This window comes from Pseudomonas sp. TE6283 (genome assembly GCF_054060555.1).
The window spans coordinates 1-113,285 of record NZ_JBSSDH010000013.1 but is presented as its reverse complement, the minus strand read 5'-3'; the positions used below and the strand labels follow the sequence as shown (position 1 = coordinate 113,285).

The window sequence follows — 113,285 nt, the reverse complement described above, 5'->3', positions numbered from 1 at the left end:
TCATTCCGCGGCTGCTGGCCCAGGCGGTCGAGCACGACAACCCCGACCTGGTGCTGGAGCGGGTGCTGCCATTGGTCGAGGCCGTGGCGCGGCGCTCGGCGTACCTGGTGCTGCTCACCGAGAACCCCGGCGCCCTGCGCCGCCTGCTGACCCTGTGCGCCGCCAGCCCGTGGATTGCCGAGCAGATGGCCCGCTACCCGCTGCTGCTCGACGAACTGCTCAATGAAGGCCGGTTGTTCAGTCCGCCGTTGGCGCCGGAGCTGGCCGCCGAGCTGCGCGAGCGCCTGACGCGCATTCCCGAGGATGACCTGGAACAGCAGATGGAGGCCCTGCGCCACTTCAAGCTGGCCCACAACCTGCGCGTGGCCGCCTCGGAAATCAGCGGCAACCTGCCCTTGATGAAGGTCAGCGACTACCTGACCTGGCTGGCCGAGGCGATTCTCGACCAGGTGCTGGCCCTGGCCTGGCGCCAGACCGTGGCGCGCCACGGCCAGCCCAAGCGCAGCGACGGCAGCCTGTGCGACCCGGGCTTCATCATCGTCGGCTACGGCAAGGTCGGCGGCCTGGAGTTGGGCCATGGTTCTGACCTGGACCTGGTGTTCATCCATGATGGCGACCCGAATGCCGAAACCGACGGCGCCAAGCCCATCGACAGCGCGCAGTTCTACACTCGCCTGGGCCAGCGCATCATCCACCTGCTGACCACCCAGACCAACTCCGGCCAGCTCTACGACGTGGACATGCGCCTGCGTCCCTCCGGCGCCTCGGGGCTGCTGGTCAGCTCACTGGGCGCCTTCGAGCGCTACCAGCAGAACGAGGCCTGGACCTGGGAGCACCAGGCACTGGTGCGGGCCCGCGTATTGGTGGGTTGCAAGCAGGTGGCGACGGCCTTCGAGGCGGTGCGGGCGCAGGTCCTCGGCCAGCCACGCGACCTCGACAAGCTGCGCGTCGAAGTCAGCGAGATGCGCGCCAAGATGCGCGACAACCTGGGCACCAAGCTCACTGCCGCCGGCACCGCGGGCAATGCCTTCGAGGCCGGTCAGCCGTTCGATATCAAGCAGGATGCCGGCGGTATCGTGGATATCGAATTTATGGTGCAATACGCCGCTTTGGCCTGGTCCCACGACCATCCGGCCATACTGCGCTGGACCGATAACATCCGCATCCTCGAAGAGCTGGAGCAGGCCGGGCTGATGCCCGCCGCCGACGCCGTGCTGCTGCGCGAGGTGTACAAGGCGTTCCGCTCGGCGTCGCACCGCCAGGCCCTGCAGAAGCAGGCAGGGGTGATCGATGCGGCGCAGTTTGTCGATGAGCGTCGTGAGGTAAGGCGGATCTGGAGTGAACTGGGTCTGACTTGAGGTTGTTGGGGCCGCTGTGCGGCCCTTTTCGCCGGCAAGCCGGCTCCCGCAGGAGAATGTGGTCCATTGTGGGAGCCGGCTTGCCGGCGAAAAGGGCGCAACGCGCCCTCGGTGGTACACTGTCCGCCACATAGCCTGAATATAAAGAGGGGAGGCCAGGTTGTAGCGCAGCCTGCAGCCTCCCCGAATGTTTCTGGATAAAGCATGAGAATACTGATCATTGGCCCCAGCTGGGTCGGCGACATGGTGATGGCGCAGACCCTGTTCCAGTGCCTCAAACAGCAGCACCCCGACTGCGTGATCGATGTCCTGGCCCCCGAATGGAGCCGACCGATTCTCGAACGCATGCCCGAGGTGCGCCAGGCCTTGAGCTTCCCGCTCGGCCACGGCGCGCTGGAGCTGGCCACGCGCCGGCGCATCGGCAAGTCGCTGGCCGGCCAGTACGACCAGGCGATCCTGCTGCCCAACTCGCTCAAGTCGGCGCTGGTGCCGTATTTCGCCGGTATCCCCAAGCGCACCGGCTGGCGCGGCGAGATGCGCTACCTGCTGCTCAACGACGTGCGCAAGCTGGACAAGGCTCGCTACCCGCTGATGATCGAGCGCTTCATGGCCCTGGCCTACGCGCCGGATGCCGAGTTGCCCAAGCCTTACCCGCGTCCGAGCCTGCAGATCGAAGCCGCGAGCCGCGAAGCGGCCCTGGCCAAGTTCGGCCTGGCGCTGGACCGCCCGGTGCTGGCGCTGTGCCCCGGCGCCGAATTCGGCGAGGCCAAGCGCTGGCCGGCCGAGCACTACGCCGAAGTGGCTGACGCGATGATTCGCCAGGGCTGGCAGGTGTGGCTGTTCGGCTCGAAGAACGATCATCCGGTGGGCGAGCAGATTCGCGACCGGTTGATCCCCGGGCTGCGCGAGGAATCCTGCAACCTGGCGGGGGAAACCTCCCTGGCCGAGGCCATCGACCTGATGTCCTGCGCCGATGCGGTGGTGTCCAACGATTCGGGCCTGATGCATGTGGCCGCCGCCCTCAACCGCCCGCTGGTGGCGGTGTACGGCTCGACCTCGCCGGGCTTCACTCCGCCGCTGGCCGACCAGGTGGAGGTGGTGCGCACCGGCATCGAGTGCAGCCCCTGCTTCGAACGCACCTGCCGCTTCGGCCACTACAACTGCCTGCGCCTGCTGGAGCCGGCCAAGGTCATCGCCGCGCTGCAGGGCCTGGGCGGGCCGAACCTGATCGATACCGTGGCCGAGGTCGACTGAGTGCGGGTACTGATCATCAAGACCTCGTCGCTGGGCGATGTCATCCACACCCTGCCGGCCCTCACCGACGCCGCCCACGCCATCCCTGGCATCCGTTTCGACTGGGTGGTGGAAGAAGGCTTCGCCGAGATCCCCAGCTGGCATCCGGCGGTCGACCGGGTGATCCCGGTGGCGATCCGCCGCTGGCGCAAGAATCTCTGGCAGACGCTCAAGAGCGGCGAATGGAAGGCGTTCAAGCAACGCCTGCGCGAACACAAGTACGACCTGGTGATCGATGCCCAGGGCCTGGTCAAGTCGGCCTGGCTGACGCGCTATGTGAAAGCGCCGGTGGCCGGCCTGGACCGTTACTCGGCCCGCGAGGGCTGGGCCAGCCGCTTCTACGACCGGCGCCTGTCGGTCGCCGTCGGCCAGCACGCCGTGGAGCGCGTGCGCCAGCTGTTCGCCCTGGCCCTGGCTTACGACCTGCCGGAAGGGCTGGGCGACTACGGCCTGGACCTCAACCGCCTGCAACTGCCGCCGGCCGCGCCCTACGTGGTGTTCCTGCATGGCACCACCTGGGCCACCAAGCACTGGCCGGAGGCCTACTGGCGCGAGCTGGCCGAGCGCATGGGCCGGCGCAAGCTGCAGGTGATGCTGCCGTGGGGCAACCCGGCGGAGAAGGCCCGTGCCGAGCGCATCGCCCAGGGTTTGAACAACTGCCAGGTGCTTCCCAAGTTGAACCTGGCCGGCGTTGCCCGTGTGCTGGCGGCGGCCAAGGCCTGCGTGGCGGTGGACACCGGCCTCGGCCACCTGGCCGCCGCGCTGGATGTGCCGACCATCTCGCTGTTCGGCCCCACCAACCCTGGTCTGACTGGCGCCTACGGACGCGCCCAGATTCACCAGGCGAGCGACTTCCCCTGCGCCCCGTGCCTGCAGAAGAAGTGCACCTACAAACCGAGCGCCGAGGACCTGCGCCGGTTCGATCTCAAACGCGAGTGGCCGCTGTGCTTCACTCGCCTGAATCCCGAGCATGTGGCGGGCCGCTTGAGCGCGCTGCTGCTGGCTGAGGATGTTCGTTGATGCAACTGGCTTTTGTGCTCTACAAGTATTTCCCCTTTGGCGGGCTGCAACGCGACTTCATGCGCATCGCCCTCGAGTGCCAGAAACGGGGTCACCAGATCCGCGTGTACACGCTGATCTGGGAAGGTGACATTCCGCCGGGCTTCGAGGTGCTGGTGGCGCCGGTCAAGGCGCTGTTCAACCACCGCCGCAACGAGAAGCTCAGCGCCTGGATGGAAGCCGACCTGGCCAAGCGTCCGGTCGATCGCCTGATCGGCTTCAACAAGATGCCCGGCCTGGACGTCTACTACGCCGCCGACGGCTGTTTCGAGGACAAGGCCCAGACCCTGCGCGGCGGCCTGTACCGCCGCTGGGGCCGTTACCGCCATTTCGCCGAATACGAGCGGGCGGTGTTCGCCAAGGATGCGCGCACCGAGATCCTGATGATTTCCGAGGTGCAGCAGCCGCTGTTCATCAAGCACTACGGCACCCCCGAGGCGCGTTTTCACCTGCTGCCGCCGGGTATCTCCCAGGACCGCCGCCGCCCGGCCGACGCCGGGGCCATTCGCGCCGATTTCCGCCAGGAGTTCGGCCTGGCCGAAGATGAACTGCTGCTGGTGCAGATCGGCTCGGGCTTCAAGACCAAGGGCGTGGACCGCAGCCTCAAGGCCTTGGCGGCGTTGCCGTCGGCCCTGCGCAAGCGTACCAGGCTGATGGTCATCGGCCAGGACGACCCCAAGCTGTTCCAGGTGCAGAGCGCGGCGCTCGGCCTGGGCGAGCAGGTGCAGTTCCTCAAGGGCCGCAGCGACATTCCGCGTTTTCTGCTCGGTGCCGACCTGCTGATCCACCCGGCCTATAACGAGAACACCGGCACCGTGCTGCTCGAAGCGCTGGTCGCCGGGTTGCCGGTGCTGGTGTCCAAGGTCTGTGGCTATGCCCACTACATCGCCGAGGCCGACAGCGGCCTGGTGCTGGATGAGCCGTTCGAGCAGGAACAGCTGAACCGCTACCTGCAACGCATGCTCGAAGACGCCGGGGCCCGCGCGGTCTGGTCGGACAACGGTGTGGCCTTCGCCGAGACCGCCGACCTGTATAGCATGCCGCAGCATGCCGCCGACGTGATCCTCGGTCAGGAGACCGCATGAAGCTGATACTGGCCGAACCGTTCAAGCGCCTGTGGGCCGGGCGCGATCCGTTCGAGGCCGTCGAGGCCTTGCAAGGCGAGGTGTACCGCGAGCTGGAAGGCCGCCGCACCCTGCGCACCGAAGTCGATGGCGCGGGCTACTTCGTCAAGATCCACCGCGGCATCGGCTGGGGCGAGATCTTCAAGAACCTGTTCAGCGCCAAGCTGCCAGTACTCGGCGCCGGCCAGGAGTGGCGGGCCATCCAGCGCCTGCATGAAGCCGGTGTGCCGACCATGACCGCGGTGGCCTACGGCGAGCGTGGCGACAATCCAGCCACCCAGCACTCGTTCATCGTTACCGAGGAGCTGGCGCCCACCATCAGTCTGGAAGACTTCAGCATCGACTGGGTCAAGCAGCCGCCAGCGCCGCGCCTGAAACGCGCGCTGATCGCCGAAGTGGCGAAGATGACCGGCGGCATGCACCGCGCCGGGGTCAACCACCGCGACTGCTACATCTGCCACTTCCTGCTGCACACCGACCGCCCGGTGACGCCGGAAGACTTCAAACTGTCGCTGATCGACCTGCACCGTGCCCAGACCCGGGCGAAGATTACCCGTCGCTGGCGCGACAAGGACCTGGCCGCGCTGTACTTCTCGGCGTTGGACATCGGCCTGACCCGTCGCGACAAGCTGCGCTTCCTGCGCGGCTACTTCCAGCGCCCGTTACGCCAGGTGCTCAAGGATGAAGCCGCGTTGCTCGCCTGGCTGGAGCGCAAGGCGCAGAAACTCTACGACCGCAAGCAACGTTACGGGGACGCACTCTGATGGCGAGCTGGAACCTGGCGCCCGAGTATGCGCACCTGGCGGCCGATTTCGGCAGTCTCGACGCGGTGTTCGCCATCCAGGGCGAGCGCTTGACCCGCGACCCGTTGAGCGAGGTCATCCGCATCGAGCGCGATGGGGTCAACTACTACGTCAAACGCTACACCGGCGCCGGCAAGCACATGCGCCGCTACCTGGGCCGACCCAGGGTCAAGGCCGAGTGGCAGAACCTCAAGCAGTTCGCCAAGTGGGGCATTCCCACCGCCGATGTGATTGCCTGGGGGCTCGAGCGCCAGGGCCTGGCCTTTGGCCGCGGGGCGATGATCACCCGCGAGCTGCCGCGCACCGAAGACCTCTCGGCGTTGGCCGAACGCAATGATCCGCGCCTGCGCGACACCACTTGGGTCGATCACGTCAGCCGCCAGCTGGCACGTCACACTCGGGTGATGCACGATCACCACTTCGCCCATAACGACCTTAAATGGCGCAACCTGCTGGTCGACGACCAGGGCACGCTATTCTTCATCGACTGCCCGACCGGCGATTTCTGGCGCGGCTTCATGCTGCGCCACCGGTTGATCAAGGACTTGGCGTGCCTGGACAAGGTGGCCAAGTACCACCTGTCGGCGACCCAGCGCCTGCGCTTCTACCTGCAATACCGCGCGCACGCGCGTCTGAACGCGCGTGACAAGAAGCGCATTCGCCAGGTGCTGAGCTTTTTCGAGGGAAGGGAATGACCGATTACCTGGCCAGTGCCGACCAGGCACTGCTGCAACGGCACGGGCTGAGCGACTTCGAGGCGCTGTGGGCCCTGCAGCTGGATGCCGTGGACGAACCCAATACCGGCCGTGGCGGCTGGAGCAGCGTGTTCCGCCTGGAGCTCGAGGGCAAGGGTTTCTACCTCAAGCGCCAGAGCGACTACTTCACCCGCAGCCTGCAGCGGCCCTTTGGCGAGCCGACCTTCGCCCGGGAGTTTCGCAACATCAGCCGCTACCAGAAGCTCGAGATTCCCGCGCTGCAGGCGGTCTTCTATGGCGAGCGCAAGCAGGGTGGCGAGCACCGGGCGATTCTCATGACCCGGGCGCTGGACGAGTGGACCGACCTTGAGCAACTGCTCGGCCGCTGGGCGCAGATGGACGCGTCCCAGCGCCAGGCGATCCTCCAGGCCTGTGGACGGCTGGCCCGCACCCTGCACGCCGCCGGGCAGATGCACGGCTGCTTCTACCCCAAGCACATCTTCCTGCGTGAGCGCCGCGAGGGCTGGCAGGCCCAGCTGATCGACCTGGAAAAGACCCGTCCATTGCTGTTTGGCATGCGTGACCGGGTCAAGGACCTCGAGCCGCTGCTGCGCCGCGCCCGGGCCTGGGACGAGGCCGATGTGCGCGTGCTGCTGGCGGCTTATCTGGAGCAGCCGGCGGACAGCGCCCCGGTATCCACCTGGCTGCAACGCCTGACCCAACGCCGTCGTCACAAAGAGGCCCGCTGATGCGCCTGTCCGAATTGAAAGCGGCCGGGCGCAGCCCGAGCCTGCCGCTGACCGTCACCCTCGCCGACGCCGCGGGCAGCGCCGACCTGCAGTTGCTCAGCCTGTTGCGCGTGCTGCCGGGCCAGCGTTATGTCGGCGCGGGTATCTGGCGTGGCACCAAGGTGCTGGCCAAGTTGCTGGTCGGTGGCAATGCCGCCCGGCATTTCCAGCGTGAGCGCGATGGCGCCCTGCTGATGGCCGAGCAAGGCCTGACCACTCCACGTCTGCTGGCCGATGGCCTCAAGGAAGGCGAGGGCGGCTGGCTGTTGTTCGAATACCTCGACCATGCCGAAAGCCTGGGCGACGCCTGGGCCAGGGTGGAGAAGCTGCCGATGCTGGCCGACGAGCAGCACCTGGTGCTGGGCGAGGCCCTCACCGCCGTGGCGCAGATGCACGCCAAGGGCCTGTGGCAGGAAGACCTGCACCTGGACAACCTGCTGCGCCAGGATGGCCAGCTGTACCTGATCGACGGCGCGGGCATCAAGGCCGAGACCCCCGGCCAGCAACTGTCGCGCCAGCGCGTGCTGGAGAACCTCGGGGTGTTCTTCGCCCAGTTGCCCAAGCGCCTGGAGCCGTTCATCGAGGAAGCGCTGGTGCACTACGTGCTGGCCAATGCCGAGCACGCGCTGCCGCTGGAAGCGCTACACAAGCAGGTGGACAAGGTGCGCGCCTGGCGCCTGAAGGACTACCTGGACAAGGCCGGCCGCGAATGCACGCTGTTCAGCGTCGAGCGCAACCTTTCCGGGCTGCGGGCGATTTGCCGCAACGAGCTCGAAGCGATGCGCCCGGTGCTGGAGCAGGCCGATGCGCTGATCGACCAGGGCCATCTGTACAAGACCGGTGGCGCGGCCAGCGTGGCGCGTATCGAGGTGACCGGGCGCACGTTGGTGCTCAAGCGCTACAACATCAAGAACACCGCCCACTGGTTCAAACGCTTCTGGCGCCCGAGCCGGGCCTGGCATTCGTGGATCGAGGGGCATCGCCTGACGTTTCTCGACATCGCCACGCCTCGCCCCCTGGCGGTGCTGGAGCAACGTGTGATGGGGCTGCGCAGCACGGCCTACCTGGTGACCGAGTACGCCGATGGGCCGGACCTGATCGAGTGCTTCGCACCCTACGTGGAAAGTGGCGAGGCACCCGACGAGCAGGTCGAGGCCTTGATACGGGTGATGCAGCAGCTGATCCGCGAGCGCATCAGCCATGGCGACTTCAAGGGCCACAACCTGTTCTGGCAGGACGGCCAATGGTCGCTGATCGACCTCGACGCCATGTGCCAGCACGCCACCCAGCTCAGCTTCGCCCCGGCCTTCGCCCGGGACCGGGCGCGGCTGTTGCGCAACTGGCCGAGGGACAGCGCGCTGCATCAGCGGCTGGACCAGGTGTTGCCGCGGTTGGCCGAGTAGTCTTCCCGAAACGGTCGGCAGGCCGAGGGGCTTGTGGGGCAATCACGCTCCTGAAGGCAATTCCAACCAGTCACTGCTGCGCCCGACCTGGCGGATACGGATCCGCCAACGGTCCTGCCGTTTTTGCAGCACCGCCCAGGCTGGCACTGCGCCTGATAGCTGGGCGGGGATCGACAGGTGGTAGTGTCCATCGAGCAGGTGCCGCCTCACTGGCAGCTGCCGGTTGCCCAGTTGCAGATACAACGACCCATTGGCGTCGAACAGCCCTGCCTCCCCGGTCACCGCATCACCCGCGAGCCTCGGTTGGAGGGCGCAATCGTCCAGCAACTGGCGCAATTCGGGCAAACCGTCGTGCCAGAGTACGGCTGAGTCCACCACCCATTCCCCGCTGTTCAGGCGCTTGAGTGGCAGTTTCAAGTAGGCGTCCGGTTGCCTGGGATCGGTGGCGCGCCAGCGCTGACCATCGAAATCAACGTTGTACAGCCGCCCCTGACGGTCCTGGATGAAGTAGTTGTCCGGCCCCGGCAAGGGGCTGATCCGCTCGTAGACCGCCTCGCCATGGATACCGTCGAGGCGATAGCGCAGTTTGCTGATGTCGATGGCTGCCTCGTGGCTGTCGGGCAGCGGCCTTGGCGGCTGCGGTGGCAGGCCGCGCAAGGCCCGGCGCATGACCGCCGAGCCGGCAAAACTGTTGATCCCGTCCGTGGCATGGCTGAGGGCGGCAAAGGCATGGTGCAGCATCGCTTCATGATCGTCTTTGTCCATGGCCTCCAGGCCGTCCCAGATGGAAATGGCCATGCGACCGAAGGCCAGTGCCGACATGGCCGGGGCTGGCAACACCAGGCTGACCAGGTCGAGGCCCAGGCGCAGCGCGTTGAGGCTGAATTCGCCCAGGGTCTCGCGGTTGGTGCGACTGCTGGCATCGGTCTCGATCATCAAGCTGCGTACCTCGGCCCGGTAGCAGGCTTGGAACAGATCGCCGGGGATGATCGTCCGCTGGACATAAGGTCCCAGGCGTCCCTTGAGTAGCAGTTTGTCGATGCGCGCGGGATCGGCCTGGGGCAGCCGTTGCACCACGTACTGGCGCAGCCCGTGGTGGCGGCGCAGGGTACGCAGCAGTTCACGGGCGTTGCGCAGTTCTCGCCAGGCGCGCCGGTCGGGCGCGTCCGGAGTGTAGAGCACCAGCGAGTGCACGCTGCTCACCTCGGCGTTGAGCAACAGCACGCCTTGTACGGTATGCCCGTCGATGCTCAATTGACAGACCACGATCCGGTGCTCCTCGATAGTCGGTCGCCAGCCGCTGTCGGGATAGCGAATCACCGCCCTGGCCCAGCGGTAGCCTTGCTCCAGCGGGTCGTCGAGAAAGTGGCCGGCATAGCGTGCCTTGGCCAGTTCGGCCTGCATGCGCGCCCGGGTGATCCGTCCATGGGCTTCCATGCGCCAGCGCCCTTCGGCGGAGTCGAGCAGGTGGGTGCGCAGGAAGCGGGAGTAGCCTGTGCCGGCATCCAGGCTGCGCACGAGCTGCTTCACCCGGTGTGCGCTCAGCCCTTCGATGACGCTGTCGTCGGCGCGATGGACGCGGGCCGTGAGCCAGTAGTCGATGTCGAACCAGGCGATATTGAGCAGCGCCAGTTCGTCGAGGCGATAGGTCAGCGGCACCATTTCGACGGTGTCCCCCACCTGCGGGCGGCTGCTCACCGCCAGGTAGCCGGAGGGGATCAGCGGGTTGACCAGCGGCCCACGGCGTCGGGCCAGGGTCACGCTGACGAAGATCGCTTGGGGGGCGAGGTCGATGCCAGGGTCGCGCAGCAGGCTTGCGCGCAGGCGCTGGCGTGTCCATTCGAGCAGGGTATGGCGCTGGCGGAACTGTTCCAGGGTAAGTAGTCCGGGCGCGGCGGCTTGCTCGATGGCGCCGGCCAGCTCCTGCAGGGTCTGCATGATATGGCTCAGGCCCTGCAGGGAGGCATTGCGCAGCCAGGCGGGCAAGTGCTTTTCCAGTAGCAGGCTGTAGCGAGTGGCCAGCGGGTGTCGGCTGCCGATCAGGTTGGTCAGGTCGGCGGCTTGCTCCAGTGCGCTGCTGAGTGCCTCCTGATTCGTTTGCGTGTCCTGTCGCCATGCGGCGTTGAGGCGTTGCTGCTGGACATCGATCAGATCGTCGGCCTGCTGTTGTGCGATGTCCTCGGTGAACCAGGTGTAGCGCAGGCGATCTGCCTGCAGGATCAGCCGCCGATCGTGCTCTCTGGGCATCAGGTTCAGCAGCGGCTGGCTTTGCTGGGGATCGTCGAGGCGTTCGCACAGCTCGACATGCAGATCGGCCAGGCTGGCAAACGCCTCGATTCCATGGGAGAGACTGCACAATAGCGCTGAGCCCTGGCGTTGCTGCGGGTCTGCCGCGATACCCGGTGGACTGTTGGCCACGATCACCAGCGCGCCGCGCAGGTAGAGCCGGCGGTTTGGGCGAAGGGTGCTGAATTCCGGGCGGTAGACCTGAGCGCGCAGGGCTACAGGCAAGTGCCGCCGTTGCCATGGCTGGGGCAGTTCGAGGCAGGTGCGCAGGAGGAAGATCGCGTCATTGTCGAGGGTCTGGTCGGCCAGGCGCAGTTCCAGCTCCGCGAGTAGCTGTTCGCGTCGCAGCATGCCGAGGCGTTGGCGTCTGGGCTGGCCGTCCGGGAGGGGGTCGTTCCAGAAACCGGCAAGGTCGCCAAAGTAGTGCTGGCGCTGCGGCAAGGGCGCGAGGCCGGGTTGCAGGCGCGGTCCTGGCTGCTGCAGGACGGTGATACGGTCATCCAGGGCTTCGAGGCGTTGCAGTGGGGTCATGGCGAGCTCCTTGAAGGGAGCCCAACCATGATGGCGTGCAAGCCATGGCCGGCGGTAACTGGTTATCGTGGGCGGCGCGGCCAGAAACCGCTCAGGCTCAGCACCGCTGAAAGGCCCAGGCCTATCCAGGCGAGGCTGTCCCAGATGCCATCGCCGAGCAACGCGACGAACAGCCCGGCGCCGCTGAGCAGGGCGACCAGCGCAGGCCAGGCGAAGATTCGCCGAGTCGATCGCGAGCGGTGGCTCATGCGCGTGCCTCCCGCGGCTTGCGTTGCCTGCCCCACCACAGGTACAGGCCGCTGCCCAGCACGATGATGGTCAGCACATCGAGTACGGCCCAGAGGATCTGCATCGGTCGGCCGCCGTAGTCGCCGAAGTGCAGGGGCTGCGACAAGCCCATGGCGTCCATGTACCAGGGGCGTTCGCCCACGGCGGTCACCTCCAGGGTGCGCGCGTCGATCAGGATCGGCGTGAACAGGTGCGAGGTCAGGTTCGTGGCGCCATTCATGAACACCGCATAGTGGTGCTCGCTGGAGAAGCGCGTGCCGGGGAAGGCGATGAAGTCAGGACGCATGCCGGGCGCGGCCTGTTCGGCGATCTTCAGCAACTGCGTGGCCGGCGCGAGTTCGGTGAGCGGCGGTGCGTCGCGGTAGGGCGCGACCATCGCCGCCAGGCTGTCGTTGCGCCAGGCGGCGATCACCAGGTCGGACAGGGCGCTGATCACCCCGGTGACGCCGACCACCAGGGCCCAGGTCAGGGTGACCACGCCGATCAGGTTGTGCAGGTCCAGCCAGCGCAGGCGCCGCGACTTGTCGTGGCGGACCGTGGCGAAGTCCAGGCGGCGCATGAACGGCGCGTAGAGCACGGTGCCGGAGACGATGGCGACAATGAACAGCACCCCCATGAACGCCAACAGCAGCTTGCCGGGCAACCCGGCGAACATGTCCACGTGCAGGCGCAGCATCAGCATCATGAAGCCGCCGTTGGCCGCCGGCATGGCCACGGCCTCGCCGGTGCGCGCGTCGAGCATGAAGGTGTGCGAGTCGTCGGGGTGGGTGCCGGCGGTGGCGGCCATGATCGCCACCACTCCGTTGGGCTCGTCCTCTTCGTAGCCGAAGTACTGCATCACCTCGCCGGGGCGGTGCTGTTCGGCCTTGAGCACCAGCTGCTGCAGGTCCAGGTGCGGGGTGCCTGCGGGCATCTCGCGCAGCTGCGGCGCGTCGCCCAGCAAGTGCTCCAGCTCATGGTGGAAGATCAGCGGCAGGCCGGTGAGGGCGAGCAGCAGCAGGAACAGCGTGCAGACCAGGCTGCTCCAGGTGTGGATCGCTGACCAGCGGCGGATTGTTTGGCTTTTCATCACGGTTCCTTACACGATCGCAGGTCAAGCCGCTCCCACGATCCGCAGGAGCAGGCTTGACCCGTGATGGCCACTCAGAACTTGTAGGTGGCGCTGGCGACGACACTGCGTTGGTCGCCGTAGTAGCAGTAGTAGCCGTCGCAGGTGGACAGGTAGTCCTTGTTCAGCAGGTTGCTGGCGTTGATCGCCACCGAGGCGCCCTTGAGGCTGTTGTCCAGGCGGCCCAGGTCGTAGTGCACGGCGGCGTCGAACACTGTGTAGGCCTTGCTCTTGCCAAGCCAGGTGTTGGCTTCGTCACCGTAGCGGTTGCCGGTGTAGCGTGCGCCCAGGCCAATGCCGAAGCCGTCAAGCACACCGGTATGCCAGGTGTAGTCGGTCCACAGGGAGGCCTGCTGGTTGGGCATCTGTTGCAGGCGGTTGCCTTTGTACTGCCCTTTCTGGACTTCGGACTTGGCCAGGGTGTAGGCGGCGATCACTTTCAGGTTGTCAGTGACGTCGGAGACGGCTTCCAGCTCCAGGCCGTGGACCTTGACCTCACCGGTCTGGCTGGAGACCGGCACCCCACCCACGTTGTTGGTGACGGTCACGTTCTTCTGGGTGAGGTCATATACGGCCGCAGACAACAGGGTGTTGGAGCCAGGTGGCTGATACTTGATACCCAGCTCCCATTGTTGGCCTTCGGTCGGTTTGAACGACTTCTCGACGTCTGCGTTCGAGCCGGTGCTCGGCTGGAACGACTCTGCATAGGACAGGTAAGGAACAAAGCCTGAATCGAACACGTAGCTCAACGCCGCGTTACCGCTGAACTGCTTGTCGCGCTGGGTGTTGGTGGCATTGCCCTTGTTGAGGAACGTGGTGCCGGTATGCACCCAGTCTTCACGCCCGCCCAGGGTCAGGCGCCATTTGTCGAGCGCCATCTGGTCCTGAATATAGAGCCCGGTCTGGACGGTTTTCTGGTTGTAATCAAGGTAGGCCGAGGAGCGGTCCGGACGGGTGATCGGCAAGCCATACACAGGGTTGTTGACGTTGGTGGGCGGCACGTTGAAGCCGTAGATGGAGAGGAAGTCGGAACCGGTGCGCTGGTGGTCCAGGCCGATCAGCACGGTATGGCTGATATCGCCTGTGGTGAAGTCCGCCTGGAAGTTGTTGTCGAGCGCGAACTGGCTGATGTCCTCATCGACGTTGGTGGACATGCGGCTGGCGTTGCCCTGGTTATCCACAGGGCCGCCAGGTTGGTAGTAGCTACCGACCGTGATCGTCTGGAACGACAACTCGCTCTTGGTGTAACGCAGGTTCTGGCGGAACTGCCAGACATCGTTGAAACGATGCTCGAAGGCATAGCCCAGCGCGTAATAGGTGCGATCGTAGTATTCGTAGTCCGGGTCACCCAGATTCTTGTGGCGGGAGACCTTGCCGAATGGCATGTCGATCTTGGTGCCTTGAATCGGGTAGAACTGGCTGGTGGCACCGGTGTCGTCGCGGGTGAACTGGCTGAGGAAGGTCAGCGAGGTATCTTCATCGATGTTCCAGGTCAGGCTCGGGGCGATGTTGTAGCGTTTGTTGTCCATGTGGTCGATCTGCGTACCGCTATCGCGTACCACGCCGCTGACGCCATAGAGGAACTGACCCTGCTCATCGAGCTTGCCGGTGCTGGCGAAGTTGATCTGGCGGTGGTTGTCGCTGCCGTACTGCAACTGGATCTCGTGACTGCTTTCAGCCTGGGGCCGGCGGCTGACCATATCCAGCAGGCCGCCGGGCGGTGTCTGCCCATAGACCGACGAGGCCGGCCCACGCAATAGCGCGAGGCGGTCGAGGTTCCAGGTTTCGGCTTTCGGGTTGGCATAAATACCGCGGGGTAGAGGCAGTCCGTCGAGGAACTGGGTCGGCTCGAAGCCGCGCACGCGCATCCAGTCATAGCGGGTGTCGCTGCCGAAACTGGCCGAGACGATGCCCGGCATGTACTTCACCGCGTCATCCAGGCTTTGCACGCCGCGGTCGCTCATCTGCTGGCGGGTGGCCACGGAAATGGAGCGTGGGACTTCCACCAGCGCAGTGTCGGTCTTGGTACCGGCGGCTGTGCGTTTGGCGGTGTAGCCCTCGACCGGTCCCCAGGCGCTTTCGTAGCTGCTGCTGGCGTTGATGTTGGTCTCCGGCAGCGCCAGGCTGCCTTCGTTCACTGCCACCAGGCTGTAGCTGCCGGCGCTGCTCTGCTGCAGCTGCAGGCCGGTACCGCGCAGCGCGGCCTGCAGGGCACCGACAGCGTCGTACTGGCCACTGACGGGTGCCGAATTGCGCCCGCTGACCAGTGCCGGATCCAGCGCCAGGGCGATCCCGGCCTGGCTGGCGATCTGGTTCAGGGTGCTGGCCAGCGGCGCGCTGGGCAGGTCGTAGGCACGCGGGGCGGCCTGTTCGGCGGCGAACAGGGTGGTGCTGACCAACGGGGCGGCCAGGCCGATGGCCAGGGCCATCAGGCTGGGGCGAAGCAAAGCATCAACGGCACGGGACATGCAGCGGCTCCTCGACGAAATAGTGCTGACTGCTTCCTTGCCGAGCGAGATTGGGAAAGTGACAGGGGGCTTTGAAAAAATTTCGACTGATTTGCAGAAGCCTTTGGAAGCCGGCAAGCCGGCTTCCACAAAGGGCAGTGTGGCTGAAGCTATTTGGCGCTAACGGTGACCCACCACGGCGTACGCCGCTCGATCTTCACCGGCAGCGCCGGTTGCAGCGAGGCCAGGGCCAGGTCGGTGTCGGTCAGCGGGAAGCTGCCGCTCACGCGCAGGTCGGCGACTTCGTCGCTGACACCCAGGTGGCCGCTGCGGTACTGGCTGAGCGCGGCCACCAGATCGGCCAGGCGCATGTTGTCCACCACCAGCATGCCGCGGGTCCAGGCATCGCTGCCGACCGCCACGGAGCCGACCCGGCCCAGGCCGTCGGCGCTCATCAGCACCTGCTGGCCTTCGCGCAGCACCTGCTCGTCGCCACTGTTCTGCGGCTTGGCGGCCACCGAGGCCTGCAGCACCTCCAGGCGCGTGCCGGCCTCCTCGCGCTTGACCAGGAAGCGCGTGCCCAACGGGCGCAGGCGGCCATCCTCGGTGCGCACCAGCAGCGGACGGCTGTCCTTGTGGCCGGTCTCCACCGAGATCTCGCCGCGGTGCAGCACGATCAGCCGCTGCTCGCCCCGGAAGTCGATATCCACCGCGCTGCGGCTGTTCAAGCTCAGCAAGGTGCCGTCCTCCAGGCGCAGGGTGCGCATCTCGCCGGTGCCGGTGCGCTGGTCGGCCAGCCAGTAGGTCGGCGACAGGGTCGGCGCTGCGGCCCAGGCAAGTAGCCCGCCGAGCAGCAGCATGCCGGCCAGGCCGCCAAGGCGCTGGCGCAACCCGGCCCTTGATTGCAGCAGGGTGTGGCGTACCGGGCCGGCGGCGGCGTTGACGCGCCGGTCGAGCATGCCCAGTTGCAGCCAGGCGCGGGCGTGCTCCTCGTTGGCGGCGTGCCAGCGCATGAATTCGTTGCGTTCGTCCGGGGTACCGCTACCTTCGTCCAGGCACAGCTTCCAGGCGATGGCCGCTTCCAGCACCTGGCTGGAGACCGGGGCGTGATTCATGTCGGCTCCCCGTAGAGGGCGACATAGCACTGGCGCAGGCCTTGGGCGAGGTACTGGCGCACGCGGGACACCGACACCCCGAGGCGCTCGGCGATTTCGGCGTGGCCCAGGCCGTCCAGGCGGCTGTACAGGAAGGCCGCGCGGGCCTTGCTCGACAGCTTGCCCAGCAGGCGGTCGATGGCCTTGAGGTCCTCGAGTATCAGGTGCTGTTGCTCGGGCGACGGGTGTTCGGCCTCGGGCACCAGGGCCAGTTCCGCAAGGTAGGCTTGCTCGAGGGCGGCGCGGCGGAAGTGGTCGAACAACAGGCCCTTGGCCACGGCGACCAGGAAGGCGCGGGGTTCGCGGGGGGCGTCCAGGCGCTCGCGACCGAGCAGGCGCACGAAGGTGTCCTGGCTCAGGTCTTCGGCGCGCTGACGGCAGGTGGTGCTGCGCTGCAACCAGGCCAACAGCCAGGTGCGATGGTCGCGATACAGCGCTCCGACCAGCTCGGCATGTGGACTGTGCGCAGGCGTCAAGAAGCGATCCCCGAGGAAGAATGCGTTAACTAACGATAATTATTCGCGATTGTGGCAGAGGCGGGGGTGATGGTGCAATTGACGCTTATCGGATTGCCGGCAGCAATCGCAAACGTTTTCCGGTTCTCTTCAGGTGATGTGCAATTCCTGTAGGAGCGTGTATGGATCAGAGGCCGTGATGGTGCGCCTTGCGCCGCCGCCACTGGCGCACCCGCTGCTCTAGCTGCAACGGGCTGTCCAGTTGCTGGCGCCGGGCCTGGCTGAACAGGATCAGCGCCAGCTCCGCGGTCACCTGGGCATCGGCGCTGGCATGGTGGCGGGCCTGGACTTCAAGGCCGAAGCGGGCGATCCAGTCGTCCAGCCCGGCTTCACGCAACACGGTGTCGGGGTTGAGCATCGGCGCCAGCTCCGCCACATCGAGGAACGGATGCTGCAGGCGCAGGCCCAGGCTGTCCTTCAGCGCCCGGGCCAGCATGCGCTGGTCGAACGGGGCGTGGAACGCCAGCACCGGGCTGTCGCCAATGAAGTCCATCAGGTCGAGCAGCGCCTCGGCCGGGTCGCAGCCGGCGGCCAGGGCGCTGGGGCCCAGGCCGTGGATCAGCACGCTGGCGTTGGTCTTTTGCGCGGGCCGGTGCAGGGTGCGCTCGAACGGGCGACCCAGGGCGATGGCGCCGTCCTCGATGGCCACCGCGCCGATCGACAGCACCTGGTCGCGATTGAGGTTCAGGCCACTGGTTTCCAGGTCCAGCACCACCCAGCGCTGTTCACGCAACGAGCACACACCCAGTGGCACCGGCCCTGGCAGCAGGGCCAGACGTCGACGCAGCGGGGCGGTTAGTTCGGGGGCGGCGGGGCGCCACCAGGGGAACAGGTTCACAGCTGGTACCGCAGCGCCAGGCTGCTTTGTAGGCGCTGGGCCTGGCGCAGCGACTCGCGCAGGATGCGCCGGTCCAGGTGGTTGAGGCTGTCCGGGTCGAGCCGGTTGGAGTAGGGCTGGTTCTCGCGGGTCTGGCGCTGGTGCTGCTGCATGCGGGTCTGCTGGATGAAGTGGTAGGCCTCTTCATAGGCGGCGCCGTCAAGCGGGTCGATGATGCCCTTGGCGATCAGCTGGCGCAGGCGCTCCAGGGTGTTGCAGGCGCTGATGCCATGGGCCAGGGCCAGCAGCCTGGCGCCATCGACGAACGGGGTCAGGCCCTGCACCTTGAGGTCGAGGGTGGCGGCCTTGTCGTCCCCCTGGCGGGTCAGCACGAACTCGCGCAGGCGCCCGACCGGTGGCCGTTGACGCAGGGCGTTGTCGGCCAGCATGCGCTGGAAGATACGGTTGTCGGCGACCTGCTCCAGCAGGCCCTGGCGCAGCTGTTCGCAGCCTTGCTCGTCGCCCCAGACCACGCGCAGGTCGAAGTAGATGCTCGAACCCAGCAGGTTCTCGGGGCTGGCCTCGCGCACGAAGCTGGCGAAGCGTCGTGCCCATTCGCTGCGCGACAGGCACAGCTCGGGGTTGCTGGCCATGACGTTGCCCTTGCACAGGGTGAATCCGCACTGCGCCAGGTTGTGGTTGATCTGCTGGGCCAGCGGCAGCAGCCGGGCACGGATGGCCTCGGCCTCGGCGGCGTCGCGGGCCTCGAAGAGGATGCCGTTGTCCTGGTCGGTGTGCAGCGTCTGCTCGCGGCGGCCTTCGCTGCCGAAGCACAGCCAGCTGAACGGCACGCCCGGGTCGCCGCGCTCGGCGATGACCAGTTCGATCACCCGGCACACGGTGTGGTCGTTGAGCAGGGTGATGATCTGGGTGATCTGGGTCGAGGAGGCGCCGTGGGCGAGCATGCGCTCGACCAACTGGCCGATCTCGCCGCGCAGCGACACCAGGTTGTCCAGGCGTGGCGCATGGCGGATGGTGCGCGCCAGGTGCACCAGGTCGACACGCTGCAGGGAGAACAGGTCGCGTTCGGAGATCACCCCGCACAGGCGCTGGTTGTCCACCAGGCAGACGTGGGCGATGTGTCGCTCGGTCATGGCCATGGCGGCATCGAAGGCGCTGGCCTGGGGGCTCAGGTGGAACGGCCGGGCGGTCATGTAGCGTTCGATCGGCGCGGTCAGCTCGGCGCTGGCGTCTGCCACCACCTGGCGCAGGTCGCGCAGGGTGAAGATGCCGATGGGATGGCGCTGGTCGTCGACGATGACGATGCTGCCGACCTGCTGCTCGTGCATCAGCCCCACGGCCTCGCGCAGCGGTGTGTCCGGCGCGCACACCACCGGGTGGCGCAGCGCCAGTTCGCCCAGCGGGGTGTTCAGCGAGTACTGTGTGCCCAGGGTTTGCACGGCGCGTTGGCGCACCTGCTGGTTGACCTGGTCGAGCAGGCTGCTGACCCCGCGCAGGGCGAAGTCGCGGAACACCTCGGACATGGAGAACACGCGGATGAACGCGGCCTTGTCCAGTTGCAGGCAGAAGGTGTCCTCGCCGGCCAGGTGCTCGGTGCGGGTGGCCCGCTCGCCGAGCAACGCCGCCAGCGGGAAGCATTCGCCGCTGGTGATCTCGAAGGTGGTCTCGGTGCCCGGCTTGGTGACATGGTGGCGCTCGCCGACCACGCGGCCCTGCTTGACGATGTAGAAGTGCTCGACCGGGCCGTCGGCAGGCTTGATGATGCTTTCGCCGGCCGCGTGGAAACGCAGCTGGCACTGCTCCACCAGGTACGCCAGGTGGTTGTGTTCCATCTGGTTGAACGGCGGGAAACGCTGCAGGAACTGCAGGGTGCCCTGGATGTTTTGCAGCACTGCTGTCCTGCCCGCCTGGCTGTAGGCGTCCTTTTTGCTCATGGAACCGACCGCGATAAGTATGTCTGCATATGTAGCGCAGACCCTGTTGTTCTAGGGCTCCATGGTCGGACGACGGCTCTGCGGTGCCCATTGGACGTAAGTCTATAAGGCGCGACGGACGTTTCGCTGCTTGTTCCGGGTGTCAAATAGCCGACGAAAGGCAGTTTGCATGCAGGGGGTTTGCGGTCTGAACTTGAATAACGGGGTTTTTTTGACGAGACGACCATGGCAGAGCATGACGACATCCTGAGCGACGCCGAGCGAGAGGCGTTGGCCGTGGTGAGTGCACCCGTCGCGCCAAGGCCCGTGGTGCTGGTGGTGGACGACAACCCGGTGAGCAGACAAGCATTGTGCCTGTATCTGCAGAGTCATCAGATTGACTGCATGGAGGCAGACGGAACTGAGGAGGCGCTGTTCAAACTGCATTATCAGTCGCGTATCGCACTGATGATTACTGACTTGCGCATGAAACCTCTGGATGGCCAGAAACTTATCGAGGAAGTGCATAAGACGGAACGGGCTGCTCTTCCGATCATCGTCGTCTCTGGCGACACCGATGTGAAGGAAGCGGTGGACGTGATGCATCTGGGGGTGGTGGATTTCCTGCTCAAGCCGGTGGACCTGGACAGGTTGCTGGAGTTGGTGAGGAAGGAGTTGCGAATAGGGCAGGGCTGAAAACGATCGCGGGGCCAGCCCGCTCCCACGCCAGTGTGCATGTGGCGTGGGAGCGGGCTGGCCCCGCGATGTGTTGCAGGCGGCTTACAGCCCGTTGCGCGCCTTGAACTCGCGGCGGCGACGGTGCAGCACCGGCTCGGTGTAGCCGTTCGGCTGCTTGGCGCCTTCGACCACCAGCTCCACGGCGGCCTGGAACGCGATGTTGTCATCGAAGTTCGGTGCCATCGGGCGGTACAGGGCGTCACCGGCGTTCTGCTTGTCGACCACCGCGGCCATGCGCTTGAGGCTTTCCAGCACCTGCTCCTGGGTGACCACGCCGTGGCGCAGCCAGTTGGCCAGCAGCTGGGCCGAGATGCGCAGGGTGGCGCGGTCTTCCATCAGGCCGACATCATTGATGTCCGGCACCTTCGAGCAACCCACGCCCTGGTCGATCCAGCGCACCACGTAGCCGAGAATGCCCTGGGCATTGTTGTCCAGCTCATTGCGGATCTCGTCGGCCGACCAGTGGGTGTCGGCGGCCAGCGGGATGGTCAGGATGTCGTCGACCGAAGCCGGGGTGCGCGAAGCCAGCTCGCGCTGGCGCGCCTGCACATCGACCTTGTGGTAGTGCAGGGCGTGCAGGGTGGCGGCAGTCGGCGACGGTACCCAGGCGGTGTTGGCGCCGGCCAGCGGGTGGGCGATCTTCTGCTCGAGCATGGCGGCCATCAGGTCGGGCATGGCCCACATGCCCTTGCCGATCTGCGCGCGGCCCTGCAGGCCGGTGGCCAGGCCCACGTCGACGTTATTGTTCTCGTAGGCGCCGATCCATTTCTCGTTCTTCATGGCGCCCTTGCGCACCACGGCGCCGGCTTCCATGGAGGTGTGGATCTCGTCACCGGTGCGGTCGAGGAAACCGGTGTTGATGAACACCACGCGCTCGGCGGCGGCCTTGATGCAGGACTTGAGGTTGACCGTGGTGCGGCGCTCCTCGTCCATGATGCCGACCTTGACGGTGTTGCGCGGCATGCCCAGCAGGTCTTCGACGCGGCTGAAGATCTCGGCGGCGAAGGCCACTTCCTCCGGGCCGTGCATCTTCGGCTTGACGATGTACACGCTACCCGTGCGGGTGTTCTTGCGGCTGGTGTTGCCGTTGAGGTTGTGCAGGGCGATCAGGTTGGTGAACAGGCCGTCCTGGATGCCCTCGGGGATCTCGTTGCCCTGGGCGTCGAGGATCGCCGGGTTGGTCATCAGGTGACCGACGTTGCGCACGAACAGCAGCGAGCGACCGTGCAAGGTGACGCTGCCACCATTGGGGGCGGCGTACTCGCGGTCCGGGTTCATGGTGCGGGTGAAGGTCTTGCCACCCTTGCTGACGTTTTCGGCCAGGTCGCCTTTCATCAGGCCCAGCCAGTTGCGGTAGACGATCACCTTGTCGTCGGCGTCGACGGCGGCGACCGAGTCTTCGCAGTCCATGATGGTGGTCAGCGCCGATTCCATCAGGATGTCTTTGACACCGGCGGCATCGGTGCTGCCGACCGGGGTGCTGGCGTCGACCTGGATTTCGAAGTGCAGGCCGTTGTGCTTGAGCAGTACGGCGGTCGGTGCCTTGGCGTCGCCATGGAAGCCGATCAGCTGGGCGTCATCACGCAGCCCGCTGTTGCTGCCGCCTTTCAGGGCGACGACCAGCTTGCCGCCTTCGATGCGGTAGCCGGTGGCGTCGACGTGGGAGCCGGCGGCCAGTGGCGCGGCTTCGTCGAGGAAGGCACGGGCGAAGGCGATGACCTTGTCGCCGCGCAGCTTGTTGTAACCCTGGCCTTTCTCGGCGCCGCCCTCATCGCTGATGACGTCGGTGCCGTAGAGGGCGTCGTACAGCGAACCCCAGCGAGCATTGGCGGCGTTCAGGGCGAAGCGGGCGTTCATCACCGGCACCACCAGTTGCGGGCCGGCCATGACGGCGATTTCTTCATCGACGTTCTGGGTGGTGGCCTGGAAGTCCTCGGCCTGTGGCAGCAGGTAGCCGATTTCCCCGAGGAACGCCTTGTACGCCACGGCATCGTGGGCCTGGCCCTTGCGGGCCTGGTGCCAGGCGTCGATCTTCGCTTGCAGCTCGTCGCGCTTGGCGAGCAGGGCTTTGTTCTTGGGAGCGAGGTCGTTGATGATCTTCTCGGCACCGGCCCAGAACTGCTCGGCGTTGATGCCGGTCCCCGGAATGGCTTCGTTGTTGACGAAGTCGAACAGGACCTTGGCGACCTGAAGGCCACCGACTTGAACGTATCCAGTCATTGCTTGCCTCACCTCTGCTCAGCTATTTCGCTTTCGCTCTTCTGTATTAAGCCTGTAGCGCTTCTCTAAACACGGCACCAGTGCGTGCCCACGTGCTCCGGGGGCGGCTGGGTGCGGCTCGCCAGACGGGCCGGCGGGCGGTTGGCGTATTTTCACAGGCGCCTTGGCAGACATCGAAACGACGTTTTGTAGTCCGCGTCGACGCATACTACATGAAGCAGCAGGCAGGTGAACATCAGACTAAAAGCGTCGCTCTGCGACCAGTTGGTCGCATGGGGTCACGCTGGGAGACGACATGTTCGCAAAAAACAGGTGGATTGTTCCAGATAAATCTTGAAACAGTACACGATTGATTGCCGTGACTGTCCTGCGGCAGGTTGCCGCGCCTTGCCTATACTGATTCGATCCCCGTATTCCGGTCGCCTGGGGCGGCCTTCGCAGACGAATGAAGGAGTGGCCCGTGGACCATCTCGTACTCACCGTGATCGCCCCGGACAAGGCCGGGCAGGTCGAGCGTATCGCCCAGTGCATCGCCGATCACAATGGCAACTGGCTGGAAAGCCGCATGTCGCGCATGGCCGGGCAGTTCGCCGGGATCCTGCGGGTGGCGGTGCCGGCGGAGAACTACGCCGAACTGGTCGAGTCGCTGCAGAAACTGGGTGACCACGGCATCCGTGTACTCATTGCCGAAAGCGGGATCGAGCCGTCCTGCACCTGGAAACCGATCGCCATGGAGCTGGTGGGCAACGACCGACCGGGTATCGTCCGTGATATCACCCGTTTGCTGGCCGAGCAAGGGGTGAACGTCGAGCGCCTGAGTACCGAGGTCCGGCCGGCGCCGATGAGCAGCGAGCCGCTGTTTCATGCCGATGCATTGCTGGCGTTGCCGTTGACCTTGTCGCTGGACGATCTGCAGGCGCGGCTGGAGAGCCTGGCGGATGACCTGATGGTGGAGTTGCGGTTGCGGCCGGAGGAGTGATTCGAGATCGCCGGGGCGCGAAGCGGCCCTGAGGTGGTTATCCCGATTTTGCGGGGAAGCCCCTGTGGATAAGCTGGGGGCGCTACGCTGGAGGCCAGTTACAGCAAGGCCTGGCGAGATTTGAGCAAAAAACGTCCACTATTCAGTGGCTTGTGCACAAACGGCGGGGACGAGGGTGTGGATAACCTTTGGAGCGCTTGCTGCAGGCCACGTTATCCGTGGTCTGCAGCAATATGATCATTTTTTGATCAGGCGCGCTTGCGCAAACTCAGCCAGGCATCGACGCTGTAGACAGCCAGCCCCGCCCAGATAAAGGCGAACGCCATCAATGTGCTCGACGACAGGTGTTCGTCGAACAGCAGCACCGCCTGCAGCAGCACCAGGGTCGGTGCCAGGTACTGCAGGAAGCCCAGTGTTGTGTAGGGCAGGTGGCGTGCGGCGGCGTTGAAACACACCAGCGGCACCAGTGTCACCGGGCCGGCGGCGATCAGCCACAGCGCTTCGCTGCTGCCGAAGAACTCAGGGCTGGCGCTGCTGGCCGTCGGGTGCAGCAGCAACCAGCCGATGGCAATGGGCACCAGCATCCAGGTTTCGACCACCAACCCTGGCAGCGCCGCCACCGGTGCCTGCTTGCGGATCAAGCCATAGAAGCCGAACGACAGCGCCAGGGCCAGCGACACCCAGGGCAGGCTACCGACCTGCCACACCTGTTGGGCGACGCCCAAGGCTGCCAAGGCAACCGCCAGCCATTGCAGGCGGCGCAGGCGCTCGCCGAGCAGCAGCATGCCCAGCAGCACGTTGATCAGCGGGTTGATGTAGTAGCCCAGGCTGGCCTCGAGCATGCGCCCGTTGTTCACCGCCCACACGTAGGTCAGCCAGTTGCCGGCGATCAGCGTGCCGCTGAGGGCGAGGATCGCCAGGCGCCGCGGGTTGTCGCGCAGTTCGCGCCACCAGCCGGGGTGCTTCCACACCAGCAGCAGGAGCGAGCCGAACAGGGCCGACCAGAGCACGCGGTGGACGATGATTTCCACCGCCGGAACGCTCTGGATGGCTTTGAAGTACAGGGGGAACAGGCCCCAGATGATGTAGGCGCCGAGGCCCAGGAGGTACCCGCGGCGCGGGTTGGCGGCGTGCATGCAGAATCCTTGCTTAGGTAGCTAAATAAAGCGACGCCTATTGTAGACAGAGCGCGGCGTTGACCTAGAACAATTTCAACGGTTGTTCATCGAGCGCGGCGATCTGTTCGCGCAGGGCGAGGATCTGGTCGCCCCAGTAGCGCGGCTGGCCGAACCAGGGGAAGCTCGGCGGGAACGCCGGATCGTCCCAGCGTCGCGCCAGCCAGGCGCTGTAGTGCAGCTGGCGCAGGGCGCGCAGCGGTTCGATCAGGGCCAGCTCACGCGGGTCGAAGTCGTGGAATTCGTTGTAGCCGTCAATCAGTTCGGCCAACTGGCCGAGCCGCTCTTCACGGCTGCCGGCGAGCATCATCCACAGGTCCTGGACAGCCGGGCCCATGCGGCAGTCGTCGAGATCGACCACGTGGTAGACGTCGTCGCGATGCATCAGGTTGCCGGGATGCAGGTCGCCGTGCAGGCGGATTGTCTGGTACGAGGTGCGGGCGTAGATGTCCTCGACCCGCTTGAGCAGGTCGCGGGCCACCGATTCGTAGGCCGGCAGCAGCTCGCGGGGCACGAATCCGCCGTCGAGCAGGGTCTTGAGCGAGGCGTGGCCAAAGTTGTCCACAGCCAGCGCTTCGCGGTGCTCGAAGGGTTTGCTCGCGCCTACCGCGTGCAGGCGCCCGAGCAGTTGCCCTAGGCGATAGAGCTGGTCGAGGTTGCCCGGCTCCGGGGCATGGCCGCCACGGCGTGGGAATAGGGTAAAGCGGAATCCCTGGTGTTCGAACAGGGAGCGCCCTTCGTGGAGCAGCGGCGCCACCACCGGCACTTCGCACTCGGCCAGCTCGCGGGTGAAGGTGTGTTCCTCGAGGATCGCCGCGTCGCTCCAGCGCCCAGGGCGATAGAACTTGGCGATCAGCGGCTGCGCGTCCTCGATGCCCACCTGGTAGACGCGGTTCTCGTAGCTGTTGAGCGCCAGCACCCGTGCGTCACTGAGAAAGCCGAGGCTTTCCACGGCGTCCAGTACGAGGTCGGGGGTGAGGGTGTCGAAGGGATGGGACATGAAAGGCTCCGGTCGCGGGGACTGCGGCCTGCATGTTAACCCAAACCCAGGGCCAAGCCGGCCCGGGCTTCGCGGCCAGGTTAGACCGGCACTCCCAGCAACACGAACGACGGATGAAACTGTACCCGCAGGGCGCTCCCCGGCTGGACCTGCCGTTGCGCCAGCCAGGCCGCCTCGGCGAAGGCGCACAAGGTCTGGCCATTGCCCAGCGCCAGGCGCACCTCGCCCGGCCCGTCTTCGATGAGTACCTCCTCGACCTTGGCCTTCAGGCAGTTGCTCCCAGGCTCCGGCGTCTCATCCGCGCCCAGCAACCGCACCCAGCCGGCCTTGAGCAGCGCCACCACCGTAGCCCCAAGCGCCAGTTCCAGCCGCTCGGTGCTGCCTCGGGTGATCAAGGCCTCGATCTCCAGCCCGCCGCCCAGGTCCAGGCTGATGCGGTCATGCCGGCCTTCGCGGCGCAGCCCGCTGATTCGCCCCTGCAGCTGGTTGCGCGCACTGGTGCGCAGCATCAGGCGGCCGAGCAGGTCGAGGTCGCTGCTGTCCTCGGCGGACTCGAGGATCTGCGCCTGCAGTGCCTGCAGGCGCTGGTACAGGCGCAACACCCGCTCGCCTTCGGTGGACAGCCGTGCGCCACCGCCGCCGCGGCCGCCGGTGCTGCGTTCCACCAGGGGCTTCGCCGCCAGGTTGTTGAGTTCGTCGATGGCGTCCCAGGCGGCCTTGTAGCTGATGCCCGCAGCCTTGGCGGCGCGTGTGATCGAGCCTTGTTCGGCGACATGCTGCAACAGGGCGATGCGTTGTGGGCGGCGGACGATGTGCTGGGTGAGCAGGGCAGGCAGGGACATGGGGCGGGCATCGGGTGTGGTGTAGGTCCCGCGACGTTGCCGCCGTCACCGGGGCAAGTCAAGCCTGGCCCGGCCTGGGCGTGCGTGCCAGGCAGTAGATGTCGACCCGCCGGGCGCCGGCCTGGCGCAGCAGCCGGGCGATGGCCTGGGCGGTCGCCCCGGTGGTCAGTACGTCATCGACCAGTGCCAGGTGCAGGCCGTCGAACTCGCAGCCGGGGGCAAGGGCAAAAGCCTGGCGCAGGTTGCGTTGCCGGGCCCGGGCGCCGAGGGCCTGCTGCGCCGGGGTATCGCGCACGCGCTGGAGCAGGCGCTCGTCACAGGGCAGGCACAATTGCCCGGCGAGCCAGCGGGCGAGCATTGCCGCCTGGTTGAAACCGCGCTGGCGCAGTCGACGCTTGGCCAGCGGCACGGGCAACAGGCGGTCCGGCCGTGGCAGGCCTTCGTTGTAGCGGTGCGTCAGGCTCTGGCCGAGCAACTGCGCCAGCAACCGCCCCAGTGGCCACTGGCTGTTGTGCTTGAAACGGCTGACCAGGGTGTCGATGGGAAAACCGTAATGCCACGGCGCGATCACCCGGTTGAATGCCGGTGGGCGACGGCTGCAACCACCGCAGAGAAGGCCGTCCATGGCCAGGGGCAGCGCGCAACGACGGCACTGCTCGTCCAGCCAGGGCAGTGCCTGCTCGCAGGCGATGCACAAGGGATAGGGCTGCTCGGCCTGCTCGTCGCAGAGCAAACAGTGTTGATTGATATTTGTACAGATGTAAACCAGTCTATTCTTGATTGGTTGACAGTTCATGAGGCCTTCCGTGACTATGCGAGCTATCCGTGATGCGCTGGTGGGTTTTCCTGTCCCGGCGTCAGTCAGACCATAGATAAGGAAACGCCGATGAGCGCCAGCGCAATTGCAACCACACGTCACGACTGGTCCCTGGCCGAGGTCAAGGCCCTGTTCCAGCAGCCGTTCAACGACCTGCTGTTCCAGGCGCAGACCGTGCACCGCGCGCACTTCGACCCCAATCGCGTGCAGGTTTCCACGCTGCTGTCGATCAAGACCGGCGCCTGCCCGGAAGATTGCAAATATTGTCCGCAGTCCGGTCACTACAACACCGGGCTGGAAAAACAGAAGCTGATGGAAGTGCAGAAGGTGCTGGAGGAGGCCGCCCGGGCCAAGGCCATCGGCTCGACCCGCTTCTGCATGGGCGCGGCGTGGAAGCACCCGTCGGCCAAGGACATGCCCTACGTGCTGGAGATGGTCAAAGGGGTCAAGGCCATGGGCCTGGAAACCTGCATGACCCTCGGCAAGCTCGACCAGGAGCAGACCCAGGCCCTGGCCCAGGCCGGCCTGGACTACTACAACCACAACCTCGACACCTCGCCGGAGTTCTACGCCAGCATCATCACCACCCGCACCTACAGCGAGCGCCTGCAGACCCTGGCCTACGTGCGCGATGCCGGGATGAAGATCTGCTCCGGCGGCATCCTCGGCATGGGCGAGTCGCTGGACGACCGCGCCGGCCTCTTGATCCAGCTGGCCAACCTGCCCGAGCACCCGGAGTCGGTGCCGATCAACATGCTGGTCAAGGTCGCCGGCACGCCGCTGGCCGATGAGGAGGACGTCGATCCGTTCGATTTCATCCGCATGCTGGCCGTGGCCCGGATCCTCATGCCCAAGTCCCATGTGCGCCTGTCGGCCGGTCGCGAGCAGATGAACGAGCAGATGCAGGCCCTGGCGTTCATGGCCGGTGCCAACTCGATCTTCTACGGCGAGAAACTGCTGACCACCGGCAACCCGCAGGCCGACAAGGACATGCAGCTGTTCGCCCGCCTCGGTATCCAGCCAGAAGCTCGTGAAGAGCACGCCGACGAAGTGCACCAGGCCGCCATCGAGCAGGCGCTGGTCGAGCAGCGCAGCAGCGAGTTGTTCTACGACGCAGCCTCGGCCTGAGCATGGCCTTCGATCTTGCCGCGCGGCTGGCCGAACGGCGTACCGCCGACCTGTACCGCCAGCGACCACTGCTCGAAAGCCCGCAGGGGCCGCAGGTGGTGGTCGACGGCCAGCCGCTGCTGGCCTTCTGCAGTAACGACTACCTGGGCCTGGCCAATCACCCCGAGGTGATCAAGGCCTGGCGCGACGGCGCCGAACGCTGGGGTGTCGGTGGCGGTGCCTCGCACCTGGTGATCGGCCACAGCACCCCACACCATGAAGTGGAGGAGGCGCTGGCCGAACTGACGGGCCGGCCGCGTGCGCTGCTGTTCTCCACCGGCTACATGGCCAACCTCGGCGCGATCACCGCGCTGGTCGGGCAGGGCGACACGGTGCTGCAGGACCGCCTCAACCACGCCTCCCTGCTCGACGGCGGGCTGCTCAGCGGCGCCCGCTTCAGCCGCTATCTGCACAACGACCCGGCCAGCCTGGCCAGCCGCCTGGACAAGGCGACCGGCAATACCTTGGTGGTCACCGACGGCGTGTTCAGCATGGACGGCGACTGCGCCGACCTGCCGGCCCTGGCCAAGGTGGCCCGCGAGCGTGGTGCCTGGTTGATGGTCGACGATGCCCATGGCCTGGGGACCCTTGGCGCCAACGGTGGTGGCCTGGTCGAGCATTGCGGCCTGGGCGTCGAGGACGTGCCGGTGCTGATCGGCACGCTGGGCAAGGCCTGTGGTACCTCCGGCGCTTTTGTCGCCGGCAGCGAGGAACTGATCGAGGCGCTGGTGCAGTTCGCCCGGCCCTACATCTACACCACCAGCCAGCCACCGGCGCTGGCCTGCGCCACGCTCAAGGCCCTGGACTTGCTACGCCGCGAACACTGGCGGCGCGAGCACCTGGCCGCGCTGATCCAGCAGTTCCGCACAGGTGCCGAGCAGATCGGCCTGACCCTGATGGACAGCCACACCGCGATCCAGCCGATCCTGATCGGCGATGCGGGGAGGGCGCTGGCATTGTCCCGCCTGCTGCGCGCGCGCGGGTTGCTGGTCACGGCGATTCGCCCGCCCACCGTGCCCGCCGGCAGTGCCCGCCTGCGGGTGACCCTGAGCGCCGCCCACAGTGAGGCGCAGGTACAGCTATTGTTGAATGCATTGGCCGAGTGTTATCCACAACTGGAGTCCGCCGATGCGTAACCGACTGATCCTCCTGCCCGGCTGGGGCCTGGGCACCGCTTCACTGGAGCCGCTGGCCGCCAGCCTGCGCGCCCAGGATCCACGCCTGCAGGTCGAGTTGATGGCGCTGCCGGAACTGGCCCACAGCGATGTCCAGGCCTGGGTCGACCATCTGGACCGCAAGCTGCCGACCGATGTGTGGCTGGGCGGCTGGTCGCTGGGCGGCATGCTTGCCAGCGCCCTGGCACACCAGCGCGGCGACCACTGCTGCGGCTTGCTCACCCTGGCCAGCAATCCCAGCTTCGTGGCCCGGCCGGACTGGCCGCACGGCATGCCCGCCGACACCTTCGGCACCTTCCTCGACGGCTGCCGCAGCCACACCCGCGTCACCCTCAAGCGCTTCCGCACCCTGTGCAGCGAGGGCGCGCAGCAACCGCGCACCTTGCTGCGGCAGCTGGGGGTGGGCGTGCCCGACACCGATCCGCTGTACCTGGCCACCGGGCTGGAGGTTCTGGCCAGCCTCGATACCCGTACCGCCCTGGAGCAATACGGCGGCCCGCAGCTGCACCTGTTTGCCGGCAGTGACGCGCTGGTGCCGGTGGAAGCGGCCAAGGCCCTGAGCGACCTGCTGCCCGACGTGGAAGTCGGCCTTGTCGAAGACAGTTCCCACGCTTTCCTGCTGGAGTATCCCCAGGAACTGGCGGCGGGCATCAAGAGTTTCCTGCATGAGAGTGGCGATGACTGACCTTTCCCAGCCCACCCTGCCCGGCACCCTGCCGGACAAGCGTCAGGTGGCGGCTTCGTTTTCCCGCGCCGCGGCCAGCTACGACAGCGTAGCGGCTTTGCAGCGCGCAGTGGGCATGGCACTGCTGGAAAAGCTGCCCAGCGGCCTTGCCCCTGCGCGCTGGCTGGACATGGGCAGCGGCACCGGCCACTTCAGCCGGGTGCTGGCCGGACATTTCGCGCAATCAGGTGGCGTGGCGGTGGATATCGCCGAAGGCATGCTGCGCCATGCCCGCGAGCAGGGCGGCGCCCGGCACCATGTGGCGGGGGACGCCGAGCGCCTGCCGTTGCGCGATGGTTGCGTCGACCTGGTGTTCAGCAGCCTGGCGGTGCAGTGGTGCGGTCAGTTCGCCAGCGTGCTGGGCGAGGCGCGGCGGGTGCTGCGCCCCGGCGGCGTGCTGGCCTTCAGCAGTCTGTGCGTGGGCACGCTGGATGAATTGCGCGCCAGCTGGCAGGCCGTGGATGGCATGGTGCACGTCAATCGCTTCCGGCGTTTCGAGGACTACCAGCGCCTGTGTGGCGACAGCGGGCTGGAGCTGATCGACCTGGAGCGGCGCCCCCACGTGCTGCATTATCCCGACGTGCGCAGCCTGACCCATGAGCTCAAGGCGCTGGGTGCGCACAACCTCAACCCGGGGCGTCCGTCGGGGCTCACCGGTCGGGCGCGGATGCAGGGCCTGTTGCAGGCCTACGAACAGTACCGCCAGGCGCAAGGCCTGCCGGCCACCTACCAGGTGGTCTACGGCGTCTTGCGCAAGCCTTCGGACGCAGAGCACTGACATGAGCCAGGCCTATTTCATTGCCGGCACCGACACCGATGTCGGCAAGACCACCATCGCTGCGGGTTTGCTGCATGCGGCGCGGCAACTGGGGTTGAGCACCCTGGCGGCCAAGCCGGTGGCGTCCGGGTGCGTGGTGACGGCCAAGGGGCTGCGTAACAGCGACGCCTTGGCGCTGATCGACGAAAGCTCGGTCAAGCTGTCCTATGAAGCGGTCAATCCCTTCGCCTTCGAGCCGGCCATCGCCCCGCATGTGGCGGCCCGCGAGGCCGGGGTGGCGCTGAGCGTGCCGGCGCTGCGCGATGCCATGCAGAAGGTGCTGGTGCAGCACGCCGACTTCACCTTGATCGAAGGCGCCGGTGGCTGGCGCGTGCCGCTGTCCGACCATGCCAACCTGTCGGACCTGGCCATCGCCTTGAAGCTGCCGGTGATCCTGGTGGTGGGGGTGCGCCTGGGGTGCATCAACCACGCCCTGCTCAGTGCCGAGGCCATCGCCCGGGACGGCCTGCAACTGGCGGGATGGGTGGCGAACATCGTCGATCCGCGGACATCGCGCCTGGAAGAAAACCTGTCCAGCCTGGCCGAGCGCCTGCCCGCGCCATGCCTGGGGCGGGTGCCCTGGTTGAAGCAGGCTGGTGCGGACGCGGTGGCTGCGCATTTGCAGCTGGACCTGCTGGATCAGGCCTTTGCCTATTAGCTGGCACTAGGCTATTAGGGATTTAAACGGGCCTTTTTCCCGCTGTGCTGCTTTAATAAGGCCTGTTCCTCATCCAGCGTCATGGAGTCCTGACATGGAAATCAATGCGAGCTCCGCCTTCTACGCGGGCCTGGGTGCCATCCAGAACGGCCAGAACCGTGTCGACCAGGCTGCCCAGCAGATCGCCAGCGGCGCTGTCGAGCGTGGCGCCAGCGGGCAGTCCACCGAATACCAGGCCGAGCGCCTGCGCGGTGTAGACCGCAGCCAGCAGCTGGACCTGGCCACCAGCACCGTGCAACTGGCCTTGGGCAAGCACGAAGTCGAACTCGGTGCCAAAGTCGCCAAGGCTTCCGATGAAATGCTCGGTCGGTTCATCGACACCTACGTCTGACCCGCTGAATCACATTTGCTTACATCGCGGGGCAAGCCCGCTTCCATCCGTGGGAGCGGGCTTGCCCCGCGATGCGTTTGAGGGCGGTTGGCGTAAATGGCATATTCGGCGGCACAAATGCCATCGCCAGCCCACCTTGACAGCGAGGCCACCTAAACGTAAGTTTCAAACAACTGTTTGACCGAAAGCCGCCAAGAGCTGGTCGGTATCCGCGGTCTCCCCACCGAACTCATCACAGAGGTTCATCGCAATGCCTGATTACAAAGCCCCCTTGCGTGATATCCGCTTCGTCCGCGACGAGCTGCTCGGCTATGAGGCGCACTATCAGAGCCTGCCGGGCTGCCAGGACGCCACGCCCGACATGGTCGACGCGATCCTGGAAGAAGGCGCGAAGTTCTGTGAAGAGGTGCTGGCCCCGCTGAATCGCGTCGGCGACCTCGAAGGCTGCACCTGGAGCGAGTCGGGCGTGAAGACCCCGACCGGCTTCAAGGAAGCCTACCAGCAGTTCGTCGAGGGCGGCTGGCCGAGCCTGGCCCACGATGTCGAGCACGGCGGCCAGGGCCTGCCCGAGTCGCTGGGCTTGGCCCTGAGCGAAATGGTCGGTGAGTCGAACTGGTCGTGGGGCATGTACCCGGGCCTGTCCCATGGCGCGATGAACACCATCTCCGCCCACGGCACCCCCGAGCAGCAGCACACCTACCTGACCAAGCTGGTGTCCGGCGAGTGGACCGGCACCATGTGCCTGACCGAGCCGCACTGCGGCACCGACCTGGGCATGCTGCGCACCAAGGCCGAACCTCAGGCCGACGGCAGCTACAAGGTTTCCGGCACCAAGATCTTCATCTCGGCCGGTGAGCACGACATGGCCGACAACATCGTCCACATCGTCCTGGCCCGCCTGCCCGACGCTCCGGCCGGCACCAAGGGCATCTCGCTGTTCATCGTGCCGAAGTTCCTGCCCAACGCCGAAGGCGGCGCGGGCGAGCGCAACGGCGTGAGCTGTGGCTCCCTCGAGCACAAGATGGGCATCCACGGCAACGCCACCTGCGTGATGAACTTCGACGGCGCCACCGGCTACCTGATCGGCCCGGCCAACAAGGGCCTGAACTGCATGTTCACCTTCATGAACACCGCTCGCCTGGGGACCGCGCTGCAAGGCCTGGCCCACGCCGAGGTGGCGTTCCAGGGTGGCCTGAAGTACGCCCGTGACCGCCTGCAGATGCGCTCGCTGACCGGCCCGAAAGCACCGGACAAGGCCGCTGACCCGATCATCGTCCACCCGGACGTGCGCCGCATGCTGCTGACCATGAAGGCCTTCGCCGAAGGCAACCGCGCGATGGTGTACTTCACCGCCAAGCAGGTGGACATCGTCAAGTACAGCCAGGACGAGGAAGAGCGCAAGAAGGCCGACGCCCTGCTGGCCTTCCTGACCCCGATTGCCAAGGCATTCATGACCGAAGTCGGCTTCGAGGCCGCCAACCACGGCGTGCAGATCTACGGCGGTCACGGCTTCATCGCCGAGTGGGGCATGGAGCAGAACGTGCGCGATAGCCGTATCTCCATGCTGTACGAAGGCACCACCGGCATCCAGGCCCTCGACCTGCTCGGCCGTAAAGTGCTGATGACCCAGGGCGAGGCGCTCAAGGGCTTCACCAAGATCGTCCACAAGTTCTGCCAGGGCCAGGAAGGCAATGCAGCCACCAAGGAGTTCGTCGAGCCGCTGGCCGCGATCAACAAGGAGTGGGGCGAGCTGACCATGAAGATCGGCATGGCCGCGATGAAGGACCGCGAGGAAGTGGGTGCCGCTTCGGTGGACTACCTGATGTACTCCGGCTACGCGTGCCTGGCCTACTTCTGGGCCGACATCGCCCGCCTGGCTGCCGAGAAGCTGGCGGCCGGCACCAGTGAAGAGGCGTTCTACACCGCCAAGCTGCAGACTGCGCGCTTCTACTTCCAGCGCATCCTGCCGCGTACCCGCAGCCACGTCGCGGCGATTCTCTCCGGCGCCGACAACCTGATGGCGATGAAGGAAGAAGACTTCGGTCTGTCCATCTAAGCCAGTTGGTTGTACGAAAAACCGCCTGCCCTCACCGGCAGGCGGTTTTTTTTCGCCTGGATTTCAGCTGCGACTTACGCGGTCGTCTGTGGGGGCGGCCTTTCGCAACGCAAGGCCGCTCCCACAGGGGGTAGTTCCCTGCGCGACAGCGTAGCCCGAAGGGCTGGGTGATCACCTACAGGGATCGCGCAATATCAGGAATGTCGCATCCAGTAACGAGAAAGTCTCAAGCTTGGCCCCTGATCTGCCGTTAAAGCGGGCATCTGTATTCATCTATTCATGTGCACTGCCGATGAAGTAGGGGCACAATGCCATTATTGATCTGCCGGGTCGGAGATTACCCTTGTTTCGTCTATCCGCTGTACGCGCGAGCCACTTCCTGCCTTCGCTGATTCTGTTGCTGGCAGGGCTTGCGGCAGCCTATGTGAGGGACCTCAGCGTCTTCTTCACATCGCTGTTCAACGTTCTACCCACCTTGGTGCTGTTGCTGGGTGGCGCCTACTGCGCCGTATACCGCCGCCAGCGCGAGCTGTTCCTGATGGTCACGGTGTATATCGCCTATTTCCTGCTCGATACCCAGACCGATTTCTACCGTGACAACGGCCGGGTCCGCGAGGATGCGGCGGTGATCTTCCACCTGGTGTGCCTGCTGCTGCCGGCGCTGTTCGGCCTGTACGGGGCGTGGCAGGAACGCACCCACCTGGCCCAGGACCTGCTGGCGCGCTTCGCCGTGCTGTTCGCGGTGAGCAGCGTGGCGGTGGCGCTGGAGCAGAGTTTTCCCGAGGCGCTGCTGGGCTGGCTGGCCGAGATCCGCTGGCCCGCGCTGCATGGCCAGTGGATGAGCCTGATCCAGCTGGCCTACCCCTTGTTCCTGGCGGTGTTCATCCTGCTGGTGGTGCAGTACCTGCGCGAGCCAAGGCCGTTGCATGCCGCGCAGATCATCGGCCTGATCGGCATCTTCTGGATGCTGCCCAAGACATTCATCCTGCCGTTCACCCTGAACATCATGTGCAGCCAGGTGATGCTGATGATCGCCGCCGCGGTGTCCCACGAGGCCTACCAGATGGCCTTCCGCGACGAGCTGACCGGCCTGCCCGGGCGGCGGGCCCTCAACGAGCGCATGCAGCGCCTGGGGCGCAACTATGTGATCGCCATGACCGATGTCGACCACTTCAAGAAATTCAACGACACCCACGGTCACGACGTCGGCGACCAGGTCCTGCGCCTGGTCGCCAGCCGCCTGTCCAAGGTGACCGGCGGCGGGCGCGCGTACCGCTACGGCGGTGAAGAGTTCGCCCTGGTGTTCGCCGGCAAGACCGCCGAAGAGTGCCTGCCGCACCTGGAGGCGGTGCGCGAGATGATCGCCAACTACGCCATCCAGCTGCGTGACCAGAACAGCCGGCCGCAGGATGATTCCACCGGGCGCCAGCGCCGTGGCGCAGGGGCCAACACCACGGTTTCGGTGACCATCAGCATCGGCGTCGCCGAGCGCCAGGTCGAGCACCGCAATCCCGACGAAGTGCTCAAGTCTGCCGACCAAGCGCTGTACAGCGCCAAGGGCGCGGGGCGTAACTGCGTCATGACCTTCGGCCAGCAATCGCGGCGCGGCGCCGTGCGCATGGCGTGAATTATCGTGTGACTATGTAAGACTATTCGGTCGCATGATGACCCTATGTCTCGTAAAAGTTGTTCGGTTACACTGCGGTCATCCCAGTGCCGCGGCCCCGACGGGCCGCCCCGACCCCGATAGCGAGAGGTTGTCATGGCTGAATATAAAGCGCCCCTGCGCGATATGCGCTTCGTCCTCAATGAAGTCTTCGACGTGGCCACGCTCTGGTCGCAGTTGCCCGGCCTGGCCGAGGCGGTCGATGCGGACACGGCCATGGCCGTGCTGGAGGAGGCCGGCAAGGTCACCGGCAAGACCATCGCGCCGCTGAGTCGCGCCGCCGACGAAGAGGGTTGCCACTGGGACAACGGTTCGGTGCGTACCCCGGCGGGCTTCATCGAGGCCTACCAGACTTATGCCGAAGGGGGGTGGGTCGGCGTTGGCGGTGATCCACTCTTCGGTGGCATGGGCATGCCCAAGGTCGTCTCGGCGCAGGTCGAGGAGATGGTCAACGCCTCGAGCCTGGCCTTCGGCCTGTATCCGATGCTGACCGCCGGCGCCTGCCTGTCGATCAACGCCCACGCCAGTGAAGCGCTCAAGGAAAAGTACCTGCCGAACATGTACGCCGGCGTCTGGGCCGGTTCAATGTGCCTCACCGAACCCCACGCCGGCACCGACCTGGGCATCATCCGCACCAAGGCCGAACCCCAGGCCGACGGCAGCTACAAGGTCAGCGGCACGAAGATCTTCATCACCGGCGGCGAGCACGACCTCACCGAGAACATCATCCACCTGGTGCTGGCCAAGCTGCCGGACGCCCCGGCAGGTCCTAAGGGCATCTCGCTGTTCCTGGTGCCCAAGTTCCTGGTCAATGAGGATGGCAGCCTCGGCGCGCGCAACCCGGCCACGTGCGGCTCGATCGAGCACAAGATGGGCATCCAGGGCTCGGCCACCTGCGTGATGAACTTCGACGAGGCGGTCGGCTACATCGTCGGTGAGCCGAACAAGGGCCTGGCGGCCATGTTCACCATGATGAACTACGAGCGCCTGGGGGTCGGTATCCAGGGCCTGGCTTCGGCCGAGCGCTCCTACCAGAACGCCGTGGAGTACGCCCGCGACCGTCTGCAGAGCCGTGCTCCGACCGGGCCACAGGCCAAGGACAAGGTGGCCGACCCGATCATCGTCCACCCGGACGTGCGCCGCATGCTGCTGACCATGAAGGCGCTGACCGAAGGCGGTCGAGCGTTCTCCACCTATGTGGCGATGCAGCTCGACAGCGCCAAGTACAGTGAAGACGCCGCGGTCCGCAAGCGCAGCGAGGAGCTGGTGGCGCTGCTGACCCCGGTGGCCAAGGCCTTCCTCACCGACCTGGGCCTGGAGTGCACCGTGCATGGCCAGCAGGTCTTCGGCGGCCATGGCTACATCCGCGAATGGGGCCAGGAGCAACTGGTGCGCGATGTGCGCATCACCCAGATCTACGAAGGCACCAACGGTATCCAGGCGCTGGACCTGGTCGGCCGCAAGGTGGTGGCCAGCGGCGGCGCCTACTACGCGCTGTTCGCCGATGAGATCCGCCAGTTCATCGCCACTGCCGGCAGCGAGCTGGGTGAATTCACCAAGCCGCTGGCGGCATCCCTTGATCAGCTCGATGAGCTGACCGCCTGGGTGCTGGACCAGGCCAAGGGCAACCCCAACGAAATCGGCGCGGCCTCGGTCGAGTACCTGCACGCGTTCGGCTACGTCGCTTACGCCTACATGTGGGCATTGATGGCGCGGGCGGCCAAGGCCGGTGAAGGGGATGCCGACTTCTACGGCGCCAAGCTGGGCACGGCGCGGTTCTACTTCGCGCGCCTGCTGCCACGGGTTCACTCGCTGGTGGCATCGGTGAAGGCGGGGAGCGAGTCGCTCTATCTGCTGGACGCCGCGCAGTTCTGACCATTGCGGGCTGCGTAGCAGTCCGTTGCGGCTCAAGGCCGCTCTTGCAGGGGGATGCAATCCTTCTGCAGGGGCGGCCTTTTGCTTTGTCAGGGTGGTGTGTTTGTGCAAGGGCTGCTTTTGTAAGCTTTGGCTTACACGACGTAGTGACGTTTCGCCTCTTTCCTAAGATTGGATCCACGGTTACTCTTTCTTACATGGACGTAGCGCAGGACGCGCAATGGACAGAGCAGGACGCCTTACACGGAAGTAGCGCAGGAAGCGCGAAAAGATAGAACAGGGACACGAAGGATTTCCTGCCAGGACGGCGGGGTGATAGGGATGTCGAAGGGAAACAGTCTGGAAAACCCCGCTTAGGCGGGGTTTTCTTTGCGCGCGTGTTTTTCAGCCGAGCACATCCAGTGGCGAGGCCCCCAGCTGGCGCGGATCGGCTTCCTCTTCCAGCAAGGTCCGCAGCAGCTCTACCGAAGCCTGCTGACGCTGGGCATCGCGGAACACCAGGCCGACCTTGAGCGGCACCCGCGGCTCGCTCAGGGGCTTCCACAGCAGTTCCTGGTCGTCCTGCGCGGCATCCTTGGCCCGGCCTGGCAGGATCGTCGCCAGCGCCGTGTGCGCCAGGCTGTCGAGGATCCCCGCCATGTTGTTCATCTCGGCCTGCACCTGGGGCCTGCGACCCTGGCTGGCCAGCTGCGCCTTCCAGATCTGGCGGATCTGGAACTCCTCGCCGAGCATCAGCATCGGCAGCTCCGCCGCCTGGCGGATCGAGACTTTCTTGAAGTCTTTCAGCGGGTGGGCCCTGGGGATCACCAGCTGCAGTTCATCCTCGTACAGCAGCAAACCATGCAGCCCGGGCTGACGCGGCGGCAGGTAGCTGATGCCGATGTCCAGCCCGCCATTGAGCAGGCGCCGCTCGATCTGCGACCCCGACAGTTCATAGATCTGCACCACCAGATGCGGCTGGGCCTTGCGCACCCGCTCCAGCAACTGCGGCACCAGGCTTGGCCGCACGGTCTGCAGCACGCCGATGGCCAGGGTGCGCAGCGACTGGCCCTTGAAGTTGCCCATGGCTTCGTGGGCCCGTTGCAGGCCATCGAGCAGGGGCACGGCGTGGTTGTACAGGGTATGGGCGGCCAGCGTGGGCAGCAGGCGCTTGTTGCTGCGTTCGAACAGGCTCAGGTCGAGGCTGTGCTCCAGTTGGCGGATCTGCTGCGACAGTGCCGGCTGTGACAGCGACAGACGCTCGGCGGCACGGCCCACATGGCCCTCTTCGTAGACCGCGACGAAGTAACGCAGTTGGCGGAAATCCATAAGTAATACTTATCGAAAAAGCTGGAAAAACGAAATGGCCGCAAATTGGCCGCAAGCCTAGTCTATCGCCGTATTCCAGCGGGTTACAGCGTTCTTCAAGGCGATTGTTACCCCGAATGAAAAACACTTTTGATAGGCAAGGCAAAATATCCGATTCCGGCGCCAGACCGGAACCTTGACCGCCCACCCGTGATTGGCCGGAGCCCCGATGAACCTGTTCAACCTGCGCCGCTCGGCGCCCGCCGTCGCCGAGTCCACGCGTGCTCCGGTGATCGAGCCGGACGGCGTGCAGCTCTCCCGCGAGCGGCTGATGCCCAGCACCGAGCGTGCGCAGCAGGTGTTCGTGCGTGGCCAGGGTTCCTGGTTGTGGGACAGCGAGGGGCATGCCTACCTGGACTTCACCCAGGGCTGCGCGGTCAACAGCCTGGGCCACAGCCCAAGCGTGCTGGTCAAGGCGCTGGGCAACCAGGCCCAGGCGCTGATCAACCCTGGAGCGGGCTATCACAGCCGCGGCCTGCTGAGCCTGGTCGAGCTATTGTGCCAGCGCTCTGGCAGTGACCAGGCTTACCTGCTAAACAGCGGCGCCGAAGCCTGCGAGGGCGCGATCAAGCTGGCGCGCAAGTGGGGCCAGCTGCACCGCAACGGCGCCTATCACATCATCACCGCCAGCCAGGGCTGCCATGGCCGCTCCCTGGGCGCCTTGTCGGCTTCCGACCCATTGCCGTGCAACCGCTGCGAGCCCGGCTTGCCGGGCTTCAGCAAGGTGCCGTTCAACGACCTGGCGGCGCTGCACGCGGCGGTCGACTCGCGCACCGTGGCGATCATGCTCGAGCCGATCCAGGGCGAAGCCGGCGTGATCCCGGCCACCCGTGATTACCTCCAGGGCGTCGAGCGCCTGTGCCGTGAGCTGGGCATCCTGCTGATCCTTGATGAAGTACAGACCGGTGTAGGACGCTGCGGAACTCTATTGGCAGAAGAATCCTACGGCGTGCGGGCCGACATCATCACTCTCGGCAAGGGCCTGGGCGGTGGCGTGCCGCTGGCGGCGCTGCTGGCCCGTGGCCGCGCCTGCTGCGCCGAGCCGGGCGAGTTGGAAGGCAGCCATCATGGCAACGCGCTGATGAGCGCCGCCGGGTTGGCCGTGTTGCAGACCGTGCTGGAGGCGGGCTTCCTCGAGCAGGTGCTGGACAGTGGCCGGCACCTGCGCGATGGCCTGAGCCGCCTGGCGGGTCGCTACGGCCAGGGCGAGGTGCGTGGCCAGGGGCTGCTGTGGGGGCTGCAACTGCGTGAAGACAGCGCGGCGCAGCTGGTCGAGGCCGCGCTGCAGGAGGGCTTGCTGCTCAATGCGCCGCAGGCCGACGTGGTGCGGTTCTCGCCGGCGCTGACGGTGAGCAAGGGCAATATCGACGAGATGCTCCTGCGCCTGGCCCGGGCGTTCGCCCGCCTGCATGCCCAACAGCACAACCGCCGCGAAGTGCCGGCCTGACCGGGTGCCCCGGCGAACAGAATTTCAACGAACCGTCTGGCGTTCCTGCGCATCGCCCCTGGCCTGAAATACATGGCCCGGGGCGTTTTTTTTGCCTGGTGGAACCTCTGCGAGGCACGGCTAGTCTGTGTTGATACACCCTCAAGGAGCGCAGCACATGGACTTCATCCGCATCATCATCGCCATCATCCTGCCGCCGCTGGGCGTGTTCCTCCAGGTGGGGTTCGGCGGGGCGTTCTGGCTGAATATCCTGCTGACCTTGCTGGGTTATATCCCCGGGATCGTGCATGCGGTGTACATCATCGCCAAGCGCTGAAGACCCCGCCGCTCCTACAGGGATGGCGTTGGCTGGCTTAGCAACCGGCAGTAGAACCTCCACTCTTCCTCGAGCGCATGCGCCAGGTTCGCCGCCTGGCGGAAGCCATGCCGCTCGCCCGCGTAGAAATGCCCCTCGGCCTCGATACCGTTGGCCTTGAGCGCCTCAAGCATGCTGCGGGTCTGCTCCGGCACCACCACCGCGTCCAGCTCGCCCTGGAAGAAGATCACCGGCACCTTGATCCGCCCGGCGTGCAGCAGCGGCGTGCGCTGGCGATAACGCTCGGCATCGCACCGAGGGTCGCCGATCAGCCAGTCCAGGTAGTCGCCTTCGAATTTGTGGGTGGCCCGCCCCAGCGCTTCGGGGTCGCTGACGCCGTACAGGCTGGCGCCGCCGCGGAAGACGTCCCGGAAGGCCAAGGCGCACAGGGTGGTGTAACCGCCGGCGCTACCGCCACGAATGAAGGCTTGGTCAAGGGCGATCAGGCCCTGGCCGGCAAGGTGGGCGACTGCCGCGCAGGCATCTTCCACATCACTCGCTCCCCAGTTCAGGTGCAGTGCCTGGCGGTAGGCGCGACCATAGCCGCTGCTGCCCCGGTAGTTGAGGTCGGCGACGGCAAAGCCGCGCTGGGTCCAGTACTGGATGCGCGGGTCGAGTACCGGGTAGCAGGCCGAAGTCGGACCGCCGTGAATGAACACCACCAGCGGCGATGGCCCACCACCCGTGCCTTGCATGGCGGGGTAGAAGAATCCGTGGGCGGTGTCTTCGCCACTGGCGTAACGAATCGGTTGTGGAAGACTGATGTCCTCGGCGGGCAGCACCTCGGCGCCACCTGCCAGCACCTGGACTTCGTGGCTGCGCCGGTCGATAGCGATCACCGCCGGTGGGCTGATCGGCGAAGCGGCTACGGCATAAAGCTGTCCGTCATCCAGCGCCAGGCTGCGGAAACGCGTGTACGCACTTGCATAACGCTCCACCTCGCCATCGGCGCGGCGCAGCCCCAGTTGGCCGAAACCGTCCTCGAACCAACTGGCCAGGTAGCTGGCGGGGCCAAGGGCCAGCCAGGTGCTGGCGCCCAGTTGCCAGGGGGCGGCGGCATGATCGGCGGGCGCGGCGGGCAGGCGTTGCCAGTGTCCGTCGAGTTCGCCCCAGGGCTGCCAGAAACCGTCGCGGTCGGACAGGCAGTACAAGCGGCCTTGCTCATCGAAGCGCGGCTGTTGCAGCGATTCGTCCTGCCCGGCGATGCAGCATGCCGGGCCCCAGGCGCCAGAAGGTTCGCGTTCCCGGCACATCAGGCGGGTGACGGTCCAGGGTTGGGCAGGTCGGTTCCATTCGATCCAGGCCAGTCGGCAGCCGTCGGGGCTCAGCGTGGGTGAGGCGTAGAAGTCGGCCCCTTCGGCCAGGATTTGCCGATGCTGCGTCGAGAGACCCACCAGGCGATGCACGACCTGTTCGCCATGCTGCTCTTCGACGGCCAGCACCTGACCGGCCTGCCACTGCACGTCGCCATAGCGGCAGTCGTCGGCGTGGGTGAGCGGGCGCGGTGGGCTGTCATCCAGGGCCTGCAGGTAGACCTGCTGGTCCTTTTCGTTGACGAACACCAGCCCGTCGTCGCCCAGGCAGAAGCTGCCGCCACCGTACTCATAGACCCGGCTGCGCACACTGAACCCGTCCGGGGTCAGGCAGCGGGCCTGCCGATCGCGCCAGTGCCAGACCCGGCAGGCGCCATCGGCGGGGCGGAACTCGTTCCAGAACACCCCTTGCGCGCCGACCTTGAGCTCGGCGAAATCGGTGCCGGCGGCCACCGCCTGGGCGGCGCTGAACTCAGCCACGGGCGATGACATGGGAATTGCGCTCGTTGCGGAAGGTCATCTGTTCGATCTCCAGCGTTGCGTGCTCGGCCTCCTCGCGGGCCTTGAGGATGATGCCATGGTCCGGCGACTTGCCGCACACCGGGTCGGCCTTGCTGGCATCGCCGGTGAGCATGAAGGCCTGGCAACGGCAGCCACCGAAGTCCTTCTCCTTCTCGTCACACGAGCGGCACGGTTCGGGCATCCAGTCATAGCCGCGGAAACGGTTGAAACCGAACGAGTCGTACCAGATATGCCGCAGGTCATGGTCGCGCACATTGGGAAATTTCACCGGTAGCTGGCGCGCGCCATGGCACGGCAGCGCGGTGCCATCCGGCGTGATGGTCAGGAACAGGCTGCCCCAGCCGTTCATGCAGGCCTTGGGGCGCTCTTCGTAGTAGTCCGGGGTGACGAAGATCAGCTTGCACGGCTTGCCTTCGGCCTTGAGCCTTTCCCGGTACTCGTTGGTGATGCGCTCGGCCCGCTCCAGCTGGGCGCGGGTCGGCAGCAGGCCCAGGCGGTTGAGGTGCGCCCAGCCGTAGAACTGGCAGGTGGCAAGTTCTACGAAGTCGGCCTCCAGGGCCAGGCACAGCTCGATGATGCGGTCGATCTTGTCGATATTGTGCCGGTGGGTGACGAAGTTGAGCACCATCGGGTAGCCATGGGCCTTCACTGCCCGGGCCATCTCCAGTTTCTGCGTGAAGGCTTTCTTCGAGCCGGCCAGCAGGTTGTTCACCTGCTCGTCACTGGCCTGGAAGCTGATCTGGATATGGTCCAGCCCGGCCTGCTTGAACGCGGCGATCTTCTGCTCGGTCAGGCCGATGCCGGAGGTGATCAGGTTGGTGTAGTAGCCCAGGCGACGGGCCTCGCCGATCAGCTCGGCGAGGTCCTGGCGCACCAGCGGCTCGCCACCGGAGAAACCGATCTGCGCTGCGCCCATCTCGCGGGCTTCGGCCATCACCTTGAACCACTGCTCGGTGCTCAGCTCCTTGCCTTGCTCGGCGAAGTCCAGCGGGTTGGAGCAGTACGGGCACTGCAGCGGACAGCGGTAGGTGAGCTCGGCCAGCAACCACAGCGGCAGGCCCACCGGTACCTCAGGCGAGGGTGATCCAGTGTTCGGCACGGGCCACCTCCATGAATTGCTCGATGTCGTCGGCGACTTCGGGCACACCGGGGAACTGCCGCTCGAGTTCGGCAATGATCGCCGCGACATCGCGCTGGCCATCGATGAGCCCGCCGATCAGCCCGGCGCTGTCGTTGAGCTTGATCATTCCCTCTGGGTACAGCAGCACATGGCCCTTCTGCGCCGGCTCGTACTGGAAACGGTAGCCGGGGCGCCAGGCGGGCACCTGTTGACGGTCGAAACTCATAGGGCGATCCCCTTGTGCCAGACCCGCTCGCGGGTGACGCTGTGGTAGGGCGGGCGGTTCAGTTCATAGGCCATGCTCATGGCGTCGAGCATGCTCCAAAGGATATCCAGCTTGAACTGCAGGATCTGCAGCATGCGCTCCTGCCCCTCGCGGGTGGTGTAGTGCTGCAGGGTGATCGCCAGGCCGTGCTCCACATCGCGCCGGGCCTGGCCCAGGCGGGTGCGGAAGTATTCGTAGCCGGTCGGGTCGATCCACGGATAGTGCTGCGGCCAGCTGTCCAGGCGCGATTGGTGGATCTGCGGGGCGAACAGTTCGGTCAGCGAGCTGCTGGCGGCTTCCTGCCAGCTGGCGCGGCGGGCGAAGTTGACGTAGGCGTCGACCGCGAAGCGCACGCCGGGCAGCACCAGCTCCTGGCTGCGCAGTTGGTCAGGGTCCAGGCCCACGGCCTGGCCGAGGCGCAGCCAGGCCTCGATGCCGCCGTCCTCGCCGGGCGCGCCATCGTGGTCGAGCAGGCGCTGGATCCACTCGCGGCGCACTTCGCGGTCCGGACAGTTGGCCAGGATCGCGGCATCCTTCATCGGGATGTTGACCTGGTAGTAAAAGCGGTTGGCCACCCAGCCCTGGATCTGCTCGCGGGTGGCGCGGCCTTCATACATCGCCACATGGTAGGGGTGATGGATGTGGTAGTAGGCGCCCTTGGCGCGCAGGGCCTGCTCGAACTCGGCAGGGGACATCGGCGTTGCGTCGCTCACAGGGCCTCCTTACAACTCGATGCTCATGCCATCGAAGGCGACTTCCACGCCCCGGCGCTGCACTTCGGCGCGTTCCGGCGAGTCTTCGTCGAGGATCGGGTTGGTGTTGTTGATGTGGATAAGCACCTTGCGCTGGCGCGGGAAGCCATCCAGCACCTCGAGCATGCCGCCCGTGCCGTTCTGCGCCAGGTGGCCCATCTCGCGGCCGGTGCGGGTGCCGACGCCGCGGCGCTGCATTTCATCATCCTCCCACAGGGTGCCGTCGACCAGCAGGCAGTCGGCGTCGTGCATCATCTCCAGCAACTTGGCGTCGACCTGGCCCAGGCCCGGTGCGTAGAACAGCTTGCCGCCGGTGCGGGTGTCCTCCACCAGCAGCCCGAGGTTATCGCCCGGGTGCGGGTCGAAGCGGTGCGGGGAATAAGGCGGCGCGGCGCTGCGCAGCGGGAAGGGAGTGAAGCGCAGGTTCGGACAGGCGTCGATGACGAAGCTGCCTTCGAGCTCGATGCGATTCCACACCAGGCCGCCGTTCCAGTGGCTGAGCATGTTGAACAGTGGAAAACCGCTGGTCAGGTCCTGGTGGACCATGTCGGTGCACCACACCTGGTGCGGGCAGCCCTCGCGCAGGCTGAGCAGGCCGGTGGTGTGGTCGATCTGGCTGTCGAGCAGGACGATGGCGTCGATACCGGTGTCGCGCAGGGCGCGCGCCGGCTGCATCGGCGCGAACGCCTGGAGCTGGGCGCGGATGTCCGGCGAGGCATTGCACAGGACCCAGTGCTCGCCGTCGTCGGACAGGGCGATGGACGACTGGGTGCGCGCGGTGGCGCGCAGGGTACCGTCACGGTAGCCCTTGCAATTGACGCAGTTGCAGTTCCACTGGGGGAACCCGCCACCGGCGGCGGAACCGAGGATCTGGATGTACATGGGTACTCTCTAGCCGGAAAGGTTAGCCCGAAAGCCATATCGGAAAAACACAAACGCCCCGGCGGGCCGGGGCGTCTAACTGCGCAGCCGCTTAACGGTTGGCGAAGTACATGGTCACTTCGAAGCCGATACGCAGGTCAGTGTATGCAGGTTTGGTCCACATGGGTTTGCTCCTTCCGGATGGGGTTTGGGTGGTCGGCTCATTATTGGGTACTCCCCGCAAAGAGAGGTTCCATTGGCCGAGATTGCGCTATCTTACAAGAAAAATTTGTACCGAAAGGTTAATTCTTCGAAAGGCGCCATTGCATTTGCGGTAACAATCCCGCCGTTTTTTCATAGCCATTCGGTGTCCGGGGCACTGGCATTGGCCAGGCACAACCAACCGTGCCTTGCCTCGAGCAACTGCTGGAGCAACGCATCCAACTGGCCTTGTTCGACTTTGAGGATAGACCTTCGCATGCGCGACAGGTCGGCATTGTGTGTCGCGATATGTGCCTGCCAGGCCCATTGCGTGACATCGGCGTTGGCCATCGCTGTCTCGTCGAACTGATCGGCCAGTTGCGCTCGCGCCGCTGGGGCCAGCGCGACGCCCTGGCGCAGCAGGTCCAGCAGATGGCCCAGGATCTGTGCGTGGCTGGCGTGCGGCGATTGCACGCCGAACAGCAGCCCGGCGTAGCCTTCGAACTGACGAAAGGCGCTGAACACGGCGTAACCCAGTTGCAGCTCGACGCGCAGACGCTGATAGACCGGGCCTTGCAGCACGTGGGCGAGCAGTCGACCGGCGGCCTGCAGATCAGCCGGCAGCGGGCAGAACAGCAACAGCGCGGGCTCGCTGCCCGAAGTCGGTATCTGCCGCCAGTGGCGTCCGAGGATCGGGCGCGCTGGCGAGGGAGCGATCGGTTGTCCCATGAGGCCTTGCAGTGCCGTGCCCAAGGCGCCCTGTTGGGCGGGGGCGAACCCTTGCGCCAAACCCTGCCAGCGGGCGTGCTGCCAGAGTGCGTCGAGCCGCGGCTGGTCCAGGGTGCAGGCCGGCTGCGGTTGCTCTTCACCCATCAGTAAAGCGTCCGGCAGTGCCTTCAGCAGCGCACGGATCGGTATCAGCGGCGCTTCGGCTGCCGCTGGCGAGTACCAATGCTCCTGGGCTGGCGTGCGCAGCAAGGCCAGGGCCTCGTGCGTGGCATTGATCACGGCCAGCGGGTGCCCCGCGAGGCGCAACTGCCAGTAATCGCCAATGGCCTCGAAGCCCAGTCGCAACGCTGCCTGGTCGGCACGCTCGCGCAGGGGTTGCAGACTGTGTTGCAGAACGACCTGCATGCGCTGACGCAGCGGCGAAGGAATGTGCCAACGCAGGTCGAGGCTCGCAAACTGACGAGAGGGCGGCAGGCAGTCACCGAGACCAAGTCCTGCTGGCAACGGCGTGTCGATCATGGGAAGTTCGGTTGCCAGCAGCGCTTCATCGGGGGGCAATTGCCAGTCTCCGGCATCCGCGGAAGGCAGGTCCCACAGCAGTGCAGCGAAGGCTTCCAGGCCTTGTGTTCCCAGCCCTGCGAAAGGCCGGCCGGCACTGTCGCGCTGTGCCAGTTCCATTGCGCTGGCGGCCTGTTCGTGGCGTTGCTGCAGGCGGGCGAAGCGGTCGTTCAGCGGCTTGTGGTCCTGTTGGCGCAGAAAACCCAGCCAGCCGTGCAGCAGCTCCCGGGTCTTGTCCGGACAAGCCTGGTCCGACAGCTGCAACTGGACATGCCAGAGCAACTGCCCGGCATGGGCGTGAAGTTGTTGCGCCTTGCAGCCCTGCAGCCAGCCGCGCTGGCGCAAGGCATCCAGCCAACCGCCGGGTCGGCTGTCGGTGAGCTGGGCCAGCAACAGCTCGAGTGCCTGCTCTGCGCCATCCGGCAGTCCATCATGGGCGAACAGCAGGTCGTGGCGGTTGCCCCAGGCGTCTGGTTGTCCCAGCGGCGCGTCGAGCAAGGCGGGTGGCCGTTGCCGGGCGACGCTTTCGCCCTTGGCGAACAGACCACCGAACTGCCTGCCCAGGTGCGCCAGCTCATCCAGCGGCTGCGGGCCGGCCAGGCTCAGGGTGAGTTGCCCGCCTTGGTAGAAGTCGTGGTGGAACTGCCTCAGCCCTTGCTGGAAGGCATCGTTTTCCAGCGGCAGGCTGTGCCGGTTGCCGGCGTGAAAGCCGGTGAGCGGATGGCGTGCCGACACCGACTGCAACAAGGCGAACTGACGCTGGGCGTCGGGATTGCACGACCAGGCGATGAACTCGGCATGGATCACCTCGCGCTCGCGGCGCTGGCGCGCGATGGCGAAGTCCGGCTCGGCGAGCATCTGGCACAGACGCTCCAGCCCACCGGTCAACGCTATGGGGGGCACGTCGAAGAAGAAGTCGGTGGTGCGTTCGCGGGTACTGGCGTTGACTTGGCCACCCAGGCCCTGGACGTAGCGCATCAGGCCGTCGTCCAGCGGAAAACGCCTGTTGCCGAGGAAGAACAGGTGTTCGAGAAAGTGCGCCAGGCCCGGCCAGCGCGCGGGTGCGTCATGGCTGCCGGCCTGCACCCGCAAAGCCGCCGCCGCACGCTTGAGGCGTGGGGCGTGGCGCAGGGTCAGGTGCAGGCCGTTGGCGAGGGTGAGGTGGCGAATGGCGTCGGACATGACGCCATGCTAGCGCGCAATGCCGAGGTTGTCTGTTCTGGCCCTGTCGCTGTTAATGCAGATCCCGACGCAGGTCCGCCAGGTAGGGAAACGCCTCCCGCCCTTTCAATACCCGCTCGCGTTGCAGGTCTGCCAGCAACAGCCCCTCTTCGTCCCCGGCCATCGCCAGCACATCACCATCCGGCCCGACGATGCTGCTCTGCCCGCAATACTGGATCTCGCCTTCGCTGCCGCAGTAGTTGGCGTATACCAGATAACACTGGTTCTCCTGCGCCCGCGAGCGCACGGTCACCTGGCAGACGAAGTCGTAAGGCGCCATGTTCGCCGTCGGCACCAGGATCAGCTCGGCGCCGTCCAGCGCCAGGCGCCGGGCGTTCTCCGGGAATTCGATGTCGTAGCAGATCAGCAGCCCGACCTTCCAGCCGTCCAGCTCGACCACCGGAAAGTGATCGTCGCCCGGGCTGAACATCGAGCGGTCCAGCTCGCCGAACAGGTGGGTCTTGCGGTAGTTGCACAGGCTGCGGCCATGGGCGTCGATCAGTTGCGCGCTGTTGTGGATCGACCCGTCCTCGGCCCGTTCCGGATAGCCGTAGACGATGGCGATCCGGTGCGCCTGGGCGATCTCGACGACACTCATGGCCGAGGGACCGTCCTCGGACTCGGCCAGGCGTTCCACCTGGTCCAGGCCGATGTTGTAGCCGCTTAGGAACATCTCCGGGCACACCAGCAACTGCGCGCCGCGGGCGGCGGCCTGCTGGGCCTGGTGCTGCAGGCGCTCGAGATTGCCGGGCACGTCCAACGGCTTGGGCGTGCCCTGGAACAGGGCGATGCGCATGGCGCTACTCCTTCGCTCAGTCGGCCAGGGCGATCGGGCCGATCTCGTGGAACACATCGCCCGGGCCGGGGTTGTCCGGGTGGGTCTGGCCACCGAAGTGGTTCATGATACCCCACACCGCATTGAGCGAAGTCTGCACCGCACCTTCCACCCAGGCCGGGGTCCACGACACGTCGTCACCGGCGATGAAGATGCCGCGCTGTTCGGCGGGCATATCCTGCTGCATGAAGTGCGCGTACATGCGCTGGTTGTAGCGGTAGTGGCCCGGCAGCGCGCCCTTGAAGGCGCCGAGGAAGTGCGGGTCGGCCTCCCACGAGATGGTGATCGGGTCGCCGATGATATGCCCGGCGATATCGGTCTTGGGGTAGATCTTCTTCAGTGCGTCGAGGGCCAGCTGCACGCGCTTTTCGGTCGGGTGCGGCAGCATCTTCAGGGCGTCGCTCATCCAGGCGTAGGACAGGCAGATCACCCCTGGCTTGTCGTCGCCGTTGTCGAACAGGTAGGTGCCGCGGGTCAGGCGATCGGTGAGGGTCATGCTCATCAGGTCGCGGCCGGTTTCCGGGTCCTTGTCCTTCCAGAACGGCCGGTCGACCATGACGAAGGTCTTCGACGACTGCATGTAGCGGGTGCGGTCCAGGGCCATCCACATCTTCTGCGAGAACAGCGACTCCTCGCAGTCGATCTGGGTGGTCAGCAGCCAGCTCTGGCAGGTGGTGAGCACCGCCGCGTAGTGGCGCACGTCGCCATAGTTGTCGGTGACCGCCAGGCGCCCGTCGCTGGCCCGGGCGATGCGCTTGACCCCGGTGCGTGGCGCGCCGCCGTGCAGGCCGCTGAGGCTGATGCCGGCCGGCCAGTGGGCGCAACGTTCCGGCACATGGCGCCAGATGCCCTGCGGCACCTGCTCGACGCCGCCGACCACCAGGTGCTGGTGATCGTCGCAGTTGGTCATCACCACGCGGAAGATTTCCAGCATCGAGTTGGGGAAGTCCGAGTCCCAGCCGCCGGTGCCGAAGCCGACCTGGCCGAACACCTCGCGGTGCTGGAAGCTCAGCTTGGCGAACGAGCGCGAGGTGGCGACGAAGTCATAGAAGGTGCGGTCGTCCCACAGCGGCACCAGCTTGTTCCACAGGTCCTTCAGGCGCGGCACGTCGCGGTCGCGGATGGCCTGCTGGATATCGCCGAACTGCGCGCCGCTCTCCAGGGCGTCGGCCCAGGCGTCGGCCACTTCGTGGAACAGCTGCGGCAGGTCGGCGGATTTTTCGGCGTAGTAGGTCTGGCCTTCTAGGTCTATCACCGTGCTGCCCGAAGCCGGGGTCAGCGGGTTGGGGAAAGGCTTGGTCTCCAGGCCCAGCTTGTCGACGTAGTGGTAGAACGCCGTGGACGACACCGGGAAGCGCATGCCGCCCAGTTCGGCGACGATGCCGTCGGTGCCGTTGAACGCCTGCGAGCGCAGCCGGCCACCCAGCTTGGAGGCCTCGTACACCACGGGCTTGAGGCCCAGCTTCATCAGCTCGTAGGCCGCCACCAGCCCGGCGATGCCACCACCGACGATCGCCACCTCTTCGCCATGGCGCTCCTTGGGAATGCTGCCCAGGCCAGCCGGGTGCTCCAGCCAGTCGTCGAAGGCGAACGGGAAGTCGGGACCGAAGATGGTGATGGGTTTCTTGCCGTCGGCGGGGTGGCGGTTTTTCTTGTTCATGTAATGACCTTGCCAGGGGCTGCGCAGGGGGCGGAGCCTGAGTATAGAGAATGCCTGGTGGCCATTTTATGAAGTGGGGTGTTCGTTATTAAGGTGCAGAGTGGCGTCGTTATGTGATTTGTTTCGTCATAATGTTATATTTTTTGCATAAAATGACGATTGCAAACCGGTATCAGCTGCTCTCTTTGTGGGAGCGGGCTTGACCCGCGATCACCGGCGGAGCCGGTGCCATACACCGCATCGCGGGGCAAGCCCGCTCCCACAAAATCTACTTCGCGCTGGAGAGAATCAGCTTGGTCCTACAGAGACATGTAATAACAGGAAGTATCCTACGAGCCATGTAGCCTCGGTCTGGCAGTTTGGGAGAACCCTTCGCGGTTAACTTCAGCCGGTCACCGCCTATTCGGTGATCGGGCGTGAGAACCCTCTTCCAACTTGAGCGCCGAGGCATGCGTTATGGCAGCCTTGCGCGGGCAGGCTTTTGCCTGGCCGGTTTCCAAGTTGGCCGGATTCTCACCCCGCGTACGGCTGCCACCAATTCCCGTGAGAAGGATGCAGATGGCAGTAATCCCTGGCTCAACTTGGATACTGCGCTATGAAAAAGATCGTCCCCGACCCACCCCTCGCCCTGAACCCGACCACCGAGCAGTCCTTCTGCTCCTGCCAGTCCAGCCATCCCCCCATCTTCACCGTGCGCCCCGGCGTCGATGCCGCCGACGCCCTGGTCCACGCCAGCATGCTGGCCCGGGCCATCCAGGAAATCGCCGACGACTACGCCCAGCACCATGCCCCCGAGGCGGGGCGGGCGATGATCTGGTCGATCCTGCATTCGGCGGAAACGGTGCGCGCGCTGTTGGAAGGGCTGCTCGACGCGATGGAGGCTTGATGGTCGGGGGCCGTGGTCAGCCCGGCTGGCCGCGGTCTACCTTGCTGCTGAGGATGATCGACGTGGTGGTCTTCTCCACCCCATCCAGGCTGCCGATCTGGTCGAGCAGTTGGTCCAGTTGCTCTGGCGAATCACTGTTCAGCCACGCCACATAATCAAACTCGCCACTCACCGCGCACAGTTGCTGTACCTGGCCCATGGCGCCCAGGCGACGCACGATGTCCTTGCCCGAGCGTGGCTGCGCCTTGATCCCCACGTACGCCTGCAGTCCGCCGCCCAACAGGCGCTGGCCCAGGCGCACGCCATAGCCGGTGATGACCTTGCTCTTCTCCAGCCGCGCCAGGCGCGAGTTCACGGTGGTGCGGGCGATACCCAGCTGGCGGGCGAGGGTGGCGACGCTTTCGCGGGCGTTGATCTGCAACAGGGCGATCAACTGGCGGTCGATTTCGTCGAGGGTGATGGCACGGGCGTCTGGCATGGCGAGTCTCGGCATAGGGTGCACTAGCCTAGCCAGCCTGGGGCCGATGAGAAAGAGGCGGGTGGAATATTCGAAGCAGGCGTGTAGTGAAGTCACGCTATGCCAGCAGCCTTGGGCCAGACACTGAAGGTGTCTGCCCCAAGGCTGTCGGTGGGTTGCGTCAGCGTGCGGCGCTGGTCTGCGCCGTGGTGGCGCAAGGCGACTTCAGGCCGGCGGTCATGCTCTCGACGTTGTCGAGCATCTGGTTGCCCTGGTTGACCTTCTGGGCGTTTTCCGCCAGTTGCATGCGCTGGTCATAGGTGGCCGAGGTGCCATTCATGCTGTGCTTGGTTTCCAGCACCGAATTGGCGATGCTCAGCAGGCTGCGGCCGGTGGAGATCAGGTTGTCGGTCGTGCTGGGCGTGCAGGGCGCATTGCCGCCGGCCATCTGGCTGGGTTGCTGGCCCTGGTTGTAAGTGCCCGGCGCCACGCAACCGGCGAGTGTTACCAGCATGGGTGCAATGAGCAGGGCCCCAAGCGTTCCTTGGATGTTCATGTGACGTTCCCTCGATCACTGGGCTCCGACCCGGTGCCGAAGCGATGGAGGGATTCTAGAAACGGGGCCTTGGCGGCGAAATAGAACGGGTGTGCTAAAGGCACTTTGCCGCTGCTCAGAGCGACCCGAACTACAGATCCAGGGGAAGCTGGGCACTGTACCGCCAGTGTATTGTTTTTTGTACCGCGGAGCGGTCAGGTTTTTCGGCCATGACGTTGTTCTCCTGGTGAAAATGTGATCAAGGTTGTTGCACGGTGGCAATTACACACCTAAGATGCCCGCCTTCTCTCACCCGACAGCAAAGGAGGTACATCATGCAACAGTTGATCACCCTTTGCAGGTCGCGCCTGGCTTGATCGCATTCGCCGCTACTCGTTAGCGGTACCGCAACGCCCGGCCTCTGGCCTGCCAATCCGAACATCTTTTTGTTTCAACCCATCAGGATTGGACTATGGGCACTTGCATTCGCAATTTGTCCGACGGCGCCGTATTGGTCGCCGCGGACGACACCTGGATCGAAGGAAAAGCGATCCAACAACTCGAAACCACCGCTCGCCTAGGGGGCATGCATCGGGTGGCCGGCATGCCGGACCTGCATCCGGGGCGTGGCTATCCGGTCGGCGCGGCATTCTTTTCCGTGGGGCGTTTGTACCCGGCACTGGTCGGCAATGACATCGGCTGTGGCATGGCGCTGTGGCGCACGGACATCCCGACCGCCAAGCTGCATCTGGACAAGCTGGAGAAACGCCTTGGCAACCTCGACCTGCCGCTCGACGAGACGTGGCAGGAGGCCGTCGCCAGCTTCGGTTTGCCTGCCACGGGGCACGAGCGTTCTCTAGGCACCATTGGTGGTGGCAACCACTTCGCCGAGCTGCAGCAACTCGATGAAAGCTACGACGATGCGGCCCTGGCAGCCTTGGGCATCGAGCGCAAACACCTGCTGTTGCTGGTGCACAGCGGCTCGCGTGGCTTGGGCGAGGCGATCTTGCGTGAGCAGGTCGACCTGTTCGGTCATCACGGCCTGGAGGCGGGCAGCGAGGCCAGCACTCATTACCTGGGCCGGCACGACGGCGCGCTGCGTTTTGCCGAAGCCAACCGTCAGTTGATTGCCCGGCGCATGCTCGACCGCTTGCGTGCCGATGGCGATGTACTGCTCGACATCAACCACAACCTGGTGTCGCCAGCGCAGGTCGACGGGCTCGATGGTTGGCTGCATCGCAAAGGCGCCACACCGTCGGATCAGGGGGCGGTGGTGATCCCTGGTTCGCGCGGCGACTACAGCTACTTGGTACAGCCGATCGCCGACGAGCGCAGCCTGTTGTCCCTGGCCCATGGCGCCGGACGCAAATGGATGCGCAGCGAGTGCAAGGACCGCCTCGCCTCGCGCTACAGCGTCGAGCAACTGAGTCGTACGGCACTGGGCAGCCGCGTGATCTGCGCCGACCGGGCGCTGATCTACGAGGAAGCGCCGGAGGCCTACAAGGCTATCGACTCGGTGGTGGGTGCCTTGCGTGAAGCGGGGTTGGTTCGCGTGCTGGCACGACTGAAACCGGTGCTCACCTACAAGACGCGCGGAGGGTGCTGCTGATGATCCTACTGCAACTCTCGGCGGCTCAGGGGCCGGAAGAATGTGCCCTGGCAGTGGCCAAGGCATTGCTCAGGCTGCAGGCCGAAGCGGATGCCCAGGCCGTGGCGGTACGGATACTCGAAGAAGAGCCGGGGCCGCGGCGCGGTACCTTGCGCTCGGTGTTGCTGGCACTGGATGGCGAGCAGGCCGAGCGCCTGGCGGATCACTGGACGGGCTCGCTGCAATGGACGTGCAGCAGTCCGTACCGGCCGGGGCATGCGCGCAAGAACTGGTTCTTTGGGGGCGCACGGTTTGCGCCACCGGCACCGGAATTGGCGAGCGAGATCCACTTCGAGACCTTGCGTTCGTCCGGGCCGGGTGGTCAGCATGTCAACACCACCGACTCGGCAGTGCGCGCCACGCACCTGGCCAGCGGCGTCAGCGTCAAGGTACAGAGCGAGCGTAGCCAGCACGTCAACAAACGCTTGGCGCTGCTGCTCATCGGTCAACGCCTGGCGCAACTGGCAGAGCAGGTCGACAGCGAACTGCGCGCGGAGCGGCGGTTGTTCCATCACCGCGTCGAGCGTGGCAATCCGCGTCGGGTGTTTCGTGGCGAGCGCTTCGAGCCGGCTGACGAGTAGATTGTGAGCGAATAGTCGTCGAGCAAAAGTCAGGCCGGGCGGCGTAGGCGATGCCGGGCCCACAAAAACGGATGAGGAAAGGACCCGGCTCGCACTCGGTTTACGAGTTGCAAATGAGCATTCCGTATCCGAGGCGATCCGGCCAAAAACACAAAAGCCGCGCATTGCGCGGCTTTCTGTTTGGTGGGCCCACACGGACTCGAACCGTGGACCAAAGGATTATGAGTCCTCTGCTCTAACCGACTGAGCTATAGGCCCTCAGCAGGAGCGCTGGATTATAACGAGGGTTTCGATAGGGTGCCATCCGAAAGATCCGTTTGTGCTATGCGAAGAAAGGTCGCCGCGAACTCGTCCGGCGGCAGCGGCAGGCTGACGATGTAGCCCTGGATCTGTTCGCAGCCTTCGGCGGCCAGGAAGCGCTGCTGCGCCTGGTTTTCCACGCCTTCGGCAATGATCGTCAGCTGCATGCTGCGGCCCAGGGCGATGATGGCGCGGGCGATGGCAGCGTCGTGGGGATCGTCCGGCAGGCCGCGGATGAACGACTGGTCGATCTTGAGGATGTCCAGCGGCAGGCGCTTGAGGTAGCTGAGTGACGAGTAGCCGGTGCCGAAGTCGTCGATGGCCAGCTGAACGCCCAGCAGCTTGAGCTGGTGCAACACGCTCAACGCTTCCTCGGCCTGGCTCATGATGAAGTTCTCGGTGATCTCCAGCTGCAGGTCGCCGGCCTTGAGCTGGTAGCTGTGCAGCAGCTGTTCGATGCGCCGGGCCAGATTGGGCTGGCGCAACTGGGCGCCGGCCAGGTTGATCGAGAGCGGGCCGAAGGCGTGGTAGGCCTTCTTCCAGGCGTGCATCTGCCGGCAGGCCTGCTCCAGCACCCAGTCGCCGAGCTGCAGGATCGTGCCGTTCTCCTCGGCCAGGTGGATGAACTGCTCAGGCGGCACTTCGCCGAACGTGGGGTGTGTCCAGCGGACCAGCGCCTCGGCGCCGACCAGGCTCTGGGTCTTGAGGCTGAACTTGGGCTGGTAGCACAGGCTCAGCTCGTTGCGCTCGATGGCGCGGCGCAGTTCGTGCTCCAGGGCGATGCGTTCACTGGCCTGGGTGGTGAGCTCGCGGGTGTAGGCCTCGACGCGGTTGCGACCCTTGGCCTTGGAACGGTACATCGCGGCGTCGGCGTTGCGGATCAGGCTGGCGACATCGGTGCCGTCCTGTGGGTACAGGCTGATACCGATGCTGGCGCTGGTGAAGAACTCGTGCTCGCCGGCCTGGAACGGTGCATGGAAGCCGGCCAGCAGCTTGTTGGCGATGGCGCTGGCATCGCTGGGTTTGTGCAGGCCGGGCAGGAGGATGATGAACTCGTCGCCGCCGAGGCGGGCCACGGTGTCCACGTCGCGCACCTGCTCCTTGAGGCGCTGGGCGATGCCCTTGAGCAGCAGGTCGCCCACCGGGTGGCCGAGGCTGTCGTTGATGTGCTTGAAGCGGTCGAGGTCGAGGAACAGCACCGCGCCCTGGCGGTTGGATACCTGGGCGCAGGTCAGCGCGCCCTGCAGGCGGCTTTCGAACAGGGCGCGGTTGGGCAGGCCGGTGAGCGGGTCGTGGTGGGCCTGGTAGTCAAGTTTGGCCTGGGCGTGCTTGAGGCTGGAGATATCGGCGAACACGGCGACGAAGTGGGTGATCTCGCGCTCGTGGTTGCGCACGGCGCTGATGGTCAGCCAGCCGGGGTACAGCTCGCCGTTCTTGCGCTTGTTGAAGATTTCGCCCTGCCAGTGGCCCTCGGCGGTCAGCTGGTGCCACATGGCGGCGTAGAAAGCGCTGTCGTGCTGGCCGGAGGCGAGCAGGCGCGGGGTCTGGCCGAGGGCTTCGATCTCGCTGTAGCCGGTGATCTCGCTGAAGGCGCGGTTGACCGCGCTGATACGCTGGTCGGTGTCGGTGATCAGCACCCCCTCGGCGGTGTTCTCGAACACCGTGGCGGCCAGTTGCAGCTTTTCCTGCATCAAATGGCGCTCGGTGATGTCGCGGGCGATGGTCAGCATGCAGTCGACGCCGCCGATCGGCAGTGGCCGGGCGGACAGCTCGCAGAGACGGATCTGCCCGTCGCTGCGACGGATATGGCAGCTGAAGTCGCGTACGAAACCGTCGCGCTGCAGTTGATCGACCAGGCGCTGGCGCTCGTTGAGGTCGACCCAGATGCCCAGGTCCAGCGAGGTCTGGTCGACCGTGGTGCTGATGTCGTAGCCGGTCAGGCGGCAGAAGCCTTCGTTGACCTCCAGCAGCAGGCCGTCGCTCTGGCGCGACAGCAGCAGGCCGTCGGGGGAGGCGTGGAAGGCCTTGGCGAACTTCTCTTCGGAGGTCTGCAACTGTTGCTGGGTTTCCTTGAGCTGGCTGATGTCGCGGATCGCCACCACCAGTGCCGGCATACTGTCCAGTTCGAAGGTTTCGGCCGAGGTCAGGCCGGTGAACAGTTCGCCGTTGCTGCGGCGGAAGGTCATTTCCAGGTTGCGAATGCCGCCCCGGTGCAGGCGTTCGAGCAGCGCCGGGCCGGTACCGGCCACGCCCCACAGGCCGAGCTCGGTGGCGGTGCGACCGATCACCTGGGTGGGGCTCAGGCCGATCAGCTCCTCGAAGGCTTCGTTGACCTCCAGCAGGCAACCATCGCTGTGCCGGGCGATGATCAGGATGTCCGGACACTGCTGGAACACCGAGGCGAACTTCTGCTCCGACAGGCGCAGGGCATCCTCGGTGTGCTTGGTTTCACTGATGTCGATCATCAGCCCGCGCATCAGCGGCTTGTGGCCGTGCTCGATCATGCTGACGATGTTGCGTACCCACAGGGTGTGGCCGTCGGCGCGGATCACCCGGTAGTCGAGGCTGTGGTCGCGCCCGGCTGCCGTTTCGCTGTCGCAGTAGGCCTGCGCCCAAAGGGCGTCCTCCGGGTGCAGGATGCTGCGCCAGAAGCCGGGCTTGAGCCATTGCGCCGTGGGGTAGCCGAGCAGGTCCTCGGCATGGGGCGAGACGTAGCTGTAGCTGAAGTCGTTGGCGTCGGCTTCCCAGGCCACCGCCGACAGGCTCTCGACCAGGCCGCGATAGTGGTACTCGCTGCTGCGCAGTTCCTGCTCCAAGGCGATGCGCCGGGAAATCTCCGAGCTCAGGCGCCGGTTGATGCGGATCACCACCGCCAGTATGGCCATCAGCACCAGCACCGCCGGCAGGCCATAGAGCAGCACATCGTGCCAGAAGGTCCGTTGATCGACGACATTGCCCACCCAACGCTGCTGGATACGGCTGACTTCGCTGCTGCTCATGTCGGCTATCACCTTGTCGAGGATGCCGACCAGCACCTTCTGCTGCCGGGGCACGGCCATGGCCAGCTGGTAGCGGTACGGTGTCTCGCCGCTGACGTACAGGCCGTCCAGCTTGAGCTGGCGCAGGCTCCAGATGCTCGAGGCAAGGTCGCCGACCACTGCGTCCACTTCGTCGGTGGCCAGGGCCTGCAGGGTCGAGCTGACGTTGGGCATGGCCACCAGGTTGAGGTCGGGGTGGTGGGTGCGCAGCAGCTCGTGGGGGGCGTAGTTTTCCACCACGGCGATCTTCAGGCCGTAGAGGTCCTTGAGGTTGCGTGGTTGCGCGCCGCCGGAATGGGCGAGGATGACGATCGGGAAGTCCAGGTAGGGGCGGGTGAAGGCCAGGTAGTTCTGGCGCTCCGGGGTGGACATGATCCCGGGGAGCAGGTCGAGGCGATTGCTGCGCGCCTGTTCGAGCACTTCTGTCCAGCTGCTGGGCTCGATCGGCTTGAGGGTGATCCCCAGGCGATCCTGGATCGCGGCGATGTAATCGGCGGCCAATCCCTGGTAGCGACCTTCCTGGTCGCGGAACTCGAACGGCGGCCATGAAGCATCGACGCCCAGGCGCAGCTCGGGGTGGGCGCTGAGCCAGGCTTGTTCCTCGTCGGTCAGGGTCAGGGCGCCGGCCGTTGTGTTCCAGGTGAGCAGGAGCAGCAACAGGAAGGCCGGCATCATGGGCATAGCGGCCTCTCGATCAGGGGGTCTGATTCGAGTGTAGACGGGCATTCCACCCGCTGGGTAGACAGTGGCAACGACCTTCTGTCACATAAGAAAAACCCCGGCCTGGGCCGGGGTTCGTCTTTACTCGTCGAGGAAGGAGCGCAGATGCTCGCTTCGCGTCGGGTGGCGCAGCTTGCGCAGCGCCTTGGCTTCGATCTGACGGATCCGCTCGCGGGTCACATCGAACTGCTTGCCTACCTCTTCGAGGGTGTGGTCGGTGTTCATGTCGATGCCGAAACGCATGCGCAGCACCTTGGCTTCACGTGCGGTCAGGCCCGAGAGCACGTCACGGGTCGCTTCCTTGAGGCTTTCGACCGTGGCCACGTCGATCGGGGACTGCATGGTCGAGTCCTCGATGAAGTCGCCCAGGTGCGAATCTTCGTCGTCACCGATCGGGGTTTCCATGGAGATCGGCTCCTTGGCGATCTTCAGGACCTTGCGGATCTTGTCCTCAGGCATCTCCATGCGTTCGCCCAGCTCTTCCGGGGTCGGTTCGCGACCCATTTCCTGCAGCATTTGCCGGGAAATGCGGTTGAGCTTGTTGATCGTCTCGATCATGTGCACCGGGATACGGATGGTGCGCGCCTGGTCGGCGATCGAGCGGGTGATCGCCTGGCGGATCCACCAGGTGGCGTAGGTCGAGAACTTGTAGCCGCGACGGTATTCGAACTTGTCCACCGCCTTCATCAGGCCGATGTTGCCTTCCTGGATCAGGTCGAGGAACTGCAGGCCGCGGTTGGTGTACTTCTTGGCGATCGAGATCACCAGACGCAGGTTCGCCTCGACCATTTCCTTCTTGGCGCGGCGGGCCTTGGCTTCGCCGATGGACATGCGACGGTTGATGTCCTTGATCTCGGCGACGGTCAGGCCGGTCTCGGTCTCGAGGTCGATCAGCTTTTGCTGGCAGGCGACGATGGCGGCGTCTTTCTCACCCAGGGCGGCGGCCCACTTGGTGTTGCGCTTGGCCAGGTCACCGGACCAGGTCTGGTCGGTCTCGTTGCTCGGGAACAGGCGCAGGAAGTCGGCGCGCGGCATGCGGGCATCACGCACGCACAGCTGCATGATGGCGCGTTCCTGCTGGCGCAGACGGTCCAGGGCGCTGCGTACACGCTCGACCAGTGCGTCGAACTGCTTCGGCACCAGCTTGATCGGCATGAACAGGTCGGCAAGGGCCTGCATGGCGCCGATGCTGTCCTTGTGGCCTCGACCGTGCTTCTTCAGCACCTTGAGGGTGTCGATCAGCTGATCCTTGACCGCACCGAAACGCTGCGCGGCAACGACCGGATCCGGACCGCTTTCGGCCTCTTCCTCGTCATCGCCGTCGGCGTTTTCTTCGTCTTCTTCGTCTTCCTCTTCCTTCGCTGCAGCGGCCTTGGCACCTGGAATCGGCACTTCTTCGGTCGGCGCGGCGATGTTGTCATCAGGGTCGATGTAACCGCTGAGAACGTCAGACAGACGGCCACCTTCGCTGGTGACGCGATCATATTCGCCGAGGATGTAGTCGACGGTGCCCGGGAAGTGAGCAATGGCGCCCATGACTTCACGGATGCCTTCCTCGATACGCTTGGCGATTTCGATCTCGCCTTCGCGGGTCAGCAGCTCGACGGTACCCATCTCGCGCATGTACATGCGCACCGGGTCGGTCGTGCGGCCGATATCGGTCTCAACTGCCGCCAACGCGGCTGCGGCTTCTTCGGCTGCGGCTTCGTCGGTGTCGGCTTCCGCCAACAACAGGGCATCCGCATCCGGAGCACTCTCGAATACGTTGATCCCCATGTCGTTGATCATGCGGATGATGTCTTCCACCTGTTCCGGATCTGAAATATCCTCAGGCAGGTGGTCGTTGACCTCCGCGTAAGTCAGGTAGCCCTGCTCACGACCGCGGGTGATCAACTCTTTGATACGAGATTGCTGTTGCGCTTTTCCGGACATAACACCCTATCCACTGAAGGTCTTGGCGGGCAAAAAACAAGCCGAGGATTATACCCGAACCTGGACCTCACGCGCCAGATGAGGTCGGGTTTTGTGCTGGAACATTGCGTCTGAGCAGTTCGCGAAGCTTGGCGGTTTCTTCCCCGTCCAATTCGATTTGACGCGATTTTCTGATCAAATGTTCCAAGATGCGCTCGCGCTGGCGAGCTGACAAACTAGTTATAGTGTCGAAAAACTGTTGTTCAAGGTTGTCGGCATCGATCAACCACTCCTTTTCCGCCAGGGCGCGCAGCAGGCGGCCCTGCTCGGTGCCGTGCCAGCGTGCGATCAGCTGCATTGAGCTTAGCTTAGGATTCTTCTGCGCGGCCTCGATCAGCGCCACCAGCAGCTGGCTGTACATCTGCTCTTCGTCGGCGAAGTGGCTGGCGTCCTCGACCTTGCCGGCCAGCAGGGGGTGGTGCAGCAAGGTGCGCAGGGCCGAGAGTGTCGGCGGTTCGACCGGCGCGGGTACCCGTGGTGGGGCTTCGCCGCGCTGGCCGTCGCGCTGCCAGGGCTTGCCGCCTTTCTTGTCCCATGGCTTGCCGTCCCACTGTTTCTTGCTACCGCCTTTGTTTGGCGTCCAGGGACGTTGCTCCTGCTGCTGCGGCGTATAGTCGGGCTGGTAGTGCATGTCGCCATGGTCAGGCGTGTAGCTGGCCATGGCGTCGTAATCGTAGCCGGGATCGTAGTCCGGCACGCTTGGCGTTGGCGCGCTCTGCGCCAGCTGCTCCATCTGCTGCGGGTCAAGCCCGGTGATGTCCTTCAGGCGGTTGCGCATCAATTGGCGCAGGTTGGCGCCCGGCACTTTCTCGATCAGCGGCGCGGCCAGTGTGACCATGTGCGCCTTGCCTTCCAGCGAGCGCGGGTCGGCTTCGTTGCTCAACTGCTCGAAGAAGTAGTCTGCCAAAGGCTGGGCGTGCTGGTTGATGCGGGCCTGGAAGGCGTCGGTGCCTTCGGCGCGCACCAGGCTGTCCGGATCTTCACCCTCGGGCAGGAACAGGAAGCGCGCCCGGCGGCCATCCTGCAGGCTCGACAGGGTCGCCTCCAGGGCGCGCCAGGCGGCCTTGCGACCGGCCTGGTCGCCGTCGAAGCAGAACAGCACGCTGGGCACCACGCGGAACAGGCGCTTGAGGTGCTCCTCGCTGGTGGAGGTGCCGAGGGTGGCCACCGCGTTGCGCAGGCCTTGTTGGGCCAGGGCGATGACGTCCATGTAGCCCTCGACCACGATGATCTCGTCGAGGTTGCGGTTGTGCTTGCGCGCCTCGTACAGGCCATACAGCTCCTGGCCCTTGTGGAACACCGGGGTTTCCGGGGAGTTCAGGTACTTGGGCTTGTCGTCGCCCAGTACCCGGCCGCCGAAGGCGATGACCCGGCCACGGCTGTCGCGGATCGGGAACATCACCCGATCACGGAAACGGTCGTAGCGCTTGCCGCTCTCGGCGTTCTCGATCAACAGGCCTGCGTCGATCATCACCTTTTGCTGCAGCGCGTCGGCGCCCAGGTGCTTGAGCAGGTTGTCCCAACCCGGAGGAGCGAAGCCCAGGCCGAAGTCGCGGGCGATCTCGCCGGACAGGCCGCGACCCTTGAGGTAGTCCACCGCTGCCTTGCGAGTGGCATGGCCGCGCAGGGCCTGGCGATAGAACTCGCTGGCTGCTTCCAGCAGCGGGTAGAGCGGTGAATCGGTTGGCTGGCGCGGCTTCTGTCCGCGGCGGCCCTCTTCCCGGGGTACCTCCATGCCGGCCGCGCGGGCCAGCTCCTCGACCGCCTGGGGGAAGTCCAGGTTGTCGTGGTCCATGATGAAGCCAAGCGCGTTGCCGCCGGCGCCGCAGCCGAAGCAGTAGTAGAACTGCTTGTCGGGGCTGACGGTGAAGGAGGGGCTCTTTTCCTTGTGGAACGGGCAGCAGGCGGACAGGTTCTTGCCGGTCTTCTTCAGCTGGACGCGCGAACTCACCACATCGACGATGTCGGTGCGGTTGAGAAGGTCATCGATGAAGCTCTGGGGAATCAGCCCGGCCATGGCAGCCTCGTCATCTGGCAACTGGCAAGTCTAAACGCTTGTGCGCGGGTTTGGCGTGGGGTGTCGCAGGAAGAGGTGTGTGCTCGTCACCAGCCCATGAAGGGCTCGTCAGAAAGGACGTGCACGCCTGGTCGAGGACCAGTTCTGACGCGTTGATGCGGGTTGCCCGTGGCTTTTGCCGGGGCACCCAAGGCGCATGGCCAAGGGTTTGAAGCGACCGCTGCCATCAGCCCGGCACAAGGCCGGGCATGGCAGAAGCTTTGCGTAGAACGGCTGTACTTAGTACAGACGAACGGCGCGGCGCTGTTCGCGCTGAACCTTCTTGGCGTGACGCTTTACAGCGGCAGCGGCTTTGCGCTTGCGCTCGGCGGTCGGCTTCTCGTAAAACTCGCGGCTACGAACTTCAGCCAGTACACCGGCTTTTTCGCAGGAGCGCTTGAAACGACGCAGAGCTACGTCGAAGGGTTCGTTCTCTTTAACTTTGACGGCTGGCATCCAGGGCTACCTTAATTCATTACCGGGGTAGACGTGCTCCTGGCAAAACATAAGGTGTGCTGGAGAACGTCGGTTTTCAAGGGTTGCGGATGTTAACCCTTAGCTGGCCGGAATGCAAAGCCTCTGATCGAAAACCGCTGGTCGGCACCGGACACGGGGACTATCATGCGCGCCTTCGAATTCAGCCTCAACAAGGCACGGACCCATGCTAGTACTGGGATTGGAAACATCCTGCGACGAAACTGGCGTCGCATTATACGACAGTGAGCGCGGCCTGCTGGCCGATGCGCTGTTCAGCCAGATCGACCTGCACCGCGTCTATGGCGGCGTGGTACCCGAGCTCGCCTCGCGCGACCACGTCAAGCGCATGCTGCCGCTGATTCGCCAGGTGCTGCAGGAAGCCGACTGCGTCGCCACCGAGATCGACGCCATCGCCTACACCGCAGGTCCCGGCCTGGTCGGCGCGCTGCTGGTGGGCGCCTCCTGCGCCCAGGCGCTGGCCTTTGCCTGGGATATTCCGGCGATCGGTGTGCACCATATGGAAGGCCACCTGCTGGCGCCTATGCTCGAGGAGCAGCCGCCGGAATTTCCGTTCGTCGCTTTGTTGGTGTCGGGCGGCCATACCCAGCTGGTGCGGGTCGATGGCATCGGTCAATACGAGTTGCTGGGCGAGAGCCTGGACGACGCCGCAGGCGAAGCCTTCGACAAGACCGCCAAGCTGATCGGCCTCAATTATCCGGGCGGGCCGGAAATCGCCCGCCTGGCCGAGCAGGGCACGCCCGGGCGTTTCGTGTTCCCGCGGCCGATGTGCGATCGGCCAGGCCTGCAGTTCAGCTTCAGCGGCCTCAAGACCTTCGCCCTGAACACCTGGCAGCAATGCCGCGACGCCGGGGACGACAACGAGCAAACCCGTTGCGACGTGTCGCTGGCGTTCCAGCAGGCGGTGGTGGAGACTCTGACCTTCAAGTGCAAGCGTGCGCTCAAGCAGACTGGCCTCAAACGCCTGGTCATCGCCGGTGGTGTGAGCGCCAACAAGGCCCTGCGTGTTTCGCTGGAAGAAATGCTGGCCAGCATCAAGGGCAACGTCTATTACGCCCGTCCACGGTTCTGCACCGACAACGGCGCGATGATCGCCTATGCCGGTTGCCAGCGCCTGTTGGCCGGGCAGCGGCAGGACCTGGCCATCAGTGTGCAGGCGCGCTGGCCGATGGAGCAGTTGCCGGCGGTGTGAAAGGTGCCGGGCTTGTGCGAACGTTTCAGAAGTGGCGTTCGCGCCCGGCGAACAGGTCGCGCAGGTTGCTGCGGTGGCGCCAGACGATCAGGATCGTCAGCACCGTCATCGGCAGCAGCGCTTCGGGTTCGCGCCAGGCCAGCAGCGGCAGCGTCAATGGCGTGGCGATCAACGCCGCCAGCGAGCTGGTGCGGGTGAGGTAGAAGGTCAGCAGCCAGGCGCCGATGGCCAGCAGCGCGGCGGGAAAGTACAACGCCATGAGCATGCCGGCGGCAGTGGCCACGCCCTTGCCGCCCTGGAAGCGGAAGTACACCGGGAACAGGTGGCCGAGCACTGCGCAGATGCCGACCCAGGCCTGTTCCTGCTGGTCGAGCCCGGCCAGGCGGGCCAGCAGTACTGGCAACATGCCCTTGCACAGGTCGCCGAGCAGCGTCAGGATCGCCAGTTTGCGGCCGGCCAGGCGTAGCATGTTGGTCGCGCCGGCATTGCCCGAGCCGCTGGAGCGCGGGTCGGGACTGCCGCTGAGGCGGCTCAGGACGATGGCGAAGGACAGAGAGCCGAGCAGGTAGGCAAGCAGCGCCAGTGACCAAAACATGCTAACTATTCCGGGCGAGGACGCCCTGATTCTAACGGCGCCCGTCGCCCTTGTCGTGCTGTGGAGAGAAGTGCTTGGACAGAGTGTTCATCGAAGGCCTGGAAGTCGATACCGTCATCGGTGCCTATGACTGGGAGCGGGATATTCGCCAATGCCTGCGCCTTGACTTGAGTTTCGCCTGGGACAACCGCCCGGCGGCGGCCGGTGACGACCTGTCGCTGGCCCTGGACTACGCCAGTGTCTCGGCGCGCGTCCAGGCCTTCGCCGAGCAGGCGCGCTTCGAACTGGTGGAGACCTTTGCCGAGCGTCTGGTGGCGGTGCTGATGGAAGAGTTCAAGATCCCGTGGGTGCGGCTGAAACTGACCAAGCCGGGTGCGGTGCCTGCGGCCCGGGGCGGCGTTGGCGTGGAGATCGAGCGCGGATGTCTCTGAGTACCGTATATCTCGGGCTGGGCAGCAACATCGACCGCGAGCGGCACCTGTGCGCCGGGCTCGATGCCCTGGCTGCGATACTCATCGACATGCGTTGCTCGCCGGCGTTCGAAAGCCAGGCAGTGGGTATCAAAAGCGGGCCATTCATCAACTTCGTGGTGACCGGCAAGACTGACCTGCCGCTGCTGGAGCTGGACCGCCGGCTGAAGTTCATCGAAGCGGAAAATGGCCGCTACGCACCCGACCGCAAGGGCCTTCCGCTGGATATCGACGTGCTGCTGTACGACGATCTGCATGGCACCTTCAACGGCTTGGTGCTGCCGCGGGCGGAGATCCTGAAGAACGCGTTCGTGCTGTGGCCCTTGTCTTTGCTGGCGCCCCAACGGGTGCACCCTGGGGTCGGCAAGCCCATGGCACAGTTGTGGGAAGAGGCGAGCATCGATCAGGTACTGGCGCCGGTGCCGTTCGAGTGGCGTGGGCTGCAGCTCACGCAGGTCTGAGCCGCACTTGCGATCGCGGAGCAAGCCCTCTTCCACCAATCGGACTTGCTCCCCGCGATGGGCTCACTGCTGCGTGTAGGCCTTCAGCGCCTCAAGCCTTTGCGCCTTCAGCGCTTCCCCCAAGGCTTGGCCGGTCAGCCCCTGTTGCACAAGTGGCTTCACATCCACGGCCCGAGCCGCCGCAGCTGCATCGCGCAGATACCTGCCTTGTGGATAACTCGAGTCCACTGCCGCCATTTCACACGCGGCAATGAAGTCGTCGAAACGCTGCGGCCGACGATACACATCAAACTTCTGCAGCATTTCCAGCAGGCTTGTCGGCTCAAGTGCCAGAGCTTGATCGGCCTGTTCGGCGAACTCCCCCACCAGTACCGCCAGTTCCTGGCATTCGCGTGGGACCTTGAAGCGCTGGTTGAGTGCTTTGATCGCCGTTGATTCCAATCCGCGCAGCAGGCAAGCCCAACGCACAGGCAGGGATTGCTGGTGCCTGGCCGCCTGGTGCAGTGCAGTCAGTGTATCGGTGCCGTGCTCCAGCTCTGGCATAAGCTCTTTCAGGGCGCCGCAACTGCGCAGCACCTCGACGAACACCTGTGGCTCGTTTTCCATCAATGCCCGTTCGATCTCCTTCCAGCTGCGTTCGGCAGTAAGCGCCTGCAGTTCGCCCGACTCGGCGATCTGCCGCATGAGGGCCAGGGTTTCGTCGGCAACCTCGAAACCCAGAGGTGCATAGCGCGCCGCAAAGCGCGCAACACGCAACACTCGCAGTGGATCTTCTGCGAATGCCGGGGAAACATGGCGAAGGATGCGGTTATCCAGGTCGGCCTTGCCGTGGTAGGGGTCGTACAGCTGGCCGTGCTCATCCTCGGCCATGGCGTTGATGGTCAGGTCGCGGCGAATCAGGTCTTCTTCGAGGGTGACGTCGGGGCTTGCGTGGAAGGTGAAACCGCCATAACCGCGCCCGCTCTTGCGCTCGGTGCGGGCCAGGGCGTACTCCTCACCGGACCTGGGGTGAAGAAAAACCGGAAAATCCGCGCCCACCGGGCGGTAGCCCAGGGCCTGCATCTGTTCGACGCTGGCGCCAACCACCAGCCAGTCGACGTCGCTGACCGGACGGCCGAGCAGGCGGTCACGCACAGCGCCGCCAACCTTGTAGATCTGCATGTGAAACCTCCATTTCTGCCGACAGGATACCTTGTCGGCAGAAATGGAGGTGGGTGATGGCTAGAGGTGGTGTACCACGGCCAGGTCCATGCGTCCGTAGTCGCCGGCCTCGCTGTGCTCGCAGCGCGGTGGCATGTGGTGGGTCTTCATCACCTGATCGCCCTGCACGGTCTCCAGGTGAATGTCGAAGCCCCACAGGCGGTGCAGGTGCTTGAGCACCTCCTCGGTGGAGTCGCCCAGGGGTTTGCGGTTGTGCTGCTGGTGGCGCAAGGTCAGCGAGCGGTCGCCACGCCGGTCGATGCTCCAGATCTGCACGTTGGGCTCGCGGTTGCCCAGGTTGTACTGTGCGGCCAGCTGCTCGCGGATGGTGCGGTAGCCGTCCTCGTCATGGATCGCCGGCACCAGCAGGTCGTCGCGCTGGTCGTCGTCGAGGATGCTGAACAGCTTGAGGTCACGCATCACCTTGGGTGACAGGTACTGCAGGATGAAGCTCTCATCCTTGAAGCTGCTCATGGCGAACTTGATCGTCGACAGCCAGTCGCTGCCGGCGATGTCCGGGAACCAGCGGCGATCCTCCTCGGTAGGGTGCTCGCACATGCGGCGGATGTCGGTGTACATGGCAAAGCCCAGGGCATAGGGGTTGATGCCGCTGTAATACGGGCTGTCGAAGCCTGGCTGGAACACCACGCTGGTGTGCGACTGCAAAAACTCCATCATGAAGCCTTCGGTGATCAGCCCCTCGTCGTACAGGTCGTTCATCAGGGTGTAGTGCCAGAAGGTCGCCCAGCCTTCGTTCATCACCTGGGTCTGGCGCTGCGGGTAGAAATACTGGGCGATCTTGCGCACGATGCGCACCACTTCGCGCTGCCAGGGCTCCAGCAGCGGGGCGTGCTTCTCGATGAAGTAGAGGATGTTCTCCTGGGGTTCTGCCGGGAAGCGCGCGTCGTCTTTCTCGCCGCCCTTTTCGGCGCCCTTGGGGATGGTGCGCCAGAGGTCGTTGATCTGCCGCTGCAGGTGCTCCTCGCGCTCCTTCTGCCGGCGGCGTTCTTCCTCGGCGGAAATGGGGTAGGGGCGCTTGTAGCGGTCCACGCCGTAGTTCATCAGGGCATGGCAGGAGTCGATCAGGTCCTCGACGGCATCGATGCCGTGGCGCTCCTCGCATTGGGCGATGTACTGCTTGGCGAACACCAGGTAGTCGATGATCGAGCTGGCGTCGGTCCAGGTGCGGAACAGGTAGTTGCCCTTGAAGAAGCTGTTGTGGCCGTAGCAGGCGTGGGCGATCACCAGTGCCTGCATGCACATGGTGTTCTCTTCCATCAGGTAGGCGATGCACGGATCGGAGTTGATCACGATCTCGTAGGCCAGGCCCATCTGGCCACGGCTGTAGGACTTCTCGGTACTGAGGAACTGCTTGCCGTAGGACCAGTGGTGATAGCCCAGCGGCATGCCCACCGAGGCGTAGGCGTCCATCATCTGCTCGGCGGTGATCACTTCGATCTGGTTGGGGTAGGTGTCCAGGGCGTAGCGGGCGGCCAGGCGACTGATCTCGCGGTCGTAGGTCTGGATCAGCTCGAACGTCCATTCGGAACCGGTGGAAATGGGCTGGCGTCTCTGCTCTCTGGCGGTCATGTGGCTAACCTGCGCTGGAAGAGTTCACGGAAGACCGGGTAGATGTCGCCGGCCGATACCAACTGCTGCTGGGCGAAGGTGTCGGGGAACGCCTCGCCGATGCGCTCGTATTCGTACCACAGCGCCTGGTGTTCGCGTGGGGTGATCTCGACGTAAGTGTAGTACTGCACGTGCTGCATGATCTGGTTGGCGAGAATGTCGCGGCAGATCGGCGAGTCGTCGTTCCAGTTGTCGCCGTCCGAGGCCTGGGCGGCGTAGATATTCCAGTCACTGGCCGGGTAACGCTCGGCCATGATTTCCTGCATCAGCTTGAGCGCGCTGGAGACGATGGTGCCGCCGGTCTCGCGGGAATAGAAGAACTCTTCCTCGTCCACTTCACGGGCGCTGGTGTGATGGCGGATGAACACGACCTCGATGCGGTCGTAGTTCCGCTTGAGGAACAGGTACAGCAGGATGAAGAAGCGCTTGGCGATGTCCTTGGTGGCCTGGGTCATGGAGCCGGACACGTCCATCAGGCAGAACATCACCGCCTTGGAGCTGGGGTTGGGCTGCTTGACCAGCAGGTTGTACTTCAGGTCGAAGGTGTCGAGGAACGGCAGGCGGTTGATGCGCGCCTTGAGGCGTTCGATCTCGGCCTCGGTGTCCTGGATGTCGGTGAAGTTGTCCGGTTCCTCGACCTTGAGCCGCTCCAGTTCCTTCTGCGCCTCGCGCAGCAGGGCGCGGCTGCTGCCGGTCAGGGCGATGCGTCGGGCATGGGCCGAGCGCAGGGTGCGCACGATGTTGATGCGCGACGGGTTGCCCTCGTTGGCAATGCCTGCGCGCACGGTCTTGAAGGTGTCGGCCCCGGTCAGGTGGCGCTTGACCAGGTTGGGCAGCTCCAGGTCCTCGAACATGAATTCGAGGAATTCTTCCTGGGTGATCTGGAACACGAAGTCGTCCATGCCCTCGCCGGAGTTGCCCGCCTTGCCGCGGCCACCGCCACCGCCGCCACCTTGTGGTCGGGCGATATGTTCGCCGGCGGTGAATTCCTTGTTGCCGGGGTGGACGATGGTCTGCTTGCCGCCGCGACCGTGGTGCAGCACGGGTTCGTCGATGTCGCGACCCGGGATGCTGATCTGTTCGCCATGCTCCATGTCCATGATGGAGCGGCGGCTCACGGCCTCTTCGACGGCCTTCTTGATGTGTTCACGGTAACGCCGCAGGAAGCGCTGGCGGTTGACCGTGCTCTTGTTCTTGCCGTTCAGGCGTCGGTCGATTACGTAGCTCATGGTCCCTCCGGTAGCTGGGAACAGCTGCACGCTTCAAGCTACGAGCTGCACGTAAAAGCAGCCGCCGCCGCCCGGGCCGGCAAGGCCAGCCTCGGACGCACGGCGTGTAGCGTGTCGCCTTATTGCGATTTCCTGACCCGCAGGTACCATTCCGACAGCAGTCGAACCTGCTTGTCGGTGTAGCCACGCTCCACCATCCGGGTGACGAAGTCGTTGTGCTTCTGTTGATCCTCCTTGCTGGCCTTGGCGTTGAAGCTGATGACCGGCAGCAGGTCCTCGGTGTTGGAGAACATCTTCTTCTCGATCACTACCCGCAGCTTCTCGTAGCTGAGCCAGCTGGGGTTCTTGCCGTTGTTGTTGGCCCTGGCGCGCAGCACGAAGTTGACGATCTCGTTGCGGAAGTCCTTCGGATTGCTGATGCCGGCCGGCTTCTCGATCTTCTCCAGCTCCTCGTTGAGGGCGATGCGGTTGAGGATCTCGCCGGTTTCCGGGTCGCGGTATTCCTGGTCCTGGATCCAGAAGTCGGCGTACAGCACATAGCGGTCGAAGATGTTCTGGCCGTATTCGCTGTAGGACTCCAGGTAGGCGGTCTGGATCTCCTTGCCGATGAACTCGATGTAGCGCGGCGCCAGGTATTCCTTCAGGTAGCGCAGGTAGCGCTCGCGCACCTCGGCCGGGAACTGCTCCTGCTCGATCTGCTGCTCCAGCACATACAGCAGGTGCACCGGGTTGGCCGCCACCTCGTGAGGGTCGAAGTTGAACACCTTGGAGAGGATCTTGAAGGCGAAGCGGGTCGACAGGCCGTTCATGCCCTCGTCGACGCCCGCGGCGTCGCGGTACTCCTGGATCGACTTGGCTTTCGGGTCGGTGTCCTTGAGGTTCTCGCCGTCGTACACACGCATCTTCGAGTAGATGTTGGAGTTCTCGGGCTCTTTCAGGCGCGAGAGCACGGTGAACTGGGCCAGCATCTTCAGCGTGTCAGGCGCGCAATGGGCCTTGGCCAGGGAGCTGTTGACCAGCAGCTTGTCGTAGATCTTGATCTCGTCGCTGACGCGCAGGCAGTACGGCACCTTGACGATGTAGATCCGGTCGATGAAGGCCTCGTTGTTCTTGTTGTTGCGGAAGGTATGCCACTCCGATTCGTTGGAGTGGGCCAGCAGGATCCCGGAGTAGGGGATCGCGCCCAACCCCTCGGTGCTGTTGTAGTTGCCTTCCTGGGTCGCGGTGAGCAACGGGTGCAGGACCTTGATCGGCGCCTTGAACATCTCGACGAATTCCATCAGGCCCTGGTTGGCCCGGCACAGCGCACCCGAATAGCTGTAGGCGTCGGCGTCGTTCTGCGGGAATTCCTCGAGCTTGCGGATATCCACCTTGCCCACCAGGGCCGATATGTCCTGGTTGTTCTCGTCGCCCGGTTCGGTCTTGGCGATGGCGATCTGGTTGAGGATGGACGGGTAGAGCTTGACCACCCTGAACTTGCTGATGTCGCCGCCGAATTCCTGCAGGCGCTTGGTGGCCCAGGGCGACATGATGGTGTTGAGGTAGCGGCGCGAGATGCCGTATTCCTCTTCGAGGATCTGGCCGTCCTCGGCGGCGTTGAACAGGCCCAGGGGCGATTCGAACACCGGCGAGCCCTTGATGGCGTAGAACGGCACCTTCTCCATCAACTGCTTGAGTTTCTCGGCCAGCGACGATTTACCGCCGCCCACCGGGCCCAGCAGGTAGAGGATCTGTTTCTTCTCTTCCAGGCCTTGGGCGGCGTGGCGGAAGTAGGAGACGATCTGGTCGATGCACTCTTCCATGCCATGGAAGTCGGCAAAGGCCGGATAACGGCGGATCACCTTGTTGGAGAAGATCCGCGACAGCCTGGAGTTGCTTGAGGTGTCGATCAGCTCTGGTTCGCCGATGGCCAGCAACAGCCGCTCGGCCGCCGAGGCATAGGCACTGCGATCCTCTTTGCACAGCTCGAGGTACTCCTGCAGCGAAAGTTCTTCCTGGCGGGTGGACTCGAAACGTTGTTGGAAGTGGCTAAAAATGCTCATGACGTCACCTCGCTCGATACGTGGAGACGACGCCGGATCAGTCAGCTGATGCTGGCATGCAACCGGGCTCGCCGATTGCTGTATACCCCCCAGAACACCTTGGAACGCTACCGATGACCCGCACGCCGGTGTACCGGCTCTCCCCTTTTTTGGATGGCCTGGGCTTAAGGATAGTTGGTTATACGCAAGGTCAAGGGCGGGGAGCCGAGAAGACGCCTGCGACCGTTCGTCAGGTCGGGCGCAAGCCCGCGCCGAGCGCGGGCTGGAGGAAAAATGAAAAAATTATTCGGCGCTGCCCTGGGCGGTTTCCGCCGGGTAGGTGTTGCGCCACAGCTCGAAGCCACCATCGATGCTGTAGACGTTGGAGAAGCCCTGGCCGACCAGGTAGGCGGCGGCGCTCTGGCTGGAATTGCCGTGGTAGCAGACAACCAGTGTAGGCGCGTCCAGGTCGGCGTTGCGGATGAAATCGGCAACCGAGTGATTATCCAGATGAGTGGCGCCGACGATGTGCCCGGCGGCAAAGGCCTGCGGGTCGCGAATGTCGACCACGACCGCGCCTTGCGCACGCAATTCGAGGGCTTGCTCGGGGGTAATGCGCTTGAATTCGCTCATGGGTGCGGTTCCTTCAGGGATGTTCATTGAGTGGCGCCGGCGGGCGTGGGGTGCCCTCGCGGGTGCAGTCGCAGCGGTGGAGTTCACCACTGTCGACATTGTACAGGGTCATCGCGCCGCCCCAGACGCAGCCGGTGTCCAGGGCGATCACGCCGGGCACGTCGACACGGCCTTCGAGGGCGGCCCAATGGCCGAAGAGGATCTTCACATGGCGCGAGCGACGGTCCGGGTGGGCAAACCACGGCTTGTAGCCCTTGGGGGCGCTGTCGGCGCCCTCCTTGGTCTTGAGGTCGAGCTTGCCGGCGGCGGTGCAGAAGCGCATGCGGGTGAAGTAGTTGGTGATCACCCGCAGGCGTTCGACGCCGGCCAGGTCCTTGCTCCACTTGTTCGGCTCGTTGCCGTACATGCCGTCCAGGTACAGCTTCAGGCGGCTGTCGTCGCGCAGCACTTCCTCGACCTCGGCCGCCAGCTCCAGCGCTTTGCCCAGGGTCCATTGCGGCGGGATGCCAGCATGGACCATGGCGATGCCACGGACTTCGTCGTAGTGGAGCAGCTTCTGTTGGCGCAGCCAGTCCAAGAGCAGGTCGGCGTCCGGGGCTTCGATGATATCGCGCAGGGTGTCGCTTTTCTTCAGGCGCTCGACGTTGTGCCAGGCCGCCAGCAGGTGCAGGTCGTGATTGCCCAGCACGCAGACCAGTGCATGGCGGATCGAGTAAAGGTAGCGCAGGGTCTCGAGGGACTCGGGGCCACGGTTGACCAGGTCGCCCACCAGCCACAGACGGTCGACCGCCGGGTTGAAGCGCACGCGTTCGAGCAGGCACTTGAGCGGTTGCAGGCAGCCTTGCAGGTCGCCTACTGCATAGGTGGCCATCAGTGCAGGGCCCCAGGCACGGCAAGGCGGAATGGGGCAATCGTGGCGTCGAAGCGCTTGCCGTCTTCGGCGAACATCTGGTAGCTGCCCTGCATGGTGCCGACGCGGGTGCTGATGACCGCGCCGCTGCTATAGGTGTGGCTTTGGCCGGGCTCGATCAGCGGCTGCTGGCCGATCACGCCGGCGCCACGCACTTCCTCGACTTCGCCGTCACCGTTGGTGATCAGCCAGTGGCGGGACATCAGCTTGGCCTTGAGCGTGCCGTTGTTTTGCACGGTGATGGTGTAGGCGAAGGCGAAACGGCTGCTTTCGGGATCGGATTGTTCTTTGAGGTAGCGGGTCACGACGCTGACGTCGATCTGATAGCGGGGGTCGGACATGCAAGGGCCTTGGGCAAACTGACGCAATAACGCAGTCTAGGCCATTGGCGGGGGTGGAGGCCAGTTATCACTGATCGCGGGGCAAGCCCGCTCCCCGGGAGGGAGCGGGCGCGTGGTCAGCCCTGCTGTTCGGCCAGCTTGTCGGCCAGGCGCACGAAGGCGGCCAGGTCCAGCTGTTCGGGGCGCAGGCTGCCGTCGACACCGGCGGCTTCGATGGCCGCGCTGTCGAGCAGGCCTTTCAGGGTGTTGCGCAGGGTCTTGCGGCGCTGGTTGAACGCCTCGCGTACCACCTGTTCCAGCAGCCGGGCATCCTTGGCCGGGTGTGGCAGCACTTCGTGCGGCACCAGGCGGACGATGGCCGAGTCGACCTTCGGCGGTGGGTTGAAGGCGCCGGGGCCCACGTTGAACAGGTGCTCCACGCGGCAGTGGTATTGAACCATGATCGACAGGCGCCCCCAGTCACCGCCACCTGGGCCTGCAGCCATGCGCTCGACCACTTCCTTTTGCAGCATGAAGTGCATGTCGCGGATCAGCCCGGCATGGCTGAGCAGGTGGAAGATCAGCGGGGTGGAGATGTTGTAGGGCAGGTTGCCGACCACCTTGAGGCTGCGCGCGGGCACGCCCAGCTGGTTGAAGTCGAACTTCAGGGCATCGCCCTGGTGCAGGCGGAAGTTGTCGCGCCCGGCGAACTTGTGTTGCAGGATCGGCACCAGGTCCTTGTCCAGCTCCACCACGTCCAGCTGTGCGCCGCTGCCCAGCAGGCCCTCGGTCAGGGCACCCTGGCCCGGGCCGATTTCCAGCAGGTGTTCGCCGGCCTTGGCGTTGATCGCCCGCAGGATGCGATCGATGATTCCGGCGTCGTGCAGGAAGTTCTGGCCGAAGCGCTTGCGCGCCCGGTGTTGGTAGTGCTCGGTCATGGTCGGTTCTCGGCCATCTGGTAGGCGGTTTCCAGGGCGACGCGCAGGCTGCCGGTGTCGATCCGGCCGGTGCCGGCCAGGTCCAGGGCGGTGCCGTGGTCGACCGAGGTGCGGATGATCGGCAGGCCCAGCGTCACGTTGACCGCGGCGCCAAAGCCCTTGTACTTGAGTACGGGCAGGCCTTGGTCGTGGTACATCGCCAGCACCGCGTCGCAGTGCTCCAGATATTTGGGGGTAAACAGGGTATCGGCCGGCAGCGGACCGCGCAGGTCCATGCCTTCGGCGCGCAGGCGCTGCAGCGCCGGCTCGATGATGTCGATTTCTTCGCGGCCCAGGTGGCCGCCTTCTCCGGCATGCGGATTGAGCCCGCAGACCAGGATGCGTGGGTTGGCGATGCCGAACTTGTCGCGCATGTCCGCATGCAGGATGCGGGTGACGCGCTCCAGGCGTTCGCCGGTGATGGCGTCGGCGATATCGCGCAGGGGCAGGTGGGTGGTCACCAGGGCCACGCGTAGTCCTCGGGTCGCCAGCATCATCACCACTTGCGCGGTGTGGGTGAGGTCGGCGAGGAACTCGGTATGCCCGGAGAAGGCGATCCCGCTCTCGTTGATCACACCCTTGTGCACAGGGGCGGTGATCATCCCGGCGAACTGCCCGTCGAGGCAGCCCTGGCCGGCCCGGGTCAGCGTCTCCAGGACGAACGCGGCGTTGGCCTTGTCCAGCTGTCCGGCCACCACCGGGTTGGCCAGCGGCGTGTCCCAGACGTACAGGCTGCCGGCGGGAGCGGGCAGGCTGGGGAGGCTGTCGGGGGTGACGGGCAGCAGGCTGACGGCCAGCCCCAGCTGCGCGGCCCGCTCGGCGAGCAGGTCACGACTGGTGATGGCGATCAGGGGGTGGGGCTGGGCCTCGGCGGCGAGCAGCAGGCACAGGTCGGGACCTATGCCGGCCGGCTCGCCGGGCGTGACGGCGAAGCGCTGGGGCTTCACTGGGCGGCCTGGTCGGCGCCAGGCAGCTTGATTTCAACGTAGGCTTCGTCGCGGATCTGGCGCAGCCAGTTCTGCAGCTCTTCGTCGTACTTGCGGTTGCGCAGGACATTCATGGCCTGCTGCTCGCGCGCCTGCTCGGTGCTGTCGGTGGCGCGGCGGCCCAGCACTTCCAGCACATGCCAGCCGTATTGGGTCTTGAACGGCTTGGTCACCACGCCTTGCTGGGCGTTGGCCATCTGCTCGCGGAACTCCGGCACCAGGCTGTTCGGGTCGACCCAGTTGAGGTCGCCGCCGTTGAGCGCGGAGCCCGGGTCTTCCGAGAAGCTCTTCGCCAGTTCGGCGAAGTCTTCACCGTTCTGGATCCGGTCGTACAGACGCTCGGCCAATTGCTCGGTGGCGGCTTCGCTGCGGATCTCGCTCGGCTTGATCAGGATGTGGCGCACATGCACTTCGTCGCGCAGGATGCTCTCGCTACCGCCACGCTTCTCCTCGAGCTTGAGGATGATGAAGCCGTTGGGGATGCGGATCGGCTGGGTAATGTCACCAACGGCCATGCTGCTGAGCATCTTGGCAAAGTCAGGTGGCAGCTGGCCGGCCTTGCGCCAGCCCATCTCGCCGCCTTCCAGGGCGTTCTCGCTGGCGGAGCGCTCAATGGCCATCTGACCGAAGTCCTTGCCCTGCCGGAGTTGCTGGTAGACATCGCCGACCTGGCGGGCGGCGGCCTGGATGGCTTCCGAGTTGGCGCCTTCCGGGGTCGGGATAAGGATGTTGGCCAGGCGGTACTCTTCCGACATCTGCATCTTGCCCAGGTCCGAGTTGAGGAAGTTCTTCACTTCCTGCTCGGACACCTGGATACGCTCGGCCACGCGACGTTGACGTACGCGGCTGATGACCATCTCGCGCTTGATCTGCTCGCGGGCATCGTCGTACGACAGGCCATCGTGGGCCAGGGCGGCGCGGAACTGCTCCAGCGACATGCCATTGCGCTGGGCAATGGTGGCGACGGCCTGGTTCAGCTCTTCGTCGGTGATGCGGATGCCCGAGCGCTCGCCGATCTGCAGTTGCAGGTTTTCGACGATCAGGCGCTCCAGCACCTGCTGTTGCAGGGCGGCGGCAGGTGGCACACCGCCGCCACGCTTGGCGATGGTCTGCTGCACTTCGCGCACGCGCTGGTCCAGCTGGCTCTGCATGACCACGTCGTTGTCGACGGTGGCCACGATGCGGTCGATGGGCTGTACCGCGGCATGCACCGCGCCACTCAGCATTGCGGCGCCCAGCATCAGCGGGCGCAGACGATCAATAAGCTTGCTCTTCACGTGTACGGTAACCTTGAATGCCTTGGTCCAGGAACGATTCGACCTTGTTGCCGACTACACCACCGAGCCCTTTGAGCACGATCTGCAGGAAGATGCCGTGGTCGCCCTTCTCGTTGTTCGGGACGGCTTGGCTGAAGTCGTCGTAGTCGATCCAGTAGCGGTTGATCAGACGCAGTTTCCAGCAGCAGTTGTCATATTCGAAACCACCCATCGCTTCAAGGGTGCGGTTGCGGTTGTAGTCATGCTGCCAGCGACCGATCACGCTCCACTGCGGCACGATCGGCCAGATGACCGAGAAATCGTGCTGCTGGATCTTGTAGTAATCCTTGATGTAGTTCGGATCGCCAGGGGTGCCATAGTCACCACCGCCGACTTTCCAGAGGCCAGTCGCCGAATCGTAGGTGATCAGGTCGTTGCGATAGCGATAGCCAAGGTTGACGACCTTGTTCGGATTGTCTTCAGGCTGGTAGTGGAACATCGCGCTGCCCGAGCGGGTGCTGCGGCTGTCCGGGTCCCAGTTGAAGTCCGAGTTGAAGCGCCAGTCGCGGTTGAAGGCGTATTCGTATTCCAGTGCGTACGGCGAGACATCTGATTTGCTGTCCGAGCGGGTGCGATAGTCGATGCCAGGAAGTTGGACCTTGCGATCCTTGAAGTAGAACGCCTGGCCGATGCTGAAACGCTGGCGCTGGAAGCCATTGTCCTCGATCCAGCGGTTGGTCACGCCCAGCGACAGCTTGTTCTCGTCGCCGATGCGGTCGGTGCCACTGAAGCGGTTGTCGCGGAACAGCGAGGAATAGTTGAACGTGTTCTCGCCCGTGTCGAACAGTGGAATGTCTTTCTGGTCCTTGTACGGAACATAGAGGTAGAACAGCCGCGGTTCGAGGGTCTGGCGGTAGTTCGTACCGAACAGCTGGGTATTGCGGTCGAAGTAGAGGCCACTGTCGACACTGAAGATCGGAATGTCGCGGTTCAAAGAGCTGCTGTAGCTGCCGTAGGCGGGGTTCGCCGACTGCGCGATAGCCTGAGCCTTGCCTTGGCTATCCAGGTCCAGGTCGTAGTTGGTGTAGACGTACTTCAACTTCGGCGTGACGAAGCCATAGCTGGCTTGCATCGGCAGGCTGATCGCCGGGGCGAGGTTGAGGCGTGTGCCGTTGGCGCGAGCGATACCGGAAACGTTGTCGTCCAGGCGACGGCCAGGAATACCACCTGCGGAAGTGTCCGGATTGCCGTCCTTGTCCCTTACGAAATCGTTCTTCAGGTCACGGTCGAAGCGCACGGCCTCGGTCTCGTAGCTCAGATCGAAGCCGCCCGGATGGAACGGCAGCATGCCATTGAAGGTGACCTGCGGAAGCCTATCGTACGGGGTGATCTGCGAGATGGTCGCCATCTCGTAGGCATGCACGTTCAGGCCTGCGGTATAGCTGTCGCCCCGGTAGGTCAGTGTGCCGCGTTGGTTCAGGACGTCCCGGCTCTCTACGCCGATCTGGTCGGTTTCCAGGTCCTGGAAGTAGAACGGATCGCTGATGTCGGTGTAATCCACCTCGGTCATCAGGCGCTCGTCCAGGCCGCCCTTGTGCTGCCAGTTGACCATCCAGCGATCTTTCTTGTAATCGGTCTGCTTCTCGCGGTCGTCGTCCTGATCGCTCAGGAAACCACCGCCGAACTGGCCTTCGCTGGACTTGGTCAGGTAGCGGAACTCACCTTCCATCAGCATGCCGCGCTTGGCCATGTAGCGAGGGTACAACGTGGCGTCGTAGTTAGGCGCCAGGTTGAAGTAGTACGGCGTGACCAGCATGAAGCCGGTGTCGCTGCTGGAGCTGAACGACGGCGGCAGGAAGCCGGACTGGCGACGGTCGTCGATCGGGAAGTAGATGTACGGCGTGTAGAACACCGGGAAATCCTTGACCCGCAGCGTCACGTTGGTCGCGGTGCCGAAGCCGGTGGCCGGGTTCAGGGTGATGTTGTTGCCCTTGAGCTGCCACGCGTTGCTGCCCGGCTCACAGGTAGTATAGGTACCGTCCTTGAGGCGAATGATGGCGTTCTCGGCGCGCTTGGCGTACAGCGCGTTGCCGCGGATGTGCGACTTGTGCATCACGTATTCGGCGTTGTCGACCCGGGCTTCGCCGGTGTCGAGCTGGATCTGCGCCTCGTCGCCGACCACCAGCGAGCCGTTGTCGCGGATCTTGACGTTGCCCTTGAGCTCGCCCCGGTTCTCGGCCTGGTACAGGTTGGCCTCGTCGGCCTCGGCCTGCATGCTGCCCTGGCGCATGACCACGTCACCGGCGAGGGTGGCGATCTGCTGCTCCTGCTGGTACTTGGAGACCTTGGCGTTGATATAGGTGGGCGACTCGTCCTTGGGCGTGGAGTCGTTCATGCCCGGGCGGGTCGGCTCGATGTAGGCACCGCCGCAATACGGGCCGGTCTCGGCCAACTGCGCAGCGGTAAGCTTCTCGCGCGGGACCCAGTCCAGATGGCTGTAGTCTTCGCTGCGCGACTTCAGGCCACGGCCCTTGGCCTCGGTGACCAGCATCGGCTTCTCGGCCTCGGTCGCGGCGACCTCGCCAGGCGCTTCGGCGCCCGAGCTGGCAGCGGCAGCGCCCGGATGTACCGGGCGCGGAGGCAGGTTGGCGGTGGTCTTGGGCTTGCAGTCCCAGCCACCGGCGGCGGACACTTGGCAGTCGAACTGCTCGGCCGCCACCACGTACGACGTGGCCAGGGGTTGCAGGGCCAGCAGACCGCCAGTCACCAACAACGGAAACTTCCTACGAAACGCGGGGGATTTCAATGCCATCTTATTAGTCCGGGCTTCCTGCGTGCCATCTGCCCGCGTGTGGGGGCCGCACGCCTCTCGATGGTCTGAAAAAGATGCTGGATAATAAAGCATGACCCGCTTGACGGCTAGGGCCGTCGGAGAACCCTCGTAATGCCCGATCACGATGTACGCCTGCAACAACTGACCGCCTGGCTCGCCGGGCAACTGGAGAGCCTGTTCCGTAGCAACGCCTGGGGCGAAGTGCCTACCGGCAGCCTGACCGCCGCCAGCAGCGATGCGAGTTTCCGCCGTTATTTCCGCTGGGAGGGCGCTGGCCACAGCTTCGTGATCATGGATGCGCCGCCGCCGCAGGAGAACTGCCGCCCGTTCGTCGATATCGACCACCTGCTGGCCACGGCGGGCGTGAACGTGCCGGTCATTCATGCACAGGACCTGGAACGTGGCTTCCTGCTGCTGGGCGATCTGGGCCGCCAGACATACCTGGACATCATTGATTCGGACAACGCCGACGCACTGTTCGCCGATGCCATCGATGCGCTGCTGGCGTTCCAGCGCCTGCCAATGGACGCGCCACTGCCCAGCTACGATGATGCCCTGCTGCGCCGCGAGGTGGAGCTGTTCCCCGAGTGGTACGTGGGCCGTGAGCTCGGCCTGACCTTCAGCGAAGCGCAGCAGGCCACCTGGCAACGGGTCAGCCAGGTGCTGATCGACAGCGCCCTGGCCCAGCCAAAGGTGCTGGTGCACCGCGACTACATGCCGCGCAACCTGATGCACAGCGCCCCCAACCCGGGCGTGCTGGATTTCCAGGATGCCGTCTACGGCCCGGTGACCTACGACATCACCTGCCTGTTCAAGGATGCCTTCCTCAGCTGGCCGCAGCGGCGCGTGGAGGGCTGGCTGCGTGGCTATTGGGAAAAGGCCCGCGCCGCCGGTATCCCGGTGCAGTCCGAGTTTGAAGCATTCCACCGCGCCAGCGACCTGATGGGCGTGCAGCGCCACCTCAAGGTCATCGGTATCTTTGCCCGTATCTGCCACCGTGACGGCAAGCCGCGCTATCTCACCGACGTGCCGCGCTTCTTCGCCTATATAGATGAAGTGATCGCTCGCCGCCCCGAACTGGCCGAGCTGGGGCAACTGATTGCCGAGCTCAAGGGCGAGGCGCGTTCATGAAGGCAATGATCCTGGCGGCAGGCAAGGGCGAGCGCATGCGCCCGCTGACCCTGCATACGCCCAAGCCGCTGGTGCCCGCCGCCGGCAAGCCGTTGATCGAGTATCACCTCGAGGCGCTGGCCCGCGCCGGTATTCGTGAAGTGGTCATCAACCATGCCTGGCTCGGCCAGCAGATCGAGGACCATCTGGGCGATGGCAGCCGCTTCGGCCTGCGCATTCGCTACTCGGCGGAGGGCGAGCCACTGGAAACCGGTGGCGGGATCTTCAAGGCGTTGCCCCTGCTGGGGGATGCGCCGTTCCTGTTGGTCAACGGTGATGTCTGGACCGACTACGACTTCACTGGCCTGAATGCTCCCCTGCAAGGGCTGGCACACCTGGTACTGGTGGACAATCCCGGTCATCACGGACGTGGCGACTTCCGCCTGGCGGATGGCCAGGTGAGCGATGGTGACGACGCCCCGGGAACGCTGACCTTCAGCGGTATCTCGGTGCTGGACCCGGTGCTGTTCGAAGGCTGCCAGCCCGGCGCGTTCAAGCTGGCCCCGTTGCTGCGCAAGGCCATGGCCGACGGTCGAGTGAGTGGTGAGCACTACCGTGGCCACTGGATCGATGTCGGCACCCTCGAGCGCCTGGCCGATGTCGAGCGCCTGATCGGCGAGCGTGCCTGACATGTGGTGGCCGAGCACAGTGATTGGTGCCGGTGCCGGTTTCGCCGTGGCCAGCATTCCGGGTGCGTTGCTGGGGGCGTTGCTGGGACAGGCCATGGATCGGCGTCTGCGACTGCAGGGCTGGGAGGATGTACGCGAGCGTCTGGGCGGTCGCCCGGCGCTGCGTGACGAGGAGCTGCTGTTCGTCCTGCTCGGGCGCCTGGCCAAGAGCGATGGCCGGGTGGTCGAGGGGCATATCCAGCAGGCGCGTCAGGAAATGTCGCGTCTGGACCTGGCGGAGCCTGCGCGGATGCGGGCGATTGCCGCGTTCAACCGCGGCAAGTCGGGCAAGGGGCGGCTGGGACACTACCTGCGCCGTATCAAGCTGCAGCCTCATGGCCCCGAGGGTACCTTGCGTGCCTGCTGGCGGATGGTCTGGGCCGATGGCAAGGCAGGTCGCCAGGAGCGTGACCTGTTGCTGGGCTGGGGGCAGCAGTTGGGCCTCAGTCGCAACCAGGTGCAGGCCATGTCGCTGGAATATGAACCGCGCAAATCGGCGATCGAAGGCGGTGCCATGACCTATGCGGCGGCATTGAGGCTGCTGGGGGTGGAGCCGGACACCGAGGCGGACAAGGTCAAGCAGGCCTATCGACGTTTGCTCAGCCGGCATCACCCGGACAAGTTGGTGGGCAGCGGTGCCAGTGAGGCCAAGGTGCGCGAGGCGACCGAGCATACCCGCGAGTTGCATCAGGCCTATGCCATGATTCGCAAGCGGCGCGGGCTTTAGGTTTGCCATCGTGGGGCAGGCCCGCTCCCAGATTGTTGGAGTTGGCTTGTCCCTCGATACGCCTCACTCTTCCTTGGGCTTCAGCCAGCCGCGCACCCGGCGCAACAATTGCTCCTGCTCGGCGGCCTTGTTGCCCGGAACGACCATCAGCGACAGCTGCCGGTACTGGCTGTTTTTCTCGCGCTTGCTGGCTTGCAGGCGCTGTTGGGCGGCCTGGCGATCCTGGGTTCGGGTTGTGTAGTACAGATCCGCCGTCGGCACCTTCAAAGTCGACGTCACGCCCAGCAGGTCGTGCTCCACCCTTGCCGGCGTCTGTGCGGCGACCATCACCAGCTTCTGTACCTGGGGCGGCTGCTTCTCGCTGAGGTAGCGCGCGGCCCAGTACGCGCCACTGCCGTTGCCCAGCAGCACGATGCTGCGCGCTTTCTGCTGCTGGGCATAGGCCACGGCGGCGTCGAGGCGTGCGAAGATGCGTTGGGCATCCTCCTCGCTGGTGTGCTCGTCGGCCTCTACCGCGTCGGTGCTGTCGGCCGCGTCCGCCTCGGGCGCAGTGGCCTGGGCGACATTGGCGTTGGCATCGGCTGGTGTGTCCTTGGCCGGGGCCGACTCGCCTTCTTCCTTTTTCGGTGCGATCACCGGCTTGGCTTCGACACGGGCCTGCGGGCGTTCTGCCAGCAGGTCGGGCAGGCTCACGCTCAGGGTGCTCCATCCGACATCGGGGAAGCCACGGCGCAGCGGGCCGACGGTGGTTGGCCAGTCGGCGCTTTCGCCGGCACCGGGCACAATGATCAGCGCGCCTTGCGGATCGCTGTCGTTGGCCGGCCTCCACAGCGCCAAGAAGTGCTCGCCATTGGCCTGCAAGGTCTGTTGCTCGGCCTTGGGCACCTGGCGCTCCAGGGCCAGGGCGTCGTCCTGGCTACGTTCGAGCAGCGGTGGACGGGGAGCAGGGGTGGCCGCTTCTGTGGCGGCCTGCGGTGCTTCGGCGTCGGCGGCCTGAGCGCCGAGCGGCAGGAGCGAAGCCAGGCAGAACATTGCCAGCGTCGTGCGATAAAGTGTGAACATCGATCAATCCAAGGCCAGAATCATACCGGCAGCCTAATGGTATTTGCCCGCGACGGCCACGCCAGGCGGCCGTCATTGCCAAGACGAGCGTAGAGATGAAGCGAGTGTGTTGCCTGTGGGTTATCGGCTGGTTGTGTCTACCCTTGATCGCCCTGGCAAAGCCGCAGGCGCCGCCACCTGTGGTGCTGGAGCCGGCCCAGCAGCAGTGGCTGGATGAGCACCGCGGCCTGCGCGTCGGCCTGGTGCTGCAGGCCCCCTATGCCCAGTTCGACCGCCGTCTGCAGCAATTCTACGGGGCCAACGTCGAACTGGTCGGTGCCCTGTCCCAGGCATTACGGCTGGATCTGACCTGGCGCGGCTTCCCGGACCAGGCCGCGCTGGAGCACGCATTGCAGGCGGGCGAGATCGATTTCGCCCCGGGCCTGACCCAGACCCCCGCCAGCCTGCGGCTGTGGCTGTTCAGTGACCCTTACATGCGTGTGCCGCAACTGGTGGTCGGGATGCGCAGTGGCGCGGTGGCCGTGGATCTGGAGAAACTGACCGCCAACGAGCGGGTGGCTGTGCGCATGCCAGGAGCCCTTGCGGACTACCTGCGGAGCAATTACGGCAATCTCAACCTGCAGGGCGTACCCAATGAGCGGGAGGCGCTGCAGCTGGTGCTGGGCGGGCAGGCCAGCTTCGCCGTGTTGGATGAGGCGCAGCTGAGCCGGCTTTCCCGCGAAGGTGAGTTTGCAGACCTGGCGGTGGTGGGCGATATCGGCTTGCCGCAGTTGCTGCGGGTCGGCTCGCGACGTGACTGGCCCGTGCTCGCCGATATCCTCGAACGCGCCTTGCAGGCCCTGCCGGCCAAGACCTTGGAGCAAATGCACCAGCGCTGGCTGCAGCCCAAGTACCCGCGTTTCTCCGAGTCGGCCGGCTTCTGGCAGAACCTGGCCCTGCTGTTCGGCCTGCTGCTGCTGTGTGCCCTGGCCACCCTGTTCTGGCAGCGTCGCCAGCAGCGCGGCCTGGAGCGGGGCTTGCTGGCGGCCCGCGAGAGCCTGGTGGAGCGTCAGGTGCGCGAGGAGGCCTTGCGCCTGAGCCAGTTCTCCATCGACCAGAGCACGGTGGGCATCCTCTGGGTCAACTGGGACAGCCATGTGCGCTACGCCAACCATGCCGCCGAGCGTATGCTGGGCTTCGCCGAGGGGGCGTTGCTGGAGCGGCCGCTGGTCGATATCGAGCCGAACCTGAAGATGGATCGCTGGCTGGAGCTGTGGAAGCGCGCCCGCACCGGGGGCGACAGTGAGCAGCAGTTCGAAAGCCAGTGCCGGCGCGCCGATGGCAGTCTGTTTCCGGTCGAGTTGTCGCTGTCGTTCCTGCGTTTTCGCGATGCGGAGTACCTGGTGGTGTTCCTCGCCGATATCACTGAGCGCCGGCGCGACCTGGCCGCGTTGCGCGAAAGCGAGGCAAGGCTCAAGGGTATTGCCGGCAATGTGCCGGGGCTGGTGTTCCGCCTGGAGCGTGATCCGGCCGAGGGCGACCCGGAGTTCCCCTACATCAGCGAAGGCAGCGAGGCGCTGGTCGGCTATACCCCAGCGGCGATCCAGCACCCGCAGATGGGGCTGCGCAACCTGGTCCATCCCGAGGACCGCGCCGACTATCACCGGGTCCAGGACCTGGCCCTGGCCAGCGACCGGGATTGGTCGTGGCAGGGCCGTATCCTCACCCGCCAGGGCGAACAGCGCTGGGCCGACATCAAGGCGACCACGCGGCGCCTGGCCGATGGGCGCATGGTGTGGGATGGTGTGGTCTGGGACATCACCCAGGGCAAGCAGGCCGAGCTGGCCCTGGCCGCCTCCCAGGAGCAGCTGCGCGAATTGTCGGCGCATCTGGAAAGCGTGCGCGAGGAGGAAAAGGCCCGCATCGCCCGCGAGGTGCACGACGAGCTGGGGCAGATGCTCACGGTGCTCAAGCTGGAAGTGTCGATGTGCGAGCTGGCCTACGCCGAGCTGGATGCCGGGCTGCATGAGCGCCTGGCTAGCATGAAGCGTCTGATCGCCCAACTGTTCCAACTGGTGCGTGACGTCGCCACTGCGTTGCGCCCGCCGATTCTCGATGCCGGAATCGCCTCGGCCATCGAGTGGCAGGCACGGCGTTTCGAGGCCCGCACGCAGATCCCCTGCCTGGTCGAGGTCCCGGAGCAACTGCCACCCTTGAGCGATGCGAAGGCCATCGGCCTGTTCCGCATCCTCCAGGAAGCGCTGACCAACGTCATGCGCCATGCCCGGGCGCACACCGTGCAGATCGCCCTGGTCGAGGAGGGCGGGCAGTTGCGCATGACGGTTATCGACGATGGCGTGGGATTCGCCGTCGATGCGGCCCGGCCGACTTCGTTCGGCCTGGTGGGAGTGCGTGAGCGCGTGCTGATGCTGGGCGGCGACATGACCCTGGAAAGCGAGCCCGGCGAAGGCACCAGCCTGAGCGTGGCGATTCCTTTGGCGTAGGAGAGAACGATCGTGATTCGAGTGCTGGTGGCGGAAGACCACACCATCGTCCGTGAGGGCATCAAGCAGTTGATTGGCCTGGCCAAGGACATGCAGGTCGCCGGCGAGGCGGGCAACGGCGAGCAGTTGCTTGAGACCCTGCGCCATACCCCCTGCGAGGTGGTGCTGCTGGATATCTCCATGCCAGGCGTGAACGGCCTGGAGGCCATCCCGCGGATCCTGGCATTGAACAACCCGCCGGCGATCCTGATGCTGTCGATGCACGACGAGGCGCAAATGGCTGCGCGCGCGCTGAAGGCCGGGGCGGCGGGCTATGCCACCAAGGACAGCGACCCGGCGCTGCTGCTCACTGCGATTCGCCGGGTTGCCGGGGGCGGGCGCTATATCGACCCGAGCCTGGCCGACCGCATGGTCTTCGAGGTGGGGCTGACCGAAACCCGGCCCCTGCACACGCTGCTTTCCGAGCGTGAGTTCTCGGTGTTCGAGCGCCTGGCCCAGGGCGCCAACGTCAATGACATCGCCCAGCAGCTGGCGCTGTCGAACAAGACCATCAGCACGCACAAGGCGCGCTTGATGCAGAAACTCAAGGTCAACTCGCTGGCAGAGCTGGTGAAGTACGCGATGGAGCACAAGCTGCTCTGATTGCGACATGCCCGGTTTTGTAGGTGCGGCCTTGCCGAGGCGTCGGACTGGCCGGAAAGGGCCGCAGAGCAGCCCCAGCAGTATGGGCTCTAAGTTGAAGCCCGGGGCGGCCTCGCGGCCCATTCGCGGCACAAGGCCGCTCCTACAAGGGAATGTGTCTGTCCTGAAAGCGCCATCCTTGTAGGGCAATCCCTACAGCAAGTCTTCCATCCGGATGATGGCAATCTCTCACCCCCCCCGATTTGCGGGCGCTTGCGCCTCTTCTACGCTGTGCCCACGCAGTCATTCCAACAAGAAGGTGCAGGGCATGAGCGAGGCGAATTCGAACGAGACTCTGGTCAGCTTCCGAGGTGTACAGAAGAGCTACGACGGCGAATCGCTGATCGTCAAGGACCTCAACCTGGACATCCGCAAGGGCGAGTTCCTGACCCTGCTCGGCCCGTCCGGCTCGGGCAAGACCACCAGCCTGATGATGCTGGCCGGCTTCGAGACCCCCACCGCCGGAGAGATCCAACTGGCCGGGCGCTCGATCAACAACGTGCCGCCGCACAAGCGCGACATCGGCATGGTGTTCCAGAACTACGCGCTGTTCCCGCACATGACCGTGGCCGAGAACCTGGCCTTTCCGCTGAGCGTGCGCAACCTGAGCAAGACCGACATCAGCGAGCGGGTCAAGCGCGTGCTCGGCATGGTCCAGCTCGACGCCTTCGCCAAGCGCTACCCGGGCCAGCTCTCCGGCGGCCAGCAGCAGCGCGTGGCCTTGGCCCGTGCCCTGGTGTTCGAGCCGCAGCTGGTGCTGATGGACGAACCGCTCGGCGCCCTGGACAAGCAACTGCGCGAACACATGCAGATGGAGATCAAGCATATCCACCAGCGCCTGGGCGTGACCGTGGTCTACGTGACCCACGACCAGGGCGAGGCGCTGACCATGTCCGACCGGGTGGCAGTGTTCCACCAGGGCGAGATCCAGCAGATCGCCGACCCGCGCACTCTCTACGAAGAACCGCGCAACACCTTCGTCGCCAACTTCATCGGCGAGAACAACCGCCTCAGCGGCACCTTGCTGGCCAGTGACGGCAATCGTTGCCAGGTGCAGCTGGCCCGGGGCGAGCGGGTCGAGGCGCTGGCGGTGAACGTCGGCCAGGCCGGCGAGCCGGTGACCCTGTCGATCCGCCCGGAGCGCGTGCGCCTGAACGGCCACAGCGAACGTTGCGTGAACCGCTTCTCCGGCCGGGTGGCCGAGTTCATCTACCTGGGCGACCACGTGCGGGTGCGCCTTGAGGTCTGCGGCAAGGCCGATTTCTTCGTCAAGCAGCCGATCGCCGAGCTCGATCCGGCCCTGGCCGTGGGCGATGTGGTACCGCTGGGCTGGGAGGTGGAGCACGCCCGCGCGCTCGATCCGATTGCCGAAGCCCATTGATGGTTTGCTTCACCAACCCTGAACTGTGGAGAGAATAATAATGCGCAAGCAGTTGAAACTGACCGCCCTGGCCCTTGGCCTGTTCGCTGCCGGGCAGGCCCTGGCGGCCGACCTGAACGTGATCTCCTTTGGCGGCGCCAACAAGGCGGCCCAGACCAAGGCGTTCTACGAGCCGTGGGAGAAGGCTGGCAAGGGCAAGATCGTCGCCGGTGAGTACAACGGCGAGATGGCCAAGGTGAAGGCCATGGTCGATACCAAGAGCGTGTCCTGGAACCTTGTGGAGGTCGAATCGCCAGAGCTGGCCCGTGGATGCGACGAAGGCATGTTCGAGGAACTCGATCCGGCCCTGTTCGGTGACGAGGGCGACTATGTACCAGGCGCCATCCAGCCATGCGGCGTCGGTTTCTTCGTGTGGTCCACGGTGATGGCCTACAACGCTGACAAACTTAAGACTGCTCCGACCAGTTGGGCTGACTTCTGGGACACCAAGAAATTCCCGGGCAAGCGCGGCCTGCGCAAGGGCGCCAAGTACACCCTCGAGTTCGCCCTGATGGCTGACGGCGTCGCGCCGAAAGAGGTGTACAAGGTGCTCGGCACCAAGGAAGGCCAGGACCGCGCCTTCAAGAAGCTCGACGAACTCAAGCCGAGCATCCAGTGGTGGGAAGCCGGCGCCCAGCCGCCGCAGTACCTGGCCTCGGGTGACGTGGTCATGAGCTCGGCCTACAACGGTCGTATTGCCGCGGTGCAGAAAGAAAGCAACCTCAAGGTCGTGTGGAACGGCGGCATCTACGACTTCGACGCCTGGGCCATCCCGAAAGGCGCCAAGGATGTGGAAGAGGCGAAGAAATTCATCGCCTACACCGTCCAGCCCGAGCAGCAGAAGACTTACTCCGAGAACATTGCCTACGGCCCGGCCAATTCCAAGGCCGTCCCGCTGCTGGCCGATGCGGTGAAGAAGGACATGCCGACCACGCCTGAGAACATCGCCAACCAGGTGCAGATCGACGTGGCTTTCTGGGCCGACAACAGCGAGCAGTTGGAGCAACGCTTCAACGCCTGGGCGGCGAAGAAGTAACCCTGTAGGAGCGGCCTTGTGTCGCGATGGGGCGCGTAGCGACCCCGGGATCTGGGCATCGTGCATGCTCGCCGGGGCTGCTTCGCAGCCCATCGCAACGCAAGGCCGCTTCCACAGAGTCCGCGCCAACCCAGTAGGTAACGTGCGGCCTGATAGTCCCCACCCCTGTTTCCCCCGGAGTTAGCCATGGCCATTGCAGTGCCCCTCAACGAAGGCGCGGGTAAAAGCCTCAAGCAGCGCCTCAAGCATGCCGAGCGGGTCAACCGCTGGAAGGCCCAGGCGTTGATCGCGCCGTTGGCGCTGTTCCTCCTGCTGGTGTTCCTGGTGCCGATCGCGGCGCTGCTGTACAAGAGCGTCGGCAACCCCGAGGTGGTCGCCGGCCTGCCGCGCACCGTCGAGGCGGTGGCGCAGTGGGATGGCAAGAGCCTGCCCGGCGAGGAGGTCTACAAGGCCCTGAGCCAGGACCTGGCCGAGTCGCGCAAGAACCAGACCTTGGGCGACCTCTCGAAGCGCCTGAACATGGAGCTGGCCGGCTACCGCAGCCTGGTGGCCAAGACCGCGCGGGCACTGCCGTTCAAGGCCGAGCCCGCGTCCTATAAAGATGCCCTGCAAGCGCTGGACGAACGTTGGGGCGACCCGGCCTACTGGCAGGCGATCCGCCGCAACACCAGCACGCTCACCTCTTTCTACCTGCTGGCCTCCGTTGATCATCGCATCGACGACCTCGGTGAACTGGCCAAGGCCACGCCGGACCAGGCCATCTACCTGGATATCTTCGCTCGCACCCTGTGGATGGGCGTGGTGATCACCGCCATTTGCCTGGTGCTGGCCTATCCATTGGCGTACTTGCTGGCCAACCTGCCGACCCGGCAAAGCAACCTGCTGATGATCCTGGTGCTGCTGCCGTTCTGGACCTCGATCCTGGTGCGGGTGGCAGCGTGGATCGTATTGCTGCAGTCGGGTGGCCTGATCAACAGCGCGCTGATGGCCATCGGCATCATCGACCAACCGCTGGAACTGGTGTTCAACCGCACCGGCGTGTACATCTCGATGGTGCACATCCTGCTGCCGTTCATGATCCTGCCGTTGTACAGCGTGATGAAGGGCATCTCGCCCAGCTACATGCGGGCGGCGATTTCCCTGGGTTGCCATCCCTTCGCCAGTTTCTGGCGGGTGTACTTCCCGCAGACCTATGCCGGTGTCGGTGCCGGTTGCCTGCTGGTGTTCATCCTGGCCATCGGCTACTACATCACCCCGGCGCTGCTGGGCAGCCCGAACGACCAGATGGTCAGCTACTTCGTTGCCTTCTACACCAACACCAGCATCAACTGGGGCATGGCCACCGCCTTGGGCGGGCTGTTGCTGCTGGCGACCGTGCTGCTGTACCTGATCTATAGCTGGCTGGTCGGCGCCAGCCGTCTGCGCCTTAGCTGAGGAGCCTTGTCATGCTGAGCCCCTACATGTCGCCCGTGGAACGGGTGTGGTTCTACAGCCTGCGCATCCTGTGCGGTCTGATCCTGTTGTTCCTGGTACTGCCGGTGCTGGTGATCATCCCGCTGTCGTTCAACAGCGGGAGCTTCCTGGTGTATCCACTGCAAGGTTTTTCGCTGCACTGGTACCAGGACTTCTTCGCCTCCGCCGAATGGATGCGCGCCCTGAAGAACAGCATCATCGTGGCTCCGGCGGCCACGGTGCTGGCCATGGTGTTTGGCACCCTGGCGGCGATCGGCCTGACTCGGGGCGACTTCCCCGGCAAGTCGCTGGTGATGGCGCTGGTGATCTCGCCAATGGTGGTGCCGGTGGTGATCATCGGCGTGGCCAGCTACCTGTTCTTCGCCCCATTGGGCATGGGCAACAGCTTCACCTCGCTGATCCTGGTGCACGCGGTGCTGGGCGTGCCGTTCGTGATCATCACCGTGTCGGCGACGCTGCAGGGTTTCAACTACAACCTGGTGCGCGCGGCAGCCAGCCTGGGGGCCTCGCCTTTGCTGGCCTTCCGTCGGGTGACCTTGCCGCTGATCGCCCCCGGGGTGATCTCCGGGGCGTTGTTCGCCTTCGCCACGTCGTTCGATGAGGTGGTGGTGACCCTGTTCCTCGCAGGGCCTGAGCAGGCAACCCTGCCGCGGCAGATGTTCAGCGGCATACGCGAGAACCTGAGCCCGACCATCGCGGCGGCGGCCACCTTGCTGATTGCCTTCTCGGTGATCCTGCTGCTGACCCTGGAATGGCTGCGCGGGCGTAGCGAGAAGCTCAGGACCCAGCAGCCGGCCTGACTGCCGCGAAAAGGGGCGCATGGCGCCCCCTGTCGGGCGCCTGTTGATACCGATCAGCCCTCATCGGCTTCCCTGAGTTACAATGCGCGCCACCGTGATTCTGCCCAACAGGTGCGCCATGCAGCCCTACGCTATTGCCCCCTCCATTCTGTCCGCCGATTTCGCCCGCCTGGGCGAGGACGTCGACAAGGTCCTGGCCGCCGGGGCCGACATCGTCCACTTCGATGTCATGGACAACCACTACGTGCCCAACCTGACCATCGGCCCGATGGTCTGCAGCGCCCTGCGCAAGTACGGCGTGACCGCGCCGATCGACGTGCACCTGATGGTCAGCCCGGTCGACCGCATCATCGGCGACTTCATTGAAGCTGGCGCCACCTACATCACCTTCCACCCGGAAGCCAGCCAGCACATCGACCGCTCGTTGCAACTGATCCGCGACGGCGGCTGCAAGGCTGGCCTGGTGTTCAACCCGGCCACCGGCCTGGATGCGCTGAAGTACGTGATGGACAAGGTCGACATGGTCCTGTTGATGAGCGTCAACCCTGGCTTCGGCGGGCAGAAGTTCATCCCCGGCACCCTCGACAAGCTGCGCGAGGCCCGCGCCCTGATCGATGCCAGCGGCCGCGACATCCGCCTGGAGATCGACGGTGGCGTCAACGTAGGCAACATCCGCGAGATCACCGCCGCCGGCGCTGACACCTTCGTGGCCGGTTCGGCGATCTTCAACGCCCCGGACTACAAGGAAGTCATCGACAAGATGCGTGCCGAAATGGCGCTGGCACGCGCATGAGCGGCTTCGAGCAGCTGTTCCCGGGGACACTGCCCAGGCTGGTGATGTTCGATCTGGATGGCACCCTGATCGACTCGGTACCCGACCTGGCCGCAGCCGTCGACCGCATGCTGCTCGAACTCGGGCGCCCGCCCGCAGGCCTAGAGGCGGTGCGCCACTGGGTCGGCAATGGTGCCCAGGTGCTGGTGCGCCGTGCCCTGGCCGGCGATATCGATCACGCCGCGGTGGACGACGAGCTGGCCGAGCGCGCGCTGGCGCTGTTCATGGAAGCCTATGCCGACAACCATGAACTCACCGTGGTCTACCCCGGCGTGCGCGACACCCTGCGCTGGCTGCGCAAGCAGGGCGTGGAGATGGCGCTGATCACCAACAAGCCCGAGCGCTTCGTCGCCCCCTTGCTCGACCAGATGAAGATCGGTCGCTACTTCCGCTGGATCATCGGCGGCGACACCCTGGCGCAGAAGAAGCCCGACCCGGCGGCGCTGCTGTTCGTCATGAAGATGGCCGGTGTCAGCGCCGAACAATCGCTGTTTGTCGGCGATTCGCGCAGCGACGTGCTGGCGGCCAAGGCCGCCGGCGTCCAGTGCGTCGGCCTGAGCTACGGCTACAACCATGGCCGGCCGATCGACGACGAGTCGCCCAGCCTGGTCATCGACGACCTGCGCCTGCTGCTGCCCGGTTGCTTAGTCACCGACACTGGGATAACGTTGGCGGACCTTCAAGCCCCGCAAAGCAGAGACAACAACGTGGTGGTTACCGGCAAATTCTGGATGAAAGTCATCAAGGCACTGGCCCGCTGGCGCTGGCGCGCCTGACTTCTGCCCACCGGCGCCTGCCGGTACATCCGTTTGCCCGCTCCCCATTGCTGCTTGCCCCGAGGCTACACATGACCCGCGAAGAATTCCTGCGCCTGGCCGCTGCCGGCTACAACCGCATTCCCCTGGCCTGCGAAACCCTGGCCGACTTCGACACCCCGCTGTCGATCTACCTGAAGCTGGCCGACCAACCCAACTCCTACCTGCTCGAGTCCGTGCAGGGCGGTGAGAAGTGGGGCCGCTATTCGATGATCGGCCTGCCGTCGCGCACCGTGCTGCGCGTGCACGGTTACCACGTCAGCATCCTGCAGGATGGCGTCGAGGTGGAAAGCCACGACGTCGAGGATCCGCTGGCCTTCGTCGAGGCGTTCAAGGATCGCTACAAGGTCGCCGACATTCCTGGCTTGCCACGTTTCAACGGTGGCCTGGTGGGCTATTTCGGCTACGACTGCGTGCGCTATGTGGAAAAACGCCTGGGTGCCAGCCCCAACCCGGACCCACTGGGGGTACCGGATATCCTGCTGATGGTCTCCGATGCCGTGGTGGTGTTCGACAACCTGGCGGGCAAGATGCACGCCATCGTGCTGGTCGACCCGGCCGAGACGCAGGCCTTCGAGCAAGGGCAGGCCCGCCTGCAGGGGCTTCTGGATACCCTGCGCCAGCCGATCACCCCGCGCCGTGGCCTGGACCTGAGCGGGCCGATGGCCGCCGAGCCGGCATTCCGCTCCAGCTACACACAAGCCGACTACGAAAGCGCCGTGGGCCGCATCAAGGAGTACATCCTGGCCGGCGACTGCATGCAGGTGGTGCCGTCCCAGCGCATGTCCATCGACTTCAAGGCCGCGCCCATCGACCTGTACCGGGCGCTGCGCTGCTTCAACCCGACGCCGTACATGTACTTCTTCAACTTCGGCGACTTCCATGTGGTCGGCAGTTCGCCGGAAGTGCTGGTGCGTGTCGAGGACAACCTGGTCACCGTGCGGCCGATCGCCGGCACCCGCCCGCGCGGGGCCACCGAAGAAGCCGACCGGGCGCTGGAAGACGACCTGCTGTCGGACGACAAGGAAATCGCCGAGCACCTGATGCTCATCGACTTGGGCCGCAACGACGTGGGCCGTGTGTCGGCCACCGGCAGCGTGCGCCTGACCGAGAAAATGGTGATCGAGCGTTACTCGAACGTCATGCATATCGTGTCCAACGTCACCGGCCAGCTGGATGAGGGGCTGACGGCCATGGACGCGCTGCGGGCGATCCTGCCGGCCGGTACCCTTTCCGGCGCGCCGAAGATCCGTGCCATGGAGATCATCGACGAGCTGGAGCCGGTCAAGCGCGGCGTCTACGGTGGCGCTGTGGGCTACTTTGCCTGGAACGGCAACATGGACACCGCCATCGCCATTCGTACCGCGGTGATCAAGGACGGCGAACTGCATGTGCAGGCCGGTGGTGGCATCGTCGCCGACTCGGTGCCGGCGCTTGAGTGGGAAGAAACCATCAACAAGCGCCGGGCGATGTTCCGCGCGGTGGCACTGGCCGAGCAGACCTCCAAGTAAATGGATCGGGGCCGCAACGCGGCCCCGACAACTCAGAAGTCCAGGCTCAACGCCACGCTCACGCCCTGCTGGCGCAACTCATCACTCTTGCGCCAGTTGTAGTTCCCCCGCAGGTTCACCCCCGGCACCAGCTCATGGGTCAGCCCCAGGCTGGCGCGGGTCAGGTTGCTGTGCGGCGTATAGCCGGTCAAGGTGAAGTCGTTCGCCGGCAGGCTGGTCAGGTGCATGCGCAAGTCCTGCTGGTCGTCTTCGAACTCGTGCTCGCGGGCCACCTCGGCAAACAGCCTGGTCGTCGGCAGGAACTGCACGCTTCCCAGCAGGCCGGCCCCCAGCCGGCGTGACGTACGCTCCTGATCGTCGAAGCCGAGCGCCGTGGAGCGGCCGCTCTTCTCGTCATACCCATCGACCTTGACCCGCGCATAGTCGGCGCTGATGAACGGCGCCAGTTGCCAGCGGCTGCTCTCGGCCGCCAGGTTGTAGCCCACCCGGCCGGTGACGGCCCAGGCCTCGCCATCGCTGTCGCCTTTCTCGCTGCGCTCACCAACGCCCAGGGCGAAGGTGCGCTTGAGGTCGCGATAGTCCAGGTGCCCGGCGGTCAGTGCCGTGTCGGCCCACCAGCGATCCTGACGGAACTGGGCGAAGGCGCTGGCCAGGTAGCTGTCGAGCTTGTAGTCGGAATCTTCCTGGCCGGCCTCGAGCTTTTGCCGGTACACGCCCGCCGCCAGCCCCACGCGCCAGGCGTCATCCAGCCGATAGCTGCCGCCGAGGGTCAGGTTGTAGCCGCGCCCGTCGCCACTGGCTGCGCTGCGCTGGCTGCCGAAGTCCAGGTCCTGGCCGCCGGTGGCGACGAACGCCTGCCATTGACCGACCGCCTGCCAGGGCGTCTGCCACTGGTTGCGCAGCTCATCCTGATGGGCGCGGAGGCTGGCGTGGGCGATTTCCGGTAGCAGCGTCAGCTCCCAGGGCGCGGCGAGGATCGAATAGGCATAGTCGGCAATCAGTTGCTGGCCGGCGATGGTCGGGTGCACCGAGTCGTTGAACAGCAGCCGGCTCGGGTCCGGCGTCGTGCCGTTCGCCCCGTAGACCGGGTTGCCCACGCAGCCGTCGCCGCTGTAGCAGGTGCCGACCAGGTTCTGCTCGGCGGCCAGGCCGAACTGTGCCGGGCTGGACAGTGCCTCGCGCAGCAGTGCCGGGACATTCAGCGGGATGATCTCGGCGTCGATCTGCCCGAGCCGGTTGACCAGCGACTGGTTGAACACGCTGGAAAGCTGCGACAGCGGTCCTTGCTGGGGCGTGCCGCTGAAGTTCGGAGTCTGTCCCAGGTCCGGCAGCAACCAGACCATGATGTAGCGCGCGCCGCCCTGTTGCAGCGCCTGGGCGCTGGCCGCCAGGCGGGCACCGGCGGCGGCCGCGTCGGCGGGGCTGTTGACCAGGCCCTGGAGGAAGTCGTTGCCGCCACCGGTCAGGTAGTACAGGGCATTGGGATCGGCCCGCAGGCCGTTGGCCAGGTAGCCGTCACGCTCGCGCAGCACGGTACCCGCGCCGGGGCGACCGGGGGGGATGACGGCTTGCGAGGTGTCGGTGATCGAGTCGAGGATCTGCTGCGTGGTGTAGCCGCCCACGGCCCAGTTGTTGCCGTCCGGCGTGCCTTGCAGCTGGTTGGTCAGCGACGTCGAGGGTCCCAGGCTGGTCCCGGAAAAGCCTAGCCTGCCACCCAGGATCATCGGCGACACCGGCGCGTAGTTGCCATTGGCATCGCGGTTGGTGAAGCGCATGCCTGGCGTACCGCCGGTCAGGTCGGGGAACTGCCCGGCGTCGCTGAGGCTGTCACCGAAGACGATGAGCGACGCATAGGGGGAGGGCGCGGCCATGATAGCCTGGCTGCAGGCGAGGGCGAGCATGCCGAGGGTCGCGTGCAGGAAGAGGGTCTTGCGCATGCATGAATATCCTTTTCGTTGTTTTTATGAAGGCAAGCCGCATGACCATAGCAAATCGCCGGTCTTTGCCCAGCATGGCAATGGTTTCCCCGTGTTTAGGGGCATATTGCACCCGCCGCCCCGGTAGGTTACTGTCCCGAAACGTATGAACGAGACCTACCCTGTGTTGATCGTCAGCAAACTCTTGATGCGCGTTATCAAGGCCGTCGCCCGTTGGCGTTGGCGCGCCTGACTTTTTCTCCTGCCGGTTCGCCCGGCCCGTCCCCGTTTGCCTTCCCCACTTGTTCCGTCAACCGCCCCGTGCGGGCTCGGCCGCATTCATGAGCGGCAGCGGAAGGCTCGAATCAAAAGTCAGTATTCAAGAGGTTCGTTGCAGATGTTACTGATGATCGACAACTACGACTCCTTCACCTACAACGTCGTGCAGTACCTTGGCGAGCTGGGTGCGGAGGTCAAGGTCATTCGCAATGACGAAATGACCATCGCCCAGATCGAGGCCCTTAACCCCGAGCGCATCGTCGTCTCCCCGGGCCCGTGCACGCCGAGCGAAGCCGGGGTCTCCATCGAGGCCATCCTGCACTTCGCCGGCAAGCTGCCGATCCTGGGCGTCTGCCTGGGCCACCAGTCCATCGGCCAGGCCTTCGGCGGTGACGTGGTGCGCGCCCGCCAGGTGATGCATGGCAAGACCAGCCCGGTGCTGCACCGCGACCTGGGCGTGTTCGCCGGCCTGAACAACCCGCTCACCGTGACCCGCTACCACTCGCTGGTGGTCAAGCGTGAAACCCTGCCCGACTGCCTGGAAGTGACCGCCTGGACCGCTCACGAAGATGGCACTGTCGACGAAATCATGGGCCTGCGTCATAAAACCCTGAACGTCGAAGGGGTACAGTTCCACCCCGAATCTATCCTCACCGAGCAGGGCCACGAGCTGTTCGCCAATTTCCTCAAGCAGACCGGCGGACGCCGTTAAGGACCGATCATGGATATCAAGACCGCTTTGAGCCGTATCGTCGGCCACCTGGATTTGTCCACCGAGGAAATGCGCGACGTCATGCGCCAGATCATGACTGGCCAGTGCACTGAGGCGCAGATCGGCGCTTTCCTCATGGGCATGCGCATGAAGAGCGAGAGCATCGACGAGATCGTCGGTGCGGTGTCGGTGATGCGTGAGCTGGCCGACAAGGTCGAGCTGAAGACCCTCGACGGCGTGGTCGACATCGTCGGCACCGGTGGCGATGGCGCCAACATCTTCAACGTGTCGACTGCTTCGGCCTTTGTCCTGGCCGCGGCCGGCTGCACCGTGGCCAAGCATGGCAACCGTGCCGTCTCCGGCAAGAGCGGCAGCGCCGACCTGCTGGAAGCCGCCGGTATCTACCTGAACCTGACCCCGGTGCAGGTCGCCCGCTGCATCGACAGCCTCGGCATCGGCTTCATGTTCGCCCAGACCCATCACAGTGCAATGAAGCACGCCGCCGGCCCTCGTCGCGACCTGGGGCTGCGTACCCTGTTCAACATGCTCGGCCCGCTTACGAATCCGGCCGGCGTGAAACACCAGGTGGTCGGGGTCTTCACCCAGGCCCTGTGCCGCCCGTTGGCCGAGGTGCTGCAGCGCCTGGGCAGCAAGCATGTGCTGGTGGTGCATTCGAAGGACGGCCTGGACGAGTTCAGCCTGGCCGCGCCGACCTTCGTCGCCGAACTGAAGAATGACCAGATCACCGAATACTGGGTCGAGCCCGAAGACCTCGGCATGAAGAGCCAGAGCTTGCATGGCCTGGCAGTCGAGGGGCCGCTGGCTTCGCTGGAACTGATCCGTGACGCCCTGGGCCGACGCAAGACCGAGAACGGCCAGAAGGCCGCCGAGATGATCGTGCTCAACGCCGGCGCGGCGTTGTATGCCGCCGACCACGCGATGACCCTGGCCCAGGGTGTCGAACTGGCCCACGATGTGCTGCACACCGGGTTGGCCTGGGAAAAACTGCAGGAGCTGGGCGCTTTTACCGCGGTATTCAAGGTGGAGAACGAAGCATGAGCGTACCGACCGTGCTGGAAAGGATCATCGCCCGCAAATTCCAGGAAGTAGCCGAGCGCAGCGCGCGGGTCAGCCTGGGTGAACTCGAACGCCTGGCCAAGGCGGCCGATGCGCCCCGTGGCTTTGCCAGGGCACTGATCGAGCAGGCTGCGCGCAAGCAGCCCGCGGTAATCGCCGAAATCAAGAAGGCCTCGCCAAGCAAGGGCGTGATTCGCGAAAACTTCGTGCCGGCGGAGATTGCCGTCAGCTACGAGAAGGGCGGAGCGACCTGTCTGTCGGTGCTGACCGACGTGGACTACTTCCAGGGTGCCGACGTCTACCTGCAGCAGGCGCGTGCCGCCGTTTCGCTGCCGGTGATCCGCAAGGACTTCATGGTCGATCCGTACCAGATCGTCGAAGCCCGTGCGCTGGGCGCCGACTGCGTGCTGCTGATCGTCTCGGCGCTGGACGACGTGAAGATGGCCGAGCTGGCCGCCACCGCCAAGGACGTCGGTCTCGACGTGCTGGTCGAAGTGCATGACGGCGATGAGCTGGAGCGTGCGTTGAAGACCCTCGATACACCGTTGGTCGGGGTCAACAACCGCAACCTGCATACCTTCGAAGTCAGTCTGGAGACTACCCTCGACTTGCTGCCGCGCATCCCCCGCGATCGCCTGGCCATCACCGAAAGCGGCATCCTCAACCGTGCCGATGTCGAACTGATGGAAATCAACGAGGTGTATTCGTTCCTGGTCGGTGAGGCGTTCATGCGCGCCGAGCAGCCAGGGTTGGAGCTGCAGCGGCTGTTCTTCCCCGAACAGGTGAAGAAGACCGTTCAGCAACTGGACTGATCGAACAGGGAGCCGGCATCGTTTGCCGGCTTTTTTGTATTCGAGGGCTTCATCGCGAGACAGTCCCAACGTGGGAGCGGGCTTGCCCCGCGATGAGGCTGGTGAACATCACATCAAAGGTGGATCAATGACCGATCAACCCCTGGCCCTCACCGTCGAACAAGGCCTGCACGCCGAACAGGACCTGCTGGCTGCCGTCTGCCGCGGCGAGCGCGAATCCGGCGTGCTGTTCTGGCGCCCGACCGACCATGCCCTGGTCATGCCTCGGCGCATGAGCCGCCTGGATAACTTCGAGGCCGCCTGCGCCGAGCTGGCCATCGCCGGCTGGCCGGTGCTGCTGCGCGAAACCGGTGGCGAACCGGTGCCGCAATCCCATGCGACCGTCAACGTGGCGCTGGTCTACGTGGCCCCACGCAGCGAGGGGGACCAGGGCCGCATCGAGAATGCCTACGAGCGTCTGTGCCTGCCGCTGTGCGATGTCCTTCGCGAATGGGGCGGTGTCGCCTCGGTGGGGGAGATTGACGGCGCCTTCTGCGATGGCCGCTACAACGTCAACCTCAATGGTCGCAAGCTGGTCGGCACCGCCCAGCGCTGGCGCCAGGGGCTGGGGGGCAAGCGCCCGGTGGTGTTGGTGCATGGCGCCCTGCTGCTGGACAACGAACGCGAATCGATGGTCGCGGCGGTCAACCGCTTCAATGAGTGCTGCGAACTGGAGCAGCGCTGCCGCGCCGACAGCCATATCGCCTTGCACGAGGTGGCGCCTGCGGCTCCCTGGTTCGAGCGCCTGAGCCGGGCCTATGAACAAGTGCTGGCGGAGCTGCCGCAGGACTAGGGTCTGTACGAAATGTGTCTGCGCGAAGGCCAGACAAGGCGAAACGGGGGGAGGAAGCGGAGTGTACTGGAGTACATGAGCATTCCGAGCCCCGTTTCAACGCAGTATGGGCGAGTGCAGATACATTTCGTACAGAGCCTAACGGGTGCCGTAGACCACCATGGTTTTACCCTTGACCTGCACCAGGCTGCGCTCCTCGAGGTCCTTGAGGACGCGGCCGACCATCTCCCGTGAACAACCGACGATACGACCGATCTCCTGGCGGGTGATCTTGATCTGCATGCCGTCGGGGTGGGTCATGGCGTCGGGTTGCTTGCACAGGTCGAGCAGGCAACGGGCAACCCGGCCGGTCACATCGAAAAACGCCAGGTCGCCGACCTTGCGGGTGGTGTTGCGCAGGCGCTGGGCCATCTGGCTGCCCAGGGCATAGAGTATTTCCGGCTCCAGGCGTACCAGTTCACGGAATTTGTCGTAGCCGATCTCGGCCACTTCGCACTCGGTCTTGGCGCGCACCCAGGCGCTGCGCTGATGTTCCTGGCCGGCGGGCTCGAACAGACCCAGCTCGCCGAAGAAATCACCGCTGTTGAGGTAGGCGATGATCATCTCGTGACCGTCGTCGTCCTCGATCAGGATGGTCACCGAGCCCTTGATGATGAACGACAAGGTATCGGCCCGGTCGCCGGCACAGATGATATTGCTCTTGGCGGCGTAGCGACGGCGTTGGCAGTGGGCCAGCAGCTTGTCGATGTTCTTGATCTTGGGTGGCAGGGCTGAGGAGACCATCACGAAATCCTGTTCGATGCGACGCATTGGCTTTTTATAGAGACGCCTGGCAGCACGCGCCAGTCATTTGGCGCCAGCTTATCAGACACTTCAACTTGAATCGGCACAAAAGCGACGTGGCTTGAGCTTTTCCGACAGCCTCACAAGGTCTAAGCTGACACCCTTTTACGAAATCGGGAGTCCGGATAGATGAAGGCACGCATCCAGTGGGCCGGTGAAGCGATGTTCCTCGGCGAGTCGGGGAGCGGCCATGTCGTGGTCATGGATGGCCCACCTGAAGCCGGAGGCCGCAACCTGGGCGTGCGCCCGATGGAGATGCTCCTGCTCGGCCTGGGTGGCTGCAGCAGTTTCGACGTGGTCAGCATCCTCAAGAAATCGCGCCAGGCCGTGGAAAGCTGCGAGGCCTTCCTGGAGGCCGAACGCGCCAGTGAAGACCCGAAGGTGTTCACCAAGATCCACCTCAACTTCGTGGTCAAGGGCCGCGGGTTGAAGGAGGCGCAGGTCAAGCGTGCGGTCGAGTTGTCGGCGGAGAAGTACTGCTCGGCCTCGATTATGCTGGATCGCGCGGGCGTCGAGATCACGCACGGTTACGAAATCGTCGAACTCGGTTGATCGAAGCCAGCGCCTGCCGGTCAGGCGCTTTGCTTGTGCAGGCGTTCGATACCTAGCAGCAATGCGAGCCCCGGGGTCAGCGCAAGCACCAGCCAGGGCGTATTCACCCCGAGCAGCATGAGGATCTCGTTGCTGGTCCAGGTGGTGCCGAAGTGTTCGGCAAACACCTGGCACTGCAGCCACGCAGCCAAAGTGCCAGCGAGCACGAACGTGCCGACCAGCAGTTGGCGGCTGGCAAAAAACATGCTGAGCAGCAGGAACAGCAGCTGCGCGGGTAGTGTGCCGAGCATCAGCTCGGCGGTGCTATTGCTGTCAGGGTCGGTAAGTGTCGGCAGTTCCAGGCTGAAAGTGCTTTGCCCGACACTGGCGACCATCAGGCAAACGAACAGATAGGCGACCGGGATCAGGGCAAGGCCCTGCAACAGCCGGGCGAGCGATCGTCCCATGTTCAGCGACGCAATGCCGGCAGCAGCTGCAACAGGCGTTCGGGTAGCTGTGCCCGCAGTTGCTCGCTCAATGCCTCACGTCGCTTCTGGTAAAGCACGCCGAGACCGATCACGCCGAGGCCGATCAAGGTCAGTATGACCGGGAACAACAGGGAATCGGCGAACACCTCGTAGGACAGATACCCCAGGTAGGCCGCCACCCCCATCGCCCCGAACACCATGAACACCGGGCGGCGCAGCAGGACGGCCAGGCCCATCAGCCCCAGGTTGATCAGGCAGTACAGCGCCTTGCCCCATTCGCTGCCGCTGTCCATCAGCGTCAGCCCGCCCCAGAACGCCGCCAGGCCGGCGAGATAGCCCCAGAAGGCATAGTCACGGCGGGTGCGTCCGTCGATCACCAGGAATACCAACAGCAGGCCCAGGCCGAACCACAGCGAGACCGTGCGCCGTTGCTCCCAGCTGAACAGGTCGCCATGGAACCACTCGCTCAGGTCCATGGACATGAACCACAGGGCCACCGCGATTGGCATGACGATGAAAGGGAAGGGAATCAGGCGAAGCATCAGCAGCCCGGCCAGTACCGTCGCCGCCTCCATTGCCAACCAGCCACCCTGCACGTAGGTGTAGTACTGGTGGTAGTCGCCCTGGGCGTCGTCCAGCGGCCACCAGCCTGCCAGGCGCTCGATGGCGAACACCGCCAGCGGCACGATGCTGACCGCCACGGCGGCCAGCACGCCGGCCGCGACAGGCTGGTTGCGTCGCTGCAGCGACAGGGCGAACAGGGTGATCCCGCCGATGTAGAGCAGGGCGATGGCCAGCAGTGCACCGTCGCCGATACGCATCCAGGCTTCGGTGAGCAGCCAGCCCATGGCGCCCATGATCAGCAGGGCGCCGAGGTAAAAGGCAACGTGGGCCAGCTGGAAGCTGGCGCGGCTTTCCGGCTGCTGGCGCAGGAAGGCCAGCAAGGCCTGGTCCTGCCCAGGCTGCAGCACGCCGGCGCTCACGGCGCGTGCCAGGTCCCTGGCGTCGAAACGTTCCATGGTGCGCGTCTCAGATTCGGTAGGTGCTCTTGGTCATGACCTTGGCCAGCAGGCTCATGCCGAAGCGCACGGGGGCCGGGAAACGGTAGCCGCCGGCTTCCAGCGCGGACTCGGCGTGGTGCTCCTCGTCGACACGCATCTGTTCGAGGATGGCGCGGGACTTGCCGTCGTGCTCGGGGATCTGCTCCAGGTGTTCGTCCAGGTGCTTGCACACCTGATGCTCGGTGGCGGCGACGAAGCCCAGGCTGACCTTGTCGCTGACCAGCCCGGCGAGGGCGCCGATGCCGAACGACAGGCCGTAGAACACCGGATTGAGCACGCTGGGGTGGCTGTTGAGCTGGCGAATGCGCTGCTCGCACCAGGCCAGGTGGTCGATTTCTTCTTCCGCCGCATGCTCCATGGCCTTGCGTACCTGGGGCAGCTTGGCGGTCAGGGCCTGGCCCTGGTACAGCGCCTGGGCGCAGACTTCGCCGGTGTGGTTGATGCGCATCAGGCCGGCGATATGGCGGGTCTGTTGTTCATCGAGTTCGGCGTCCGGCTGGACGATCGCCGGGGAAGGGCGGGCGGGTTGGCCGCTGAAGGGCAGCAAGGTGCGCATGGCGGTATCGGCCTGCAGCAACAAGCGGTCGAGCGGCGAGTAGTGACGTTCGGTAGCCATCGGGCACCTCCGCTGAAGTGATGCCCGACAGTCTACCTCAATACCCCTGGGCAGGCTTGCCTTGGATCAGCCCGGCGGCCAGTGCATCTGGCGCTGGCCAAGCACGTGCATGTGGATGTGGTAGACGGTCTGGCCGCCCTTCGGGTTGCAGTTCATGACCACGCGGAAGCCTTCCTCGCAGCCCTGCTCGACGGCCAGGCGTTGGGCGGTGAACAGGATATGGCCAGCCAGGGCCTTGTCCTCTTCGGTCAGGTCGTTGAGGGTGCGGATGTGTTTCTTCGGGATGACCAGAAAATGTACCGGCGCAGCGGGGGCGATATCCTTGAAGGCCAGGATCTGGTCATCTTCGTAGATGATGTCCGCCGGGATCTCCCGGTTGATGATTTTGAGGAATAAATCGTCCACAGCACGTGCTCCATGGTGAGTGTCGGGGCTGAGTGTACGGCGCCCCGCGCTGCTCGCCCAGTGGCTATTCCATACCGATCGGGCAATAGCGGCGATGGATCAGTCCGGCCAGCTTGCGCGTCAGCCAGCGTGGCAGCAGGCGCGGGACGAAGGCCAGCCAGCGGTTGCGCCGGCCGGGCAGGATCAGCGCGCGGTTGCGGTCCAGGGCGCGGACGGTGTCCAGGGCGATCTCCTCGGGGCTCAGGCAGCGGCTGTTGCCGTCGAGCCGTGGGATGCGGCGCCTGGCCGAGCGCACCGGCCCCGGGCACAGCACCGAGACCTTGATCCCGGTGCGCCCCAGTTCCTCGCGCAGGCTCTCGGAAAAACTCAGCACATAGGCCTTGCTCGCCGCGTAGGCGGCCATCCACGGGCCCGGTGCGACTCCGGCCAGCCCCGCGACGTTGAGGATCTGCCCGCCGCCCTGGATCGCCATCAGGTTGCCGATGGCGTGGCACAGGCGGCTCAGGGCGAGGATATTGACCTCCAACAGGTCCTGTTCATCGGCCCATTCATGGGCCAGGAACGGCCCGTAGGTGCGCTGCCCCGCACAATTCACCAGCAGGTCGATGCACCGCTCGCCTTCCTCCAGTTCGAGGACGAAGCCCGACAGGCGCAGAGGCTGGCTGAGATCGCAGGCACGGAACAGCACTTCCACGCCAAAGCGTTGGGTGAGCTCGATGGCCACCGGCTCCAGCGTCTCGCGCTGGCGCGCCACCAGGATCAGGTTGCGCCCGCGCCGTGCCAGGGCTTCCGCCAGGGCCAGGCCCAGGCCGCTGGAAGCTCCGGTGATCATGGCGTAACGGGTCATGCAAGGCTCCTGGGGTGTAAGGGGCGCCTAGTGTACAGCCTGGCCGATTTGCTACAAGGCGTCGCTGAGCAGCTGCTGGCTGCGCGCCAGGGCGGCCCGGTATTCGTCCTGCAGGCGTCCGATCAGCTCGCCGACGCTGGGCAGGTCGTGGATCTCGCCGACACCCTGGCCGGCCGACCAGACTGTCTTCCAGGCCTTGGCCTCGTCATCCAGGGGCTTGAGCTTGCCGGCGTCATGGCCGCTCTTCAGCGCTGCCAGGTCGTAGCCGGCCTGCTCCAGGCTCTGGCGCAGGAAGCTGGCGGGGATGCCGGACACCGCCGGGGTATGCACGATATCGGCGGCCCCGGCGCCCAGGATCATCTGCTTGTAGGCGTCCTGGGCCTGGCTCTCGTGGGTGGCGATGAAGCGGGTGCCCATGTAGCCGAGGTCGGCCCCCAGCAATTGCGCGGCCAGCAGTTCATGGCCATGATTCAGGCAGCCGGCTAGCAGCAGGGTCTTGTCGAAGAACTGGCGGATCTCCGCGACCAGGGCGAACGGACTCCAGGTCCCTGCATGGCCGCCAGCGCCGGCGGCCACGGCGATCAGCCCGTCGACGCCGGCCTCGGCGGCCTTCTCGGCGTGGCGACGGGTGGTCACGTCATGGAACACCAGGCCACCATAGCTGTGCACCGCGTCGACCACCTCCTTCACCGCGCCGAGGCTGGTGATGACGATGGGCACCCGATGCTCGACGCACAAGGCCAGATCGGCCTGCAGGCGCGGATTGGTCGGGTGCACGATCAAATTGACCGCGTAGGGTGCGGGCGCCTGCAGCTCGGCCAGTCCGACCTCGATCTCCTCCAGCCAGGCCTTGAACCCTGCGCTGTCACGCTGGTTCAGGGCCGGGAAGCTGCCCACGACGCCATTGGCGCAGCAGGCGAGCACCAGCCGGGGGTTGGAGATCAGGAACATAGGCGCCGCCACCAGGGGCAAGCGCAAACAGTGTTCGAGCGAGGCGGGCAGGGGCATGGCGAAACTCCTGTAGGCAGGTGGATAACGTCAGAACGGTTTGACCACCACGAGAATTACGACGCCCAGCAACATCAGCACCGGTGCTTCGTTGAACCAGCGGTAGTACACATGGCTGCGGGTGTTGGTGCCGGCGGCGAAGCGTTTGCGCTGGGCGCCGCACATGTGATGGTAGACAGTAAGCAGGGCCACCAGGGTGAGCTTGGCATGCAGCCAGCCCTGGCTCAGCCAGCCGGGATTCAGGTACAGCATCCAGCCGCCGAACACGTAGGTGGCGATCATCGCCGGGTTCATGATGCCCCGGTACAGCTTGCGCTCCATGGTGATGAAGCGCTCGAGGCTGATGCTGTCCTGGCTCTGGGCGTGATAGACGAACAGGCGTGGCAGGTAGAACAGGCCGGCGAACCAGCAGACCACGCTGACGATATGCAGCGCCTTGATCCATAGATAGAGCATGGGGAGTTCCTTCAGGTTTTCACGGTCATCAGATAGTAGAGGCCAAGGGCCCGAAGGGTCATCCCAAGAGTTGTTACAGGCGCCCTTGGCCCCTATTATCGTGCGCTTTCCAGTGGTCTCGTTGATAAGGGGCAAGCGTCATGATCAAGGTCGGTATCGTCGGCGGCACGGGTTACACCGGTGTCGAACTGCTGCGTCTGCTGGCGCAGCACCCACAGGCCGAAGTGGCGGTCATCACTTCGCGATCCGAGGCGGGCGTGGCGGTTGCCGACATGTACCCGAACCTGCGCGGCCACTACGACGGCCTGGCGTTCAGCGTGCCGGACAGCAAGGCCCTGGCGGCCTGCGACGTGGTGTTCTTCGCCACGCCCCACGGCGTTGCCCACGCCCTGGCCGGCGAGCTGCTGGCGGCCGGCACCAAGGTCATCGACCTGTCCGCCGACTTCCGCCTGCAGGACGCCGCCGAATGGGGCAAGTGGTACGGCCAGCCCCATGGTGCCCCTGAGCTTCTCAAGGACGCCGTCTACGGCTTGCCCGAGGTGAACCGCGAGAAGATCCGCCAGGCGCGCCTGATCGCCGTGCCGGGTTGCTACCCGACCGCCACCCAGCTGGGCTTGCTGCCGCTGCTGGAAACCGGCCTGGCTGACCCGTCGCGGCTGATCGCCGACTGCAAGTCGGGCGTCAGTGGAGCCGGTCGTGGCGCAGCTGTAGGTTCGCTGTTCTGCGAGGCCGGGGAGAGCATGAAGGCCTACGCGGTCAAGGGCCACCGTCACCTGCCGGAGATCAGCCAGGGCCTGCGCCAGGCGGCAGGCAAGGACATCGGCCTGACCTTCGTGCCGCACCTGACCCCGATGATCCGCGGCATCCATGCCACCCTGTACGCGACGGTCGCCGATACCTCGGTCGACCTGCAGGCGCTGTTCGAGAAACGCTACGCCAACGAACCGTTCGTCGATGTGATGCCGGCCGGCAGCCATCCGGAGACCCGCAGTGTGCGCGGTGCCAACGTCTGCCGTATCGCCGTGCACCGGCCTCAGGGCGGTGACCTGGTGGTGGTGCTGTCGGTGATCGACAACCTGGTCAAGGGCGCGTCGGGCCAGGCGGTGCAGAACCTCAACATCCTGTTCGGGCTCGACGAGCGCATGGGCCTGTCCCACGCCGGCCTGCTGCCGTAAGCCGCCGGTCGTTGCCTGGGCCCGCCTCGCGCGGGCCTTTTTCATGGGGGCGACTAAAGCCGCACAATTCTTGACCGATTTTCTCGGACAAGCGGATAATACGCGCCATCGAGTTTTATGGCGGCACTGCGCCGGGAGAATCAACATGAGTGTCGAAACCTTCACCCCCACGGCTTTGGAATTCACCCCCGGGGCTGCGCACAAGGTCAAGACCTTGGTCAGCGAAGAGGGCAACGACCGGCTGAAGCTGCGTGTGTTCGTGACGGGCGGCGGCTGCTCGGGCTTCCAGTACGGCTTCACCTTCGATGAGGAGGTGGCCGATGACGACACCATCGTCGAGCGTGAAGGTGTCGCCCTGGTCGTCGATCCGATGAGCTTCCAGTACCTGGCCGGTGCCGAAGTCGACTACCAGGAAGGCCTGGAAGGTTCGCGCTTCGTGATCAAGAACCCGAATGCCACCACCACCTGCGGTTGCGGTTCGTCGTTCTCGATCTGATCTGGACCCTGCTGTGAAAACGCCGCGCAATTGCGCGGCGTTTTGCATTCTGCCGGTTGTTCAGGCGGGGTAGATCGCGCCGAGGATGCGCAGGCCGCGGGCGGCGGTCACGCTGGGACGATTGGCCGGGATATTCTCCAGGCAGCAATGGGCCAGCCAGGCGAAGGCCATGGCCTCGACCCAGTCGGGGTCCACACCATGTGCGGCGGTGCTGGCGACCTCGGCAGCCGGCAGCAGGGTTGCCAGGCGCGCCATCAAGGCACCGTTGCGCGCGCCCCCGCCGCAGACCAGCAGGGCCTCGGTGTCGTCCTGGGCCTGGCGCAGCGAGTCGATGATGCTGCGCGCCGTCAGCTCCAGCAGGGTGGCCTGGACATCTTCGTCACGGTACGCCGGCAGGCGCGCCAAATGGGCGTCCAGCCAGGGCAGGTTGAATACCTCGCGCCCGGTGCTCTTCGGGCCGCTGCCGGCGAAGAACGGGTCGCTCAGCAGGGCGCTCAGCAGGTCCTGGCGGACGCTACCGCTGGCCGCCCAGGCACCGTCGGCATCGAACGCTTGACCCTGCTTGCGTTCGATCCAGGCATCCAGCAGCACATTGCCCGGGCCGCAGTCGAAGCCATGTACCGGCTGGTCGTGCTCGATCAGGCTCAGGTTGCTGAAGCCCCCCACGTTGAGGATCGCCAGGCGCTGGCCGAGATGGCCGAACAGGGCTTCGTGAAACGCTGGCACCAACGGTGCGCCCTGGCCACCCGCCGCCACGTCGCGGCGCCGGAAGTCACCCACCACGCAGATGCCAGTGAGCTCGGCCAGCAGGGCCGGGTTGCCGATCTGCACGGTAAAACCACGGGCCGGCTCATGGCGAACCGTCTGGCCGTGGCTGCCGATGGCGCGAATGGCGTCGGGGGCCAGGCCCTCGGCGGCCAGCAGGTGATTGATGCCTTGGGCCGCCAGGGTGGCCCAGCGGTTTTCCGCCATGGCCGCGCGGGCGATCTCGTCGGGGCCGCTGGCGCAGAGGCCGAGCAGGTCCTGGCGCAGGTCGACGGGCATGGAGATGTAATGGGTGGCGAGCAGCCGCAGCTGCTCGTCTTGTTCGATCAGGGCGATGTCCAGGCCATCAAGGCTGGTGCCGGACATCACCCCCAGGTAGAGCGCCATGTCAGCGCTTGTTGGCGGCGAGCAGGGTGGCCTTTTCCTGATCCATGCGGGCGATCAGGGGCTGGCTCTGCTGGTTGAAGCGTTGGCGCTCGGCCTTGGCGATCGGGTCGGCCATCGGCACCTTCTGGCTCAGCGGGTCGACGTGGACACCGTTGACCTGGAACTCGTAGTGCAGGTGTGGGCCGGTCGACAGGCCGGTGGTGCCGATATAGCCGATGATCTGTCCCTGCTTGACGCTGGAGCCGGTCTTGATGCCCTTGGCGAAACCCTGCATGTGGCCGTAGAGCGTCTTGTAGGAATTGCCGTGGGCGATGATCACGGTGTTGCCGTAGCCGCCGCGGCGGCCGGCCAGCTCGATGCGACCGTCGCCGGCGGCCTTGATCGGCGTTCCGCGCGGTGCGGCGTAGTCGACGCCCTTGTGCGCACGGATCTTGTTGAGAATCGGGTGCTTGCGCCCTGCCGAGAAGCGCGAGCTGATGCGCGCGAAGTCCACCGGGGTGCGGATGAACGCCTTGCGCAGGCTGTTGCCGTCGGCGGTGTAGTAGTTGGTGTTGCCTTGCTTGTTGGTGTAGCGCACGGCGGTGTAGGTCTTGCCGCGGTTGGTGAAGCGGGCGGAGAGGATATTGCCGGTACCGACCACCTTGCCGTCCATCATCTTCTGCTCGTAGACCACGTCGAATTCGTCACCAGGACGGATGTCCTGGGCGAAGTCGATGTCGTAGCCGAGGATGCGCGCCATGTCCATGGTCATGCTGTGGGACAGGCCGGCGCGCTGGGCGGAGGCGGACAACGAGCTCTTGATCACGCCATGGGCGTAGGCGGTGCGGACCACCGGCTTGCTGATCTCGCGCTCGAAGGCGAAGCCCTTGTCGGTCTTGTTCAGGCGGATGGTCTCGAGATTGCTGACCTTGCTGTGCAGGCTGGTCAGCTGTCCATCCTTGTCCAGTTCGAACTGCAGCACCTGGCCGTGCTTGAGCTGGCTGAACTGCTTGGCCTGCTTGCTGCTCGCCAGCACGTCGTGCACGACGTTGGCCGGCAGGCCGACCTTGTTGAACAGGGTCGAAAGCGTATCACCGCGGCTGACCACCACTTCACGGTGGCCTGGCGCCTTCTCTTCTGGTTTGGAGGCAGGGGCCGGTTCCGCCTTGGCGGTCTCGGGCTCGGCGCCGTCGATCTGGGCGAATGGCGAGTCGCTGCTCTGCCCGGCCTCTACGAGGGGGGCGCTGCGGGATTCGTCCTTGAGCTGTTCTGCCGGGCTCTCGAGCTCCAGGCTGAGGGTGGTTTTCTTGGCTTCCACTTCGCTGGAAGGGAAGACCAGCAAGGCCAGGCTGAGGAGGGCGGCGATGCCGCTGGCGGCCAACAGATGGCTTTTCGGATAAAGCGGGGGCGCTTTAGGCGTTTCGTTGGTCATAGATAAGGTGACTTTGAAAAAGGTGAAATGGAAAAGATGAATGACATGATGAAGATGAAATAACTGTATAAAATATAACCAAATCCATTCTCACGCAAGGGCGCGTAGACGTTGCGGTGCGCCGTTCGGGTCACAATCCTTTGCGAAACTTGTATTTGATGGCCGATCTTGTATGGTTGGCTCCCCTTGAATCCTAGCGTTGCGGGTCTGTCTATGAAGTCGGTTGAAGAGCAACTGGCGCTTATCAAGCGCGGTGCGGAAGAGGTACTGGTCGAATCGGAACTGGTGGAGAAGCTCAAGCGCGGCCAGCCGCTGCGCATCAAGGCGGGCTTCGATCCAACCGCGCCCGACCTGCACCTGGGGCACACGGTGCTGATCAACAAGCTGCGCCAGTTCCAGGAGCTGGGGCATCAGGTCATCTTCCTGATCGGCGACTTCACCGGCATGATCGGTGATCCGAGCGGCAAGAGTGCCACCCGTCCGCCGCTGACCCGCGAGCAGGTGCTGGACAACGCCGAGACCTACAAGCAGCAGGTGTTCAAGATCCTCGATCCGGCCAAGACCGAGGTGGCGTTCAACTCCACCTGGATGGACAAGCTCACGCCTGCCGACTTCATTCGCCTGGCCTCGCAGTACACCGTGGCGCGCATGCTCGAGCGCGACGACTTCGACAAGCGCTACACCACCAACCAGCCGATCGCGATCCATGAGTTCCTCTATCCGCTGGTGCAGGGTTACGACTCCGTCGCCTTGAAGGCCGATGTCGAGCTGGGTGGCACCGACCAGAAGTTCAACCTGCTGATGGGGCGCGAGCTGCAACGCGCCTACGGTCAGGAGGCGCAGAACATCGTCACCATGCCGCTGCTCGAAGGGCTGGATGGCGTTAAGAAGATGTCCAAGTCGCTGGGCAATTATGTCGGCATCCAGGAAGCGCCCGGGGTGATGTACAGCAAGCTCGTGTCGATTCCTGACACCTTGATGTGGCGTTACTTCGAGCTGCTGAGCTTCCGTTCGATGGAGGAGATCGACCAGTTCAGGGTGGATGTAGAAAATGGCGCCAACCCGCGCGACATCAAGATCAAGCTGGCCGAGGAGATCGTGGCCCGTTTCCATGGTGAAGAGGCCGCGGCCAATGCGCACCGTGCCGCGGGCAATCGCATGAAGGAAGGCGAGTTGCCAGAGGATCTGCCGGAGATCGAAGTGGCCGCCGCTGAAGATCTGCCGATCGCCGCCGTGCTGAACCGAGCTGGCCTGGTGAAGAACTCGGCGCAGGCGCGGGATTTGCTCGGCGCTGGTGCGGTCAAGGTAGATGGCGCGGTGGTCGATCGTGATTTCATGTTCGTGATTGGTGCGACCCATGTGTGTCAGGCGGGCAAAAAGGCATTTGCCCGGGTCAGCCTCAAGGCTGAGTGATGGCCCGGTGGTGTAGCTATTATAGAAGCGGGGAGGCCGACAGGCCTCCCCGCTTTTGTCTTGGGGCTGCTTATATAGGTACCAGGGCTTCTGGCGCGATCTTTTTGATTTTTATGAAATTAACGGTTGACGGGCTTTCAGATCCCCTTATAATGCGCCCCACTTCCGACGTAGTCGAAACGAAAAACCTCTTGTTAATCAATAGGTTGAATGTTTCAGGTAGTATCGGAGGTGCTTCGATCATCTGATCGGCAGCGGTGAAAAAGGCAGTTGACAGCAGGTTGTAACGCTGTATGATTCGCCTCCCGCTACGAGAGATCGCAGCGAGTCAAGTGTTTGAAGTGAAACGAATTCTTCGTTAAAAACCTCAAAATAAACGCTTGACAGCAAATGAGGAAAGCGTAGAATTCGCGCCTCGGTTGAGACGAAACGCTCTTGGCCAAACGCTCTTTAACAAATTGAATCAAGCAATTCGTGTGGGTGCTTGTGAGTATGGACTGATAGTCGCCAAGATTATCAGCATCACAAGTGGCCATGCGAGAAATCACATAGTCATTTGAGATTGCTGAGCCAAGTTTAGGGTTTCTTA

The 113,285-nt window shown here is 65.0% G+C and carries 100 protein-coding genes and 1 tRNA gene (1 of these 101 running past the window's edge); 47 read left to right on the top strand and 54 right to left on the bottom strand.

Annotated features, from left to right (window positions below; genetic code table 11):
• The 8 genes from glnE to ACVWZ5_RS17805 form a co-directional block, all read left to right on the top strand.
• Positions 1-1,358: the 3' end of a bifunctional [glutamate--ammonia ligase]-adenylyl-L-tyrosine phosphorylase/[glutamate--ammonia-ligase] adenylyltransferase gene (gene glnE / locus ACVWZ5_RS17840; RefSeq protein WP_457340770.1), read on the top strand. 1,576 nt of this gene lie to the left of the window's left edge; the window shows 1,358 of its 2,934 coding nt (coding positions 1,577-2,934); the start codon falls outside the window, past its left edge; it ends in the stop codon at positions 1,356-1,358.
• A gap of 204 nt (positions 1,359-1,562) precedes the next feature.
• Positions 1,563-2,612: a lipopolysaccharide heptosyltransferase II gene (waaF, locus tag ACVWZ5_RS17835; RefSeq protein ID WP_028689091.1), complete on the top strand. Its 1,050-nt coding sequence runs from the start codon at positions 1,563-1,565 to the stop codon at positions 2,610-2,612.
• Positions 2,613-3,671, top strand: a complete 1,059-nt coding sequence (gene waaC, locus ACVWZ5_RS17830; protein WP_028689090.1) for a lipopolysaccharide heptosyltransferase I — start codon at positions 2,613-2,615, stop codon at positions 3,669-3,671.
• A complete protein-coding gene (locus ACVWZ5_RS17825; RefSeq protein ID WP_186599587.1) occupies positions 3,671-4,795 on the top strand; it encodes a glycosyltransferase family 4 protein in 1,125 nt (374 codons plus the stop codon). The genes waaC and ACVWZ5_RS17825 overlap by 1 nt, the downstream gene beginning before the upstream one ends.
• Positions 4,792-5,598: a lipopolysaccharide core heptose(I) kinase RfaP gene (rfaP, locus tag ACVWZ5_RS17820; protein ID WP_062575447.1), complete on the top strand. Its 807-nt coding sequence runs from the start codon at positions 4,792-4,794 to the stop codon at positions 5,596-5,598. The genes ACVWZ5_RS17825 and rfaP overlap by 4 nt, the downstream gene beginning before the upstream one ends.
• The gene (locus ACVWZ5_RS17815; RefSeq protein ID WP_062575446.1) at positions 5,598-6,332 is read left to right on the top strand and encodes a lipopolysaccharide kinase InaA family protein; all 735 of its coding nucleotides are present in this window, start codon (positions 5,598-5,600) and stop codon (positions 6,330-6,332) included. The genes rfaP and ACVWZ5_RS17815 overlap by 1 nt, the downstream gene beginning before the upstream one ends.
• Positions 6,329-7,081 carry a lipopolysaccharide kinase InaA family protein gene (locus tag ACVWZ5_RS17810; RefSeq protein ID WP_062575445.1) on the top strand — a complete coding sequence of 251 codons (753 nt, stop codon included), beginning with the start codon at positions 6,329-6,331 and terminating at the stop codon, positions 7,079-7,081. The genes ACVWZ5_RS17815 and ACVWZ5_RS17810 overlap by 4 nt, the downstream gene beginning before the upstream one ends.
• The gene (locus ACVWZ5_RS17805) at positions 7,081-8,523 is read left to right on the top strand and encodes a lipopolysaccharide kinase InaA family protein (protein ID WP_457340769.1); all 1,443 of its coding nucleotides are present in this window, start codon (positions 7,081-7,083) and stop codon (positions 8,521-8,523) included. Before ACVWZ5_RS17810 ends, ACVWZ5_RS17805 begins: the two co-directional genes overlap by 1 nt.
• A gap of 42 nt (positions 8,524-8,565) precedes the next feature.
• On the opposite strand, the gene ACVWZ5_RS17800 is transcribed toward ACVWZ5_RS17805, so the two are convergent.
• From ACVWZ5_RS17800 to ACVWZ5_RS17765, 8 genes are all read right to left on the bottom strand, one after another.
• Positions 8,566-11,340, bottom strand: a complete 2,775-nt coding sequence (locus ACVWZ5_RS17800; protein WP_457340768.1) for a dermonecrotic toxin domain-containing protein — start codon at positions 11,338-11,340, stop codon at positions 8,566-8,568.
• A gap of 62 nt (positions 11,341-11,402) precedes the next feature.
• Positions 11,403-11,588 (bottom strand): hypothetical protein, encoded by a 186-nt coding sequence (locus tag ACVWZ5_RS17795; RefSeq protein ID WP_457340767.1) that lies wholly within the window; start codon positions 11,586-11,588, stop codon positions 11,403-11,405.
• A complete protein-coding gene (locus tag ACVWZ5_RS17790) occupies positions 11,585-12,697 on the bottom strand; it encodes a PepSY-associated TM helix domain-containing protein (RefSeq protein WP_062575441.1) in 1,113 nt (370 codons plus the stop codon). The genes ACVWZ5_RS17795 and ACVWZ5_RS17790 overlap by 4 nt, the downstream gene beginning before the upstream one ends.
• Before the next feature lie 74 nt (positions 12,698-12,771).
• Positions 12,772-15,204 (bottom strand): TonB-dependent siderophore receptor, encoded by a 2,433-nt coding sequence (locus tag ACVWZ5_RS17785; protein ID WP_457340766.1) that lies wholly within the window; start codon positions 15,202-15,204, stop codon positions 12,772-12,774.
• A gap of 149 nt (positions 15,205-15,353) precedes the next feature.
• On the bottom strand, positions 15,354-16,298 hold the full coding sequence (locus ACVWZ5_RS17780) for a FecR domain-containing protein (protein WP_096049192.1): 945 nt from the start codon (positions 16,296-16,298) through the stop codon (positions 15,354-15,356).
• Positions 16,295-16,813: an RNA polymerase sigma factor gene (locus ACVWZ5_RS17775; protein WP_062575438.1), complete on the bottom strand. Its 519-nt coding sequence runs from the start codon at positions 16,811-16,813 to the stop codon at positions 16,295-16,297. The genes ACVWZ5_RS17780 and ACVWZ5_RS17775 overlap by 4 nt, the downstream gene beginning before the upstream one ends.
• 166 nt (positions 16,814-16,979) lie before the next feature.
• Positions 16,980-17,690: a 3'-5' exonuclease gene (locus tag ACVWZ5_RS17770; protein WP_062575437.1), complete on the bottom strand. Its 711-nt coding sequence runs from the start codon at positions 17,688-17,690 to the stop codon at positions 16,980-16,982.
• The gene (locus ACVWZ5_RS17765) at positions 17,687-19,624 is read right to left on the bottom strand and encodes a DUF294 nucleotidyltransferase-like domain-containing protein (protein WP_457340765.1); all 1,938 of its coding nucleotides are present in this window, start codon (positions 19,622-19,624) and stop codon (positions 17,687-17,689) included. Before ACVWZ5_RS17765 ends, ACVWZ5_RS17770 begins: the two co-directional genes overlap by 4 nt.
• Before the next feature lie 225 nt (positions 19,625-19,849).
• On the opposite strand from ACVWZ5_RS17765, the gene ACVWZ5_RS17760 reads away from it, so the two are divergent.
• The gene (locus ACVWZ5_RS17760) at positions 19,850-20,299 is read left to right on the top strand and encodes a response regulator (RefSeq protein ID WP_062575435.1); all 450 of its coding nucleotides are present in this window, start codon (positions 19,850-19,852) and stop codon (positions 20,297-20,299) included.
• 84 nt (positions 20,300-20,383) lie between these two features.
• Here ACVWZ5_RS17760 and ACVWZ5_RS17755 read toward each other — a convergent pair whose 3' ends face one another.
• Positions 20,384-22,561, bottom strand: a complete 2,178-nt coding sequence (locus ACVWZ5_RS17755) for a malate synthase G (protein WP_457340764.1) — start codon at positions 22,559-22,561, stop codon at positions 20,384-20,386.
• Between the two features lie 460 nt (positions 22,562-23,021).
• Between ACVWZ5_RS17755 and ACVWZ5_RS17750 the strand changes: the two genes are divergently transcribed.
• Positions 23,022-23,540 carry a glycine cleavage system protein R gene (locus ACVWZ5_RS17750; protein WP_050703473.1) on the top strand — a complete coding sequence of 173 codons (519 nt, stop codon included), beginning with the start codon at positions 23,022-23,024 and terminating at the stop codon, positions 23,538-23,540.
• A 248-nt stretch (positions 23,541-23,788) separates the two neighbouring features.
• Here ACVWZ5_RS17750 and rarD read toward each other — a convergent pair whose 3' ends face one another.
• The 4 genes from rarD to ACVWZ5_RS17730 all read right to left on the bottom strand — a co-directional run bounded on the left by rarD (position 23,789) and on the right by ACVWZ5_RS17730 (position 27,353).
• The gene (rarD, locus tag ACVWZ5_RS17745) at positions 23,789-24,676 is read right to left on the bottom strand and encodes an EamA family transporter RarD (protein WP_028689074.1); all 888 of its coding nucleotides are present in this window, start codon (positions 24,674-24,676) and stop codon (positions 23,789-23,791) included.
• A 64-nt stretch (positions 24,677-24,740) separates the two neighbouring features.
• A complete protein-coding gene (locus ACVWZ5_RS17740) occupies positions 24,741-25,715 on the bottom strand; it encodes a serine/threonine protein kinase (protein WP_062575433.1) in 975 nt (324 codons plus the stop codon).
• An 80-nt stretch (positions 25,716-25,795) separates the two neighbouring features.
• Positions 25,796-26,557: a TOBE domain-containing protein gene (locus tag ACVWZ5_RS17735; RefSeq protein ID WP_062575432.1), complete on the bottom strand. Its 762-nt coding sequence runs from the start codon at positions 26,555-26,557 to the stop codon at positions 25,796-25,798.
• Positions 26,558-26,615: 58 nt separating this feature from the next.
• Entirely contained in the window at positions 26,616-27,353 is a 738-nt protein-coding gene (locus ACVWZ5_RS17730; protein ID WP_062575431.1) for a ComF family protein, read from the bottom strand.
• 90 nt (positions 27,354-27,443) lie between these two features.
• Between ACVWZ5_RS17730 and bioB the strand changes: the two genes are divergently transcribed.
• The 9 genes from bioB (at position 27,444) to ACVWZ5_RS17685 (ending at position 37,903) form a co-directional block, all read left to right on the top strand.
• The gene (bioB, locus tag ACVWZ5_RS17725; RefSeq protein WP_062575430.1) at positions 27,444-28,502 is read left to right on the top strand and encodes a biotin synthase BioB; all 1,059 of its coding nucleotides are present in this window, start codon (positions 27,444-27,446) and stop codon (positions 28,500-28,502) included.
• Between the two features lie 2 nt (positions 28,503-28,504).
• Positions 28,505-29,677 (top strand): 8-amino-7-oxononanoate synthase, encoded by a 1,173-nt coding sequence (gene bioF / locus ACVWZ5_RS17720; protein ID WP_084942041.1) that lies wholly within the window; start codon positions 28,505-28,507, stop codon positions 29,675-29,677.
• Complete coding sequence (locus tag ACVWZ5_RS17715) at positions 29,670-30,401, top strand: alpha/beta fold hydrolase (RefSeq protein WP_062575428.1); 732 nt, start codon at positions 29,670-29,672, stop codon at positions 30,399-30,401. The genes bioF and ACVWZ5_RS17715 overlap by 8 nt, the downstream gene beginning before the upstream one ends.
• The gene (gene bioC / locus ACVWZ5_RS17710) at positions 30,394-31,218 is read left to right on the top strand and encodes a malonyl-ACP O-methyltransferase BioC (protein ID WP_062575427.1); all 825 of its coding nucleotides are present in this window, start codon (positions 30,394-30,396) and stop codon (positions 31,216-31,218) included. The genes ACVWZ5_RS17715 and bioC overlap by 8 nt, the downstream gene beginning before the upstream one ends.
• A gap of 1 nt (position 31,219) precedes the next feature.
• Positions 31,220-31,915: a dethiobiotin synthase gene (gene bioD, locus ACVWZ5_RS17705; RefSeq protein WP_062575426.1), complete on the top strand. Its 696-nt coding sequence runs from the start codon at positions 31,220-31,222 to the stop codon at positions 31,913-31,915.
• Positions 31,916-32,009: 94 nt separating this feature from the next.
• The gene (locus ACVWZ5_RS17700; protein WP_028689065.1) at positions 32,010-32,306 is read left to right on the top strand and encodes a hypothetical protein; all 297 of its coding nucleotides are present in this window, start codon (positions 32,010-32,012) and stop codon (positions 32,304-32,306) included.
• A gap of 250 nt (positions 32,307-32,556) precedes the next feature.
• The gene (locus ACVWZ5_RS17695; RefSeq protein WP_028689064.1) at positions 32,557-34,362 is read left to right on the top strand and encodes a phenylacyl-CoA dehydrogenase; all 1,806 of its coding nucleotides are present in this window, start codon (positions 32,557-32,559) and stop codon (positions 34,360-34,362) included.
• A gap of 343 nt (positions 34,363-34,705) precedes the next feature.
• A complete protein-coding gene (locus tag ACVWZ5_RS17690; protein ID WP_028689063.1) occupies positions 34,706-35,989 on the top strand; it encodes a GGDEF domain-containing protein in 1,284 nt (427 codons plus the stop codon).
• Between the two features lie 135 nt (positions 35,990-36,124).
• Positions 36,125-37,903 carry an acyl-CoA dehydrogenase C-terminal domain-containing protein gene (locus ACVWZ5_RS17685; RefSeq protein ID WP_084942040.1) on the top strand — a complete coding sequence of 593 codons (1,779 nt, stop codon included), beginning with the start codon at positions 36,125-36,127 and terminating at the stop codon, positions 37,901-37,903.
• Positions 37,904-38,287: 384 nt separating this feature from the next.
• Here ACVWZ5_RS17685 and ACVWZ5_RS17680 read toward each other — a convergent pair whose 3' ends face one another.
• Complete coding sequence (locus tag ACVWZ5_RS17680) at positions 38,288-39,211, bottom strand: LysR family transcriptional regulator (protein ID WP_062575424.1); 924 nt, start codon at positions 39,209-39,211, stop codon at positions 38,288-38,290.
• 208 nt (positions 39,212-39,419) lie between these two features.
• Between ACVWZ5_RS17680 and ACVWZ5_RS17675 the strand changes: the two genes are divergently transcribed.
• Together ACVWZ5_RS17675 and ACVWZ5_RS17670 are read left to right on the top strand one after the other, a co-directional pair.
• The gene (locus ACVWZ5_RS17675) at positions 39,420-40,697 is read left to right on the top strand and encodes an aspartate aminotransferase family protein (protein ID WP_062575423.1); all 1,278 of its coding nucleotides are present in this window, start codon (positions 39,420-39,422) and stop codon (positions 40,695-40,697) included.
• 157 nt (positions 40,698-40,854) lie between these two features.
• A complete protein-coding gene (locus tag ACVWZ5_RS17670) occupies positions 40,855-41,013 on the top strand; it encodes a YqaE/Pmp3 family membrane protein (RefSeq protein WP_009681539.1) in 159 nt (52 codons plus the stop codon).
• 14 nt (positions 41,014-41,027) lie between these two features.
• Here ACVWZ5_RS17670 and ACVWZ5_RS17665 read toward each other — a convergent pair whose 3' ends face one another.
• From ACVWZ5_RS17665 to ACVWZ5_RS17625, 9 genes are all read right to left on the bottom strand, one after another.
• A complete protein-coding gene (locus ACVWZ5_RS17665) occupies positions 41,028-42,857 on the bottom strand; it encodes a prolyl oligopeptidase family serine peptidase (protein ID WP_457340763.1) in 1,830 nt (609 codons plus the stop codon).
• Complete coding sequence (gene pqqE / locus ACVWZ5_RS17660) at positions 42,838-43,986, bottom strand: pyrroloquinoline quinone biosynthesis protein PqqE (RefSeq protein WP_062575421.1); 1,149 nt, start codon at positions 43,984-43,986, stop codon at positions 42,838-42,840. The genes ACVWZ5_RS17665 and pqqE overlap by 20 nt, the downstream gene beginning before the upstream one ends.
• Entirely contained in the window at positions 43,958-44,233 is a 276-nt protein-coding gene (gene pqqD / locus ACVWZ5_RS17655) for a pyrroloquinoline quinone biosynthesis peptide chaperone PqqD (RefSeq protein ID WP_050703489.1), read from the bottom strand. Before pqqD ends, pqqE begins: the two co-directional genes overlap by 29 nt.
• The gene (gene pqqC, locus ACVWZ5_RS17650; protein WP_172402407.1) at positions 44,230-44,967 is read right to left on the bottom strand and encodes a pyrroloquinoline-quinone synthase PqqC; all 738 of its coding nucleotides are present in this window, start codon (positions 44,965-44,967) and stop codon (positions 44,230-44,232) included. Before pqqC ends, pqqD begins: the two co-directional genes overlap by 4 nt.
• 27 nt (positions 44,968-44,994) lie before the next feature.
• Positions 44,995-45,906: a pyrroloquinoline quinone biosynthesis protein PqqB gene (gene pqqB / locus ACVWZ5_RS17645; protein ID WP_084942036.1), complete on the bottom strand. Its 912-nt coding sequence runs from the start codon at positions 45,904-45,906 to the stop codon at positions 44,995-44,997.
• A gap of 91 nt (positions 45,907-45,997) precedes the next feature.
• A complete protein-coding gene (pqqA, locus tag ACVWZ5_RS17640; protein WP_003243383.1) occupies positions 45,998-46,069 on the bottom strand; it encodes a pyrroloquinoline quinone precursor peptide PqqA in 72 nt (23 codons plus the stop codon).
• 170 nt (positions 46,070-46,239) lie between these two features.
• Positions 46,240-48,555 (bottom strand): pyrroloquinoline quinone biosynthesis protein PqqF, encoded by a 2,316-nt coding sequence (gene pqqF, locus ACVWZ5_RS17635; RefSeq protein ID WP_457340762.1) that lies wholly within the window; start codon positions 48,553-48,555, stop codon positions 46,240-46,242.
• A 52-nt stretch (positions 48,556-48,607) separates the two neighbouring features.
• Entirely contained in the window at positions 48,608-49,390 is a 783-nt protein-coding gene (locus tag ACVWZ5_RS17630; protein ID WP_457340761.1) for a carbon-nitrogen hydrolase family protein, read from the bottom strand.
• 16 nt (positions 49,391-49,406) lie between these two features.
• On the bottom strand, positions 49,407-51,089 hold the full coding sequence (locus ACVWZ5_RS17625; RefSeq protein ID WP_457340760.1) for a flavin monoamine oxidase family protein: 1,683 nt from the start codon (positions 51,087-51,089) through the stop codon (positions 49,407-49,409).
• 595 nt (positions 51,090-51,684) lie between these two features.
• Between ACVWZ5_RS17625 and ACVWZ5_RS17620 the strand changes: the two genes are divergently transcribed.
• Positions 51,685-51,975 (top strand): DUF3077 domain-containing protein, encoded by a 291-nt coding sequence (locus ACVWZ5_RS17620; RefSeq protein ID WP_028689051.1) that lies wholly within the window; start codon positions 51,685-51,687, stop codon positions 51,973-51,975.
• Positions 51,976-51,991: 16 nt separating this feature from the next.
• On the opposite strand, the gene ACVWZ5_RS17615 is transcribed toward ACVWZ5_RS17620, so the two are convergent.
• Positions 51,992-52,453, bottom strand: a complete 462-nt coding sequence (locus tag ACVWZ5_RS17615; protein ID WP_028689050.1) for an Lrp/AsnC family transcriptional regulator — start codon at positions 52,451-52,453, stop codon at positions 51,992-51,994.
• 160 nt (positions 52,454-52,613) lie between these two features.
• Positions 52,614-52,988, bottom strand: a complete 375-nt coding sequence (locus ACVWZ5_RS17610; protein WP_062575416.1) for a hypothetical protein — start codon at positions 52,986-52,988, stop codon at positions 52,614-52,616.
• A gap of 451 nt (positions 52,989-53,439) precedes the next feature.
• On the opposite strand from ACVWZ5_RS17610, the gene ACVWZ5_RS17605 reads away from it, so the two are divergent.
• The gene (locus ACVWZ5_RS17605; RefSeq protein ID WP_062575415.1) at positions 53,440-54,576 is read left to right on the top strand and encodes an RNA ligase RtcB family protein; all 1,137 of its coding nucleotides are present in this window, start codon (positions 53,440-53,442) and stop codon (positions 54,574-54,576) included.
• The gene (gene prfH, locus ACVWZ5_RS17600) at positions 54,576-55,196 is read left to right on the top strand and encodes a peptide chain release factor H (RefSeq protein WP_457340759.1); all 621 of its coding nucleotides are present in this window, start codon (positions 54,576-54,578) and stop codon (positions 55,194-55,196) included. The genes ACVWZ5_RS17605 and prfH overlap by 1 nt, the downstream gene beginning before the upstream one ends.
• A 181-nt stretch (positions 55,197-55,377) precedes the next feature.
• On the opposite strand, the gene ACVWZ5_RS17595 is transcribed toward prfH, so the two are convergent.
• The 5 genes from ACVWZ5_RS17595 to rpsU all read right to left on the bottom strand — a co-directional run bounded on the left by ACVWZ5_RS17595 (position 55,378) and on the right by rpsU (position 63,737).
• A tRNA-Ile gene (locus tag ACVWZ5_RS17595) sits at positions 55,378-55,454 on the bottom strand.
• Between the two features lie 17 nt (positions 55,455-55,471).
• Positions 55,472-59,215, bottom strand: coding sequence for an EAL domain-containing protein (locus tag ACVWZ5_RS17590; protein WP_457340758.1), 3,744 nt, complete (start codon positions 59,213-59,215; stop codon positions 55,472-55,474).
• Between the two features lie 120 nt (positions 59,216-59,335).
• A complete protein-coding gene (rpoD, locus tag ACVWZ5_RS17585; RefSeq protein ID WP_062575398.1) occupies positions 59,336-61,186 on the bottom strand; it encodes an RNA polymerase sigma factor RpoD in 1,851 nt (616 codons plus the stop codon).
• 67 nt (positions 61,187-61,253) lie between these two features.
• Positions 61,254-63,242, bottom strand: a complete 1,989-nt coding sequence (gene dnaG / locus ACVWZ5_RS17580; protein WP_186599577.1) for a DNA primase — start codon at positions 63,240-63,242, stop codon at positions 61,254-61,256.
• A gap of 279 nt (positions 63,243-63,521) precedes the next feature.
• Positions 63,522-63,737, bottom strand: a complete 216-nt coding sequence (rpsU, locus tag ACVWZ5_RS17575; RefSeq protein ID WP_003255575.1) for a 30S ribosomal protein S21 — start codon at positions 63,735-63,737, stop codon at positions 63,522-63,524.
• A gap of 205 nt (positions 63,738-63,942) precedes the next feature.
• Between rpsU and tsaD the strand changes: the two genes are divergently transcribed.
• The gene (gene tsaD / locus ACVWZ5_RS17570; RefSeq protein ID WP_062575396.1) at positions 63,943-64,968 is read left to right on the top strand and encodes a tRNA (adenosine(37)-N6)-threonylcarbamoyltransferase complex transferase subunit TsaD; all 1,026 of its coding nucleotides are present in this window, start codon (positions 63,943-63,945) and stop codon (positions 64,966-64,968) included.
• Positions 64,969-64,993: 25 nt separating this feature from the next.
• Here tsaD and plsY read toward each other — a convergent pair whose 3' ends face one another.
• Positions 64,994-65,563: a glycerol-3-phosphate 1-O-acyltransferase PlsY gene (gene plsY / locus ACVWZ5_RS17565; RefSeq protein ID WP_028689042.1), complete on the bottom strand. Its 570-nt coding sequence runs from the start codon at positions 65,561-65,563 to the stop codon at positions 64,994-64,996.
• A gap of 74 nt (positions 65,564-65,637) precedes the next feature.
• Here plsY and folB point away from each other — a divergent pair, with 74 nt between their 5' ends.
• Complete coding sequence (gene folB, locus ACVWZ5_RS17560) at positions 65,638-65,994, top strand: dihydroneopterin aldolase (protein ID WP_028689041.1); 357 nt, start codon at positions 65,638-65,640, stop codon at positions 65,992-65,994.
• Positions 65,985-66,494, top strand: a complete 510-nt coding sequence (folK, locus tag ACVWZ5_RS17555) for a 2-amino-4-hydroxy-6-hydroxymethyldihydropteridine diphosphokinase (RefSeq protein ID WP_028689040.1) — start codon at positions 65,985-65,987, stop codon at positions 66,492-66,494. The genes folB and folK overlap by 10 nt, the downstream gene beginning before the upstream one ends.
• Before the next feature lie 63 nt (positions 66,495-66,557).
• Here the strand turns inward: folK and ACVWZ5_RS17550 are convergent, their stop codons facing one another.
• The 11 genes from ACVWZ5_RS17550 to ACVWZ5_RS17500 form a co-directional block, all read right to left on the bottom strand.
• Positions 66,558-67,655, bottom strand: coding sequence for a hypothetical protein (locus tag ACVWZ5_RS17550; protein ID WP_062575394.1), 1,098 nt, complete (start codon positions 67,653-67,655; stop codon positions 66,558-66,560).
• 60 nt (positions 67,656-67,715) lie between these two features.
• Complete coding sequence (locus ACVWZ5_RS17545) at positions 67,716-69,284, bottom strand: SpoVR family protein (protein WP_457340757.1); 1,569 nt, start codon at positions 69,282-69,284, stop codon at positions 67,716-67,718.
• Entirely contained in the window at positions 69,281-70,552 is a 1,272-nt protein-coding gene (locus ACVWZ5_RS17540) for a YeaH/YhbH family protein (protein WP_062575392.1), read from the bottom strand. Before ACVWZ5_RS17540 ends, ACVWZ5_RS17545 begins: the two co-directional genes overlap by 4 nt.
• Positions 70,553-70,671: 119 nt before the next feature.
• Positions 70,672-72,594, bottom strand: coding sequence for a PrkA family serine protein kinase (locus tag ACVWZ5_RS17535; protein WP_028689036.1), 1,923 nt, complete (start codon positions 72,592-72,594; stop codon positions 70,672-70,674).
• 282 nt (positions 72,595-72,876) lie between these two features.
• Positions 72,877-73,206, bottom strand: a complete 330-nt coding sequence (gene glpE / locus ACVWZ5_RS17530; protein WP_062575391.1) for a thiosulfate sulfurtransferase GlpE — start codon at positions 73,204-73,206, stop codon at positions 72,877-72,879.
• Between the two features lie 13 nt (positions 73,207-73,219).
• Positions 73,220-74,077 carry a symmetrical bis(5'-nucleosyl)-tetraphosphatase gene (locus tag ACVWZ5_RS17525; protein WP_062575390.1) on the bottom strand — a complete coding sequence of 286 codons (858 nt, stop codon included), beginning with the start codon at positions 74,075-74,077 and terminating at the stop codon, positions 73,220-73,222.
• Complete coding sequence (gene apaG / locus ACVWZ5_RS17520; RefSeq protein ID WP_062575389.1) at positions 74,077-74,457, bottom strand: Co2+/Mg2+ efflux protein ApaG; 381 nt, start codon at positions 74,455-74,457, stop codon at positions 74,077-74,079. The genes ACVWZ5_RS17525 and apaG overlap by 1 nt, the downstream gene beginning before the upstream one ends.
• A gap of 116 nt (positions 74,458-74,573) precedes the next feature.
• The gene (gene rsmA / locus ACVWZ5_RS17515; protein WP_062575388.1) at positions 74,574-75,374 is read right to left on the bottom strand and encodes a 16S rRNA (adenine(1518)-N(6)/adenine(1519)-N(6))-dimethyltransferase RsmA; all 801 of its coding nucleotides are present in this window, start codon (positions 75,372-75,374) and stop codon (positions 74,574-74,576) included.
• Positions 75,371-76,360, bottom strand: coding sequence for a 4-hydroxythreonine-4-phosphate dehydrogenase PdxA (pdxA, locus tag ACVWZ5_RS17510; protein WP_062575387.1), 990 nt, complete (start codon positions 76,358-76,360; stop codon positions 75,371-75,373). Before pdxA ends, rsmA begins: the two co-directional genes overlap by 4 nt.
• Positions 76,357-77,676 (bottom strand): peptidylprolyl isomerase, encoded by a 1,320-nt coding sequence (locus ACVWZ5_RS17505; RefSeq protein WP_081100353.1) that lies wholly within the window; start codon positions 77,674-77,676, stop codon positions 76,357-76,359. The genes pdxA and ACVWZ5_RS17505 overlap by 4 nt, the downstream gene beginning before the upstream one ends.
• Complete coding sequence (locus tag ACVWZ5_RS17500) at positions 77,657-80,467, bottom strand: LPS-assembly protein LptD (RefSeq protein ID WP_096049218.1); 2,811 nt, start codon at positions 80,465-80,467, stop codon at positions 77,657-77,659. Before ACVWZ5_RS17500 ends, ACVWZ5_RS17505 begins: the two co-directional genes overlap by 20 nt.
• Before the next feature lie 132 nt (positions 80,468-80,599).
• Here ACVWZ5_RS17500 and ACVWZ5_RS17495 point away from each other — a divergent pair, with 132 nt between their 5' ends.
• From ACVWZ5_RS17495 to ACVWZ5_RS17485, 3 genes are read left to right on the top strand one after another with little or no spacing between them, the layout of a single operon-like run.
• Positions 80,600-81,619 (top strand): aminoglycoside phosphotransferase family protein, encoded by a 1,020-nt coding sequence (locus ACVWZ5_RS17495; RefSeq protein ID WP_457340756.1) that lies wholly within the window; start codon positions 80,600-80,602, stop codon positions 81,617-81,619.
• On the top strand, positions 81,616-82,287 hold the full coding sequence (gene murU, locus ACVWZ5_RS17490; protein ID WP_028689027.1) for an N-acetylmuramate alpha-1-phosphate uridylyltransferase MurU: 672 nt from the start codon (positions 81,616-81,618) through the stop codon (positions 82,285-82,287). The genes ACVWZ5_RS17495 and murU overlap by 4 nt, the downstream gene beginning before the upstream one ends.
• A gap of 1 nt (position 82,288) precedes the next feature.
• Positions 82,289-83,053: a TerB family tellurite resistance protein gene (locus ACVWZ5_RS17485; RefSeq protein WP_028689026.1), complete on the top strand. Its 765-nt coding sequence runs from the start codon at positions 82,289-82,291 to the stop codon at positions 83,051-83,053.
• Positions 83,054-83,116: 63 nt separating this feature from the next.
• Here the strand turns inward: ACVWZ5_RS17485 and ACVWZ5_RS17480 are convergent, their stop codons facing one another.
• Complete coding sequence (locus ACVWZ5_RS17480) at positions 83,117-84,115, bottom strand: alpha/beta hydrolase family protein (protein WP_062575383.1); 999 nt, start codon at positions 84,113-84,115, stop codon at positions 83,117-83,119.
• Between the two features lie 95 nt (positions 84,116-84,210).
• On the opposite strand from ACVWZ5_RS17480, the gene ACVWZ5_RS17475 reads away from it, so the two are divergent.
• The 9 genes from ACVWZ5_RS17475 (at position 84,211) to trpE (ending at position 95,166) form a co-directional block, all read left to right on the top strand.
• On the top strand, positions 84,211-86,598 hold the full coding sequence (locus ACVWZ5_RS17475; protein ID WP_084942027.1) for a PAS domain-containing sensor histidine kinase: 2,388 nt from the start codon (positions 84,211-84,213) through the stop codon (positions 86,596-86,598).
• 9 nt (positions 86,599-86,607) lie between these two features.
• Positions 86,608-87,240, top strand: coding sequence for a response regulator (locus ACVWZ5_RS17470; protein ID WP_172402406.1), 633 nt, complete (start codon positions 86,608-86,610; stop codon positions 87,238-87,240).
• Between the two features lie 307 nt (positions 87,241-87,547).
• Positions 87,548-88,660, top strand: a complete 1,113-nt coding sequence (locus ACVWZ5_RS17465; RefSeq protein WP_062575380.1) for an ABC transporter ATP-binding protein — start codon at positions 87,548-87,550, stop codon at positions 88,658-88,660.
• A gap of 40 nt (positions 88,661-88,700) precedes the next feature.
• Positions 88,701-89,735 (top strand): ABC transporter substrate-binding protein, encoded by a 1,035-nt coding sequence (locus ACVWZ5_RS17460; RefSeq protein ID WP_062575379.1) that lies wholly within the window; start codon positions 88,701-88,703, stop codon positions 89,733-89,735.
• A 186-nt stretch (positions 89,736-89,921) separates the two neighbouring features.
• A complete protein-coding gene (locus ACVWZ5_RS17455) occupies positions 89,922-91,169 on the top strand; it encodes an ABC transporter permease (RefSeq protein ID WP_062575378.1) in 1,248 nt (415 codons plus the stop codon).
• Between the two features lie 11 nt (positions 91,170-91,180).
• The gene (locus ACVWZ5_RS17450) at positions 91,181-92,008 is read left to right on the top strand and encodes an ABC transporter permease (RefSeq protein WP_028689019.1); all 828 of its coding nucleotides are present in this window, start codon (positions 91,181-91,183) and stop codon (positions 92,006-92,008) included.
• 118 nt (positions 92,009-92,126) lie between these two features.
• On the top strand, positions 92,127-92,801 hold the full coding sequence (rpe, locus tag ACVWZ5_RS17445) for a ribulose-phosphate 3-epimerase (protein ID WP_028689018.1): 675 nt from the start codon (positions 92,127-92,129) through the stop codon (positions 92,799-92,801).
• Positions 92,798-93,616: a phosphoglycolate phosphatase gene (locus tag ACVWZ5_RS17440; protein WP_028689017.1), complete on the top strand. Its 819-nt coding sequence runs from the start codon at positions 92,798-92,800 to the stop codon at positions 93,614-93,616. The genes rpe and ACVWZ5_RS17440 overlap by 4 nt, the downstream gene beginning before the upstream one ends.
• Positions 93,617-93,687: 71 nt before the next feature.
• Entirely contained in the window at positions 93,688-95,166 is a 1,479-nt protein-coding gene (gene trpE / locus ACVWZ5_RS17435) for an anthranilate synthase component I (RefSeq protein WP_084942025.1), read from the top strand.
• Between the two features lie 32 nt (positions 95,167-95,198).
• Here trpE and estP read toward each other — a convergent pair whose 3' ends face one another.
• A complete protein-coding gene (gene estP, locus ACVWZ5_RS17430; protein WP_457340755.1) occupies positions 95,199-97,103 on the bottom strand; it encodes an esterase EstP in 1,905 nt (634 codons plus the stop codon).
• 376 nt (positions 97,104-97,479) lie between these two features.
• On the opposite strand from estP, the gene ACVWZ5_RS17425 reads away from it, so the two are divergent.
• The 4 genes from ACVWZ5_RS17425 to ACVWZ5_RS17410 all read left to right on the top strand — a co-directional run bounded on the left by ACVWZ5_RS17425 (position 97,480) and on the right by ACVWZ5_RS17410 (position 100,794).
• On the top strand, positions 97,480-98,073 hold the full coding sequence (locus ACVWZ5_RS17425; protein ID WP_028689014.1) for an aminodeoxychorismate/anthranilate synthase component II: 594 nt from the start codon (positions 97,480-97,482) through the stop codon (positions 98,071-98,073).
• Positions 98,074-98,082: 9 nt separating this feature from the next.
• Positions 98,083-99,132: an anthranilate phosphoribosyltransferase gene (trpD, locus tag ACVWZ5_RS17420; RefSeq protein ID WP_062575375.1), complete on the top strand. Its 1,050-nt coding sequence runs from the start codon at positions 98,083-98,085 to the stop codon at positions 99,130-99,132.
• The gene (gene trpC, locus ACVWZ5_RS17415) at positions 99,129-99,962 is read left to right on the top strand and encodes an indole-3-glycerol phosphate synthase TrpC (RefSeq protein WP_050703531.1); all 834 of its coding nucleotides are present in this window, start codon (positions 99,129-99,131) and stop codon (positions 99,960-99,962) included. The genes trpD and trpC overlap by 4 nt, the downstream gene beginning before the upstream one ends.
• Before the next feature lie 127 nt (positions 99,963-100,089).
• On the top strand, positions 100,090-100,794 hold the full coding sequence (locus ACVWZ5_RS17410) for a lipoate--protein ligase family protein (RefSeq protein ID WP_062575373.1): 705 nt from the start codon (positions 100,090-100,092) through the stop codon (positions 100,792-100,794).
• A gap of 138 nt (positions 100,795-100,932) precedes the next feature.
• Here the strand turns inward: ACVWZ5_RS17410 and crp are convergent, their stop codons facing one another.
• Complete coding sequence (gene crp, locus ACVWZ5_RS17405) at positions 100,933-101,577, bottom strand: cAMP-activated global transcriptional regulator CRP (protein WP_028689010.1); 645 nt, start codon at positions 101,575-101,577, stop codon at positions 100,933-100,935.
• 189 nt (positions 101,578-101,766) lie between these two features.
• On the opposite strand from crp, the gene ACVWZ5_RS17400 reads away from it, so the two are divergent.
• Positions 101,767-102,189: an OsmC family protein gene (locus ACVWZ5_RS17400; RefSeq protein WP_028689009.1), complete on the top strand. Its 423-nt coding sequence runs from the start codon at positions 101,767-101,769 to the stop codon at positions 102,187-102,189.
• Positions 102,190-102,209: 20 nt separating this feature from the next.
• On the opposite strand, the gene ACVWZ5_RS17395 is transcribed toward ACVWZ5_RS17400, so the two are convergent.
• The 7 genes from ACVWZ5_RS17395 to hemJ form a co-directional block, all read right to left on the bottom strand.
• A complete protein-coding gene (locus ACVWZ5_RS17395; protein WP_084942023.1) occupies positions 102,210-102,635 on the bottom strand; it encodes a hypothetical protein in 426 nt (141 codons plus the stop codon).
• 2 nt (positions 102,636-102,637) lie between these two features.
• The gene (locus ACVWZ5_RS17390) at positions 102,638-103,675 is read right to left on the bottom strand and encodes a hypothetical protein (RefSeq protein ID WP_028689007.1); all 1,038 of its coding nucleotides are present in this window, start codon (positions 103,673-103,675) and stop codon (positions 102,638-102,640) included.
• A 10-nt stretch (positions 103,676-103,685) separates the two neighbouring features.
• Positions 103,686-104,333 (bottom strand): 2-polyprenyl-3-methyl-6-methoxy-1,4-benzoquinone monooxygenase, encoded by a 648-nt coding sequence (coq7, locus tag ACVWZ5_RS17385; RefSeq protein WP_028689006.1) that lies wholly within the window; start codon positions 104,331-104,333, stop codon positions 103,686-103,688.
• A 66-nt stretch (positions 104,334-104,399) separates the two neighbouring features.
• Positions 104,400-104,738, bottom strand: a complete 339-nt coding sequence (locus ACVWZ5_RS17380) for a histidine triad nucleotide-binding protein (protein WP_011531867.1) — start codon at positions 104,736-104,738, stop codon at positions 104,400-104,402.
• A gap of 64 nt (positions 104,739-104,802) precedes the next feature.
• Positions 104,803-105,585 carry an SDR family NAD(P)-dependent oxidoreductase gene (locus ACVWZ5_RS17375; protein WP_084942022.1) on the bottom strand — a complete coding sequence of 261 codons (783 nt, stop codon included), beginning with the start codon at positions 105,583-105,585 and terminating at the stop codon, positions 104,803-104,805.
• A 51-nt stretch (positions 105,586-105,636) separates the two neighbouring features.
• Complete coding sequence (locus tag ACVWZ5_RS17370) at positions 105,637-106,593, bottom strand: NAD(P)H-dependent flavin oxidoreductase (protein ID WP_084942021.1); 957 nt, start codon at positions 106,591-106,593, stop codon at positions 105,637-105,639.
• A gap of 30 nt (positions 106,594-106,623) precedes the next feature.
• Positions 106,624-107,049 carry a protoporphyrinogen oxidase HemJ gene (gene hemJ / locus ACVWZ5_RS17365; RefSeq protein WP_028689002.1) on the bottom strand — a complete coding sequence of 142 codons (426 nt, stop codon included), beginning with the start codon at positions 107,047-107,049 and terminating at the stop codon, positions 106,624-106,626.
• Between the two features lie 140 nt (positions 107,050-107,189).
• Between hemJ and argC the strand changes: the two genes are divergently transcribed.
• Together argC and erpA are read left to right on the top strand one after the other, a co-directional pair.
• Positions 107,190-108,224: an N-acetyl-gamma-glutamyl-phosphate reductase gene (argC, locus tag ACVWZ5_RS17360; protein WP_062575369.1), complete on the top strand. Its 1,035-nt coding sequence runs from the start codon at positions 107,190-107,192 to the stop codon at positions 108,222-108,224.
• Positions 108,225-108,369: 145 nt separating this feature from the next.
• Positions 108,370-108,720, top strand: coding sequence for an iron-sulfur cluster insertion protein ErpA (erpA, locus tag ACVWZ5_RS17355; RefSeq protein WP_028689000.1), 351 nt, complete (start codon positions 108,370-108,372; stop codon positions 108,718-108,720).
• Between the two features lie 60 nt (positions 108,721-108,780).
• Here erpA and ACVWZ5_RS17350 read toward each other — a convergent pair whose 3' ends face one another.
• On the bottom strand, positions 108,781-109,872 hold the full coding sequence (locus ACVWZ5_RS17350) for an anhydro-N-acetylmuramic acid kinase (protein ID WP_336198042.1): 1,092 nt from the start codon (positions 109,870-109,872) through the stop codon (positions 108,781-108,783).
• Between the two features lies 1 nt (position 109,873).
• Entirely contained in the window at positions 109,874-111,283 is a 1,410-nt protein-coding gene (locus ACVWZ5_RS17345; protein WP_062575367.1) for a peptidoglycan DD-metalloendopeptidase family protein, read from the bottom strand.
• Positions 111,284-111,496: 213 nt separating this feature from the next.
• Here ACVWZ5_RS17345 and tyrS point away from each other — a divergent pair, with 213 nt between their 5' ends.
• Positions 111,497-112,696, top strand: a complete 1,200-nt coding sequence (gene tyrS, locus ACVWZ5_RS17340; protein ID WP_062575366.1) for a tyrosine--tRNA ligase — start codon at positions 111,497-111,499, stop codon at positions 112,694-112,696.
• Positions 112,697-113,285 lie beyond the last annotated feature (589 nt).

Coding starts and splice junctions, on each gene's coding strand:
- trpE (WP_084942025.1), top strand. CDS start 93,688: ATGACCCGCGAAGAATTCCTGCGCCTGGCCGCTGCCGGCTACAACCGC.
- pqqD (WP_050703489.1), bottom strand. CDS start 44,233: ATGAGTTTCGACCGTCAACAGGTGCCCGCCTGGCGCCCCGGCTACCGT.
- ACVWZ5_RS17625 (WP_457340760.1), bottom strand. CDS start 51,089: ATGAACAAGAAAAACCGCCACCCCGCCGACGGCAAGAAACCCATCACC.
- crp (WP_028689010.1), bottom strand. CDS start 101,577: ATGGTCTCCTCAGCCCTGCCACCCAAGATCAAGAACATCGACAAGCTG.
- glpE (WP_062575391.1), bottom strand. CDS start 73,206: ATGAGCGAATTCAAGCGCATTACCCCCGAGCAAGCCCTCGAATTGCGT.
- ACVWZ5_RS17760 (WP_062575435.1), top strand. CDS start 19,850: ATGGCAGAGCATGACGACATCCTGAGCGACGCCGAGCGAGAGGCGTTG.
- ACVWZ5_RS17670 (WP_009681539.1), top strand. CDS start 40,855: ATGGACTTCATCCGCATCATCATCGCCATCATCCTGCCGCCGCTGGGC.
- ACVWZ5_RS17525 (WP_062575390.1), bottom strand. CDS start 74,077: ATGGCCACCTATGCAGTAGGCGACCTGCAAGGCTGCCTGCAACCGCTC.
- ACVWZ5_RS17390 (WP_028689007.1), bottom strand. CDS start 103,675: ATGGAACGTTTCGACGCCAGGGACCTGGCACGCGCCGTGAGCGCCGGC.
- ACVWZ5_RS17480 (WP_062575383.1), bottom strand. CDS start 84,115: ATGTTCACACTTTATCGCACGACGCTGGCAATGTTCTGCCTGGCTTCG.
- ACVWZ5_RS17610 (WP_062575416.1), bottom strand. CDS start 52,988: ATGAACATCCAAGGAACGCTTGGGGCCCTGCTCATTGCACCCATGCTG.
- ACVWZ5_RS17785 (WP_457340766.1), bottom strand. CDS start 15,204: ATGTCCCGTGCCGTTGATGCTTTGCTTCGCCCCAGCCTGATGGCCCTG.
- ACVWZ5_RS17485 (WP_028689026.1), top strand. CDS start 82,289: ATGTGGTGGCCGAGCACAGTGATTGGTGCCGGTGCCGGTTTCGCCGTG.
- murU (WP_028689027.1), top strand. CDS start 81,616: ATGAAGGCAATGATCCTGGCGGCAGGCAAGGGCGAGCGCATGCGCCCG.
- rsmA (WP_062575388.1), bottom strand. CDS start 75,374: ATGACCGAGCACTACCAACACCGGGCGCGCAAGCGCTTCGGCCAGAAC.
- ACVWZ5_RS17395 (WP_084942023.1), bottom strand. CDS start 102,635: ATGGGACGATCGCTCGCCCGGCTGTTGCAGGGCCTTGCCCTGATCCCG.
- ACVWZ5_RS17800 (WP_457340768.1), bottom strand. CDS start 11,340: ATGACCCCACTGCAACGCCTCGAAGCCCTGGATGACCGTATCACCGTC.
- ACVWZ5_RS17500 (WP_096049218.1), bottom strand. CDS start 80,467: ATGGCATTGAAATCCCCCGCGTTTCGTAGGAAGTTTCCGTTGTTGGTG.
- apaG (WP_062575389.1), bottom strand. CDS start 74,457: ATGTCCGACCCCCGCTATCAGATCGACGTCAGCGTCGTGACCCGCTAC.
- ACVWZ5_RS17825 (WP_186599587.1), top strand. CDS start 3,671: ATGCAACTGGCTTTTGTGCTCTACAAGTATTTCCCCTTTGGCGGGCTG.
- ACVWZ5_RS17590 (WP_457340758.1), bottom strand. CDS start 59,215: ATGCCCATGATGCCGGCCTTCCTGTTGCTGCTCCTGCTCACCTGGAAC.
- ACVWZ5_RS17815 (WP_062575446.1), top strand. CDS start 5,598: ATGGCGAGCTGGAACCTGGCGCCCGAGTATGCGCACCTGGCGGCCGAT.
- ACVWZ5_RS17540 (WP_062575392.1), bottom strand. CDS start 70,552: ATGAGCTACGTAATCGACCGACGCCTGAACGGCAAGAACAAGAGCACG.
- plsY (WP_028689042.1), bottom strand. CDS start 65,563: ATGTTTTGGTCACTGGCGCTGCTTGCCTACCTGCTCGGCTCTCTGTCC.
- ACVWZ5_RS17765 (WP_457340765.1), bottom strand. CDS start 19,624: ATGAGCAAAAAGGACGCCTACAGCCAGGCGGGCAGGACAGCAGTGCTG.
- ACVWZ5_RS17740 (WP_062575433.1), bottom strand. CDS start 25,715: ATGTCCCATCCCTTCGACACCCTCACCCCCGACCTCGTACTGGACGCC.
- ACVWZ5_RS17680 (WP_062575424.1), bottom strand. CDS start 39,211: ATGGATTTCCGCCAACTGCGTTACTTCGTCGCGGTCTACGAAGAGGGC.
- ACVWZ5_RS17755 (WP_457340764.1), bottom strand. CDS start 22,561: ATGACTGGATACGTTCAAGTCGGTGGCCTTCAGGTCGCCAAGGTCCTG.
- ACVWZ5_RS17410 (WP_062575373.1), top strand. CDS start 100,090: ATGACCGATCAACCCCTGGCCCTCACCGTCGAACAAGGCCTGCACGCC.
- ACVWZ5_RS17780 (WP_096049192.1), bottom strand. CDS start 16,298: ATGAATCACGCCCCGGTCTCCAGCCAGGTGCTGGAAGCGGCCATCGCC.
- bioC (WP_062575427.1), top strand. CDS start 30,394: ATGACTGACCTTTCCCAGCCCACCCTGCCCGGCACCCTGCCGGACAAG.
- ACVWZ5_RS17370 (WP_084942021.1), bottom strand. CDS start 106,593: ATGCCCCTGCCCGCCTCGCTCGAACACTGTTTGCGCTTGCCCCTGGTG.
- argC (WP_062575369.1), top strand. CDS start 107,190: ATGATCAAGGTCGGTATCGTCGGCGGCACGGGTTACACCGGTGTCGAA.
- ACVWZ5_RS17465 (WP_062575380.1), top strand. CDS start 87,548: ATGAGCGAGGCGAATTCGAACGAGACTCTGGTCAGCTTCCGAGGTGTA.
- ACVWZ5_RS17460 (WP_062575379.1), top strand. CDS start 88,701: ATGCGCAAGCAGTTGAAACTGACCGCCCTGGCCCTTGGCCTGTTCGCT.
- ACVWZ5_RS17790 (WP_062575441.1), bottom strand. CDS start 12,697: ATGAAAAGCCAAACAATCCGCCGCTGGTCAGCGATCCACACCTGGAGC.
- erpA (WP_028689000.1), top strand. CDS start 108,370: ATGAGTGTCGAAACCTTCACCCCCACGGCTTTGGAATTCACCCCCGGG.
- ACVWZ5_RS17550 (WP_062575394.1), bottom strand. CDS start 67,655: ATGCAGATCTACAAGGTTGGCGGCGCTGTGCGTGACCGCCTGCTCGGC.
- hemJ (WP_028689002.1), bottom strand. CDS start 107,049: ATGCTCTATCTATGGATCAAGGCGCTGCATATCGTCAGCGTGGTCTGC.
- ACVWZ5_RS17620 (WP_028689051.1), top strand. CDS start 51,685: ATGAAAAAGATCGTCCCCGACCCACCCCTCGCCCTGAACCCGACCACC.
- trpD (WP_062575375.1), top strand. CDS start 98,083: ATGGATATCAAGACCGCTTTGAGCCGTATCGTCGGCCACCTGGATTTG.
- dnaG (WP_186599577.1), bottom strand. CDS start 63,242: ATGGCCGGGCTGATTCCCCAGAGCTTCATCGATGACCTTCTCAACCGC.
- bioD (WP_062575426.1), top strand. CDS start 31,220: ATGAGCCAGGCCTATTTCATTGCCGGCACCGACACCGATGTCGGCAAG.
- bioB (WP_062575430.1), top strand. CDS start 27,444: ATGAGCGCCAGCGCAATTGCAACCACACGTCACGACTGGTCCCTGGCC.
- waaF (WP_028689091.1), top strand. CDS start 1,563: ATGAGAATACTGATCATTGGCCCCAGCTGGGTCGGCGACATGGTGATG.
- rfaP (WP_062575447.1), top strand. CDS start 4,792: ATGAAGCTGATACTGGCCGAACCGTTCAAGCGCCTGTGGGCCGGGCGC.
- ACVWZ5_RS17735 (WP_062575432.1), bottom strand. CDS start 26,557: ATGTCCCTGCCTGCCCTGCTCACCCAGCACATCGTCCGCCGCCCACAA.
- ACVWZ5_RS17375 (WP_084942022.1), bottom strand. CDS start 105,585: ATGACCCGTTACGCCATGATCACCGGAGCTTCCAGCGGCCTGGGCCTG.
- folK (WP_028689040.1), top strand. CDS start 65,985: ATGTCTCTGAGTACCGTATATCTCGGGCTGGGCAGCAACATCGACCGC.
- ACVWZ5_RS17805 (WP_457340769.1), top strand. CDS start 7,081: ATGCGCCTGTCCGAATTGAAAGCGGCCGGGCGCAGCCCGAGCCTGCCG.
- estP (WP_457340755.1), bottom strand. CDS start 97,103: ATGCGCAAGACCCTCTTCCTGCACGCGACCCTCGGCATGCTCGCCCTC.
- trpC (WP_050703531.1), top strand. CDS start 99,129: ATGAGCGTACCGACCGTGCTGGAAAGGATCATCGCCCGCAAATTCCAG.
- pqqC (WP_172402407.1), bottom strand. CDS start 44,967: ATGTCCCCTGCCGAGTTCGAGCAGGCCCTGCGCGCCAAGGGCGCCTAC.
- rpsU (WP_003255575.1), bottom strand. CDS start 63,737: ATGCCAGCCGTCAAAGTTAAAGAGAACGAACCCTTCGACGTAGCTCTG.
- prfH (WP_457340759.1), top strand. CDS start 54,576: ATGATCCTACTGCAACTCTCGGCGGCTCAGGGGCCGGAAGAATGTGCC.
- bioF (WP_084942041.1), top strand. CDS start 28,505: ATGGCCTTCGATCTTGCCGCGCGGCTGGCCGAACGGCGTACCGCCGAC.
- coq7 (WP_028689006.1), bottom strand. CDS start 104,333: ATGGCTACCGAACGTCACTACTCGCCGCTCGACCGCTTGTTGCTGCAG.
- rarD (WP_028689074.1), bottom strand. CDS start 24,676: ATGCACGCCGCCAACCCGCGCCGCGGGTACCTCCTGGGCCTCGGCGCC.
- pqqB (WP_084942036.1), bottom strand. CDS start 45,906: ATGTACATCCAGATCCTCGGTTCCGCCGCCGGTGGCGGGTTCCCCCAG.
- ACVWZ5_RS17495 (WP_457340756.1), top strand. CDS start 80,600: ATGCCCGATCACGATGTACGCCTGCAACAACTGACCGCCTGGCTCGCC.
- ACVWZ5_RS17615 (WP_028689050.1), bottom strand. CDS start 52,453: ATGCCAGACGCCCGTGCCATCACCCTCGACGAAATCGACCGCCAGTTG.
- ACVWZ5_RS17535 (WP_028689036.1), bottom strand. CDS start 72,594: ATGAGCATTTTTAGCCACTTCCAACAACGTTTCGAGTCCACCCGCCAG.
- ACVWZ5_RS17715 (WP_062575428.1), top strand. CDS start 29,670: ATGCGTAACCGACTGATCCTCCTGCCCGGCTGGGGCCTGGGCACCGCT.
- ACVWZ5_RS17400 (WP_028689009.1), top strand. CDS start 101,767: ATGAAGGCACGCATCCAGTGGGCCGGTGAAGCGATGTTCCTCGGCGAG.
- rpe (WP_028689018.1), top strand. CDS start 92,127: ATGCAGCCCTACGCTATTGCCCCCTCCATTCTGTCCGCCGATTTCGCC.
- ACVWZ5_RS17630 (WP_457340761.1), bottom strand. CDS start 49,390: ATGCGCATCGCCCTGTTCCAGGGCACGCCCAAGCCGTTGGACGTGCCC.
- ACVWZ5_RS17665 (WP_457340763.1), bottom strand. CDS start 42,857: ATGTCATCGCCCGTGGCTGAGTTCAGCGCCGCCCAGGCGGTGGCCGCC.
- pqqF (WP_457340762.1), bottom strand. CDS start 48,555: ATGTCCGACGCCATTCGCCACCTCACCCTCGCCAACGGCCTGCACCTG.
- ACVWZ5_RS17675 (WP_062575423.1), top strand. CDS start 39,420: ATGAACCTGTTCAACCTGCGCCGCTCGGCGCCCGCCGTCGCCGAGTCC.
- ACVWZ5_RS17810 (WP_062575445.1), top strand. CDS start 6,329: ATGACCGATTACCTGGCCAGTGCCGACCAGGCACTGCTGCAACGGCAC.
- ACVWZ5_RS17350 (WP_336198042.1), bottom strand. CDS start 109,872: ATGGCGCTCTACCTGGGGGTGATGTCCGGCACCAGCCTTGATGGCCTG.
- ACVWZ5_RS17440 (WP_028689017.1), top strand. CDS start 92,798: ATGAGCGGCTTCGAGCAGCTGTTCCCGGGGACACTGCCCAGGCTGGTG.
- ACVWZ5_RS17695 (WP_028689064.1), top strand. CDS start 32,557: ATGCCTGATTACAAAGCCCCCTTGCGTGATATCCGCTTCGTCCGCGAC.
- ACVWZ5_RS17475 (WP_084942027.1), top strand. CDS start 84,211: ATGAAGCGAGTGTGTTGCCTGTGGGTTATCGGCTGGTTGTGTCTACCC.
- ACVWZ5_RS17455 (WP_062575378.1), top strand. CDS start 89,922: ATGGCCATTGCAGTGCCCCTCAACGAAGGCGCGGGTAAAAGCCTCAAG.
- ACVWZ5_RS17700 (WP_028689065.1), top strand. CDS start 32,010: ATGGAAATCAATGCGAGCTCCGCCTTCTACGCGGGCCTGGGTGCCATC.
- ACVWZ5_RS17545 (WP_457340757.1), bottom strand. CDS start 69,284: ATGACCGCCAGAGAGCAGAGACGCCAGCCCATTTCCACCGGTTCCGAA.
- ACVWZ5_RS17795 (WP_457340767.1), bottom strand. CDS start 11,588: ATGAGCCACCGCTCGCGATCGACTCGGCGAATCTTCGCCTGGCCTGCG.
- ACVWZ5_RS17605 (WP_062575415.1), top strand. CDS start 53,440: ATGGGCACTTGCATTCGCAATTTGTCCGACGGCGCCGTATTGGTCGCC.
- tyrS (WP_062575366.1), top strand. CDS start 111,497: ATGAAGTCGGTTGAAGAGCAACTGGCGCTTATCAAGCGCGGTGCGGAA.
- tsaD (WP_062575396.1), top strand. CDS start 63,943: ATGCTAGTACTGGGATTGGAAACATCCTGCGACGAAACTGGCGTCGCA.
- ACVWZ5_RS17450 (WP_028689019.1), top strand. CDS start 91,181: ATGCTGAGCCCCTACATGTCGCCCGTGGAACGGGTGTGGTTCTACAGC.
- rpoD (WP_062575398.1), bottom strand. CDS start 61,186: ATGTCCGGAAAAGCGCAACAGCAATCTCGTATCAAAGAGTTGATCACC.
- ACVWZ5_RS17730 (WP_062575431.1), bottom strand. CDS start 27,353: ATGAACTGTCAACCAATCAAGAATAGACTGGTTTACATCTGTACAAAT.
- ACVWZ5_RS17425 (WP_028689014.1), top strand. CDS start 97,480: ATGTTACTGATGATCGACAACTACGACTCCTTCACCTACAACGTCGTG.
- ACVWZ5_RS17685 (WP_084942040.1), top strand. CDS start 36,125: ATGGCTGAATATAAAGCGCCCCTGCGCGATATGCGCTTCGTCCTCAAT.
- ACVWZ5_RS17345 (WP_062575367.1), bottom strand. CDS start 111,283: ATGACCAACGAAACGCCTAAAGCGCCCCCGCTTTATCCGAAAAGCCAT.